The organism is Streptomyces changchenzhani (assembly GCF_039766235.1).
In the GTDB taxonomy this organism is placed as follows: Bacteria; Actinomycetota; Actinomycetes; order Streptomycetales; family Streptomycetaceae; genus Streptomyces.
On record NZ_JBDHNH010000011.1, the window covers coordinates 55,718 to 170,211 of the forward strand.

At 69.2% G+C, this 114,494-nt stretch carries 102 protein-coding genes, 1 tRNA gene and 7 pseudogenes (2 of these 110 running past the window's edge); 55 read left to right on the plus strand and 55 right to left on the minus strand.

What is annotated here, in order from left to right; genetic code table 11:
• Positions 1-771, plus strand: partial view of a GNAT family N-acetyltransferase gene (locus tag ABCR94_RS30400; protein WP_347123711.1) — the 3' portion only. It extends 474 nt beyond the left edge of the window; 771 of the gene's 1,245 nt are visible here — the last part of the coding sequence; the start codon falls outside the window, past its left edge; it ends in the stop codon at positions 769-771.
• Between the two features lie 25 nt (positions 772-796).
• Here ABCR94_RS30400 and ABCR94_RS30405 read toward each other — a convergent pair whose 3' ends face one another.
• The gene (locus ABCR94_RS30405; RefSeq protein WP_347123713.1) at positions 797-985 is read right to left on the minus strand and encodes a hypothetical protein; all 189 of its coding nucleotides are present in this window, start codon (positions 983-985) and stop codon (positions 797-799) included.
• A gap of 187 nt (positions 986-1,172) precedes the next feature.
• On the opposite strand from ABCR94_RS30405, the gene ABCR94_RS30410 reads away from it, so the two are divergent.
• Positions 1,173-2,060 (plus strand): GntR family transcriptional regulator, encoded by an 888-nt coding sequence (locus tag ABCR94_RS30410; RefSeq protein WP_347123714.1) that lies wholly within the window; start codon positions 1,173-1,175, stop codon positions 2,058-2,060.
• A 55-nt stretch (positions 2,061-2,115) separates the two neighbouring features.
• Here ABCR94_RS30410 and ABCR94_RS30415 read toward each other — a convergent pair whose 3' ends face one another.
• Entirely contained in the window at positions 2,116-2,304 is a 189-nt protein-coding gene (locus ABCR94_RS30415; RefSeq protein ID WP_347123715.1) for a hypothetical protein, read from the minus strand.
• A 158-nt stretch (positions 2,305-2,462) separates the two neighbouring features.
• On the opposite strand from ABCR94_RS30415, the gene ABCR94_RS30420 reads away from it, so the two are divergent.
• From ABCR94_RS30420 to ABCR94_RS30450, 7 genes are all read left to right on the plus strand, one after another.
• Positions 2,463-3,353: a winged helix-turn-helix domain-containing protein gene (locus tag ABCR94_RS30420; RefSeq protein ID WP_347123717.1), complete on the plus strand. Its 891-nt coding sequence runs from the start codon at positions 2,463-2,465 to the stop codon at positions 3,351-3,353.
• Between the two features lie 413 nt (positions 3,354-3,766).
• Positions 3,767-4,519 carry an HAD family hydrolase gene (locus tag ABCR94_RS30425; RefSeq protein WP_521978177.1) on the plus strand — a complete coding sequence of 251 codons (753 nt, stop codon included), beginning with the start codon at positions 3,767-3,769 and terminating at the stop codon, positions 4,517-4,519.
• Between the two features lie 100 nt (positions 4,520-4,619).
• Positions 4,620-4,757, plus strand: coding sequence for a hypothetical protein (locus ABCR94_RS30430; protein ID WP_347123718.1), 138 nt, complete (start codon positions 4,620-4,622; stop codon positions 4,755-4,757).
• Positions 4,758-4,783: 26 nt separating this feature from the next.
• On the plus strand, positions 4,784-5,326 hold the full coding sequence (locus tag ABCR94_RS30435) for a hypothetical protein (protein WP_347123720.1): 543 nt from the start codon (positions 4,784-4,786) through the stop codon (positions 5,324-5,326).
• Positions 5,327-5,487: 161 nt separating this feature from the next.
• Positions 5,488-7,608 (plus strand): phosphotransferase family protein, encoded by a 2,121-nt coding sequence (locus ABCR94_RS30440; protein ID WP_347123721.1) that lies wholly within the window; start codon positions 5,488-5,490, stop codon positions 7,606-7,608.
• Positions 7,609-7,855: 247 nt separating this feature from the next.
• Positions 7,856-8,506, plus strand: a complete 651-nt coding sequence (locus ABCR94_RS30445; protein WP_347123723.1) for a TetR family transcriptional regulator — start codon at positions 7,856-7,858, stop codon at positions 8,504-8,506.
• A gap of 66 nt (positions 8,507-8,572) precedes the next feature.
• Complete coding sequence (locus tag ABCR94_RS30450; protein ID WP_347123724.1) at positions 8,573-10,363, plus strand: HelD family protein; 1,791 nt, start codon at positions 8,573-8,575, stop codon at positions 10,361-10,363.
• Between the two features lie 36 nt (positions 10,364-10,399).
• On the opposite strand, the gene ABCR94_RS30455 is transcribed toward ABCR94_RS30450, so the two are convergent.
• Positions 10,400-10,849 carry a nitroreductase family deazaflavin-dependent oxidoreductase gene (locus tag ABCR94_RS30455; protein WP_347123725.1) on the minus strand — a complete coding sequence of 150 codons (450 nt, stop codon included), beginning with the start codon at positions 10,847-10,849 and terminating at the stop codon, positions 10,400-10,402.
• 92 nt (positions 10,850-10,941) lie between these two features.
• Between ABCR94_RS30455 and ABCR94_RS30460 the strand changes: the two genes are divergently transcribed.
• The gene (locus tag ABCR94_RS30460) at positions 10,942-12,531 is read left to right on the plus strand and encodes a carboxylesterase/lipase family protein (protein ID WP_347123727.1); all 1,590 of its coding nucleotides are present in this window, start codon (positions 10,942-10,944) and stop codon (positions 12,529-12,531) included.
• Positions 12,532-12,596: 65 nt separating this feature from the next.
• Here the strand turns inward: ABCR94_RS30460 and ABCR94_RS30465 are convergent, their stop codons facing one another.
• The 8 genes and pseudogenes from ABCR94_RS30465 to ABCR94_RS30505 all read right to left on the minus strand — a co-directional run bounded on the left by ABCR94_RS30465 (position 12,597) and on the right by ABCR94_RS30505 (position 19,864).
• Entirely contained in the window at positions 12,597-14,486 is a 1,890-nt protein-coding gene (locus ABCR94_RS30465) for an ABC transporter ATP-binding protein (protein WP_347123729.1), read from the minus strand.
• 220 nt (positions 14,487-14,706) lie between these two features.
• Positions 14,707-15,062, minus strand: a pseudogene (locus tag ABCR94_RS30470) (MFS transporter); the annotation flags it as partial.
• A 73-nt stretch (positions 15,063-15,135) separates the two neighbouring features.
• Positions 15,136-16,014, minus strand: coding sequence for a GNAT family N-acetyltransferase (locus ABCR94_RS30475; RefSeq protein WP_347123731.1), 879 nt, complete (start codon positions 16,012-16,014; stop codon positions 15,136-15,138).
• A 372-nt stretch (positions 16,015-16,386) separates the two neighbouring features.
• Entirely contained in the window at positions 16,387-17,256 is an 870-nt protein-coding gene (locus ABCR94_RS30480) for an alpha/beta fold hydrolase (RefSeq protein ID WP_347123732.1), read from the minus strand.
• A gap of 155 nt (positions 17,257-17,411) precedes the next feature.
• Positions 17,412-17,720 (minus strand): annotated as a pseudogene (locus ABCR94_RS30485) (histidine phosphatase family protein); the annotation flags it as partial.
• Between the two features lie 53 nt (positions 17,721-17,773).
• A pseudogene (locus ABCR94_RS30495) lies at positions 17,774-18,309 on the minus strand (TnsA-like heteromeric transposase endonuclease subunit); the annotation flags it as partial.
• A 308-nt stretch (positions 18,310-18,617) separates the two neighbouring features.
• A complete protein-coding gene (locus tag ABCR94_RS30500; RefSeq protein ID WP_347119122.1) occupies positions 18,618-19,538 on the minus strand; it encodes an IS3 family transposase in 921 nt (306 codons plus the stop codon).
• Complete coding sequence (locus ABCR94_RS30505) at positions 19,535-19,864, minus strand: transposase (protein ID WP_347116874.1); 330 nt, start codon at positions 19,862-19,864, stop codon at positions 19,535-19,537. The genes ABCR94_RS30500 and ABCR94_RS30505 overlap by 4 nt, the downstream gene beginning before the upstream one ends.
• A gap of 98 nt (positions 19,865-19,962) precedes the next feature.
• Here ABCR94_RS30505 and ABCR94_RS30510 point away from each other — a divergent pair, with 98 nt between their 5' ends.
• The 4 genes from ABCR94_RS30510 (at position 19,963) to ABCR94_RS30525 (ending at position 24,283) form a co-directional block, all read left to right on the plus strand.
• Complete coding sequence (locus ABCR94_RS30510) at positions 19,963-20,667, plus strand: oxidoreductase (protein ID WP_347124049.1); 705 nt, start codon at positions 19,963-19,965, stop codon at positions 20,665-20,667.
• Positions 20,664-21,638, plus strand: a complete 975-nt coding sequence (locus tag ABCR94_RS30515; protein ID WP_347123735.1) for a ribose-phosphate diphosphokinase — start codon at positions 20,664-20,666, stop codon at positions 21,636-21,638. The genes ABCR94_RS30510 and ABCR94_RS30515 overlap by 4 nt, the downstream gene beginning before the upstream one ends.
• 409 nt (positions 21,639-22,047) lie before the next feature.
• Complete coding sequence (gene istA / locus ABCR94_RS30520) at positions 22,048-23,589, plus strand: IS21 family transposase (protein WP_347123737.1); 1,542 nt, start codon at positions 22,048-22,050, stop codon at positions 23,587-23,589.
• Between the two features lie 76 nt (positions 23,590-23,665).
• On the plus strand, positions 23,666-24,283 hold the full coding sequence (locus tag ABCR94_RS30525) for an ATP-binding protein (RefSeq protein WP_347123739.1): 618 nt from the start codon (positions 23,666-23,668) through the stop codon (positions 24,281-24,283).
• Here the strand turns inward: ABCR94_RS30525 and ABCR94_RS30530 are convergent.
• Genes ABCR94_RS30530 through ABCR94_RS30540 form a run of 4 tightly spaced genes read right to left on the minus strand, consistent with a single transcriptional unit; the run spans position 24,273 to position 25,609 of the window.
• Entirely contained in the window at positions 24,273-24,686 is a 414-nt protein-coding gene (locus tag ABCR94_RS30530; protein ID WP_347124051.1) for a CPCC family cysteine-rich protein, read from the minus strand. The genes ABCR94_RS30525 and ABCR94_RS30530 overlap by 11 nt on opposite strands.
• Before the next feature lie 49 nt (positions 24,687-24,735).
• Positions 24,736-24,930 carry a hypothetical protein gene (locus tag ABCR94_RS30535; protein WP_521978266.1) on the minus strand — a complete coding sequence of 65 codons (195 nt, stop codon included), beginning with the start codon at positions 24,928-24,930 and terminating at the stop codon, positions 24,736-24,738.
• Positions 24,837-25,199, minus strand: a complete 363-nt coding sequence (locus tag ABCR94_RS39250) for a hypothetical protein (protein WP_521978184.1) — start codon at positions 25,197-25,199, stop codon at positions 24,837-24,839. Before ABCR94_RS39250 ends, ABCR94_RS30535 begins: the two co-directional genes overlap by 94 nt.
• Positions 25,112-25,609, minus strand: coding sequence for a tyrosine-type recombinase/integrase (locus ABCR94_RS30540; RefSeq protein ID WP_347123742.1), 498 nt, complete (start codon positions 25,607-25,609; stop codon positions 25,112-25,114). The genes ABCR94_RS39250 and ABCR94_RS30540 overlap by 88 nt, the downstream gene beginning before the upstream one ends.
• 219 nt (positions 25,610-25,828) lie before the next feature.
• Between ABCR94_RS30540 and ABCR94_RS30545 the strand changes: the two genes are divergently transcribed.
• Positions 25,829-26,020: a hypothetical protein gene (locus tag ABCR94_RS30545; protein ID WP_347123743.1), complete on the plus strand. Its 192-nt coding sequence runs from the start codon at positions 25,829-25,831 to the stop codon at positions 26,018-26,020.
• A gap of 64 nt (positions 26,021-26,084) precedes the next feature.
• Here the strand turns inward: ABCR94_RS30545 and ABCR94_RS30550 are convergent, their stop codons facing one another.
• The 4 genes from ABCR94_RS30550 to ABCR94_RS30565 form a co-directional block, all read right to left on the minus strand.
• Complete coding sequence (locus tag ABCR94_RS30550) at positions 26,085-27,506, minus strand: glycosyltransferase 87 family protein (protein WP_347123745.1); 1,422 nt, start codon at positions 27,504-27,506, stop codon at positions 26,085-26,087.
• A 19-nt stretch (positions 27,507-27,525) separates the two neighbouring features.
• A complete protein-coding gene (locus tag ABCR94_RS30555; protein ID WP_347124052.1) occupies positions 27,526-28,146 on the minus strand; it encodes a TIGR04282 family arsenosugar biosynthesis glycosyltransferase in 621 nt (206 codons plus the stop codon).
• Between the two features lie 5 nt (positions 28,147-28,151).
• Positions 28,152-28,859 (minus strand): glycosyltransferase family 2 protein, encoded by a 708-nt coding sequence (locus tag ABCR94_RS30560; protein WP_347123747.1) that lies wholly within the window; start codon positions 28,857-28,859, stop codon positions 28,152-28,154.
• Positions 28,860-29,037: 178 nt separating this feature from the next.
• A complete protein-coding gene (locus ABCR94_RS30565) occupies positions 29,038-30,090 on the minus strand; it encodes an NAD-dependent epimerase/dehydratase family protein (protein WP_347123749.1) in 1,053 nt (350 codons plus the stop codon).
• 202 nt (positions 30,091-30,292) lie between these two features.
• On the opposite strand from ABCR94_RS30565, the gene ABCR94_RS30570 reads away from it, so the two are divergent.
• Genes ABCR94_RS30570 through ABCR94_RS30590 form a run of 5 tightly spaced genes read left to right on the plus strand, consistent with a single transcriptional unit; the run spans position 30,293 to position 34,213 of the window.
• Positions 30,293-30,844, plus strand: coding sequence for a DoxX family protein (locus ABCR94_RS30570; protein ID WP_347123751.1), 552 nt, complete (start codon positions 30,293-30,295; stop codon positions 30,842-30,844).
• Between the two features lie 16 nt (positions 30,845-30,860).
• Positions 30,861-31,268, plus strand: coding sequence for an Rv1678 family membrane protein (locus tag ABCR94_RS30575; RefSeq protein WP_347123753.1), 408 nt, complete (start codon positions 30,861-30,863; stop codon positions 31,266-31,268).
• On the plus strand, positions 31,265-32,389 hold the full coding sequence (fadE16, locus tag ABCR94_RS30580) for an Rv1679 family acyl-CoA dehydrogenase (RefSeq protein ID WP_347123755.1): 1,125 nt from the start codon (positions 31,265-31,267) through the stop codon (positions 32,387-32,389). Before ABCR94_RS30575 ends, fadE16 begins: the two co-directional genes overlap by 4 nt.
• A 37-nt stretch (positions 32,390-32,426) precedes the next feature.
• On the plus strand, positions 32,427-33,236 hold the full coding sequence (locus ABCR94_RS30585) for an Rv1680 family SBP-like protein (RefSeq protein WP_347123757.1): 810 nt from the start codon (positions 32,427-32,429) through the stop codon (positions 33,234-33,236).
• Positions 33,230-34,213, plus strand: a complete 984-nt coding sequence (locus ABCR94_RS30590) for an Rv1681 family radical SAM protein (RefSeq protein WP_347123758.1) — start codon at positions 33,230-33,232, stop codon at positions 34,211-34,213. The genes ABCR94_RS30585 and ABCR94_RS30590 overlap by 7 nt, the downstream gene beginning before the upstream one ends.
• A gap of 67 nt (positions 34,214-34,280) precedes the next feature.
• Here ABCR94_RS30590 and ABCR94_RS30595 read toward each other — a convergent pair whose 3' ends face one another.
• Positions 34,281-35,168, minus strand: coding sequence for an alkylmercury lyase family protein (locus tag ABCR94_RS30595; protein WP_347123760.1), 888 nt, complete (start codon positions 35,166-35,168; stop codon positions 34,281-34,283).
• 64 nt (positions 35,169-35,232) lie between these two features.
• On the opposite strand from ABCR94_RS30595, the gene ABCR94_RS30600 reads away from it, so the two are divergent.
• Positions 35,233-35,655: a MerR family transcriptional regulator gene (locus ABCR94_RS30600; protein ID WP_347123762.1), complete on the plus strand. Its 423-nt coding sequence runs from the start codon at positions 35,233-35,235 to the stop codon at positions 35,653-35,655.
• A 182-nt stretch (positions 35,656-35,837) separates the two neighbouring features.
• Here ABCR94_RS30600 and ABCR94_RS30605 read toward each other — a convergent pair whose 3' ends face one another.
• The 7 genes from ABCR94_RS30605 to ABCR94_RS30635 all read right to left on the minus strand — a co-directional run bounded on the left by ABCR94_RS30605 (position 35,838) and on the right by ABCR94_RS30635 (position 41,740).
• Entirely contained in the window at positions 35,838-36,734 is an 897-nt protein-coding gene (locus ABCR94_RS30605) for a cytochrome c biogenesis CcdA family protein (RefSeq protein ID WP_347123764.1), read from the minus strand.
• Positions 36,735-36,740: 6 nt separating this feature from the next.
• On the minus strand, positions 36,741-37,316 hold the full coding sequence (locus tag ABCR94_RS30610) for a redoxin domain-containing protein (protein WP_347123765.1): 576 nt from the start codon (positions 37,314-37,316) through the stop codon (positions 36,741-36,743).
• 72 nt (positions 37,317-37,388) lie between these two features.
• Positions 37,389-38,105 carry a Crp/Fnr family transcriptional regulator gene (locus ABCR94_RS30615; protein WP_347123767.1) on the minus strand — a complete coding sequence of 239 codons (717 nt, stop codon included), beginning with the start codon at positions 38,103-38,105 and terminating at the stop codon, positions 37,389-37,391.
• A 173-nt stretch (positions 38,106-38,278) separates the two neighbouring features.
• Positions 38,279-38,764, minus strand: a complete 486-nt coding sequence (locus ABCR94_RS30620; RefSeq protein ID WP_347123768.1) for a hypothetical protein — start codon at positions 38,762-38,764, stop codon at positions 38,279-38,281.
• A gap of 110 nt (positions 38,765-38,874) precedes the next feature.
• On the minus strand, positions 38,875-39,675 hold the full coding sequence (locus ABCR94_RS30625) for a class I SAM-dependent methyltransferase (protein WP_347123770.1): 801 nt from the start codon (positions 39,673-39,675) through the stop codon (positions 38,875-38,877).
• Positions 39,672-41,270: a radical SAM protein gene (locus tag ABCR94_RS30630; protein WP_347123772.1), complete on the minus strand. Its 1,599-nt coding sequence runs from the start codon at positions 41,268-41,270 to the stop codon at positions 39,672-39,674. Before ABCR94_RS30630 ends, ABCR94_RS30625 begins: the two co-directional genes overlap by 4 nt.
• A gap of 2 nt (positions 41,271-41,272) precedes the next feature.
• Positions 41,273-41,740, minus strand: coding sequence for a MauE/DoxX family redox-associated membrane protein (locus ABCR94_RS30635; protein WP_347123774.1), 468 nt, complete (start codon positions 41,738-41,740; stop codon positions 41,273-41,275).
• Positions 41,741-42,016: 276 nt separating this feature from the next.
• Between ABCR94_RS30635 and ABCR94_RS30640 the strand changes: the two genes are divergently transcribed.
• On the plus strand, positions 42,017-42,313 hold the full coding sequence (locus tag ABCR94_RS30640; RefSeq protein WP_347123776.1) for a hypothetical protein: 297 nt from the start codon (positions 42,017-42,019) through the stop codon (positions 42,311-42,313).
• A 121-nt stretch (positions 42,314-42,434) separates the two neighbouring features.
• Here the strand turns inward: ABCR94_RS30640 and ABCR94_RS30645 are convergent, their stop codons facing one another.
• Together ABCR94_RS30645 and ABCR94_RS30650 are read right to left on the minus strand one after the other, a co-directional pair.
• Complete coding sequence (locus ABCR94_RS30645) at positions 42,435-42,929, minus strand: SRPBCC family protein (RefSeq protein ID WP_347123777.1); 495 nt, start codon at positions 42,927-42,929, stop codon at positions 42,435-42,437.
• Between the two features lie 99 nt (positions 42,930-43,028).
• Positions 43,029-43,289 (minus strand): annotated as a pseudogene (locus ABCR94_RS30650) (ATP-binding protein); the annotation flags it as partial.
• A gap of 20 nt (positions 43,290-43,309) precedes the next feature.
• On the opposite strand from ABCR94_RS30650, the pseudogene ABCR94_RS30655 reads away from it, so the two are divergent.
• From ABCR94_RS30655 to ABCR94_RS30690, 8 genes and pseudogenes are all read left to right on the plus strand, one after another.
• Positions 43,310-43,571 (plus strand): annotated as a pseudogene (locus ABCR94_RS30655) (ATP-binding protein); the annotation flags it as partial.
• Positions 43,572-44,423: 852 nt separating this feature from the next.
• Positions 44,424-44,858 (plus strand): hypothetical protein, encoded by a 435-nt coding sequence (locus tag ABCR94_RS30660; protein WP_347123779.1) that lies wholly within the window; start codon positions 44,424-44,426, stop codon positions 44,856-44,858.
• 179 nt (positions 44,859-45,037) lie between these two features.
• Positions 45,038-45,337 (plus strand): annotated as a pseudogene (locus ABCR94_RS30665) (TadA family conjugal transfer-associated ATPase); the annotation flags it as partial.
• Positions 45,337-46,203: a type II secretion system F family protein gene (locus ABCR94_RS30670; RefSeq protein ID WP_347123781.1), complete on the plus strand. Its 867-nt coding sequence runs from the start codon at positions 45,337-45,339 to the stop codon at positions 46,201-46,203. The pseudogene ABCR94_RS30665 and the gene ABCR94_RS30670, both read left to right, overlap by 1 nt.
• On the plus strand, positions 46,200-46,991 hold the full coding sequence (locus tag ABCR94_RS30675) for a type II secretion system F family protein (RefSeq protein ID WP_347123782.1): 792 nt from the start codon (positions 46,200-46,202) through the stop codon (positions 46,989-46,991). Before ABCR94_RS30670 ends, ABCR94_RS30675 begins: the two co-directional genes overlap by 4 nt.
• 377 nt (positions 46,992-47,368) lie before the next feature.
• The gene (locus ABCR94_RS30680; RefSeq protein WP_347123784.1) at positions 47,369-48,475 is read left to right on the plus strand and encodes a tyrosine-type recombinase/integrase; all 1,107 of its coding nucleotides are present in this window, start codon (positions 47,369-47,371) and stop codon (positions 48,473-48,475) included.
• Positions 48,472-51,003, plus strand: coding sequence for a tyrosine-type recombinase/integrase (locus ABCR94_RS30685; protein WP_347123786.1), 2,532 nt, complete (start codon positions 48,472-48,474; stop codon positions 51,001-51,003). Before ABCR94_RS30680 ends, ABCR94_RS30685 begins: the two co-directional genes overlap by 4 nt.
• Positions 51,000-51,569: a DUF6262 family protein gene (locus tag ABCR94_RS30690; protein ID WP_347123787.1), complete on the plus strand. Its 570-nt coding sequence runs from the start codon at positions 51,000-51,002 to the stop codon at positions 51,567-51,569. Before ABCR94_RS30685 ends, ABCR94_RS30690 begins: the two co-directional genes overlap by 4 nt.
• Positions 51,570-51,617: 48 nt before the next feature.
• Here ABCR94_RS30690 and ABCR94_RS30695 read toward each other — a convergent pair whose 3' ends face one another.
• Positions 51,618-53,015, minus strand: a complete 1,398-nt coding sequence (locus ABCR94_RS30695; RefSeq protein WP_347123789.1) for an NsdA family TPR-like regulatory protein — start codon at positions 53,013-53,015, stop codon at positions 51,618-51,620.
• A gap of 334 nt (positions 53,016-53,349) precedes the next feature.
• On the opposite strand from ABCR94_RS30695, the gene ABCR94_RS30700 reads away from it, so the two are divergent.
• From ABCR94_RS30700 to ABCR94_RS30720, 5 genes and pseudogenes are all read left to right on the plus strand, one after another.
• Complete coding sequence (locus tag ABCR94_RS30700) at positions 53,350-55,116, plus strand: asparagine synthetase B family protein (protein WP_347123791.1); 1,767 nt, start codon at positions 53,350-53,352, stop codon at positions 55,114-55,116.
• 28 nt (positions 55,117-55,144) lie between these two features.
• A complete protein-coding gene (locus ABCR94_RS30705) occupies positions 55,145-55,585 on the plus strand; it encodes an NUDIX domain-containing protein (protein ID WP_347123792.1) in 441 nt (146 codons plus the stop codon).
• Positions 55,586-55,657: 72 nt separating this feature from the next.
• On the plus strand, positions 55,658-56,977 hold the full coding sequence (locus tag ABCR94_RS30710; protein ID WP_347123794.1) for a UDP-glucose dehydrogenase family protein: 1,320 nt from the start codon (positions 55,658-55,660) through the stop codon (positions 56,975-56,977).
• A gap of 498 nt (positions 56,978-57,475) precedes the next feature.
• Positions 57,476-57,871, plus strand: a complete 396-nt coding sequence (locus ABCR94_RS30715; RefSeq protein ID WP_347123796.1) for a TadE family type IV pilus minor pilin — start codon at positions 57,476-57,478, stop codon at positions 57,869-57,871.
• 194 nt (positions 57,872-58,065) lie between these two features.
• A pseudogene (locus ABCR94_RS30720) lies at positions 58,066-58,266 on the plus strand (Rv3654c family TadE-like protein); the annotation flags it as partial.
• An 83-nt stretch (positions 58,267-58,349) separates the two neighbouring features.
• Here the strand turns inward: ABCR94_RS30720 and sftH are convergent.
• The gene (gene sftH / locus ABCR94_RS30725) at positions 58,350-61,166 is read right to left on the minus strand and encodes a DNA 3'-5' helicase SftH (protein ID WP_347123798.1); all 2,817 of its coding nucleotides are present in this window, start codon (positions 61,164-61,166) and stop codon (positions 58,350-58,352) included.
• Positions 61,167-61,247: 81 nt separating this feature from the next.
• Between sftH and bldG the strand changes: the two genes are divergently transcribed.
• From bldG to ABCR94_RS30780, 11 genes are all read left to right on the plus strand, one after another.
• On the plus strand, positions 61,248-61,601 hold the full coding sequence (bldG, locus tag ABCR94_RS30730) for an anti-sigma factor antagonist BldG (RefSeq protein WP_093799810.1): 354 nt from the start codon (positions 61,248-61,250) through the stop codon (positions 61,599-61,601).
• Positions 61,602-61,694: 93 nt separating this feature from the next.
• Positions 61,695-62,153 carry an ATP-binding protein gene (locus ABCR94_RS30735; RefSeq protein ID WP_347123800.1) on the plus strand — a complete coding sequence of 153 codons (459 nt, stop codon included), beginning with the start codon at positions 61,695-61,697 and terminating at the stop codon, positions 62,151-62,153.
• Between the two features lie 306 nt (positions 62,154-62,459).
• Positions 62,460-64,880, plus strand: coding sequence for a sodium-translocating pyrophosphatase (locus ABCR94_RS30740; RefSeq protein WP_347123802.1), 2,421 nt, complete (start codon positions 62,460-62,462; stop codon positions 64,878-64,880).
• Positions 64,881-65,107: 227 nt separating this feature from the next.
• The gene (locus tag ABCR94_RS30745; protein WP_347123803.1) at positions 65,108-65,686 is read left to right on the plus strand and encodes a small secreted protein; all 579 of its coding nucleotides are present in this window, start codon (positions 65,108-65,110) and stop codon (positions 65,684-65,686) included.
• A 210-nt stretch (positions 65,687-65,896) separates the two neighbouring features.
• Positions 65,897-67,456 carry a DUF7059 domain-containing protein gene (locus ABCR94_RS30750; protein WP_347123804.1) on the plus strand — a complete coding sequence of 520 codons (1,560 nt, stop codon included), beginning with the start codon at positions 65,897-65,899 and terminating at the stop codon, positions 67,454-67,456.
• Positions 67,457-67,764: 308 nt separating this feature from the next.
• A complete protein-coding gene (locus tag ABCR94_RS30755; RefSeq protein ID WP_347123806.1) occupies positions 67,765-67,962 on the plus strand; it encodes a hypothetical protein in 198 nt (65 codons plus the stop codon).
• Positions 67,963-68,163: 201 nt separating this feature from the next.
• On the plus strand, positions 68,164-71,049 hold the full coding sequence (gene topA, locus ABCR94_RS30760; protein ID WP_347123807.1) for a type I DNA topoisomerase: 2,886 nt from the start codon (positions 68,164-68,166) through the stop codon (positions 71,047-71,049).
• Between the two features lie 216 nt (positions 71,050-71,265).
• Positions 71,266-74,796, plus strand: a complete 3,531-nt coding sequence (gene tmk, locus ABCR94_RS30765) for a dTMP kinase (protein ID WP_347123808.1) — start codon at positions 71,266-71,268, stop codon at positions 74,794-74,796.
• Between the two features lie 255 nt (positions 74,797-75,051).
• The gene (locus tag ABCR94_RS30770; RefSeq protein WP_347123810.1) at positions 75,052-76,266 is read left to right on the plus strand and encodes a DNA polymerase III subunit delta'; all 1,215 of its coding nucleotides are present in this window, start codon (positions 75,052-75,054) and stop codon (positions 76,264-76,266) included.
• Between the two features lie 150 nt (positions 76,267-76,416).
• Positions 76,417-77,952, plus strand: a complete 1,536-nt coding sequence (locus ABCR94_RS30775; protein WP_347123812.1) for an alpha/beta hydrolase — start codon at positions 76,417-76,419, stop codon at positions 77,950-77,952.
• A gap of 117 nt (positions 77,953-78,069) precedes the next feature.
• Positions 78,070-78,143, plus strand: a tRNA-Thr gene (locus ABCR94_RS30780).
• Between the two features lie 619 nt (positions 78,144-78,762).
• Here ABCR94_RS30780 and ABCR94_RS30785 read toward each other — a convergent pair.
• Together ABCR94_RS30785 and ABCR94_RS30790 are read right to left on the minus strand one after the other, a co-directional pair.
• Entirely contained in the window at positions 78,763-80,376 is a 1,614-nt protein-coding gene (locus ABCR94_RS30785; RefSeq protein ID WP_347123813.1) for a tyrosine-type recombinase/integrase, read from the minus strand.
• Complete coding sequence (locus ABCR94_RS30790; RefSeq protein ID WP_347123815.1) at positions 80,373-81,032, minus strand: helix-turn-helix domain-containing protein; 660 nt, start codon at positions 81,030-81,032, stop codon at positions 80,373-80,375. Before ABCR94_RS30790 ends, ABCR94_RS30785 begins: the two co-directional genes overlap by 4 nt.
• 91 nt (positions 81,033-81,123) lie before the next feature.
• On the opposite strand from ABCR94_RS30790, the gene ABCR94_RS30795 reads away from it, so the two are divergent.
• Positions 81,124-81,411 carry a hypothetical protein gene (locus ABCR94_RS30795; protein ID WP_347123817.1) on the plus strand — a complete coding sequence of 96 codons (288 nt, stop codon included), beginning with the start codon at positions 81,124-81,126 and terminating at the stop codon, positions 81,409-81,411.
• Positions 81,412-81,535: 124 nt separating this feature from the next.
• On the opposite strand, the gene ABCR94_RS30800 is transcribed toward ABCR94_RS30795, so the two are convergent.
• The 7 genes from ABCR94_RS30800 to ABCR94_RS30830 form a co-directional block, all read right to left on the minus strand.
• Positions 81,536-81,841, minus strand: a complete 306-nt coding sequence (locus ABCR94_RS30800) for a MazG-like family protein (protein WP_347123819.1) — start codon at positions 81,839-81,841, stop codon at positions 81,536-81,538.
• Positions 81,842-81,921: 80 nt separating this feature from the next.
• Positions 81,922-82,422 carry a nucleoside/nucleotide kinase family protein gene (locus ABCR94_RS30805; protein WP_347123820.1) on the minus strand — a complete coding sequence of 167 codons (501 nt, stop codon included), beginning with the start codon at positions 82,420-82,422 and terminating at the stop codon, positions 81,922-81,924.
• Positions 82,419-83,372: a nucleoside 2-deoxyribosyltransferase gene (locus ABCR94_RS30810; protein ID WP_347123821.1), complete on the minus strand. Its 954-nt coding sequence runs from the start codon at positions 83,370-83,372 to the stop codon at positions 82,419-82,421. Before ABCR94_RS30810 ends, ABCR94_RS30805 begins: the two co-directional genes overlap by 4 nt.
• A gap of 25 nt (positions 83,373-83,397) precedes the next feature.
• Positions 83,398-84,240: a PfkB family carbohydrate kinase gene (locus ABCR94_RS30815; RefSeq protein ID WP_347123822.1), complete on the minus strand. Its 843-nt coding sequence runs from the start codon at positions 84,238-84,240 to the stop codon at positions 83,398-83,400.
• Entirely contained in the window at positions 84,233-85,057 is an 825-nt protein-coding gene (locus ABCR94_RS30820) for an HhH-GDP family DNA glycosylase (protein WP_347123824.1), read from the minus strand. The genes ABCR94_RS30815 and ABCR94_RS30820 overlap by 8 nt, the downstream gene beginning before the upstream one ends.
• On the minus strand, positions 85,054-85,731 hold the full coding sequence (locus tag ABCR94_RS30825; RefSeq protein WP_347123825.1) for an aspartate racemase/maleate isomerase family protein: 678 nt from the start codon (positions 85,729-85,731) through the stop codon (positions 85,054-85,056). The genes ABCR94_RS30820 and ABCR94_RS30825 overlap by 4 nt, the downstream gene beginning before the upstream one ends.
• 16 nt (positions 85,732-85,747) lie before the next feature.
• Positions 85,748-87,268, minus strand: coding sequence for a radical SAM protein (locus tag ABCR94_RS30830; protein ID WP_347123827.1), 1,521 nt, complete (start codon positions 87,266-87,268; stop codon positions 85,748-85,750).
• Positions 87,269-87,480: 212 nt separating this feature from the next.
• Between ABCR94_RS30830 and ABCR94_RS30835 the strand changes: the two genes are divergently transcribed.
• Positions 87,481-88,422, plus strand: coding sequence for an IS5 family transposase (locus ABCR94_RS30835; protein WP_347119407.1), 942 nt, complete (start codon positions 87,481-87,483; stop codon positions 88,420-88,422).
• Here ABCR94_RS30835 and ABCR94_RS30840 read toward each other — a convergent pair.
• Positions 88,382-88,930, minus strand: a complete 549-nt coding sequence (locus tag ABCR94_RS30840) for a hypothetical protein (RefSeq protein ID WP_347119408.1) — start codon at positions 88,928-88,930, stop codon at positions 88,382-88,384. The genes ABCR94_RS30835 and ABCR94_RS30840 overlap by 41 nt on opposite strands.
• A gap of 238 nt (positions 88,931-89,168) precedes the next feature.
• Here ABCR94_RS30840 and ABCR94_RS30845 point away from each other — a divergent pair, with 238 nt between their 5' ends.
• The gene (locus ABCR94_RS30845; protein ID WP_347123828.1) at positions 89,169-90,554 is read left to right on the plus strand and encodes an NsdA family TPR-like regulatory protein; all 1,386 of its coding nucleotides are present in this window, start codon (positions 89,169-89,171) and stop codon (positions 90,552-90,554) included.
• Between the two features lie 9 nt (positions 90,555-90,563).
• Here the strand turns inward: ABCR94_RS30845 and ABCR94_RS30850 are convergent, their stop codons facing one another.
• Positions 90,564-91,373 (minus strand): SDR family NAD(P)-dependent oxidoreductase, encoded by an 810-nt coding sequence (locus ABCR94_RS30850; protein ID WP_347123830.1) that lies wholly within the window; start codon positions 91,371-91,373, stop codon positions 90,564-90,566.
• A 324-nt stretch (positions 91,374-91,697) separates the two neighbouring features.
• Here ABCR94_RS30850 and ABCR94_RS30855 point away from each other — a divergent pair, with 324 nt between their 5' ends.
• The 4 genes from ABCR94_RS30855 (at position 91,698) to ABCR94_RS30870 (ending at position 93,704) form a co-directional block, all read left to right on the plus strand.
• Complete coding sequence (locus ABCR94_RS30855; protein WP_347123832.1) at positions 91,698-92,237, plus strand: ATP-binding protein; 540 nt, start codon at positions 91,698-91,700, stop codon at positions 92,235-92,237.
• A 3-nt stretch (positions 92,238-92,240) separates the two neighbouring features.
• Complete coding sequence (locus tag ABCR94_RS30860; RefSeq protein ID WP_347123834.1) at positions 92,241-92,474, plus strand: hypothetical protein; 234 nt, start codon at positions 92,241-92,243, stop codon at positions 92,472-92,474.
• Between the two features lie 124 nt (positions 92,475-92,598).
• Positions 92,599-93,219, plus strand: coding sequence for a hypothetical protein (locus tag ABCR94_RS30865; protein WP_347123836.1), 621 nt, complete (start codon positions 92,599-92,601; stop codon positions 93,217-93,219).
• A 101-nt stretch (positions 93,220-93,320) separates the two neighbouring features.
• Positions 93,321-93,704, plus strand: coding sequence for a hypothetical protein (locus ABCR94_RS30870; protein ID WP_347123837.1), 384 nt, complete (start codon positions 93,321-93,323; stop codon positions 93,702-93,704).
• 322 nt (positions 93,705-94,026) lie between these two features.
• Here ABCR94_RS30870 and ABCR94_RS30875 read toward each other — a convergent pair whose 3' ends face one another.
• The 4 genes from ABCR94_RS30875 to ABCR94_RS30890 all read right to left on the minus strand — a co-directional run bounded on the left by ABCR94_RS30875 (position 94,027) and on the right by ABCR94_RS30890 (position 99,855).
• A complete protein-coding gene (locus ABCR94_RS30875) occupies positions 94,027-95,433 on the minus strand; it encodes a nitrosuccinate lyase (protein ID WP_347123838.1) in 1,407 nt (468 codons plus the stop codon).
• Positions 95,430-97,394: an FAD/NAD(P)-binding protein gene (locus ABCR94_RS30880; RefSeq protein WP_347123840.1), complete on the minus strand. Its 1,965-nt coding sequence runs from the start codon at positions 97,392-97,394 to the stop codon at positions 95,430-95,432. The genes ABCR94_RS30875 and ABCR94_RS30880 overlap by 4 nt, the downstream gene beginning before the upstream one ends.
• A 535-nt stretch (positions 97,395-97,929) precedes the next feature.
• Positions 97,930-98,919 carry a helix-turn-helix transcriptional regulator gene (locus tag ABCR94_RS30885; RefSeq protein ID WP_347123842.1) on the minus strand — a complete coding sequence of 330 codons (990 nt, stop codon included), beginning with the start codon at positions 98,917-98,919 and terminating at the stop codon, positions 97,930-97,932.
• Between the two features lie 531 nt (positions 98,920-99,450).
• Positions 99,451-99,855, minus strand: coding sequence for a hypothetical protein (locus tag ABCR94_RS30890; protein WP_347123843.1), 405 nt, complete (start codon positions 99,853-99,855; stop codon positions 99,451-99,453).
• A gap of 403 nt (positions 99,856-100,258) precedes the next feature.
• Here ABCR94_RS30890 and ABCR94_RS30895 point away from each other — a divergent pair, with 403 nt between their 5' ends.
• The gene (locus ABCR94_RS30895; protein ID WP_347123844.1) at positions 100,259-100,768 is read left to right on the plus strand and encodes an RNA polymerase sigma factor; all 510 of its coding nucleotides are present in this window, start codon (positions 100,259-100,261) and stop codon (positions 100,766-100,768) included.
• 57 nt (positions 100,769-100,825) lie between these two features.
• On the opposite strand, the gene ABCR94_RS30900 is transcribed toward ABCR94_RS30895, so the two are convergent.
• From ABCR94_RS30900 to ABCR94_RS30940, 9 genes are all read right to left on the minus strand, one after another.
• Positions 100,826-101,635: an enterobactin synthetase gene (locus tag ABCR94_RS30900; RefSeq protein WP_347123846.1), complete on the minus strand. Its 810-nt coding sequence runs from the start codon at positions 101,633-101,635 to the stop codon at positions 100,826-100,828.
• Between the two features lie 28 nt (positions 101,636-101,663).
• Positions 101,664-102,842: a class-II aminoacyl-tRNA synthetase family protein gene (locus ABCR94_RS30905; RefSeq protein ID WP_347123848.1), complete on the minus strand. Its 1,179-nt coding sequence runs from the start codon at positions 102,840-102,842 to the stop codon at positions 101,664-101,666.
• A 20-nt stretch (positions 102,843-102,862) separates the two neighbouring features.
• Positions 102,863-105,151, minus strand: coding sequence for an anthranilate synthase component I (locus ABCR94_RS30910; protein WP_347123850.1), 2,289 nt, complete (start codon positions 105,149-105,151; stop codon positions 102,863-102,865).
• Between the two features lies 1 nt (position 105,152).
• A complete protein-coding gene (locus ABCR94_RS30915; protein ID WP_347123852.1) occupies positions 105,153-106,745 on the minus strand; it encodes an AMP-binding protein in 1,593 nt (530 codons plus the stop codon).
• 130 nt (positions 106,746-106,875) lie between these two features.
• Positions 106,876-108,081: an SDR family oxidoreductase gene (locus tag ABCR94_RS30920; protein WP_347123853.1), complete on the minus strand. Its 1,206-nt coding sequence runs from the start codon at positions 108,079-108,081 to the stop codon at positions 106,876-106,878.
• Positions 108,078-109,322, minus strand: coding sequence for an alpha/beta fold hydrolase (locus ABCR94_RS30925; protein ID WP_347123854.1), 1,245 nt, complete (start codon positions 109,320-109,322; stop codon positions 108,078-108,080). Before ABCR94_RS30925 ends, ABCR94_RS30920 begins: the two co-directional genes overlap by 4 nt.
• A gap of 16 nt (positions 109,323-109,338) precedes the next feature.
• Complete coding sequence (locus tag ABCR94_RS30930) at positions 109,339-110,874, minus strand: class I adenylate-forming enzyme family protein (RefSeq protein WP_347123856.1); 1,536 nt, start codon at positions 110,872-110,874, stop codon at positions 109,339-109,341.
• Positions 110,874-111,116 (minus strand): acyl carrier protein, encoded by a 243-nt coding sequence (locus ABCR94_RS30935; RefSeq protein ID WP_347123858.1) that lies wholly within the window; start codon positions 111,114-111,116, stop codon positions 110,874-110,876. Before ABCR94_RS30935 ends, ABCR94_RS30930 begins: the two co-directional genes overlap by 1 nt.
• The gene (locus tag ABCR94_RS30940; protein ID WP_347123860.1) at positions 111,113-112,177 is read right to left on the minus strand and encodes a class-II aminoacyl-tRNA synthetase family protein; all 1,065 of its coding nucleotides are present in this window, start codon (positions 112,175-112,177) and stop codon (positions 111,113-111,115) included. Before ABCR94_RS30940 ends, ABCR94_RS30935 begins: the two co-directional genes overlap by 4 nt.
• Positions 112,178-112,440: 263 nt before the next feature.
• Between ABCR94_RS30940 and ABCR94_RS30945 the strand changes: the two genes are divergently transcribed.
• Positions 112,441-114,494: the 5' portion of an MMPL family transporter gene (locus ABCR94_RS30945; protein ID WP_347123861.1), read on the plus strand. The gene runs 163 nt beyond the window's last position; the window shows 2,054 of its 2,217 coding nt (coding positions 1-2,054); the start codon lies at positions 112,441-112,443; the stop codon falls past the right edge of the window.

Genomic DNA, 114,494 nt, shown 5'->3' on the forward strand with positions numbered 1-114,494 from the left:
CGGGTCGACCTGGTCGACGGGGCCGATGTGCGCAAGCTCGGCCCCGAGCTGCACGACCGGCTCCGGGCCGCGCAGCCCGGCGCGATCGGCCGTGACGCGTACTGGTGGCAGACCAACACCGGGCAGGTCGCCATGAGTTACGCGCCGTGGAGCGAGCCGTACTACGCGGTGTACCGCTCGGCGTCCGGTGAGGTCGAAGGGATGATCGTCTACAAGTCGGACGACAACTGGGGCGACGCCAAGCAGCCGCTCAACAAGGCGACCGTGCGCGACATGATCGCGGTGACGCCGGCGGCGGAGCGCGCGCTGTGGCACTTCGTCTGCTCGGTCGACTGGATCACGACGGTCCGGTCCGGCCTCCGTGCGAGCGACGATCTGCTACCCCTCCTGCTCCCGGATCCCCGGGCTGCCAGGATCGTCACTCAGGCCGATTTCCTCTGGGTGCGGTTGCTGGACGTCGTACGTGCCCTGGAGGCTCGTACGTATGCGGTGCCCGCCTCGCTGGTGCTTGAGGTGCATGACGCGGCCGGCTTGGCCGGTGGGCGGTTCCGGCTGGCTGCCTCGCCGGACGGTGCGGTCTGTGAGCCGTCGGCCGAGTCGGCCGATCTGGCTCTGGATGTACGGGAGTTGGGCGCCCTCTATCTGGGCGAGGAATCCGCGGTGCGGCTGCTGGCGCTGGGCCGCGTCGTGGAGGAGTCCGCGGGCGCCGCTGTCGTTGCCGACGCCCTGTTCCGTACCCCCAGGCGCCCTTGGTGCCCGGACATCTTCTGAAAACCGCCGCCCCGGATGCGCTCCTTCAGCCGATTACCGGCTGGAGGAGCAGGACGAGGACGATGGCGCCCACACTCAGGCAGGCGGTGTTCTTCGCCTTGACGCCGATGGACAGCAGGGCGACGGCGGCCAGCCCCATGATGCCGAACTGGCCCTGGATGAGCTCTTCGACGACGAAGAAGAGTGCTGCGAGGAGGATGGCGATGAGTGGCATGACGGGTCCCTCCCTGAGTCGGTCCCATTTGGCAGCTGATTCACCAACCTCTGATGGCTGTGGCGTACTCCCACCATATTGTTCAAGTTGGCTACCAACTCTTATTGAGTTGTCCCCTACTTGGGCCGCGAAATAACCACCCGGCACGCAACTGCCGCTAGATGGCGAGAAGTTGTAGTGTTGGTGTGTGAGCACAGCAGGCTCCCCCATAAACGGACGGAAGCGGTCCCCCGAAGAGGTCGCCGAGGAGCTGCGGGCCCGGATCAGGACCGGGCACCTGCGGCCCGGCGACCGCATGCCGACGCAGGCGAAGCTGGCCGACGAGTTCGGCGTGGAGCGGGGCGCCGTCCGACTGGCGCTGCGGGCCCTCCAGGAGGAAGACCTGCTCACCAACGTGACCAAGGGTTCTCCCGCGATCGTGGCCGAGACCGTCCCCGTCGCGCTCACCCCGCAGGAAGCGCGGCCGCAGTCGACGATGGTCGCCCTGGCGCCGCGCATCTCCGCTGCCTTCGCGGCCCCGCATGTGCGGATCGACGCCCTGTGTCTCACCTCGGTCTCGCTGACCCTGGCGCTCGGGGAGCCGCTCCGGCAGATCCACAGCGGGGGTATCAAACCGGCCAAGGTCGAAGTGCGCGTCCTGCTGCCGAGCCGCAACATCGATCTCGCCTTCCCCACGCTGGTCTCGGACGGCGGGGACACCCGGCCGCAGCGCCGGTGGCTGACGCAGCGCAACGCGCAGGGGCAGGTGCTGAGCCACAATCTCTTCGCGCTGCGCCGCTCGCACGGCATTGACGTGCGGGTTACCTTCCGGGCGCTGCCGTTTACGCCGCCCGTGAAGCTCTACCTCCTGAACGGCTCCGAGGCGTTGCTGGCGTACTACATGATCAGCAGGCAGCAGGAGGAGATCGATCATGAGTCGCTGGAGATGTACGACACCCAGGGCACGCAGTCGATGCTCTTCCTGTTCACGCACAGTGGCGAGGGGAAGCGGGATACGACGTTCGTGGAGCAGTCGCAGCTCTGGTTCAACGCGATCTGGGACACGATCAGTTCGGACCTGACGTTGGCCGGCTGACCGGGTTGCGCCTGACGGCGGGGCCGGTCGCCGCGGTGGTCCGGACGCTGGGCGGTCAGAGCGCCGGGGCGGTCAGTTGCATGGCGATGACGGTGACCCCGACGCCTACGCAGGCCGGGCTCCTGGCCCTGATGCCGATGGCGATCAGGAGTGCTCCGATGGCGCAAAGGGGTCCGTACCGCCACTCTGCCAACTTCTCGAACCCCACCACGACAACGGCGGCGATGAGCAGGAGTGCGGGCATCCTGGTTCCTCCTTCGATGTGGGTGGGTAGATGGAGGGCACCGCGCCAAGTGCGGCCAGTTGGTGCCAACTCTTGCCAAGGTTGTCCCGCTTGGTCACGATCAATAAACAACTTTCAAACAACTCACGCTAGATGGTGAGGAGTTGTAGCGTCGATGTGTGACTCAGGAGAACATCGCAGTGAACGGCAGGAAGCTCTCGTACCGGGAAGTGGCGGCCACTCTGCGCGACCGGATCCGCAAGGGTGACCTCAGAGCCGGGGACCACATGCCCACCCAGTCCCGGCTGGCCGAGGACTTCGGGGTCGAGCGCGGCGCGATACGCCAGGCGCTGCGGGTCCTTCAGGAAGAGGGCCTGCTCACCGATGTCACGCGGGGAGCGCCCGCCCGTATCGCCGACGCACCGACGGGCGCACCGACGGGCGCACCGCCCGTCCCGCAGGCGCAGGCCACCATGGTCAGCCTGGCGCCGCGCATCACCACCGCCTTCGCGGCCCCGCACGTGTGCATCGACGCGCTCAGCCTGACCTCGGAGTCGCTCACGATCGCGCTCGGCGAGCCGCTGCGGCTGATTCACGAGGGCCGGATCAAGCCCGAGACCGTGGACGTACGCATCCTGCTGCCCGGCCGGGACATCTCGCTGGCCTTCCCCATCTCCGTCGAGGAACCGAAGGACGACAGCCCGGTGCACCAGCGCTGGCTGGCCCAGCGCAATTCGCAGGGTCAGGTACTGCGCCACAACCTTGTCGCGCTGCGCCGCTCGCACGGCATCGACGTCAAGGTCACCTTCAGGGCGCTGCCCTTCACACCGCCGGTGAAGCTCTACCTCCTGAACGACTCGGAGGTGCTGTTCGGCTACTACATGATCACCAAGCGGGAGGAGGAGATCAACGACGTGCCCACGGAGATGTACGACACGCTCGGGCTGAGGTCGCTGCTGTTCTCCTTCAGCGCGGGCGAAGGGGCGCGGGACGCCACCTTCGTGAACCAGTCGAAGGAGTGGTTCGACGCGCTGTGGACCACGATCTCGTCGGAGTTGATCCTGTCCTGACGGCGCTCCCGCCCCGCCATGAAGTCCTGTCCACCCCCGAAGGGCCCGCGCGGCCACCCGCAGGTCGTGCCGCACGTCCGGGGTCCGCAGCAGCGACCTGTGCAGCGACCTGTGCAGCATCTGTTCGAGGCGGACGAGGCGTACGAGGCGTACGCCGCTGGGCGCTGACCCAGTTCGGTCCCGTGCACGAGCGACGGGCAACAGTACGAGGAACCGCCCGCGCGGCGGGTACAGGGGGGAAGATGGCACAGCAGGCACGCCGCCTCCCCGGTCGCAGGGCTTCACCGGCCCCGCACGAGGTGCAGCCGTGCCTGGTCCTGCCGCACACCTGCTGGACGTTACTGCCCCCACCGGACCTACTCACGGACGGCTTCGTGACTTCTGACGCGCCTCAAACCGAACAGACGGCACCGGTGATCGGGAACCCCAAGGGCTTGAACCCCAAGGACTTGAATCCCAAGGGCTTGAACCTCATCGGCTTGATCACGGCTGCCGAATACGTCCTCTTCGACTTCGACGGCCCGATCTGCCGGCTCTTCGCGGGCCATCAGGCGCACGAGGTCGCCGACAGCCTGGTCGACTGGCTGGAGGAACGCGGCCGGCATGTGCTGCTGACCAAGGAGGAGCTGGCCTCGGACGACCCGCATGCCGTCCTGCGGGCGGTGGGCCGGATCAGCCCGGGAAGCGAGCTGGTCGAGGCCTTGGAGGAGGAGCTCACCCGCGAGGAACTGCAAGCCACGGTCACCGCCAGGCCCACACCGTGGGCCGATCCGCTGATCCGCACCTGGCGGGCGGTGCTCGGCGGCCGGCTGGCGATCACCACGAACAACTCCCCGCAGGTGGCGCGGCAGTACCTGGCCGGCCGCGGCCTCGCGGAGTGCTTCCTCCCGCACGTCTACGGCCGCACCACCGACCTGAGCCTGCTGAAGCCCGACCCGGACTGCCTCAACCGGGCGCTGGCCGGTCTCGGCGCCCGGCCCGACCAGGCGCTGATGATCGGTGACACGCCGTCGGATCTGTACGCCGCGCAGCGGGCGGACGTACCGTTCCTCGGCTACGCACGTGACGAGTGGCGCCGGGAGCGGCTGCGTGCGGCGGGTGCGGAGGTGGTCGTGGACGACCTGGAGCAGGTGCTCGACCTGGTGCGGAGCACCTCGCGGGCGTGATCGCTCCGGCCCGGCCGTGCGGGGCAGGGCCGGCGTCCGGTGGTGGTCCGTCCGGTGGTGGTCCGGTTTTTCAGGCCTGAACCATCAGCAGTACGAAACCGTGCAGCAGGTGCTGCGCGAGCTGGTGAGCGAGGGCTGGATCGAGACGCGTCAGGGCAGCGGCACGCGGGTCGTCAACACTCAGCAGGTGTACTCGCCCGCCGGGCCGCGGCCGGGCGCATCACGCTGGGCCCGCTGATCGACGCCGCCTTCGAGGCCAAGGACGTGGTCATTGACGTCTTCACCCTGACGGCGCAGTCCCTGGTCGCGCACATCCACCTTCAGGCCGAGCGGGTGCGGGCGGGGCTGATTGCGCCGGAGGGCGTCACCGTGCGCCTGCTCCTCCCGAGCGAAGAGGCACGACTGGCCTACCCGAAATCCGCGTCCGACGATCAGGATCAGCGACCGCTGGAGCGGTTGCACGACATCAGCCGGGCCCATACGGCCTCGCTGCGCTCCTCGCTCCTGGACCTTCGTTCGGAGCGGCTGGTCTCCCGCGTCGACGTACAGGTGAAACGCACACCGATCACCCCGGCCTTCAAGCTCTACCTGCTCAATGGCAACACCGCGCTGCACGGGCTCTACGTAGTCGTCGAGCGGCCCATCGAGCTCGTCGGTGGGGAGGAGGTCGACGCCATCGACGTGCTGGGGCTGGGAGCGACGCTGTTCCACTACGTGAAGGACGAGGACGAGGACTCGCAGGGGTCTCTCTTCGTCACGACGGCCCAGTCGTGGTTCGACTCGCACTGGAACCTGCTCAGCACCTGACGCCACATTCGACGACAGACTCGAACGCCTCAGCACATTCGGGCGTACACATCACCCGCAGGGCTTACAGGTGTCCTAACTCGCCGCGTCCCAATGAACGTTGGCCGCTACTGTGTCCGCATCACCAATGACGTCACCGCGCGAGCGTCCAGGAGTGGCCCGTGGGCAGTCCCCCGACGGCTGCGATCCGCGCCCTGAACCCCACCGCGCCCGGCCCGCCCGCCGCACAGCCGGCTCCCGTGGCCATCAGGACGTGGCGGGACCGGGCCGGGCTCCTCGGTGCACTCGAACGCTTCCTGCCGCAGGTACCGGTAGGCCCCGCCGAGCACGGCAGCCCTGAGTGCGGCAGCTCCGCCGAACATGGCTCGCTGGACGGTGTGCGGCTCTCCAGCGTCTGCCAGGACGGCAAGCCGCTCGATCCCCTGCTGATCCAGGCGCTGGCCGAGTTCCTCACCAAGCTGGTCGTCATACGCCGCGAAGATCTGCCGAAGCTGCCGTCCGACTGGCCCCGCGACGGGCACAGCCGGGACTTCCTGCGCAGGCTCGCACTGCTCACCGACGAGCAGGTACGTCAGCCCAATTGGGCTGAATTCGGGGGCCTGTTCGCGGCGCTCGATATCCGCGACACCGCGCTGACGGGGTTCGCGGAGCGGGTGCCGCCCATGGTCCGGCGGCCGTTCGGCCTGCTTCACACGGATCTGCGCCGCGACACCCTGATCGTCTCCCGCGGCGGAGTCCCGCCGCTCGTCGGAGTGGACTGGGAATCGGCCACCTACGGAGATCCGCTGCACGATCTCGCCACGCACCTGGTGCGGATGCGGTACCCGTCCTCCCAGCAGCAGGAGGTGGAGCAGGCCTGGTACCGGGAGATGTCCCGGATCCGGCCGGAAGGGGCCAACGGTCTGGCCTCCGACCTGCGGCACTACCTGGACTTCGAGCGCGCCCAGTCCGTCTACCCGGACGTGATGCGCGCTGCCCGGTCGCTGGGGGAGGGGGAGGAGCCGGTGGGTCTGGACGCGGCGACGGCGTCGGTGGAGTGCGCACTGCACGCGGCGCGAAGGCCGTTGAGGCTGGCCGGTGTGGCAGGCCGGGAGGAGATCAAGAGGATCCTCTACCGCTGGCACGCGGCGCACGGCGGCCGTTCGGCCGAGGCTCCGCATGCCTGGCCCGTCAGGTTCCGGACGCTGGACGGCGAGCTGTCCGGCGGCGCCCGGCTCCCCGACCGCGCGGTGGCCGAGGCGCTCGCCGCGGAGGGCGCCGCACCTGCCGAGCGCGTGTTCAAGGGGACGGGGCATCTCAACACCGTGGTGCGGGTGGAGAGCGGCCGTTCGACGGTCGTGGTGCGCCGCAAGCTGAGCGGCGCTGGCCGCAGGGAGCCGTGCTTCCTCGACGAGCATGTTGTCCTGCGGGCGCTGGAGAGCCTGGACGGCGCGGTGCGGGCCCCAAGGGTCCTCGCGACGGGGACCAGCGAACTCTCCGACCGGTTCGCGGTGCATTCCTACGAGGGCCCGGCGGGCGGGCTGCGGCCCCCGAACCACCCGGTGCACGGGCTGCTGCCGCAGGAGGCGGACCATCTCGTCGACCAGCTCGGCGCGCTCGTCGACCTGGACGCCACCGCGCTCGATCCGACGGTGAGCGACAGCGGCTTCTACCACTGGCTGAGCGACCGGCTGGTGGACATGGTCGGGGGCCTGCCGAAGGAATCGCTGCAACCGGCCAGGGTCCTCGGACTGCCCGACGCCCCGCGGCTCAAGGAAATCCTGGCCCGGCACACTGTCACCGGCCGCTCCCCGGTCCTGCTGCACGGGGATCTGAACCCGTGGAACCTGGTGCGGGGCGAGAGCGCCGGTGAACTGATCATCATCGACTGGGAGATGGCGATGGTCGGCGATCCGCTGTACGACCTGGTACGCCATCTGCATCTGACCCCGAGCCGGCCCGAGATCCGGCGCCGCATGGTCGAGCGCTGGAAGCGGGAGTTCGGCAGGCGGAGCGCCGAGTACGTCAAGGATTTCGAGCGCGACGCGGACACCTACCGGTGGATCGAGTCGGTCCGCTCCGCCTATGTGGACCTCGACCGCCTGCTCACCGGGGAGAGCCTGGAGGCGCCGAACGTGCGCAGGGCGGTGGCCTCGTACTCGATGACACTGCAGGCGGCGACGGGGTCGCTCGGGCTCCGCGGCGACCGGATGAAGACCCCCCACCTTGCGCGGGCGCTGCCGCTGGGCGACCACGTGGAGCCGTGGCAGGGGCGTGGGGGAGCCCTGCAGGGCGGCGCCTGAGGGGCGAGGAGTCCGCCCGGCCGCCTCCGGGCGCCCGGCCGTCAGCCCACCGTCAGGACCTCCGGACCGCCGAACTCCGTCACCTGAATCGCGCGCACGATGTCCACTCCCCGGTCGGTTGTTGCCCGAACCTGTTGCCTGAGCCTGTTGCCTGAACTTGATGCCTGCACGAGGAGTCTCAGACATCAAGGTTGGTTGAGGTCAAGGGCTCCCCGTGCCCCCCTCGCTCCCCGTACGCTTCTGGCCCATGAGCGGTGAGACGGACAGCAGTGGCGGCGGCGGCGGTATGGGGCTGCGGGAGCGCAAGAAGCAGCGGACGTACCGGGTGATCTCCGAGGCTGCGATCGGCCTCTTCCTGGCGAAGGGCTTCGACAAGGTCTCCGTCGCGGAGGTGGCGGCCGCGGCCGAGATCTCCAAGCCGACCCTCTTTCGCTACTTCCCGGCCAAGGAGGACCTGGCGCTGCACCGCTTCGCCGACCACGAGGACGAGGCTGCCAGGGTGGTGGCCGGCCGCCCGGCAGGGCTCTCGCCGCTGGACGCCCTGCACGGGCACTTCCTGACGGGCCTCGACCGGCGCGACCCGGTGACCGGGCTCAGCGACGAGCCTGCGGTGCGCGCCTTCCATCGGATGCTGTACGGGACGCCGAGCCTGGTGGCCAGGCTGCACGCGTACGTGACCCGCTCCGAGGAGGCGCTGACCGCGGCCCTCGGCGGGCCCGACCCGCTCGGGGCGCGGCTCGCGGCCGGGCAGATCGTCGCGGTGCAGCGGATCCTCGCCGAGGAGAACTGGCGGCGGATCGAGGCGGGGGAGAGCGCGGCTGCCGTCCTGCCGGGGGCGGTGGTGGCGGCGGACCGGGGGTTCGGGCAGCTGCGGACGGGGCTGGCGGCTCACTTCTGAGTCGACCGATCGCCCAGATTTCGATATGAAGTTAAATTCGTTACCCGGTTGCCTTATCTTGGACGGATGACGTCACTCGACCATGAGCTCAGCCGGGAACGGACCTACCACGACACCTGCCGCGCAGCCCTGGCCCGCATGATCGAAGGCGCCGACGAACAGGTCGTCACCGGCGAGGACGTCTCCGCGTCCGGCGCGGACGCCGAGTCGCTCGGCTACCACCTGCGCAGCTACGCCAAGCAGTTGGGGGAGGAGCCCGAGAGCCCGCTCTTCTTCGGCCGTCTCGACCTGGCCGACGGTCGCAGCCACCACATCGGCCGCCGCCGCATCATCGAGCACCCCGCCGAGCCGCCCCTGGTCATCGACTGGCGCGCACCCGTCTCCCGCGCCTTCTACCAGGCGAGCGCCCGCGACCCGCAGGGCGTCGCGGTCCGCCGCCGCTTCGGCTGGGCGCCCTGGAGCAAGGGCGCGTCCGAGGATCTGACCGGCCTGGAGGACGAGCCGCTGGTCTCCGCGGCCCAGGGCCCCGCCGCGGTCAGCCGCATCCTGGCCGGTGAGATCGAGCGCCCCCGGGTCGGCCCGATGCGCGACATCGCCGCCACGATCCAGCCCGAACAGGACACGCTCGTACGCTCGGAGCTGGCCCAGTCCGTCTGTGTGCAGGGCGCCCCCGGCACCGGCAAGACCGCCGTCGGGCTGCACCGCGCCGCGTACCTCCTCTACACCCATCCGCAGCGTTTGGTCCGCAGCGGCCTGCTCATCCTCGGCCCCAACCGCACCTTCCTCTCCTACATCGCCGAGGTGCTGCCCGCACTCGGCGAAGGCGGCATCAGGCAGTCCACGGTCGACGACGAACTGGCCCGCCACCCGGTGCGCGCCCAGGACACCCCGGAGGCGGCGGCCGTCAAGCACAGCGCCCTCATGGCGGCCGTGCTGCACCGCGCGCTCTACGGCCGGGTGTCGGCGCCCGCCGAATCGCTCGCCGTCCCCGACGGCTCGTACACCTGGCGCATCCCGCTCGCGGAGCTCGCGCGGATCGTCGAAGAGGTACGGGCCGAGGCACCCCCGTACGCCGTCGGCCGCGAACGCGTGCGCACCCGCGCCGTCCGCGTCCTCCAGCTCCAGGCCGAACGGCGCGCGGGGGTGCCCGACAGCGAATGGCTGCGCAGGATGGGGCGGGCCAGGCCGGTCTCCGCGTTCGTCGACTCGGTGTGGCCCAAGGTCGGGCCGGAGGAGATCGTGGCCGAGGTGCTCACCGCCGCCGACGACCCGGGGCTGACCGAGGGCGAGCGGGAGGCGATCCGGTGGGCGAAGCCGCCGCGGTCCTTCAAGAGCGCGAAGTGGTCGGCCGCCGACCTGGTGCTGATCGACGAGGTCGCAGGCCTTGTCGAACGCCCGGAGAGCTACGGCCATATCGTCATCGACGAGGCGCAGGACCTGTCCCCGATGCAGTGCCGGGCCATCGCCCGCCGCGTCGACTTCGGCTCGGTGACGGTACTGGGCGACCTCGCGCAGGGCACCACACCGTGGGCGGCCCGCACTTGGCCCGAGCTGCTCGCCCACCTCGGCAAGGACACGGCCGCCGTTGTTCCGCTGACCAAGGGGTTTCGCGTTCCGGAGGCGATCGTGGAGCTGGCCGCGGCGGGCGTCACGGGTAGAGAGGCGTCGCGGGTGTCCGTGCTGCCCGCGACGCTCGCCAAGGGCCTCGAATACGACCATGTCGTCGCCGTCGAACCCGCCGCGATCGTCGGCGCGGAGCCTCGCGGCCTGCACCGGCTCTACGTGGTCCTCACCCGCGCAGTCAGCCGCCTCGACGTCCTGCACTGCCGACCGCTTCCGGCGGAGATGCTGGGCTGACGGATGCCCTCGCCTGCCCCTCGCCTGCCCCTCGTCTCAGCCGTCCGTACGGCGCAGTCGCACGACGGGAATGTCGCGGCTGCTCTTCTTCGCGTAGTCGGCGTACGTCGGGAACAGCTCCACCAGGTGCGGCCACACCCGGGCCTTGCCCTCGGCGGAGAGCGTCTCGGCGCGGGCCGCGAACCGCTCGGTACCGACGCGGAGTTCGACGTCGGGGTTGGCCTCCAGGTTCAGGAACCACAGCGGGTGGTGGTCGGAGCCGCCGTTCGACGCCACGATCAGATGGTCCTCGCCGTCACGCCCGTAGATCAGCACCGTGCGCCGCTTCGCACCGCTGCGTCGGCCGACGTAGTCCAGCAGGAGGCAGGGGACGCCCTGGATCGTGGCGCCCTTGGTACCGCCGGACGTCTCGTAAAGTTCGGCCTGTCGCGCTACCCAGCCCGTGGGGCTGATCGCGACCGCATCGCCGTCATCGTTCCGCGTCACGTATCTCTCCCGCTCGTGCTCGCTCGCTGCTGGCTGGTTGTTTCAAAAGTACCGGACCGCACTGACAGTGCCGGGCGCCGAGAGGAAGAGCGATGAACGTATTCAGCACGACCGGGGGGCCGGTGCGAGGGCGTCGGCCCGCTCCCGAAGTCGTCGCGGTGCTCGGAATTCCTTACGCCGCACCGCCGTTCGGCGCCAACCGGTTCCGGGAGCCACGCCCGGCCAGGACCTGGGCGGGCGTCCGGGACTGTGCCGGGTTCGGTCCGATCGCTCCTCAGTCGGCGCGGTTGCCGGGTGCGCCGTACTGGTCGCCCGGCGACGAGGACATCCTCACGCTCAACGTCTGGACACTGCAGGGCGCCGGTGGGCTGCCGGTGCTGGTGTGGATCCACGGCGGGGCGTACACCTTCGGTTCCTCCGCACAGCCCGACTTCGACGGCGTCGCGCTGGCCCGCGCCGGTCTGGTCGTCGTCACCCTCAACTACCGGCTCGGCTTCGAGGGCTTCGGGCACATCCCGGCCGATGGCTCGACGCGGGGCGCGGCCCACGCGTTCCCGGACAACCGGGGTCTGCTCGACCAGATCGCCGCCCTGCGCTGGGTCGCCGACAACATCGCGGGCTTCGGCGGCGACCCCGCGAACGTCACAGTGGCCGGGCAGTCCTCCGGGGCGGCCTCGGTCGCCTGCCTGATGGGGACGGGCCGGGCGCGCGGGCTGTTCCGCCGGGCCATCGCCCACAGCGCGGTCGGCCCCTGCTACTCGGCCGAGCTCGCCGCCGGGACCACCGGGAGGGTCGCAGCCGCGGCAGGAGTACCGGCCACGGCGGCGGGTCTGCTGTCCGCCTCCCCGTACGACCTGGTCACCGCCTCCGACCAGGTCGCCGACGACTACCGGAGGGACCCCGCTTCCGGGTTCCGCCACTACAACCCCGTGCTCTACGGCCCGGTTGCCGAGGGGGACGTCCTCCCCGCCGACCCTCTGGCGACAGTCGCCACGGGTGTCGCCCGCGAGGTGGACCTCTTGGTCTGTCACACCACGCAGGAGTACTGGCTGATGGATGCGGTCGGCAGCACGGCGAAGGTCTCCACTGACGCCCAACTGGCTTCCTTCGCCGAGGACTTCGGACTCCCCGGCACAGTGCTGGCCGGCTATCGCGCGCTCATGCCGGACGCCCCGGCGCACGACCTTCATCTCGCGATCCTCGGCGACCTGCTGTTCAGCGAATACAGCACGCGGCTGGCCGAACAGCACGCGAGGGCGGGCGGCCGGGCCTTCCTGTCCCGCTTCGTCCGGCAGCGGACCGGCGCCGGCGGCGAAGTCCGCGCCTGGCACTGCGCGGACATCCCCTTCGCCTTCGGCAACCTCGCCGACGAGAACGTGCACTTCCTCCTCGGCGGGCCGCCTACCGAGTCCGACCACGAGCTGTCGCACCGCATGATGTCGGCGTGGGCCGCGTTCGCCGCGACCGGCGACCCGGGCTGGCAACCTCTCGGCCCCGACGGCCCCAAGGGCACCGCAGACACCGCAGACTTCGCGGATCCTGCGGCTCTCACCGACTCCGATGCCCTCGACGACGCCCCAGACCCGACCCCTGTACGGGTCTGGGGTACGGCCGAGACGTTGCCGTCCGTCGACGTCCGGCCGCTGTGGCGTGCGGCCGGCTTTCCGCCGCTGCGCCCCTGAACCGGCCGCGCCACGAGCGGGCCACTGCCGGCCGCCGGCCGTCGCAGTCTCGGCAGCCTCCGCACTCAGTGCACGGCGTGTGACTCCTCCGCCTCAGGCCGTTCGAACTGGGTGCGGTAAAGCTCCTCGTACCGGCCGCCGAGCGCCAGCAGCTCCGTGTGGGTGCCGCGTTCCGCGACCCGGCCGTCCTCGATGACCAGGATCAGGTCAGCGGCCCGTACGGTCGAGAGCCGGTGCGCGATCACCACGGCGGTCCGGCCCTCCAGCGCCTCCGCCAGGGCCTCCTGGACGGCGGCTTCCGAGGTGGAGTCGAGGTGGGCGGTCGCCTCGTCGAGGATGACCACCCGCTGGCGGGCCAGCAGCAGCCGGGCGATGGTCAGCCGCTGCCGTTCGCCGCCGGAGAAGCGGTAACCGCGCTCGCCGACGACGGTGTCCAGGCCGTCCGGCAGCGCGGCCACCAGACCGTCGAGGCGGGAGCGGCGCAGCGCGCCCCAGATGTCGTCCTCGGTGGCGCCGGGCCGGGCGAGGAGCAGGTTGGCGCGGACGGACTCATGGAAGAGGTGCCCGTCCTGGGTGACCATGCCCAGGGTCTCGCGGATCGAGTCGGCGGTCAGGTCGCGCACATCGACGCCGTTCAGCCGCACGGCCCCCGCGTCGGCGTCGTACAGACGCGGCAGGAGCTGCGCGATCGTCGATTTGCCCGCGCCCGATGAGCCGACCAGGGCGACCATTTTGCCGGGCTCGGCGCGGAAGGAGACGCCGTGCAGGACCTCGGTGCCGCCGCGGGCGTCGAGCGTCGCGACGTCCTCCAGGGAGGCGAGGGAGACCTTGTCGGCGGACGGGTAGGCGAAGGAGACCTGGTCGAACTCCACGGACACCGGCCCGTCCGGCACCCGGCGGGCGTCCGGCTTCTCGGCGATCAGCGGCTTCAGGCCGAGGATCTCGAAGACCCGCTCGAAGCTCACCAGGGCGCTCATCACCTCGACCCGCGCGCCGGCCAGCGCGGTCAGCGGGGCGTAGAGACGGGTGAGGAGCAGAGCGAGGGCGACGACCGCGCCCGGTTCGAGGCTGCCGCGCAGGGCGTAGAAGCCGCCGAGGCCGTAGACCAGGGCGAGTGCCAGGGCGGAGACCAGGGTGAGCGCGGTGATGAAGGTGGACTGGGCCATGGCCGTACGGATACCGATGTCGCGCACCCGCCGGGCGCGGGCCGCGAATTCGGTGGACTCGTCTGCGGGCCGCCCGAAGAGCTTGACGAGGGTCGCGCCGGGGGCGGAGAACCGCTCGGTCATCTGCGTGCCCATGGCCGCGTTGAGATCGGCGGCCTCGCGCTGGAGCTTCGCCATCCGGGCGCCCATCCGGCGGGCGGGAATGACGAACACCGGCAGCAGGATCAGCGCGAGCAGGGTGATCTGCCAGGAGATGCTGAGCATCACGCCGAGGGTCAGCAGCAGGGTGACGAGGTTGGAGACGACACCGGAAAGGGTGTTGCTGAAGGCGCGTTGGGCGCCGATGACGTCATTGTTGAGCCGGCTGACGAGCGCGCCGGTGCGGGTACGGGTGAAGAAGGCGACCGGCATCCGCTGGACGTGGTCGAAGACCGCCGTGCGCAGATCGAGGATCAGCCCTTCGCCGAGGGTGGCCGACAGCCTGCGGGTGAGCAGACCGAGCCCCGCCTCGGCGACGGCGATGACGGCGATGAGCAGCGCGATCCGGGTGACCGTGCCGGACCCCTTGGCCTGCACAATCGCGTCCACGACACGTCCGGCGAGCACCGGAGTGGCTACCGCGAGCAGCGCGGTGACCACGCTGAGCAGCAGGAACTGGTACAGCTGCCGCCGGTGCGGGCGGGCGAAGGTGGCAATGCGGCGCAGAGTCGCCCGGGAGAAGGGCCTGCGGTCCTGCTGGGCGTTCATCGCGCTGTGCAGCGATGACCACGCGGTGACTTCCATGTCCATGAGGTGCCTCCGGAAACTGGTGGGGCCGACGCGGTGCCCGTCGGCCGGCATGGCCCGGGGCGCACAACGAACGCTAGAACCCCAACCATCCTTGAGGTCAATTGCTTCCCCGGGTCCCGTCCGAACGAGTGACCGGTGAGTGACCGGCGAGTGACCGGCGCAGGGGCGGAGGCTGCCGCTCAGGACTTCGTACGTACGCGCTCGGCCGGAAAGCTCGTGTTCAGGACGTCGTCGTACGCACGCGCTCGGCCGGAAAGCCGTGTGTGCGGGCGGCGACGACCGCGGCCGGCACCGGCGCGAGCAGCACCAGGACGGCCCAGGGGAAGGAGGCGGCGCCGAGGTGGTCGAGGAGGACTCCGACGAATGCGAGCCCCACAGCGTCACCGCGGCGTAGACCAGGGCGGGACTGTCGGCGAGCACCGCCAGGATCGTCGCCGCGACGGCGAACAGGACCGTGCCGGCGACGGTGAGCGTGCGCAGCCGGCGGTCGATGTGCGCGCCCACGACCCAGATGCTGACCATGGACGCGAGGCCGAAGACCAGCAACACGCGACCGGTCGAGCCGCCCATGCCGAGGCGGAGGCGAGAACCTTGTGCAGTCGCCGATGTCTCTTCCGCTCACGTCAAGGGACGGAGCCCGCCGGATTCCTTAGCTGACTTCCGGTGCGGCACATGAGAAGTCGTACACGGCCCATTCGGTGACCGGGACGTATCCGATGCGTTGGTAGAGGGCGTTGCTGGTGGAGTTGGCCGGGTCCGCGTAGAGCACGACGTCCGTCGCGCCTGCGGCCAGCGCGGCCCGGCTCGCCTCGACTGTCACGGCGCCCGCGTAGCCGCGTCCGCGTAGATGGGCCGGGGTGTAGACGGGGTCCACCCGGACCATGCCGGCGACCATCGAGGTCGCGGCCGCCATGGAGGCGGGAGCGCCGTCCGGGGTCTCCCAGAACGTGAAGTGTCGGTCGGCGAACCGCGAGCCGGCCCAGGAGGCGGCGTCCACGCCGGGGACTTCTCCAACAGCGGTGCAGAACTCGTCGCACCAGCCCACGAGTTGCTGATGGTCCTGCTCGCCCGCGACCCGGCCCCGGCCCTCGGGGAGCGGCTCCGGTGGGGTGAGTGTGCCGAGGCGGTAGAGACGGATCCGCTTGCTGAGCGTCGGCGTTGCGCCTGTGTGCCGGTGCCATGCCTCGGCGAAAGCAGTGGCGGTGTCATGGTCCGCGCTGACGTAGGGAAGGGAGTGCCCGAGGCCGGTCAGCTGGGCGGCGAGGATGTCGGCCTGCTCGGGGGTGAGGGGTGTGACGGTCAGGCCACGGGACGGGAAGCGGTAGAAGGCGGCACGGACCTCGCCCGCTCGCTCCAGTCGGCCGAGGACAGGAGCTTCGGCGCCGTGCGCGGTCGCCCCGTTCGTTCGCAGTTTCTCGATCACCGTCAGCGGCGTGTTGTGCAGGGCGGGCCGTGAGCGCAGGAAGTCCCCGGCTCGGGCGAGGAAGTCGCCTATGTCTTCGGTGAGGTGCCAGTCATCTGATCGCATGCTTCATGATTTCCCATGCTGATCCCGTCATCCAGGCGCACGTCCAGCACCACGACAGCGCGGTCCCGACGGCGTCCTCCCCGGCTGTCCGGTCTCAGATAAGTCCGGGCGAGGCGGGCCCCTGACCTGCGGTGCCCGGACTTGAGTGAGACGGGTTTCGCAAGGTCGTCTCACTCAAGTCCGGGCGAAGGGCCTTCTTGGTCAGATGTGGAGTTCGGGCGGGAAGCCGGTCCAGCGCAGTTCTGCGGGCAGGTGTCGGCGTACGCCCGAACGTCCCCAGGTAAGTACAGCCGCGCGTACCCAGCTCTCATGGTGACCGGGCCTCGCGGCCTCCGCTGCTGCGGTATTCAGAACTCCTCGTCCAGCGGTTCCTTACGAGGCGCCGTCAAGGACCTCCCGCAGTCGACGTGCGAACTCGTCCGGCTTCCCCGGATGTCCGAACTCTCCGTCACAGAAACCGCCGTGATGGCTCGGGAACACCATCACCCGCTGACCGAGCAGCTCGGCGGTCGCCACGGAGGTGCGTCCGGTCTGCACGTCCACGGACTCCTCTCCCACAGCGATCACCATGCGGGTCGGCGCAGCGGCGATCGCGTCGGCATCCGGCTGATAGCTGCTGACCGCCCATGACCGGTCGGACAGCAGCGGATCGTCACGCGAGCCGTCATCCTCCGTGGGCATCCCGAAAGCGGCGGGATCGGCCTCTGGCTGTGCGAAGTACGCGTCGGTGAACTTTCCCTCCCACGAGGTCATGGCCACGAACGCCGCCATCCCGGCCCCCCACCCCCGCTTCTCGTACGCCTCCCGGACACCGGCCCGCGCCCGCACGGCCGCGGGGCCGTCCGGCGTGAGGGTGATGAGCGGCGGCTCGTGCGCGACCAGGGTGGTCACGTCTGCGGGATACTTCGCCACGACCGCGAGCGCCGTGATCGCTCCGCCACTGCTCGCGAACATCTCAACCGGCCCGGCCCCGAGCGCCTCGATGACGGCGTGCACGTCGTCGGCCTGGGTTTGCGGCGTGTGGTCGACCCGCCCGTCCTTACGGGTACTGCGCCCGAGCCCGCGCGGGTCATAGGTGGCAACGGTCCGCTCGGGGAAACGCGCCGCGAGCGCGGCGAAGCCAGTAGCGTCCATGGGCTGCCCGATCATGAACAACGGCGGGCGCCCATCTGCGGTCGGCAGCGGCCCGCGAACGTCATAGACGAGGTCCGCGCCAGCTGTTTTGAGTGTGTGAGTCTCCATACCTGTGCAGACCGCCTCCGCCTCGAAAACTCATCGGCGCCGTGAGCATTGCTCCGCGACAGGGCTGCGCCCCCACCCCGGAGCGCGTCCCCACCTCATGAGTGGGAGAGCCCTCGGAAGCTCCGGTGCCGCGGCGGCCGGCGAACTGGGCACGTTCATCCGTACCCGGCTGGGTAGTTTCGCGCGAACGCCGACAGCAGGTGCCGCATGTCGTTGTGGAACAGCACGGAGGATGGCCTGCCGGGTGCGTATCGGATGGCCGTCAGAGCTGCGTTGCCGTGGTTGAGGCCCATCCATCGCCACTCGGGCGCGTCGACGGCAGCTCGGATCAGCCATCCGATGTTGTGTGTGACGACCAGTTCATGGCGGGGGCGATCGCCGTCGACCGGGCCTGTGAATTCTGCGAGTGCTTCCCGGGCCAGTGCTGGACCGCGGTTGCGCTCCTCTTCGGGAACCTGAGCGAGGAAGCGCCGTCAACGAACACCTCCACCAGACGATCGGCGACGCCAGGGCGGTGCACCCGCGGATGCCGGTAGCCGGCCAGCCATCGCACGTTCGCCATCAGCACGGCCTCCGGCGTGCCGACCCGCGCGAAGTCCCAGCCCACCGACTGGCATGCCGCCGCGGTCACCGCGAACTTCACTGCGTCCTCCGGCCCGATCCGCTCATCCGGGCGCACGTCCACCACCAGGGCCGTGCCATCCGCGCGCCGGACAAGAAGTCCGGCGTGTGCCGCACCCGCTTCCCGTCCGGCCCTGCCCAGGACAGCCGAAACGGCTGTGAGGACATGCCCGTCACCAGCGGGTCGAAGTCGAGCAGCATCAGGTGATCGCGCTCCAGCCACGACTCATATCCCACATGCCTGCCACACGTCGCCGACCAGTACCAGCCGCACCAGTTCCCCTGACCCCGGAAAGCCGGGAACCGCCGCTCGGGCCGTACCGACTCAAACGGGACCGACCACAGGAGCCCCAAAGACCCGCGTTCACGAAGCCCAGCCGCGCTGACGTACTCCAGCTCGACGTCCTCTGCCGACGCCTCGTTCACATTCACCCGGGCCTCCGGTACGACGCCGACCGTAGGCAGCGAAGAGGCGGTGTACCTGGAGAAGACCGATACACCCCACTATGGAGATGACTGAGACGTCAGCTCACTTGCCCGGAGATCTCCGAGACTGTCCGGACATCACAGAGACAGGACACTCAGTGTCCTGTCCCGGATAACTGTGGGCAGGGTGATGCTCTGACCTGCGGTGCCTACGGTTGTGCGGGACAGGCTGGCGGTTGGTGTCCCGCTCAACCGTAGGCAGCGTGGTTGTTCACCCGCGGAGTGAGGTTCCCCCGGTGTGCGGGAGGTGCTGATCAGCTGGTCAGGATGGGTTGACGTGGTTTCAGGTTCGCTTGTTCGGTCGTCGCCTGGTTGGCGTAGTGCTTCTCCTCGAACTCGATGGGACTGAGGTAGCCGAGGCGTTTCTGGATGCGTCGGCTGTTGTAGAAGCCGTCGATGTACTCGAACAGCGCGAGGTTGGCCTCGGCCCGGGTGACGAAGACGCGTCCGCGCACGCACTCGGTCTTGATCAGCATCCACAGATTCTCCGCGAGGGCGTTGTCGTAGCTGTCGCCCACGGACCCCATCGACCCCTCAATACCCGCACGTACCAGCCGTGTTGTGAGCTTGATGGACGTGTATTGACAGCCGTGGTCGGCGTGATGGATCAAGGTGCCGGGCACGGGCTCGCGGCTGGCCAGGGCGTACTCGAGGCAGGACAGGACCAGGTCGGCGTCCGCGCGGGCGGAGGTCTCCCAGGCCACCACCCGGCGGGAGAAGGCGTCGCGGATCGCGGAGAGCCACAGCGGTCCCTCACCCGTGGGGATCATGGTGAGGTCGGTGACCCACAGCCGGTTCGGCACGGGAGCGGTGAAGTCCCGCTGCACCAGGTCCGGGGCGAGCGTGGCCGTCGGGTCGCGGCGGGTGAAGCCCTTGCCCGTGCGGCGTGGGCTGAGGCCCGCCAGATCGGCCTCGCGCATCAATCGCTCGACCCGCTTGCGGCCGATGGCCACGCCCTCGCGCTTGAGCACGGCATGCACGCGGGGCGAGCCGTAGATCCCGCCGGAGTCGGCATGGATCTCCTCGATCTTGGTCGTCAACTCCGCGTCACGGCGGCGGCGTTCACACGGCTCCTTCTCCTGCCGGCGCCAGCGGTAGTAGGTGGACGAGGGGACGTGCAGTTCCCGGAGTACGGGCTCGACACCGAGGTCACTGCGTTCGCTGAGGAACGTCAGTACCTGCGCCGGGTCGTGTCGAGTTCCTGGGCGAAAAAAGCCGAGGCCGTGCGCAGGATCTCGTTCGCCCGGCGCAGTTCCTTCACCTCCCGCCGCAGCTGGCCCAGCTCGTCCTTCTCCTCGGTGGTCAGCCGGTCGTCGCGCTCGCCGCGGTCGGCCTCGGCCTGGCGGATCCAGCCGCGCAGTGCCTCCGGGTGGACCCCCAGCTCAATGGCCAGGCGCTTGATCTGGGGCTTCGGCTCGGCGGTGCGATACATCCGCACCGCACGCTCACGCAACTCCAGCGGATATTTCCTCGGAGCGGCCATGGTCAGAGTTCCTCTCATGAGAACCATCTGACCCGCTGTCATCGCCCTCCGCATCTCGGGGGAACCTCAACCCCTCGCTTTATGCGGGCGCCCATCAGTCGGTTGCTCCCTCTGCCATCGCGGCAGCAGGTCAGTGCTTCACGCCCAGCGGCCTGGTGGACTACCCAGTCCCGCGGGAACTGACGCTGGATGAGATCGCGGAGAGCGTCTCTGACTTTGCGTTGGCAGCCCGAAACGCCATCGAAGCTGGTTTCGACGGCGTGGAGATCCACGCAGGCAACGGCTTCCTGCTGCATCAGTTCCTCGCTGAGAACACCAACCACCGAACGGATGCCTACGGTGGTTCGATCACGAACCGGATCCGCTTCACTCTGGAGGTCGCAGAGGCAGTGGTCACCGCAATCGGCAACGAGCGCACGAGCATGCGTCTTTCGCCGGCCAACCCCTACAACGACATCTCCGAGGGCGACTCCGAAGGTCTCTACGGGGCACTGGTCCCAGCGCTCCCCGAACTCGCGTTCCTCGAGGTGTGCGAGATCGTCACTCGCCCTGTCACGCGCACCATCCGCCAGGCGTGGGGGGGCAACCTCATCCTCAACCCGCACATGACACCGGATTCCTTCCCCGCCTCAGCCGAGGCAGCACGAACTGTGCTGGAAGAAGGCCTGGCAGACGCAGTCTCCCTGGGCGCGCTGTTCCTGGCCAACCCGGACCTGCCCGCCCGGATCGAGGCGGGAGCTCCCCTCAACGCGGCAGACGAGGCAACGTTCTACGGTGGCGATCACCGCGGTTACACCGACTACACGTTCCTCGACCAGTGACAGCCAACACCGTGAACTCTGACGCCAAGCTGCTGCTCTTCTCGGGACGCGCCCATCCCGAATTCGCCGAGCGCATCGCACGCGAACTCGGTACCGAGCTGGTTCCCACGAAGGCCTATGATTTCGCCAATGGCGAAATCTACATCCGCTTCGAGGAATCAGTGCGGGGTGCGGACTGCTTCGTCGTTCAATCGCATACTGCGCCGATCAATAAATGGATCATGGAACAGCTGATCATGATCGATGCTTTGAAACGCGCCTCGGCCCGGAGCATCACCGTCATCGCGCCCTTTTACGGCTACGCGCGCCAGGACAAGAAGCACAAGGGCCGCGAGCCAATTTCGGCGCGCTTGCTCGCCGACTTGCTGACGGCTGCTGGTGCGGACCGAATCGTTACCGTAGACCTCCACACCGACCAGATCGTGGGATTCTTCGGAGGCCCGGTCGATCACCTCTTCGCCCTGCCGATCCTCGCAGACCACATCTCCACACTCACCGACCACGCCAAGCTGACCATAGTTTCCCCGGATGCTGGACGTGTCCGTGTGGCGGACCAGTGGTGTGATCGGCTCGGCGCACCGCTGGCTATCGTCCACAAAAAGCGAGACAAGGACGTCGCCAACCAGGTCAGTGTTCACGAGGTCGTCGGTGATGTTCAGGGCAGGGTATGCGTCCTGGTGGACGACATGGTCGACACGGCGGGAACGATCTGCGCGGCAGCTGAGGCGCTGTATGACAACGGAGCAGAGGACGTCATTGTCGCAGCCACTCACGGCATCCTTTCCGGACCTGCCATCGATCGTCTGAAAAACTCGAAGGTAAGCCGCTTCGTACTCACTGACACCTTGCCGACTGCCGCAGAGGCTGGCGTGGACAAGGTGACAGTCCTTTCCATCGCACCCGTCGTCGCACATGCAATCCGGGAGATTTTCGAGAACGGTTCGGTGACCGCTCTCCTCGACGAACTCTGATAGCGGCCCGCCCGTCCCCGTTGCTCCGGCTGGCACCCGAGCAACGGGGACGGGCGGGTGCACTGTCGTGCCTCTCATCCGACGATTCCGGCTGGGCTACGGGGTGACGCCGTACACACAGGGTTACCTGTGGGAGACGGTGGAGGTCGTAGGCTGGTTCGCCACCTGCCTCTTCACAAGGCCGAGCCGCCCGGCCTCTGGGGGCTGACAGCGGACAGCTCAAGATCCTTGTAGGCGGTCATTTCGGATCCTGCTCTGCGGACAGCTGATCTCCCTGCCGGTACGGCCATTCGCGTCAATGTCGAGTCTGGATCCGAACAGGTGATCCCTCCGGCGGTTTGCTCAGTGATGTGCCGTCAGTGAGCGAAGCCGTTCCGGAGGGATCGTGAAGAAGTCTTGCAGGGAGATCATGGAGATTTTGGAGGCGCTGGATGCCACAGGGTGCGCGTATTCGGCGGCTCAACTGGCAGGAGTCGATCCCAAGACCGTGCGGAGGTATGCACGGATGAGGGACACCGGGCAGCAGGTGGACGCACCCGTGCGGCGTCAGAAGCTGATCGACCCGTTCCTGCCGAAGGTCGAGGAGTGGGTGGAACGCTCGCAGGGCAAGGTGCGGGCCGACAAGATGCATGAACGCCTGGTGCTGCTGGGGTTCGCCGGCGACGAGCGCACGACCCGCCGCGCGGTCTCGGTGGCCAAGGCCGCATGGCAGGCGGGGAACCAGCGGACGTATCGGCCGTGGATCACCGAGCCCGGCTTGTGGTTGCAGTTCGACTGGGGATGGGGCCCGAAAGTGCCTGGTCCGGGCGGTGGCGACGAGCGGCAGACATTGTTGTTCTGCGCGTGGCTGGCCTGGTCGCGGTTCCGGGTGGTCATCCCGACGTGGGACCGAACGCTGCCCACGCTAATCTCCTGCATCGACTCCACGGTGCGGGCGATCGGCGGGGCGCCGACGTATGCGCTGACCGACAACGAGAAGACGGTGACCATCGACCGGGTCGCCGGAGTCGCGGTCCGCCACCCACAAATCGTCGCCTCGGGCCGCCACTACGGCATGCAAGTGCACACATGTGTCCCATTCGACCCGGAGTCGAAGGGAGGCAGCGAGGCGACGGTCCGCATCGCGAAGGCCGATCTGGTGCCCACCGACGCCAACTTGCGGGCGAAGTACGACTCGTTCGCCGAGTTGCGCGGGGCCTGCGCGATCTTCTGCAGCACCGTCAACCACCGCATCCACCGCGAGACCGGCAAGACCCCGGCCTCGATGCTCGACATCGAGCGCACCCGCCTGCATCCGCTGCCCGCCGGCCCGCACACCCTCGCGCTGGGCGAGTCCCGGCAGGTGATGCCGGACCAGACGGTGCGGTTCGGGTCGGTGCGGTATTCCACCCCGGCGGGCCTGGTCGGCCACGAGGCATGGGTGCGGGTCGACGGCGACGAGCTCGTCGTGGTCTGCGACCTGGCCCAGCTCCACCACCGCCCCGAGTGGCTGCAGGGCCCGGCCGGCCTGGCAGAGGTCGCCCGCCACCAGATCGCCCTGCCCGGCCGCCCGGTCATCGATACCGCCCACTACCCCGACCACCCGCAGGACGCGGACGGATCCCCGAGGCCACCCCGCATCAAGCCCACCACCGACGCCGAGAAAGCCTTCCTCGCCCTGGGCCCCGGGGCGAGGTCCTGGCTGAGGGAGGCCGCAGCGGCCGGCACCACCCGGATCCGGGTCAAGATGGCGTCCGCCGTCGAGCTCGCCGCCCTGGTGAGCGTCGCCGAAGTGGACCTGTCGCTCGGCCTCGCGGCCACCGCGGGACGGTTCGCCGAGGGCGACTTGATGTCCATCGTCCAGCACAGAAGAGACGGCGCCCGCCCGGCCGACCTGGTCGTCGCCGACGAGGCCCACTCGGTCCAGCCCGGCACCTCGGCCTGGTCCGACTTCGGCCGCGCGTCTTCCTGATCCCCCGTTCCCGGGCCGCGAAGCGGCCCGGGAACGGCCCGCTCGAACCATCCGATCACAGAGAGGCAGCACTCCCATGACCACGACCGTCGACGCACCGCCCGAGTTCGTTCCCGCACCGTCCCCCGTCCCGCCCGGCCCACTCCCGCCGCCGATCCCGGCGGAGTTGGAGTCGGTGCTCAAGCGGATGCGGTTTCCCTACCTGCGCAAGGCCGCCCCCGAGGTGCTGGCCACCGCCCGGTCGCAACGCTGGGACCCCGCCGAGGTGGTGCGGGTCCTGCTGGAGGCAGAGGCCAGCGGCCGGACCGAGGCGACCCGCCGCAACCACCTCCGCCAAGCGCAGCTGCCCTCGGGCAAGACCTTCGACTCCTGGAAGGAAGCGGACTCTTCGATTCCGGCGCCCACCCAGCACGCGCTGATGACCCTGGAATGGATCGGCCGCGCGGAGAACTTGGCGGTCGCGGGCCCGTCGGGCACGGGCAAGAGCCACCTCGCAGAGGCGTTGGCCCACAAGGCCATCGACGCCGGCATGCAGGTCTCCTGGTTCACCCTGGAGTCCCTGACCGCCCACCTCGGCCGCGCGACCGTGGACAACACCGTCTCCAAGGCCGTCGCCAAGATCACCCGGTGCGATCTCATCATCGTTGACCTATGCCGAGCCCGCGACTATGCCGAGGGCTCGATCAACGTGTGAGATCACCGCTGGTTGAGCCCCCGACCTGCTCGGCGGGGTTCGGCATAGCCACGGGGTTGGGCGAAGCAGCGAAGCGCTCTGGCAGGCCCCGAGAGCGGCGGTAGCTGAGGCAGGCTTCGAGCCAGCGGCCTTGACCGCCGTTTGCCACCGACCTTGAGTCTGTTGCTCTGGCAGTTGCGGCATACTGCGCGTATCGGATCCGTGCATCGGTGAGGCTATCCGACCCGTTGGGACCGCCCCATACTTCGTCGGCGTTCAAGTCATCCTGACCGTCGTCCTCCCAACCGCATTCGTGGCAGATCTCCCATTCGACGCGAGCATCCAGGGTCGGGAGCTTGCAGCAGGGGCAGGCATATGGACCCCCGCCCGCCGGGCATGCCTCGCGCAACTCTCTGGGTGTCATCACGCCTTGAGTGTCGCAGTTTCCGCGACGGCGGCCGTGGTCAGTGGCCTCACAGGCGGTCAAGGAACGCGAGGATCTTGTCGGTGGGACGGTAGCGCCCCGGGCGGGCAGCGACCGGTGCGGTAAGGGCGAGGGCCTTCTCCTTGATGGTCATGTCGGCGTGGACGTAGGCGTCGGTGGAGCGGACGCCGGCGTGGCCGAGCCAGAGCGCGATGACCGTGGTGTCGACGCCGGCCTGCAGCAGCGACATTGCGCAACTATGCCGGAGCTGGTGCGGCGTGACGGCCGAGGCCGGCCCGCTTGGCGGCCTTGCGGACTGCGGCTTCGATGCGGGAGGCGTTGACCGCGCGACCCATGGTCGGTGAATAGCAGATTGGAACGCAGGCCCTCGGGGCGGTGCAGCAGCCAGTCGTCCAGCAGTGTCTTCAGCTGCGGGTGCAGGGGAACGTAGCGGTCGGTGTGCATCTTGCCGACCGCGTCGATGGTGAGTCCGAGCATCTCGCTTCGGCGCATCCCGGTGGGGGCGAGGATCTCGATGGCCAGCCTCGCGAACGGATCAGGATCGCGTCGGGCAGCGGCCAGCAGCTTGGCGGCCGCGGCATCGTCGAGGATCGGGGCAGTGGCTCCTCCGCGATCGGGAAGTCGCTGTCGAACACCAGCTGGCGGGCTGGCCGGTCTTCGGCGTCCCATTCGTGGAAGACCGGTACCAGGCGTTGGTGCCCGCCCTTGCCCTCGCTGACGAAGACCCGACGCTCGCCGGGCGAGCGGTCGCCCAGCCGCAAGCCGAGGACCTCGCAGCGGCGCAGTCCACCCAGCAGCATCGCGAGAACCATGGCCCGGTCCCGCGCGGTGTTCAGGGCACCAAGTACCACCTCGACCTTGCGCGGACCCAGGACGCGCGGGAGGGTGCGGGGCGTGCGCAACAGCGGTGTCCCGCGATTGCCGCTCCGCCGGCGGTTGGCCAGCCCGTCGGCACCGGGTTGCGTTCGACGGCGATGTCATCGCGGATCGCCAGGTAGCCGAACAGCCCAGAGATGCTGGCGAGCCGACGCTTGATGGTCCGTGCCGAGAGCCCGCTTCACCATCCTCGAGGCGGACGACCTTCGGCCCTCGCCGCGGCTTCTTCTGCGCGGTGATGAACGGTGATCGACACAGCAGGCACTATCCAGCGGTGGATTGCCGAGAGCCTGGACTGTATCGGCGTTCCCATTGTGGCCGCCGCGCTCGGCGTGCTGCTCGTCGTCGCCGTGGCCATTCACCGCCACAAAACGCGCCAGGAAGCTTCCGGCACCGCCGAGGACCCCAGCTCTCCAGAACATGAGCGTCACACTTGATGCCGCTCTCCAGGGGGGTGAGAGCGGGCCCGCCCGGTCCTGTGAACGTCATCCGCGCAGCCCGTCACACCTCATGCCCTCCGGAGTCGAGCGGGATGGGGGAGGCGGACTTGCGCTTCCCGCGAGTCGGGGTCCATCGGGTGCGCCGCAGCGCCCACCCGGTGAGTACGGCGGCCGCCGCGATGGCATAGGCGGTGTCCCCCACGGTGTACCAGTCGTCGAACGCCCGTCCTGTGACGTAGGCCGCGGCCCCTGCCGATGCGATGCCCAGCCACTCCCAGCGGCCGTCCAGTGCGACCAGAGCGACGAGCAGCAGCGCGTACCAGGAGTAGTCGGGCGTCAGCAGCAGGAACGCCGTGCCGGTAACCAGCAGGGCGCCGCGCCAGGGGCGTTCCGGATCGCCGCGCCGCAGGACGTGCCAGACGACCAGCGCCATGCCGGCGGTCACGGCGGGCAGCGCCCAGGAGTCGGGCAGGATCAGCCGCAGCAGGGCGTAGCGGTTCTTGCCCGAGGAGGTGTCGTCGTAGCCCTCCTCCTGGACGTAGCCGCCGAGGTACCCGAAGACCGAGCCCTCGGACAGCACCGCGTACGGCAGATAGACGATGACCACCACCGCGGCCGTCGGGAGCAGTACGGCCGCCGCGTCCCGGACCCGCCGCACCCCGGAGAGCGCGCCGGGCAGTACAACTGCGGGCAGGAGTTTGGTCGCGACGGCAGCGCCCAGCAGGGTGCCGCCGGTGATCCGGTGCCGGGTGACGATCCCGAGCGCGACGACGGCCAGGAGCACGCCGAGGACATCGGCGTGTGCGTTGTTGACCGCCTCGACGGGAACAGCGGGGCACCAGGCCCAGTACGCCGCGTGCCGCACCTCTCCGCGTCGGCGCAGCACCATGAGCAGGGCGGCGGTGGCGGCCACGGAGAGCAGCGCCCCGCCGGTCTGCAGAGGCTTGTGGCGGGTGTAGTCGGGTGACAGCTCGTGCACGAGGAAGAAGTAGGCCTCGGCGACGGGCGGGTAGATGGTGTGCACCTGCGGCCGGTTGATGCGGGTGCAGTGCCTCTCACCGGCGGGCCCAGGGATCCGCGCCCGGTCCGGGTGTGCGCATGCGGCGCCGGCGGGGAAGAGCCAGCTGTCGCGCAGCGCGGCCAGTTCCGGGTCGGCCGGTGCATGGTCGTACGGGGAGAGCCCGGACGCCTGCACCCGGCCGTCCCAGGCGTAGCGGTAGGAGTCGGTGCTGGTGCGCGGGGGAGCGGCCAGCCCGGTCGCGGCCACCGCGATGCCGCCCGCCAGCATCAGCGCCACAGCGTGCCGGGGAGGTACCTTCCGCAGCGACCACACCGCGGCGGCGAACAGCAGCCAGCACGCCGCATACCACCAGGACAGCCCGGCAGGATCCAAGTGGTAGCCGTCCTTGCGGACGGTCAGGACGAGCACGGCGGTCAGAGCGGCCACCAGGATGCCGGTACGGAACGTACGTGCGTTGATCACCGGTTCGGAGCCGCCGTCTTTACGGCCCGGCTTGTGGCAGTGAGGTCAGGGTTGCGGCGAAGTGGGTGTGTGGGGCTTCGGCGGCCACCGCTCGTACGTCGGCGGCGGTGTCGACGTCTCGCAGCACCCGCAGATCGCGCACGGTCAGCCCGGCCCCGGCCAGCCGCCCCCGCTGCAATGCGCCGGTGTCGGGTACGTCCATAGGTACCCCGCGCAGCAGCGCCGGATCTGGCTCGGCGAGTCCCAGGGCCCAGAAGCCGCCGTCCGCTGCCGGGCCGAACCACGCGTCGCAGCTGTGCCAGGCGTCCTCGGCCAGTGCGGGTGCGAGGGCGGCGGGGGTCACCTGTGGGGTGTCCATGCCGATGAGCACGGCCGGACCGGTACAGAGTCCGAAGGCGGCGGCCAGCCGTTCGTCCAGCCGGCCGTGCCCCTGCGGCACGACCTCGATGCCGGGCGGCAGCCAGGGGCCCGGCGTGCCGTCGAGAACCAGCAGACGCTTCTGTACGGGGGCCGCGAGCATTGCTTCCAGGGAGTCGGTGAGCATCGCCTGGGCCAGGAGCGCCGCCTCCTGGGGCGTGTATGGCGGGGTGAGGCGTGTCTTTACCCGCCCCGGCACCGGTTCCTTGGCGATGATGAGCATCGTGGTCACCGCGCACCCGCCCCACCAGGAGCCGGGACCGCCGGCGGTTGCGAGAACACCGCGCGCATGTCGTGCACCGCGTGCCACGTACCCCGCCAGGTCCCGGTGACCTTCGACTTCCCGGTTCGCGGCAGATACGGGACGTCGACTTCGCTGACCCGCCAGCCCGCGTCGGCCGCGCGTACGACCATCTGGAGGGGGTAGCCGCTGCGCCGGTCAGTGAGGCCGAGGCCGAGCAGCGGCTCACGCCGGGCGGCGCGCATGGGCCCCAGATCGTGCAGCCGCAGCCCGGTGCGGCGGCGCACCATCCGGGACAGAGCCAGGTTCCCGGCCCGGGCATGAACAGGCCAGGCCCCGCGCGCCAGCGGTCGACGTCGCCCCAGCACCAGATCTGTCTTGCCGTCCGCCACCTCTTGCACGAACGAGGGAAGCAGCCCGGGGTCCAGAGAGGCATCGCAGTCGCAGAAGCAGACGAACTCCGCCTCCGCCTTCAGCAGCCCTGCCTGGCAGGCGGCACCGAACCCACGCTCCGGCTGGTAAACGACCGTTGCGCCGAGTGCACGGGCGACGGTGCCAGAGCCGTCGCTGGAGCCGTTGTCGACGACGATCGCGCGCCAAGTGGGCGGGATGCGTTCCAGTACCCAAGGCAGGGCACCGGCTTCGTCCAGGCAGGGCAGGACCACGTCCACCGCCGTCGTGTTCGGGTCGGTCATGTCCTCACCGTACGCACCCAAAACGGAATACTCAGGACTTCAGATTCGCACGACGCAGTCCAGGGTCGCTGCGACAGCAGTCGGCCTCACTCTCGAACAGGGACTGCCGCGTTCGAGGAGGCGGCGACCACGGCCGAGGGCAGAAGGGAACCCCTCCCCCATCTGTCGCGCTTCGAGATCACGAACCCCGCAGCCCGCCGTGCGCGAACTCAGTCATTCCCTCGGCGAAGCCGACCTCTGCCCGCCAGCCCAGCTCGCCGGTCAGCCGCCGCGAGGACGCGGTGATGTGCCGTACGTCGCCCAGCCGGTACTCACCCGTGACCACCGGTTCCGGGCCGCCGTGCGCCAGGGCCAGTGCCGTCGCCATCTCCCCGACGGTGTGCGGTTCCCCGCTCCCAGTGTTGAATACCGACAGCACGCCCGGCTCCCGGCCGGCGAGGGCCTCCAGCACCATCACGTTGGCCGCGGCCACGTCCCGGACATGGACGAAGTCCCGCCGCTGCCCGCCGTCCTCGAAGACCTTCGGCGCCTCGCCCCGGGCGAGCGCCGACCGGAAGAACGAGGCCACACCCGCGTACGGGGTGTCGTGCGGCATCCCCGGCCCGTACACGTTGTGGTAGCGCAACGACACCGCCCGCCCGCCGCTCGCCCGCGCCCACGCGGCAGACAGATGCTCCTGGGCGAGCTTGGTCGCGGCGTACACATTGCGTGGATCGGCGGGCGCATCCTCATCCACCAGCCCGGGCACCAGCTCGGCGCCGCAGCAAGGGCATACGGGCTCGAAGCGCACCGCATCGAGGTCCGCGGCCGCCCGCGGACCTGGCCTGACCCTCCCGTGCAACGCGCAGTCGTAGCGGCCCTCCCCGTACACGACCATCGAGCCCGCCAGCACCAGCTCACGGACCCCGGCCTCCGCCATGGACGCCAGCAGCACCGCCGTTCCGAGGTCATTGCTGCTCACATACGCGGGCGCGTCGGCGAAGTCCTTGCCCAGGCCCACCATGGCCGCCTGATGGCAGACCGCCTCCACCCCGCGCAGCGCACGGACCACCGCATGACCGTCCCGTACATCCGCATGGATCCAGTCCGCCGCGGCGACGGGTGGTGGGGCGGCCGTATGGGCCGAGGGAAGCAGGGCGTCGAGGACAACGGGTTCATGGCCGCGGGCGGCGAGCGCGGTGACGATGTGCGAGCCGATGAAGCCCGCGCCTCCGGTGACAAGTACACGCATACCGGGGACGCTAGGCGGTGCCACGCCCTGCTGCCCGGGTGCGCGCCGGGAGGTCACAGGACCGCGGGCTGTGCGTGCTGACGCCTGTGCCGTTCGTGTTTCGTAAGGCCCCTTCGGCTTGCCGCGCCCGCGCCGGCGTGAGTGGATTGAAGTACGGCAGAAGATTCCTCAGTCCATGGAGCAAGATCAGAGGTTGCTCAGCATGGCCATCAACAACCGTTCCTCACCCCCCGGGCTGGAGCCGCTGGGCTCGTCCCCGCTCTCCCGTGTGCTGCTGGCCGTGTGCCGGGTCACGGTCGGCCTGCTGTGGATCCAGAACCTTTCATGGAAGCACCCGCCGGACTTCGGGGACGAGAGCGACCCCCCGCGTGACCTGTACAGCTGGACACTCAAAGGGGTGGACAACGAGGTTTTCGCCCCGTGGGCGTGGCTGGTCGAGCATGTGATCATTCCGAGTTTCTCGGCGTTCGCCTGGGGCGCCTTCGCAATCGAGGCATGCCTCGGCGCATTCCTGCTGGTGGGCCTTGCCACCCGCTTCTGGGCGCTGGTCGGTCTGGTTCAGACGACCGCCATCACGTTCTCCGTGCTGAACACCCCGAACGAGTGGTTCTGGTCGTACTTCCTCATGTACGCCGTGCACCTGGCGCTGCTGGCCACCGCGGCGGGACGCGCCTACGGCGTGGACGGCGCCCTGCGGCCCGTGTGGCGGCAGCGGGGTGGCCGGATGTCGCGGGTGCTGCTCGCAGCGTCGTGAACCAAAGGAGGACCACGTGAAGTCTCCACGATCCGCTGTCGGCCGGACAGCCGCCGGCCTGGGCGTGGGCGCGGCGGCGAGCAGCGTCCTGACCATCGCCGACGGCCCGCCGTGGGGGATCGTCACGCTGAGCGGGACAGGCATGCTGGTGCTGCTGATCCTGGCCGCGGTGGCAGTGACGGCGGGGCTCTCGGCGATGCGGATGATGATCGCCCTGGCCGGGGCGGGTTTCCTGGCGGCCGCCGTTCTACAGCTGGTGCAGATCGGCTGGACCAGTGCGAATCTGCTGGGGGGCGACGGTTCAACGGTGGCCCTGCTGCTCGGTTTCGCCGTGGGCCTGCTCGCCCTCGGTCTCAGCTCAGCACCCAGCAGCCCTGATTCCCCCGCTCCCGCTCCCGCCACGGGAAGGCACGATCCCGCATGAACGTTGACAGCCTGTTGCAACCCGTCCTGGCCACCGCTACGGAACACGCGTCGGCCGTTGACGCCGACGGCCGGTTCCCCGCGGAAGCGGTAGCGGCTCTGGGCACGTCCGGCCTGCTGGGTTTGACGCTGCCCGTGCCGGAGGGCGGGCTGGGAGCCGGCCCGGAGGAGTTCGCCCATGTCACGGCCGAGTTGGCGGGCATCTGCGGATCGACGGCCATGGTCTACCTGATGCACGTCAGCGGTGCCATGACGGTGCTGGCAGCACCCCCGCCCGGCCTGCCGGCCCTGCCGGGCGACCTGGCTACGGGCAGGGCGCTGGCCACTTTGGCATTCAGCGAGCCCGGATCCCGCTCGCACTTCTGGGCGCCGATCTCCCAGGCCAAACGCAACGGCGGCCAGGAGGCACGGTTCACCGCGGACAAGAGCTGGGTGACCTCCGCCGGACACGCACAGATGTATGTCACGTCCGTGCTGTCGGCCGACGAGGCGGGCACCGTCGACCTGTACGCCATCGAAGCAGACGCCCCAGGGGTGGCCGTCACCGGCGAATTCCACGGTCTGGGCCTGCGCGGCAACGCCTCCGCGCCGATGCGCTTCGACATGACAGTCCCCGACACCCTGCGTCTCGGTCAGCCCGGCAGCGGGCTCGCCCTGATGACCGAGACGGTCATGCCCTGGTTCAACCTGGGCAACGCCGCCGTCTCCCTCGGGCTGGCACGGGCCGCCCTGGATGCCGCCGTGCGGCACACCAGCGGCGCCACCCTCCAGCACACCGGCCAGACCCTCGCCGACCTGCCCACCATCCGCGCCCGCCTGGCCCGCATGTCCCTGCAGCTGGAAGCCGCAAGCGCCTACCTGCGCGCCGCGGCAGCCAGCATCGCCGCACCGGACGAGCAGACCCCGCTGTACGTCCTCGGGGTCAAGGCGCTGGCCAACGACACCGCGCTGACCGTCACCGACGACGCCATGAGGGTCTGCGGCGGCGCCGCGTTCTCCCACCACCTGGCCATCGAACGATTCTTCCGCGACGCCCGCGCCGGGCACGTCATGGCCCCCACCGCCGACGTCTTGTACGACTTCTACGGCAAGGCCATCACAGGCCAGCCGGTGTTCGGCTGACCCCGGTCCGTCACGAACAGCCCGAGAGGAGACCGCCATGGAGCCGTTGTTGGTAGGAGCGGTGGCCTACACCCCCAATGTGGTGCCCATCTGGGAAGGCATCCGCGACTACTACCGCTCCGCAGCAGTCGAGATGGACTTCGTCCTGTTCTCCAACTACGGCCGCCAGGTCGACGCACTCCTCGCCGGAACCATCGACATCGCCTGGAACACCAACCTGGCCTGGGTACGCACCGTCCTCCAGGCCGGCGACCGAGCCCGGGCGCTGGCCATGCGCGACACCGACCTCACCTTCCGCAGCCACCTCGTCTGCCGCGCGGGGGCCGGCCTGCGCGGCCCCGGCGACCTCAAGGGCCGACGACTCGCCCTGGGCAGCCGCGACTCCGCACAGGCCGCAATCCTGCCCCTGCACTACCTGCGTCGCGAGGGCATCACCAACGGGGACGTCGAACTCCTGCGCATCGACAGCGACCTGGGAAAGCACGGCGACACCGGCCGCAGCGAACTGGACGCCATCCGGGCCGTCCTGGACGGCGACGCCGACGCCGCCGCGATCGGCATCACCACCTGGGAATCCGTCGGCCAAGGCGAGCTGATGCCCGACGCCCTGGAATCGTTCTGGACCAGCCCCGCCTACTGCCACTGCAACTTCACCGCACTCGACACTCTCGAAGCCGACCGCACCGACGCCTGGACCAATCATCTGCTCGCCATGGACTGGAGCAACCCAGAGCACCGCAGAATCTTGGAACTGGAAGGCCTCCAACGCTGGGTACACCCCCAGCTCGACGGATACACCGACCTCTTCCAAGCGGTCAAGGAACAGGAGATCGCATCCCGATGGTGATCCTCGACCTCGTCGAGAAGCTCTCCGCCACGGCGGAAGGCGACACCATCACGCTCCCCATCGCTACACCGGACCAGGCCGCACTCGCCGCCTCCTGGTGCGAACGCACCGGAAACACCCTCATCACCGCAGACGAAACCAGCATCACCGTCCGCAGAGGCCGCCCACCCGACCCGATCGCCACCCTGCCCGCGGCCCGGCGACCCGGAGCACGGCTGTGGCTCTACACCAACTTCGACTGCAACCTCGCCTGCGACTACTGCTGCGCCCGCTCCTCACCACAGACAGCCAGGCGAGCCCTGGGCGTGGACAGGGTGAAAGAGATCGCGAAAGCAGCCCCGGCCGCCGGAGTCACCGAAATCCTGCTCACCGGCGGCGAACCGTTCATCCTGCCCGACCTCGACGAGATCGTCGCCCACTGCACGGCCGCGCTGCCCACCACCCTCCTCACCAACGGAATGCTGTGGCGCGGACACAGGCTCCAGATGCTCCAGGCCATGCCCCGCGACCGGCTCACCCTGCAGATCAGCCTCGACTCCGCCACCCCCGGCCTGCACGACTCCCACCGCGGCAAAGGCACCTGGGCCAAGGCCGTCACCGGCATCCGCACCGCACTCGGCGAAGGCTTCACCGTGCGGGTGGCCGCCACCCTCACCACCGACGACCTGCACGAGGAGACGGAGCTCAGATCCTTCCTCGACGCACTCGGCATCGCCCGCGAACACCAAGTCGTCCGCCCCCTCGCCCACCAGGGCGCCGCCGACGACGGCCTGGAGCTCACCGTCCAAACCCTCATCCCCGAGGTCACCATCACCGCCGACGGCGTCTACTGGCACCCCGTCGGAGCCGACAACGAGGAACAGCTCGTCACCCCCAACATCTTCCCCCTCGATGCCGCCATCGACCTCGTACGAGAAAAGTTCCGCTACCACCGCTCCAAGACGGACTCCGCCGCCCGCACCTTCCCCTGCGCATGAACCCGATGGACCAGCTAGGCGGAGACGAGAGGGCGTCAGGGAATTCCTGAATTCCTGATAGACCCCGTCAGCTCAGGAGCGGTCCGAAGATGTCCCGGCCGAGCACGACCGCGGATCGCTGGTCGAGGACAGTGGCGGTGAGGTGCGGGCGCGTGGTGATCCAGGCGTCGGCGCTGTCCTGTGAGGCGAAGAAGTTGATAGTGGTGCAGCAGGTGTCGACGGATCGGCCCGTCGCGCCGGAGGCGGCGTAGACCACGACAGCGTCGGCCGGGGTGAAGGCAGCCTCGATACCACTCGTGGTGACCCGCACGGGTTCGCCGGTGTGCGGGTCGGTGGAGGTGATGACGGTGTCCTGGCCGAGCATGGCGGACATCCCGAGGGCGTCGATGGCGCACATGGCGTGGACGGAGACGGCCCCGAGCCGGACCACGTGACCGGTGGGGGTCGGCGAGAAGGGGTACGCGGCGACCAGTCGGCCTTCGTCGATGGCGAGGAGATCCAGCGCGGCGAGCCTGGCCAGGGCGTCGGCGGGATCGATGCCGGCGGGCACGGCGAGGTCGGCGTGGGCCGGGGCGGTGCCGGTGGTGGCGAAGTGCCGTAGTACGGACCGGTACACCTCGCGCAGCTCGGCGGGCAGGTCGGCGGCCCGGTGCGGCCGGTCGGCGCGGATCGGGCCGCCCTCGCAGCAGGCTGAACCGTCACGCTCGGCGATGGCGCGTCGCAGCGCCGCCCGGATCGCGTCGGTGGTGGGTACGTCGAGGCGGCAGGACGACGATCCGCCGGCCGGGGTGCCCATCACGTCCACGCCGTCCACCAGCACCGACGGGGACGGGTACGCGCCGACCACTTCGGTGATCGACAGCGGGAGACCGAGCTCGGCGAGGCAGGCGCGCAGGAGGTCACGGGCCGGCGGCAGGTTGGGGCAGTCCGGGACGGAACGCAGTTCGATGATCATGTGACGATGCTGCACCCCGTAGCCCGCTTCAGGGTCAAGCCCGGCGCCTGCCAGACTGGAGTACATGCGTATCGGAGAGGTGGCGGCCGCTTCCGGGGTGACGGTCGAGACGCTGCGGTATTACGAGCGCCGCGGCCTGCTGGCGCTGCCGGAGCGGCTGAGTTCCGGATACCGGCAGTACGACCCCGGGGCGGTGCGGGTGGTCCGCTTCATCAAGGACGCCCAGGACCTCGGCTTCACTCTCAGGGACATCGAGAGCCTCTTGCGCCTGGCCGAAGGCGGCCCGGACAACTGCCACGACGTCCTCGATCTCACGCGAACGAAGATCGAGGAAGTGACCGCGAAAATCGACTCCCTCACGACGATCCGTGCCGCGCTGGAGCAGCTGGCCAACACGTGCGACATGCCCAGGGCAGACCGGATGTGCCCACTGCTGGCCGCCTTCGACCTCGAATCCGTCCGACCCGACGCCGCGACACCGCACTGAACCGACAGACTCGACCCACGGGCCCGGCCTGGTCAGTGCCGGACGTTGCTCAGCTCTTCCTGGCGGGCCTTCCGGGTTTCACGCGCTCCCGCTCGACTCCGGAGGGCATGAGGTGTGACGGGCTGCGCGGATGACGTTCACAGGACCGGGCGGGCCCGCTCTCACCCCCCTGGAGAGCGGCATCAAGTGTGACGCTCATGTTCTGGAGAGCTGGGGTCCTCGGCGGTGCCGGAAGCTTCCTGGCGCGTTTTGTGGCGGTGAATGGCCACGGCGACGACGAGCAGCACGCCGAGCGCGGCGGCCACAATGGGAACGCCGATACAGTCCAGGCTCTCGGCAATCCACCGCTGGATAGTGCCTGCTGTGTCGATCACGGGGTCGCTCACGGTCCCACCGCGCAGGGTCCGGATCTCGTACCAGCCGTAGTACGCCACGTAGGCGCCGACCAGGAGCAGCAGGCCGCCGCCGAGGCGTGAGGCGACCGAGCCGAGGCGGCGGAGTCGGCCGACGCGGGCGGTGCGGGTCAGCGCGACGGACAGTGCGGCGGCGCCGACGATCGCGCCCATCCCGGCAGCGTACGCCGCGAACAGCACGACGCCCTCAAGGGTTGATCCGCTGCGGAACGCGGAGACCACGATGGCGAGGAACGGGGCGATGGTGCAGCCGAGCGAGGCGATCGCGTAGGCGGCGCCGAACAGTGCCATCGACCCCGCGGACCGGGTCACGGTAGGCGCGCGACGGAGCTTGGGAAGCAGCGTGGGCAGGTCGCGGCCTGCCAGCAGCCAGCAGCCGACGAGGGCCAGCAGCAGGCCGAAGACGATGGTGAACCAGGGCAGATGTTCCTGCACCTGGCCGGCGACGGGTGCGACGGCGAGTCCGAAGAGGGCGAACACGGCAGCGAATCCGGCGGTCATGGCCGCGGTTGCGGCCAGGGCGCGGGCGACGGCGGCGGGGCGGGTGGGGCTGTCGTCGCCCAGGACGAGCAGAGAGAGGTAGGCGGGGAGGAGGGCGAAGCCGCACGGATTGACGGCGGCGAGCATGCCTGCGGTGAGGGCGAGGGCGAGGGGCAGGTCGGACACGGCGGGTCAGCCGACGAGCTTGCTGACCTTGTCGGCCAGGCCCTTGCCTGCGGGCAGGTTGCCGGTGAAGACGGTCTTGCCGTCCTTGTCGAGGATGACGTAGACGCTTTGCTGCGTGATCTCGAACTTCTTCCAGATGTCGCCGGCTTCGTCGGACAGGTTGGGGAAGCCTCCGACCTTCGCCGAGGCGACGAAGTCCTTCATGGCTGCCTGCTTGTCGAGGCCGGCCACGCCCACGACGTTGGCCTCGCCCTTGAACTGGTCCGCCACCTTGGCGGTCTCCGGCCCCTGGGCCTTGCACTTGGGGCACCAAGGGGCCCAGAACCACAGCACGGTGGGCTTGCCCGCCAGCGTGGCGCCGTCGAACGGCTTGCCGTCAACGGTCGTTCCGGTGAAGCGCAGTGCCTCCGGGACCGTCGTCGAGGAACTCGCTGGGCTTTGCGGAGCGGCGGGGGCGCTGCTTTTCGAGGCGCTGTCGATCGCTGGCGGGTTACCTGAGCCGGCGCCGCTGTCCGAGCCGCAGCCGACCAGAGTGAGCGTCGTGGCGGCCAAGAGGGCCGGCAGATACGAGCGGGCACGCATGACGGGCTCCTGGAGGTTGGGGTCGGGTCTGAATGTAGATCGCCCGGCATGGTGGGCGGGGAGCCTGGGTGCTTACGGTTTGGTGACGTCAGCCCGCGTGATCGGTGAGCCGCGCGAGGTCGAGGACGGTGATGCGCCCGCGTGCGAGGCGGATGAGCCCTTGTCCGGCGTAGTCACGCAGGACTTGGTGGTGGTCTCGCGGGAGGTGCCGGCGAGGGCAGCGATCTGGTGGTGGGTGAGGGCGATTTGGGGGCTTCGGACCCCGAGAAACCGGGGCCGGGTTTCGGCGGCGAGAGTCAGCAGCGTGGTGGCGATGCGCTGGGGCACGGACTTGAAGACGCTGTCGGACAGGCGTTGTTCGAGGTCGGTGAGACGCTGGCCGAGGATCTCGGTGATCCGCGCTGAGATCCGTGCATCGGAGAGCAGGAAGCGGTGGACATCGGTGCGGCTCATGACGCAGACGGTGACGTCGTCCAGGGCTTCGGCGAAGTTGTCGTGCATACGCTGGCCGAGCAGCACCATCTCCCCGAAGATCGTGCCTGGGCTGATGATCGCGCAGGTCAGGGCGCGGCCTTCGGCGGAGACCCGGAAGATGCGGACCCGGCCCGCTTTGAGAATGAAGAGAACCTCGGACGGCTGGGACGGGGAGTAGAGCAGTTCGCCCGCGCCGTAGGTCTTCATCGGAGCCGCAGCGGCGATCGCGTCCATCTCCGGCTCGGTGAGATCGCGGAAGATGTCGACCTCGGAGATGCACCACGTCTTGTCGGCATCGTCACCGGTGTGGGTCATGTGATGCGGCTCCTCACGTCGTCCCGGTGCCCAGGGCGGGGGCGCAGTGCCCCATGACGGGCTGGCCAGCGCACCTGCGCTGTCGGCGAGACAGTAGCGGTCAGGGGCACGATCCTGTGCGCCGGTCGGGAGCGGTGCGCCGGGGCCGGAAGCTCCCCCGAGGGGTTGCGGTGTCATCCTGCGGCCCGGCCGGTGCGCTTGCCGCCCACCTTCGCAATGGCGACGAAGGTCAGACCTGCGAGCAGCCCGAACACGAGGTGGGCACCGAGGCTGGAACGGGTGACGTCGTTCCATGCGAAGACAGGCATGCCCATGTTGGCGGGCATGATCCACAGGGCGCCTACCACCCACCACACCGCGCCGTAGAGCAAGCCGAGGACGGCGGCGGGCACGAGGCGCCGGGCGAACTGTCCGAGCAGGGCTCCGAAGGTGATGCTGGCGAGGAGTGCGATGGACAGGTGGATCAGCCAGCCCGCGACGGCGTTGGTGGAGCCGAGGAGCCCGGCAACCATCGTGATCATCGCGGTGTCCATCATCGGTCGCGAAACCGACATCCAGATCCCCATCCCGGCGCCCCCGGCCAGACCGGCCGCAGCACCCCAGGCGACATGGACCGGGACGAGGGCTGTCCTGGGCGATACCTGCACTGTGGCGGTCATGGTGAGTGTCCTCTCGGTGTGCGGGCTTCTCTTCTACGGCCGACGCTAGAACTGGTGGCGGATCAGGTATGTGAGCACGCTTACCTACCGGGCGGTTGTCCAGCCGGTTTTCAGTTGTCCTTCACCGCGATGAGCAGGGCGTAGCCGAGAGCTCCGTCTGCGACGGCTGTGCGCGCCGCGCCGAGCACGCCCGGGGCGGCTTCAAGGTTGACGCCTGCGGCGGTGAGCTTGTCCGGGGCTGTCATCCGAAGCACGCTCAGACGAGCCTCGATCTGGTCGATCATGCGCAACATTGCCGAGTCGTGGCGTTCGGTGGTGATCGTGCGCAGTCCCGCTTGGGCGAGGATGCGGGAGTACTCGGCCAGGGGCCGGGCGTCGGCGATGCAGGCGATCCGGGCGCCGAGACCGGCCAGCTCTGGCGGCAGGCGGGCGGGTTCGGCGGTGACATCGGTGATTCCGAGACGCCCACTGGGACGCAGAACGCGGGCGAACTCCGCTGCCGCTGCCGCCTTGTCGGGAAAGGTGCACAGCGCGCACTCGCACACCACTGCTTCGAAGACGCCGTCAGTGTACGGAAGCTTCTCGGCGTCGCCGGTGGTGAAGCGGGCCCTCTCGGCCAGCCCCGCCGCCTGGGCCGCTCCTTGGGCGAGGGCGGTGTTGGCGGCGGAGTAGTCCACGCCGTCCACCTCGACGCCGTGAGTGTCGGCGACAAGCAGCGCCGTCGTCCCGCGGCCGGAGGCGACGTCGAGGACCCGTCGGCCCGGGGTGAGGGTGAGGGCGTCGGCGAGGCGCCGGGTGAGTGTGGTGCCGCCGGGGTGGTAGGAATCGCCCAGTAGGAGGGCGACGGCGTCGGAGGAGTACGCGGCGGCGCAGCACGCCTTGATGTCGTCGCCCGTGGGCTGCCGACTCATGGGGTGGGCTCCTGTCCGGTCGTGGCCCGGGCGGTCTTGGACCCGTACGGCGTCATGGTGAGCCGGTCGGCGAGCGGCAGGGCGTTGGGCACGACCTGGGCGACGGGGACGCCGGACATCTGCGCGCGGACCTCTTCGCGATAACCGACGGAGTTGTAGGCGCAGAAGGGGATGAGGCGCCCGTCGGGGGTGATCTCCGCGACGCAGCACTTCATCAGCTGTTTGACGTTGAGGGTGTACGGGTCCTGGAAGTCCTGGACCACGATCATGAACGCCTTGTCGTTCAGGTTCTTGACCGCCTCGGGCAGGTCGATGCCGCAGGCGTCCGCGCAGTCCAGTGCCTCGGCGGTGGCCTGTAGCTTCTCCTCTGTCGTCGCGGTGCCCATGAACGCGGAGGCCGACCACAGCTTCTCCAGGGCCTCGCGGATGCCGGCGTCGGGCATGACGCGGTTGGTGATGTAGTCGAGGTAGTCCTCGACGTGGAGCAGACGCGGAATGGGTACGACAATCCGCTGTCCCGGCTTCCCGTCGACGAGCAGGTAGGTGATGGAGCGGCAGGTGGGGAAACAGCAGGGGACGGGGAAGAAGTCGCCCTTCTGGAACCACTGCGGGCGCTGGGTGTTGATCAGCTTGATGACGTCAGGGTTGGTGAGCCGTTCCAGCGGATCGAATTCCACATGCCGCCCTGAGTGTGTGACCGGCTGGAAGGCCACCGACCGGACAGCGGGGTGGTCGATGCCGAACTCGACGATGTCGCCGAGCTCGTGCTCGTTCAGGCCGCGCTCGACAGCGGCGACAAGCGTGACGGTCAGCCCGGCCTCGGCGCAGTTGTCCAGGGCCCGCTGCTTGAACGTACGCAGGTCCCTGCCCCGGATCTCCCGGTGGGTGCGCTCTTCGAAGCCGTCGAACTGGAGGTAGATGTTCACCGACCGGCCCGGCACCTGGTTGCGCTTGCCCAACTCGGCGACGAAGCGTTTGTCCGTGGCGAGGCGGATGCCGTTCGTGTTGAGGTTGACGTTCTTGATGGGGCGGGCCTGGGCAAGATCAATGAAGTCGAGGATGTGCTTGTGAATGGTGGGCTCTCCCCCGGAGAACATCACCACCTCTGCCTCGCCCTCGGACTCCACGAAGACGTCGAGCATCCGCTCGCACTGCTCGTGCGTGATCGAATAACCGTCGCTCTGATGACCGGAGTCGGCGAAGCAGATCGGGCAGTCCAGGTTGCAGCCGGTATTGACCTCGATGATGCCCAGGCAGGCATGCTGCTTGTGCTCCGGGCAGAGTCCGCAGTCGCTCGGGCAGCCGTCTTTCACCTCGGTCTGGAAGGTGAGCGGGATGGTGCCCGGCTTGTTGAACCGGACCGAGGACATGTACTCCTCCGCGTCCCCGTACACCAGCGCCTCGAACCCGCCGTGCTCCTTGCAGCGTTTACGCAAGAAGACCTTGTTCTCCCGGACGTTGACCTGAGCATCGACCGGAATCTTGCAGACCGGGCAGATCGACTTGGTGAACTCCACGAACACTTCGTCCCGGTCGCGTTTCTGTGCCTTGCTTTCGCCCCGCTCTGCGCCGTCTGCTTGACCTGTTTTCTCCACTGCTATCGCCTTTCCGCTTCAGTGACCTCGTATGAGCCGCCTTTGCCCGGTGCCCTGGCCCCGCGCGGGGCTCCGCTGCGTGCAGTGCGCAGCAGCAGTGCCGCGTACAGGAGGGTCAGCCCGTCCTGCACCAGAACGAACCATCCGAGCCGCTGCGACAGGTACACGCCGAAGCAACCGCAGTTCTCGACCGTCAGCCCTCGGGCGAACGCCTGCACCGCCAGCGTGCTCCACACCAGGGAAACCGCCGTGTACACCCACACCGGGGTGATCGCTTTCGAGCGCGGGCGGGCCAGGAACCACACCCCACACACCAGCTCACCGATGATCAACACCACGGCCAGTGCAGACGCGACCACGTGATTCACGGGCCCGTACGCGGCGAGGATGCCCGGCATCTGCCCGAACGAGGCGAGCTGGCCGAGGGCCATCGCCGAGTACACCGTGCCCAGAACCAATCGCAGCACCATGGCCAGGACGCTACGCCGCGAAACAAGCGGAGAACTGTAAGGCCGCTCACCGAACCGGACTCAATATCCGAGCGTCAGGAGGCCATCGCTCGGCGAAACCGATCCGTGTCCCTGATGAGACCCGCCACGAGTGTGTGGCGGTGACGTCGGCGGCGAGTCGACCCGCGGGTGATCCGCGGCAGGGGTCCAACCCCGGCCGGCGCTTCGCTCCCGCCTTGCCCTCTGCCCCTACGCCCGATGCAGGCGTAACGTTGAAGACCACTTTCGGGAGGCGTTATGCGCCATACCATCCGAATCGGACCGCGCACCATCGGCTTCGGCCGACGGCCGGCGCCATCGGCAGACACCGTGGTCAGCCGCGAGCGTTTCGCGATCGACATCGCAGAGGGCCAGATGGGTGTCGGCGTCCCGTTCAGACGCGGCTGCAGCGCCCTCGGATTCCGGGTGCTGGTCATCGACACGGAAACCGGGCGACGCCAGTACGTCTCCGAGAACTACACCCACGACCTCGCGTACGCCGATGGCGAGAAATTCGTCACCAAACTGATCACCGGTGCGAAGCGAGTGAAGTAGATCCCCTCCCTTGGCGCTGCCATGCGCACCGCTCCGCTCCCGAAGCGTGGTGGCTGCCAGAGCCGGCGGCGCAATCTGGTTCCGGGCCACCGCCGAGGCGGGGGCCACGGCGTCCGTCACCTCATGATCCGGCAGCGGGCGTCGTGTGCCGCGAGCGCCGTTGGGCTTCGTCCTTGAGGGACGTCAGCGACGCAGCGACCGTCTCCTCCCAGCGCGCAGCAACCAGACGGCCCCAGCGACTCCCCAGGGCCCATCCGTCGGTCCCCATCTCACCCCGGTACTCCAGCCGAGTCCCCGATGCGTGCTCGGTAAGCCGGAACGACTCGGTGACGGAGGGCACCGGCCCGCGCACCAGGCGGAAATCGATGCGCTCTGGATGGGTGAACCGCACTGTCTCGACCGTGGTCGCTGTCAGCCGCCCGCCCGCGACCGGAGTGAAGTGCGCGGCGAGCACCATGTCACTGCCGCGCTCCAGCACACGCACCTTCTCCCGCATCGCTCCGGTGGCCCGACCCAGATACGGCTGGGCGATCACATCGAACACAACCTCCCTCGGTGCTGCGATGTCGACCGTTTGCGACCCCAGCGGACGCGTGCGCCGGCCAGCCCCTGTCAACGGTCATTGAGATGCCCAGGTAGGTGGCCGTTGGGGGCCCAGGCTGGTGGCCATCAGAAACCCAGGCGTGTGGCCAGTGGTGTTCCTGGGGGTGGGGGGTCAGTTCAAGGGGACCACTCCCTTCCCGGCGAGGGCCTCGGCAAGGCGGTGCGAGTCGCCGGTGGTGGTCACGAGGTGAGCGTGGTGCATGAGGCGGTCAGTGCTCGCGCCCGCGAGAGTTTTCGGCATGATCGTGTCGAAGCCCGAGGGGTGAATGTTGCTGGTCACCGCGATGGAACGTCGCTCGTAGGCGGCATCGATGATCCGGTAGAACGCCTCGGCGGCGTCCTCGCCGACGGGCAGCAGGCCAATGTCATCGAGCTATGCGGATATCCGCATAGATCGACGACATTGGCATGCTGCCCGTCGGGCCAGGCCGCCGCCGAGGCGTTCTACCGGATCATCGACGCCGCCTACGAGCGCCGGTCGGTCATCGTCACGTCGAACCTGCACCCCTCAGGATTCGACACGATCATGCCCAAGACGCTCGCCACTGCGGCCGTCGACCGGCTCCTGCACCACGCGCACATCGTCCTCACCGAAGGATCGTCCCTGCGACTCACCCAGGCCACCACCGGCCAGGGCGTCACCCCGCTGAGCTGACCCAACCGAGGGACAAATAGTCATACCGGACAGGGAGATCAGCTGTCCGCCTACAGGGATCAGAAATGTCCGCTCACCCGGATGCCCCGCTGACCGCGCACAGGGGCTATGGATGGTGTCGATCGCGGACTATTCCCCGTAATCGCGGAAAAGCCCCGCCTGGCCGGCCTTAAAAGCGAACACGATGAAGCCAACGCCGCTTCATCTGGACACTCCGCCTCGTCCACGTCGGCGGCGACGTCCATCTTGGCTGCTGTGTCCCGACCGATCTTGGCCATGCAGTCACTCCTGCGCGGCTTCGCAGGTCGTCGGTCCGGTCGGCGTCTGCTGCTCTTCGCTTTCGCGACGACCGCTTGTGACTGAGCCAGCGGTTACTGAGCGCTCCTGTCGGCCACTGCGTGCGGGACTACGGTGAGTGACACGCTGCGTGACGTGTGCAGAGGCTGAACTCATCTGGGACGCCCTCGAACGGGCCCTTCCGCCAGCTGCCTGTCACAACGTGCCTCATGTGCCTCAACAGGCTCTATTCCTCTGAACTGCCAAGATGCTTGACAACCCTAGATAACAAACGCCAACTTCGCCGAGACGTCCGACCGCTACCTGGATGTAGGTTCCGCAGCTCGGTGTCCAATTCCTCGCCGCCGTGTCCAACGGCTGGCCGATTGGACGCGGTTCTGCGTAATCGCAGGTCCACCCACTTGCCTCCGCCGGGCTCGATCGTCGCTGCGCCGTCAGAGCCGAGGATTGGACACGTTCTGCGGAACGCGTTCGGTGGACACGAACGTGGAACGCCGATGCCCTGCTGGTTGCAGCGGTGCCGTTGGACACCGAAGCGCGGAACCTACACTGGACATGCTCTCCACGACGCTGACTCCCCTCGATCGCGTTCAGCGCTTCCCCGACCAGCGCGAAGCGTGGATCGAGGACGCACACAAACGGTGGAAGAAGGCGCTCAGGTACCGGCAGAACGAGGTTCAGCGAGTCCGTGTCCTCCTCTACCTGGACGCCACCCGCCCGGTGACAGAAGCCGCGCTGGAGATGGCCAAGAGGTTCGTCCTCCTCAGCAGAGCAACCGGTCGCGCCATCGCAGCCCTCAAGGACCTGGACACCGGCCCCCTGACCCCGCCGTCGCCTGGATACACCGAACTCCTGGCGGCGGACGGGCTGGGCCCAGAGGCGCCTGACCTCGGCTTCCTTCAGTCGCAGGCTCGGGAGCCGTACAACACGTTCCTGCGCACCGCCGCTGACGCCCTCGGGGAGAACGGTCTCTTTCCGCCAGAGTACTGACCTGCGTAAAGAGTCCTATTCTGCTCGCCACGTTGAGTGACGTAGGTGGCGGACGCATCCTTGACAGCTTTCGGGCACTGAAATCTTTCGTGCGCCTGATGTGACTCAAGTCACCGCACGAGAGATTTCAGCGCCCAGGTCAGAGACGTGGCCACTGAAATCTTTCGCGCACCCCGACAGGATGCGGGACGGTGCACGCCAACGCGGCTGCAGACGTTCCGGCGCGGCTGGAGGCGCTCGGTGCCACGGCGGGGCTCGACCGGGCGGCGCTGCACAGTCAGTTGGGGGCCGCGCTGGCGGTGGTGGTCCATCTTGTGCGGGACCGCGAGGGGCTGCGGCGGGTCGCCGAGGTGCATGTGCTGGAGCGGGACGCGGCGGGCCTCGTGGTGACGGTGCCGGCGCTGCGGTGGCGCGCGGACGCCTTCGCCCGTGAGCGCGGCTGGGGACGGCTGCGCGCGCTGATCGGGGGTGCGCTGTGATGGGGGTTGGATCGGGTCCGGTGTACGCGGCTGCGGTGTGCGCGGCATTGGCCTGGCTGACGTTGGGGCGTGAGGGGGACCAGCGGCGCGCCCGGCTGCTGTTGGCGGGCGGCGCGGTGGATTCCGGGGACGGCGAAGGGGGCGTCTCGGCGTGGTGGGAGAGGTTGTCGGCCCTGGTGCGGCGCCGGGGGCGGCGGGAGTGGCTGTGCGTGCCGGTGGCGGTGCTGGTCGCCGTGCTGGCCGAGTCGTTGCTGCCCTTGATCGCTGGTGCGGTGGCGGTGCCCTTGGTGGGGCGTCGGCTGCGGGCCGGGGCGCGGCGGCGGGAGTGCGAGCGGCGGGCCGGCGAAGTCATCGCCCTGTGCGGGGCGGTGGCGGGCGAGCTGCGGGCGGGGCGGCAGCCGGGACAGGCCTTGTTCGCCGCCACGGGCACGGGCGGCCTGGGCGCGGCGGAGGCCGAGGTGATGGCGGCGGCGCGATTCGGCGGTGACGTGCCGGAGGCGCTGCGGAGGGCTTCGCGGGAGCCCGGGGCTGACGGGCTCGTGGGTGTCGCCGCCTGCTGGCGGGTGGCGGTGGACGGCGGGGCGGGCCTCGCAGCCGGGCTTGACCGGCTGGAGGGCGCGTTGCGGGCCGAGCGGCATCAGCGGGCTGATCTGCGCGCCCAGTTGGCCGGGGCGTGGGCGACCGTGGCGCTTCTGGCGCTGCTTCCGGTGGCGGGGCTGCTGATCGGCAGCGCCTTGGGGGCGCAGCCGCTGAGGGTGCTGCTGCACACCCCGGCGGGGTTCGGGTGCCTGCTGGCAGGCGGGCTGTTGGAGGGCGCGGGGCTGTGGTGGGCCGGGCGGATCGTGCGACGGGGGGAGGAGTCGTGAGCGCGGAAGTTGTCCACAGGCTGGGGGTGGCGGTGTTGGTGGTGGCCGCCGGGGCGTGGCTGGCGTTCGGGTGGGCGGGGCGCCGGCGGGGGCGGCGGTCGCGCAGGCGGCTCGGGTTGCTGCTGGCGGTGCGGGTGAACGGGGCTGGGCGCGGGCGGCGGTCGTGGTGGGCGCGGCCGGAGTTCGGCGCGTGGGTGAAGCGCTGGACGCCGCCGCTGGGGGCCGTGGTCACCGGCATTGTGCTGGTCGGTGGCATGGTCGGCGCCGCGATCGGGGTGGCGGCGGCGTACGGCGTGGTGCGCTGGCAGCGCGGACGCAGGTCCTCCGACGGCGACGAGACGGCTGTCGACGTGCGCCAACTTCCCCTTGCCGCCGATCTCCTGGCGGCCTGTATCTCGGCCGGCGCCGGTCCGCGCGAGGCGGCGGAGGCGGTCGGGGAGTCGCTCGGCGGCCCGGTCGGTGACCGGCTGGCGCGGACCGCCGCGGAGCTGAGGCTCGGCGGGGAACCGGCCGCCGCGTGGGGGCGGCTGGGTGCGATACCGGGCGCCGCGGGGCTGGCCCGCTGCCTGGAACGGGCGGGCGCCACCGGGGCTCCGGCGGCGGAGCCGGTGTCCCGACTGGCCGACGGTCTGCGTGCCGAACGGGCGCGGGAGGCGGCGGCTCGGGCGGGCCGGGCGGGGGTGCTGATGGTCGGGCCCGTGGGGCTCTGCTTCCTGCCTGCGTTCCTGGTGACAGGGGTGGTGCCGGTGGTGATCGGACTGGCGGGCGGCCTGATGAACGGCAATTGACGGCAATTGACGGCAATCGAAGTGAGAGCTCCAAGCGACGAGAAGGCGACCGAAATGAATCGCGATAGTGGAAATGACCTGGGGGTTGAAATGACGGTAATGGCGCGAATCTGGGTGCGGGCTTTGGCACAGGTGCGAGTGCGCACGGCGGCGATCAGGGCCGGGGGCACAGACGCGGGGATGACGACCTCCGAGTACGCGATGGGGACGATCGTTATATGGGGACCAGTAGAGCTTGCTGGCACGTGAGCCACGTATGGTGAGGCTATACGTGCCTCACACCTATCACCTGGGTTCAAGTGACATACGAAGCAACAGTCCAGGCCCCTCGCTCGCATCGCGCGGAGAAGGCCATCTCCCCCGCTGATGGCTCCCCCATGTGGGTCGTCGTCAGTGCTGACTACGAACTGCACAAGGAGGCGTCCGGCTACCTGGCTGCCCTGCGTGACCAGGAGGACGCCTCGGTGAATACCGAGCGCACGTACGCGGGTCGGATAGCCCTGTATCTGTCGTACTGCGTTGACGCCGGGGTTGACTGGGCCGCCCCGACCATGCGCCAGCTCGCCGCGTTCCTACGCTGGCTGGTGGACGAGCCGCTGCCGCCAAAGGGCCGCCGTGCGTCGGCGGTTGAGCCACGCTTCCGACGCAAGAGCACCGCGAACGCGATCGTGACCACGGTCTGCCAGTTCCTGCGCTACGGCGCCCTGACCGGTCGCGTGGCAGCCGATGTAGTGGCACTGCTCTCCGAGCCCAAGACGCTACATTTCCTTCCCGCCGGCCTCCCTCGGGGCGAGGGCCGTCAACCGGTCACGATGAACGTGAAGACCATCAAGTTCAAGGTCGCCATTCCGGGCTTCGAATACCTGACAGACGATGAGATTCGACAGGTCCTTGACCACACTCGGCACGCCCGGGACCGTTTCCTGATCACCCTTCTGTCCGTCACGGGAATCCGTATCGGAGAGGCCCTTGGCTTGCGTCGTGAGGACATGCACCTGCTGCCCAACTCCACGTTGCTGGGCTGCCGGGTTCCGGGTCCTCACATCCACATCCAGCGCAGGCAGAACGCTAACGGGGCACTGGCCAAATCCCGTCACCCACGCTGGATCCCAGTGGGCGAGGATGTCGGCGGTCTTTACGCAGACTTCCAGTGGGAACGCGACAGCGTCCCTGAGGCTGCGGACTGCGACATGGTGTTCGTGAACCTCTTCGCCGCGCCGCTCGGCCAACCGATGAAGTACGCCAGCACCTATGAACTGTTCAAGCGCCTGGCGAACAAGGCTGGGCTCACCGCTCATCCCCACATGCTCCGCCACTCCGCCCTGACCAGGTGGGTGCGCGAGGGAACTCGCCGCGATGTAATCCAGAAGCTCGCCGGACACCAGTCTCCGCATTCTCAAATCCGCTACCACCACGCCAGTGACCAAGAGATGCGCGCTGCGGTGACCCTCGTTGCCGAAATCCATGGCAGGGCCGACCAGTGAGCCTCGCCACACTGCCCGTCAGCCCCCTTCTTCCCGCCGGCTCACAGGCTGCGGACCAGTTGCTCGCACAGTGGGAAGCGTGGCTGCACGACATCGTTGACCCGCGCTGGCGCCCCGGAGAATGGAACGCCGACCATCTGTTGTTCACCGGCGACGTCAACAATCCCCGTACTATCGTGCGGCTGTGCGAGATCAATGAGTGCGACGTGGCAACGGACTTGTCGCGATTTTGCACCGGGTGCAGTCGCGAACTCCGTCTCAGCGGTCTAACCAGCGCGGATTTCGAGAAGTCGTTCGTTCCCCAGCGGAATCGGCGGTTCGACACAATCGAAATCTGCATCGTGCCGAAGTGTGCGCGCTACAACAGCACGCGGGGGCTATGCCAGGCTCACTATCAGGGGTGGCACAAGGCTAGTGTTATACGCGGGCTTCATTCCGATCTTCCTACTTGGGTCGGGTCGCAACGTGCGTATGAAGCGCTGCCCGAATGCGTAGTACGAGGTTGCGGCCGTGCGGGAACGAACCGGCATCCCGGACTGTGCATGATTCACGTAAACCAGTGGGGAGAGTCCCGAAAAGTATCCGGAGTCGCAGCAGACGACAAGGCCGCGCTCGCCAAGTGGCTTGAGCACGCGCCGCCTTACATGTCCGTCAAGATGTTTTCTCTCGCCCCCCTCGCCCCGTTGGCCCGGCTTGAAATGCTCTACGCTCTCCAACAACGCGACGCACGTGGACAGAATCTGCCACCTCGCGCCGTGAAGACCACCGTCAGGCTCCTTGCTGACCTGCCCAGCATCGCATTCGGCGGCGACGCAGTACCTGATCCCCGCAGCCTTAAGGGAGCCCGAGAATCCTCGTTCCTTACGGAGCTCCAATGGACTCTGGCTTCGGCAATCGACGACTTCCGGGGCGTCGACCCTACGCGAAAGCTCACCTGGGACATGCGGGTCGTGAGCCAGTTGATTCCCTCGCTCGGTGTCGCTGACGGCAGTCCACTCTTCAATCACGGCGGAGTCGATTTCAGCCTGGTCCACCAAGCATGGCTACGGGAAGTCGTAATGCACTGGGCACGAACCACGGGGTCCCAGCGCAGAGACTTGCGTGAGAACCTTAAAGCGGCGGTCATGGCCTCCAAGGCACTGAACCTGCGGCCCGGCGGAGGGATCGATCCATCTGCACTCCAATATGCAGACGTTGACGCCGTCGTCGAGGGTTTTAAGACCGCGCGCCGGCCCAACGGCGAGCTATACCGGCCCAAGACCCAAAACCGCTACATGGGCCGCTTCTTCGAACTCTTGGAATTCGGCCGCCGCGAGGGTGTTCCTGAATCGCTCTCACCGCGATTCGTTCGCCACAGCCACCACAAGATCAAGGAAGTGGAGGAGAACGAAGACGAGATCGGGAAGAGTCTTCCCGACGTGGTGATCCGCCAGCTCGACCAGAATATGCACACGGCAGGGGAGATATTCTCCTATGGTCGACAGTATCCGCGGGAAGCCATCAAGGCGCTATTCCGCACCGCATACGTGATCATGCGCGACACCGGCAGGCGGACCGGTGAAATTGCGGGCCTGTCGCTGAACTGTCTCGAATTTGATCAGGGGAAGTATCAACTGATCTGGGACAACACGAAGGCGGGCCGACTCCGTCGGCGTCTCCCCGTCTACTCCGAGACCGTCGACGTCATCAAGGCATGGAAGGAGGTCCGCGCCGGGCTGGACCTGCCGATGCGGAGCTCGAATGCACTCTTCCCTGCTATCGGTGAAGTGCACGATCATATTCTTCCCGGCTATCTCTCGGACGGGCTCCGTGAATGGGTGGACTTGATCCCGGCGCTGGACTCGGACGAGCTGGGGCCGGACGGCATGCCTCTGCCGTTCGACAGGAAACGGATCTTCCCCTATGCCTTCCGGCACACGTTCTGCCAAAGGCATGCGGATGCTGGTATCCCTCAGCACGTCCTTCAAGAACTCATGGATCACGATGACCCCAAAACTACGGGTGCGTATTACAGGGTCAGCCACAAAATGAAACGTGAGGCCATGGACGTGGTGCGCAAGCACAGCATGGACCGTTTCGGGAACGCCGCCCCCATGTCCTCTGCGATCGAGTACGACATGGGATCGGTGGCGGTGCAGTATGGCAACTGCAAGGAACCTTCCAACGTCAAAGCCGGTGGCCATGCCTGCCCGATCCGCTACCAGTGCTCCGGCTGTCCCTCGTTCCACCCCGACCCCTCTCACCTGCCCTCCATCGAGGACCACGTGAGAGCCTTGAAGACCAATTTGGAGTTGGCCCAAGCCATGGGCGTCGCCGACTACACGATCACCGGTTTGGAAGGCGAGATCGGCGACTACCGGGGCGTGATCGAGAAGATGAAAGCGAAGCTGGAACGCATGACAGACCAGGAACGCGCCGAGATCGAGGAGGCCAGCCGGGTCCTGCGCAGACTCCGCGCCGGATCGGACTCCAGCCGTCATGTCACGCTGGGTATGCCCGGGTTCGGTCCTCCGGAACAAGACTCGTGAGCAAGACACGTACACCTGCCGAGGTCCTTCTGGAGGCCCGCCAGAAGGACAGCCGCGAGAAGCGGGCGAAGGTCCTGGCCGTGGTCGACGAGATGAAGACCAAGGGCGACCGGATCACCTTTCTCGGGGTGGCGAAGGCCGCGGGGGTGTCGAACTGGCTCGTCTACAGCGAAGGTGTCCGGGAGCATATCGAGGCCGCCCGAAAGGGCCAGGACGGCACGAAGTCCCGTCAGCAGAGCGAAGGAGCGAGGGCGAGTGCGGCGAGTCTGGCCACCGACCTTGAGCTGACCCGCGCGGAGCTGCGGAAGGTCCGCGCGGACCGGGACAAGCTCAAGGGAGCCGTGCAACGCGGGCTCGGCCAGCAGGTCGATCAGACGGGCACCGCCGACCTGATCGCCCGCATCGACGAGCTGACCGCCCAGCTCCAGCAGCGAGATGACGGCCTTATGTCGGTGACAGCCGAGCGGGATCAGCTGCGGACCGCCCTGGCTGAGGCTCAGGACGACCTGATCGCGGCCCGCACTGCGCTACGGAACATGATGCGCGACCAGAATCGCGCTGAGTGACGTCTGAGTGGTGCCTGCGGCGGCCGGTCAGTCGGCCGCAGGCACCACTCACGCGGCTACGTTGAGTTCCTGCTTGGTCCGGTGGATGAACTCGCGGACTGCCGGCTCGCGCCGCCAGGGGGCGAGGGCGCTGTTGAACTCACGGACATAATCCAGAGCCCGGGATGACTGGACGCGGGCGAGGATGTCGACGGAGCGGTTGCCCAGTTCGAGGCCGTGGTCGAGGTCGCGGGCTTGGAGGTGGGCGGTCCCTACGATGGCCAGGCGCATGCCGACGGAGCGGGTGAAGGTGCCGGACGGCATGGCGGCGGCCCGCTGGTTCCAGGCCAGGGCGGCCTTGGGGTTCTTCAGGTCGCGGAAGACCTCGGCGGCGTCCGCGGACAGGCGGGCGTGGTGATAGAAGTCGATCCACGCGGGCTCGTCGCCGCTGTCGTCCTTCGCCTGCTCCAGCAGGGCCTCGGAGGCGGCCAGGGCCCGCGAAGCGGCCTTGGGGTCGTTCTCGCGGGCGTGAGCGCGGGCCTCGATCAGCTTGGTGAACGCCAGCACCCTCGGCACGGCATGGCCTTTCGCCCGCTCGAAGGCGCCCTGAGCCATATCGACGGCCTCGCCGGCGAACCCGCGCAGGAGTGACTGCATGGCCATCGTGGTCAGGACATAGCAACCCAGCTGCACGTCGCCGCCCGCACGGGCGAGGCGGAGAGCCTGGATGAAGTGCCGTTGGGCGACGTCGTGTTCACCGACGTCGAAGGCCGTCCACCCGGCCAGCCTTGAGAGCTCTCCGGTTACGGAGAAGAGCTCGCGGCCGACGTCGTCGGCGAAGGAGCCCCGCAGCAAGGGGGCGGCCCGTTCCTGGAGGCAGGTGGTGACGGAGTTGGCCTTCCAGTTCCCGCCGCCGTATTTGGAGTCCCAGCGGCGGGCGTCGTCGGCGGCCTCGCGCAGTTCGTCGAGATCCGCGCGGCCGACCTGATGGCCGCCCTCGTGGTCGGCGGTCTCGTCGGCGGGGGTGACGAGCCAGCGGGTGACGGGGGTGGTGAACGCGGAAACGGCGAAGCCGGATGCGCCATAGGTGAGGAAATCGCGGCGGTTCACGGAGCTCCAGAACGAAGTGGCGACGCGGACGGCGTCAGCGGGATCTCGTGGGAAATCCAACCCCATATTCGCGTCCGGTGTCTGCGCATCGCCCATACCGATTTCGGCAAGAGTGACGGGCCGCCCGAGCCGTTCTCCGATCGCCTGGGCGAGGAGCCTGGGCACCGGCCACTTCGGTGTCATCCCGCGCCGGCACCAGTTTGCCACCGAGGTATGCGAGTAGTCGGTCGCGGTCCCGACCTGCTGGGCGAGCTGGTTGATCCGGTGGGCCAGGGACTTATGGCTCGCACCGCAGCCTTCGATGAGCCGGGCCAGGTCCGCGTTGGGCGGACGGCTCCGGCGGACGGTCGATGTCACGACGTCCCCCTGACCAGTTGCTTAAGCGTCGCGCACACGGAAAGTCGCACTGGCCGGAACCCGGAAGTCGTACGCCGCTGAGTACGTTCAGTGGTACGCGACGGCAGTGGAGCATCTTCGTCCGTACGTGATTCCCGTGTGCTGGGTCACCGAGGGTATTGCCTTCACGGCTCGCAGTGAACCGCGCATGCGAGTTGTGAGCCCCCCTGCGAGCCCTCCCCGCGATCACCGCCGACCGGTGTGATGAGGGTCCAGGCCACCGCCGGAACCGGAACAACCTCCTTCCGGCGGTGGCCGCCGCCAGGCATCCCAACCACCCTCGGGGGTGAACCAGATGTGCGGAATCGCAGGACTGGCCGGAGGCGACGCCTCCCGGCACGAGAGCACGGTCGGCGCGATGGGTCTCTCGCAGGCCCATCGCGGACCGGACGGCACGATGCACGCCGCCTCGATCGACGGGCGGGCGGTGCTGGCGATGAACACGCTGCTGATCGTCGACCCGCAGGCCATGCCCGGCCCCTACCTCGACCGCCCCACCGGGGTGCTGCTGGCATTCAACGGCGAGATCTACAACTTCCGCCAGCAGGCGAAAGCCTGGGGCATCCCGCTTGCCGCCCGCGAGTCGGACGCGCACTTCCTGCTGCGGGCCTGGGCGAAGATCGGCCCGTCCTGCCTGGACGGCCTGGACGGCATGTTCGCCCTGGCCGTCTACGACCCGCGCATCCGCAAGCTGTTCCTCGCCCGGGACCGGCTCGGCGAGAAGCCGCTCTACTGGCGCCTCGACGGCGGCCGGCTCGCGTTCGCCTCCGAGGTCACCACCCTGACCGGCTACGGCAGTGCCCCGCCGGTCCTGCGGCCCGAGATGGTCGCCATCGAGACCCCGACCGGCGCCGACACACCCTTCCAGGGCATCCAGCTGCTGGCCCCCGCCACCCTGATGGCCTTCGACACCGCCACCGGCTCCCTCGACCAGCACACCTGGTGGTCGCTGGAGAACCGGCAGCCGTTCGAGGGCACCTACAAGGAGGCCCTGGCCCGGTTCTCGGTCGTGCTGGCCGAGCAGGTCCCGCTGCGGGCCCCGTCAGGCGACTTCGCCCTGCTGTTATCGGGCGGCCTGGACTCCTCGGCGCTGGCCTACCTGATGCGGCCGCCGGTCTGCATCACCGTCCGCTACCCCGGCCAGGACCGCCTCGACGAATCCAAGATCGCTGCCACGGTCGCCCGTGACATCGGCGCCGAGCTGATCGTGGTCGAGCCGGACACGGCGGACTTCACGACGGTGCTGCCGCACATGGTCTCCGCCCTGGACTATCCGATGGGCAACGCGTCGACGTTCTCCGAGTACATGGCCTACCGAAAGGCGTCCGACCTCGGTCTCAAGGTCGTCGTCGGCGGGCTGGGGCCGGACGAGTTCCTGATGGGCTACGTCCGTCACGCGCTCGTCCTCTTCGGCGCCGACGCCGTCCTGGCCGCGGGGCTGGAGGCATACCGGCCGCTGGCCGCGAAGCTGATGCACTCCGCCGGACAGCGGCTGGACCCGGCGGAGGCAGTCACCCGGCTCGTTCTGCGCGGCCCCGACCCTGAGGGGCGGATCCGCGACCTGGTCGGCAGTGCGATGAGCCGGGCCGGCGGGGATCTGGCCCGCGCGCTGACGCTGGCCGACCTGGCCACGGCCTGGCGGCCGCTGGTGATGACCAGCGACAAACTCGCCTCCGCCTACGGCCTCGAACGCCGGTCGCCCTACCTCGCCCGCGAGTTGGTGGAGCTGTCCTACCGGCTGCCGGTTGAGCACAAGATCGCTGATCCGGCCGCGGGGAAGCGGATCCTGCGGGACGCGGCGAAGGCCCTGGGGCTCCCGCGGGAGGTCTGGGGCAGCCGGGACAAGCTCGGCTTCGCGAGCCCCGTCCCCGCATGGCTCAACGGGCCCCTCGGCGCCTGGGCCGATGACCAGATCCGCACCGCGCTCATCGACGCACCGGTGGCCTGGCGGCCGTTGCTGGAGGGCGGGCTGAAGCCCGGCGGCCGGTTCGACCGCACCCGGATGCAGGCCCTGATGGCAGCCGCCTGGTTTTCGGATCAGACGGTGAGGGCTGCCGCATGATCTCCAACTCCGTTACTACGGTGGTCGGATGCAATCCGACACCACCACCTCCCCACAGTCGTCCACCGCCCGCGGAGCGGTCGCGGTCATCGCCAACCGGCGCGGCGAACTCCTTCTCCACCTGCGTGACGACCTGCCGGGCGTCATCGCCTGGCCCGACCACTGGAGCCTGCTGGGAGGCGGCGCGGACGGCGACGAATCCCCGGCCGACGCGATCGTCCGCGAGCTCGACGAAGAAGCCGGCCTGACCGTCGCCGACCTGGCCGAACTCTTCGAGATCCGCGACATCCACGGATCCGGTCAGGTCATCACGTTCTTCTGTGGCAGCTGGGACGGCGACGAGACCCAACTGCCGCTCGCCGAGGGCGTCAAGCTCCAGTTCTTCGCCCCCGAACACCTGCACATTCTCACGATCCCGCCGTTCATCCGTGACGGGATCCACCGCTATCTGGCCGCCCGGCCCGCCTGATCTCCCCGCCCTTTTCCGGGCGGGGAGGGGTGGGGCCGCCGCAGGCGGCCCCACCTGGAAGGACACCCGCTCATGAAGCTCACCGTCATCGGCTGCGGCTACCTCGGCGCCACCCACGCGGCCTGCATGGCCGAACTCGGACACGACGTGCTCGGCATGGACGCCGACATGGACAAGGTCCACACCCTCAACTCCGGCAAAGCCCCTTTCTTCGAACGCGACCTCGACGACCTGCTGGCCAAGCACACCACTTCGGGCCGCCTGAAGTTCACCGCCTCCTACGCGGAAGCCGCCGCCCACGGCGACCTGCACTTCATCGGCGTCGGCACCCCGCAGCAGGCCGGCGAGAACGCCTACGACCTCACCCACCTCTTCAGCGCCGTCCGCCAGCTCGCCCCCCGCCTGCACGGCCCGGCCGTGGTCGCGGTCAAGTCGACCGTCCCGGTCGGCACCGCACCCCGCGTCGCTGAAATCCTGCGCGAGTACGCACCAGCGGGCGAGAAGATCGAGGTCGCCTGGAACCCGGAGTTCCTGCGCGAGTCGTTCGCCATCGAGGACACCCTCCGCCCAGACCGGATCGTCCTCGGCTTCAGTACCGAGCACTCCTGGGCGGAAGCCGTCCTGCGGCAGTGCTTCGGGAAGATCACCGAAGCGGGGACGCCGACCATCGTCACCGATTGGGCCACCGCCGAACTCGCGAAAGCCTCCGCGAACTCCTTCCTGGCCACGAAGATCTCATTCATCAACGCGATGGCCGAAGTCTGCGAGACCGCAGGCGCCGATGTCGACCAGCTCGCCGACATCCTCGGCCACGACGCCCGCATCGGCCGCCGCGGCATGCGCCCTGGTCTCGGGTTCGGCGGTGGCTGCCTGCCCAAGGACATCCGGGGCTTCATGGCGCGGGCGGGCGAGCTCGGCGCCGACCAGGCACTGACGTTCCTCCGCGAGGTCGACGCGATCAACAACCGGCGCCGCGAACGGATGGTCGACCTCGCCCGCGAACAGCTCGACGGCAACCTCGCAGGCAAGCGGATCACCGTCTGGGGCGCCGCCTTCAAGCCGAACACCGACGACATCCGCGACTCGCCCGCCCTCGCCGTCGCCCACAAGCTCCACGAACTCGGCTCCACCGTCACGGTCACCGACCCCAAGGCCCTCGACAACGCCCGCAAGACACACCCCGAGCTCGACTACGTCGACGACCCGATCGCCGCAGTCCAGGACGCCGACCTACTACTTCACCTGACCGAATGGGCACAGTTCAGCCACATCGACCCCCACCGACTCGCCAACCGCGCCGCGAGCCCGAAGGTCATCGACGGCCGCGGCACCCTCGACGCCGATCGCTGGCGCGAAGCAGGCTGGACCGTCCGTGCCCTGGGCCGCCCCTGAACAATCGTCGGCAAGCAGCCCCGGCAGCCTCGACCAGGGCAGCCGGGGCTGCCTCCGTTTCACACAGCCGGGAGCCGATCGCCCAGCAACGTGCCTAACGTCCCTGAGCACTAAGCACGGCTCTGAACAGCCTAAAGACTTGACAACCATAGATAAGCGGTGCGGCATGCGCCTTCGCGGCGGTGCTTTACAAAGTTGTAGGTTCCGCAGCTCGGTGTCCAATTCCTCGCCGCCGTGTCCAACGGCTGGCCGATTGGACGCGGTTCTGCGTAATCGCAGGTCCACCCACTTGCCTCCGCCGGGCTCGATCGTCGCTGCGCCGTCAGAGCCGAGGATTGGACACGTTCTGCGGAACGCGTTCGGTGGACACGAACGTGGAACGCCGATGCCCTGCTGGTTGCAGCGGTGCCGTTGGACACCGAAGCGCGGAACCTACAAAAGTGGTCACGAGCGATGTGGTGAAGGCCGCCCTGGAGTCGGTTGTCGGGAGGGCGCTCAATGTGCCGTTCTGAGGCTGAAGCGGGGGCCGGTCGGTGCGGGCACGCACGGGCGGACGGTGGCTATGTGACGGCGGAGGCGGCCGTGGTGGTGCCGACGCTGGTGCTGTTCACCATGGCGCTGGTCTGGGCGCTGATGGCGACGTCCGCGCAGATCCAGTGCGTGGACGCGGCGAGGGCCGGGGCGCGGGCGGTCGCCAGGCAGGAGCCGCAGGGCGCGTCGGTGGCGGCGGCCAGGGACGCGGCGCCGCGCGGCGCGGTCGTCACGATCGGCAAGGAGGGCGATCGGGTGCGGGTGGCGGTGGAAGCCCCCGCGCCGGGACTGGGCGGGCTGTCGCTGAGGCTGCGGGCCGAGGCGGTCGCGCTGGCCGAGGAGACCGTGGGGGTGGCGGCGTGAGGAGCCCAGGGAGGAGCACCGGAGGGGACGGGGGGAGCGTTGGGAGGTGCGGGGCGTCGGGCGGGGATGCGGTCGGGGGCAGGGGGCGGAGGTCCGATGGCCAAGTGGGTGCCGGGATCGGCAGCCGGCTGCGGGACGGGGGTGATCAGGGGTCGGCCGCGGTGTGGGCGGTTGTGGCCGTCGCCGTACTGGGGGTGGTCTTCGCGGGGGTGCTGGCCATGGGACAGGCGACGCTGGCCCGCCACCGGGCGGGTGGCGCCGCGGACCTGGCCGCACTGGCGGCGGCCGACCAGTGGATACACGGGCAGACCGCGGCCTGCGGCGAGGCGGCGGGTGTGGCAGCCGCGCAAAGAACCCGCCTGGTGAGCTGCGTGGTGAGCGGGGAGATCTCCGACGTCACGGCGGAGGCGGGCGTGGGGCCGTACAGCGTGGCGGTCAGGGCCCGCGCGGGTCCCGCGGGCCCCATAAGCCGCCGGGCTCACTCCGAGGGCGCCTCAGGGGCCTGCAGCGGCTCCGAAGGGCCCACGCCGTCCCGCCCCCGCGGGTCCTCCGCCGCCTCCGGCCGCTTCGGCCCCGCTGCCGACGCCGGCCCCTCCGCCGAGCCCTGCGCGTCCGGCACCCCCGCAGGGTCCCGCACCTCCGGCGCCTCCGAGGCATCCGGCCCCCCCGCAGGGCCCGGCACCCCTGCAGCGTCCTGCGCCTCCGGAGCATCCCGTACCTCCGAGGCATCCGGTACCTCCGCCGAGCCCGGCCTCCCGGGCCCACCCGCCGCACCCGATACCTCCGGCGCACGCACCCCTGGCCCATCCGCCCCCTCCGCCGTACCCGGCGCACGCACCTCCGGCGCACCCGCGATGAGGGTGGTGAGGAGGCGGACGGCGGCGCGCTTGTTCAGGGGTTCGTTGCCGTTGCCGCACTTTGGGGACTGGATGCAGGAGGGGCAGCCCGCTTCGCACTCGCAGGAGGCGATGGCTTCGCGGGTGGCGGTCAGCCATTCGCGGGCGGTGTGGAAGGCCCGCTCGGCGAAGCCCGCGCCGCCGGGGTGGCCGTCGTACACGAAGACCGTTGGCAGCAGGGTGTCCGGGTGGAGCGGGACGGAGACGCCGCCGATGTCCCAGCGGTCGCAGGTGGCGAAGAGCGGGAGCATCCCGATGGAGGCGTGCTCGGCGGCGTGCAGTGCTCCGCCCAGGTGCTCAGGATTGACGCGGGCGGCGTCGAGCTGGTCCTGGGTGACGGTCCACCACACCGCACGGGTGCGCAGGGTGCGGGGAGGGAGGTCGAGTTTGGTCTCGCCGAGCACTTCGCCGGTGATGAGCTTGCGGCGCAGGTAGGAGACGACCTGGTTGGTGACTTCGACGGAGCCGTAGCAGAGCCGTCCCGCTCCCCAGGGGATCTCGGTGTCGGTCTCCAGGACGGAGATGGCGGTGGTGTCGCGGGCGGTCGTGGAGTACGGCGGGTTGGCCTCCTCGACCAGCGCGACGGCGCCGTGGGGGTCCTCCAGGTCCAGGTGCTTCACCAGGTAGGTGCGGCCCTGGTGGAGATGGACGGCGCCGTCGTGGACGGAGGCGTGGGCGGCGGACGCGTCGACCGTGCCGAGCAGCCGGCCGGTGACCGCCTCGACGATCTGGACGGGACGGCCGCTCTCGCCCCGGATGTCGGTGAGGTCGACGGCCCGTTCGCGGCGGGTCCAGTACCAGGACTTGCCGCGGCGGCGCAGCAGTGCGGCGGCCTCCAACTGCGGCATGAGCTCGGCGGTGGCCGGGCCGAAGAGGTCCAGGTCGGCCTCGGTGAGCGGGAGCTCGGAGGCGGCGGCGCACAGGTGGGGGGCGAGGACGTAGGGGTTGTTCGGGTCAAGGACGGTGGATTCCACCGGCTGCCGGAACAGCGCCTCGGGGTGGTGGACGAGGTAGGTGTCCAGGGGGTCGTCGCGGGCGACGAGGATCGCCAGGGCGCCCTCGCCCGACCGCCCGGCCCGCCCCGCCTGCTGCCAGAGCGAGGCGCGGGTCCCGGGGTATCCGGCGATGATCACGGCGTCCAGGCCCGAGACGTCGATGCCGAGCTCGAGGGCGGTGGTCGCGGCGAGGCCCAGGAGCTCGCCGGAGTGCAGGGCGCGTTCCAGGGCGCGGCGTTCCTCGGGGAGGTAGCCGCCGCGGTAGGCGGCGACGCGCCGCGGGAGCGAGCGGTCCACCGCGGCCAGGCGTTCCTGGGCGATGAGGGCGACGAGCTCGGCGCCGCGCCGGGAGCGTACGAACGCCACGGATCTCACGCCCTGCACCGTCAGGTCGGTGAGCAGGTCCGCGGTCTCCGCCGTGGCGGTCCGTCGTACGGGCGCGCCCTTCTCGCCATGCAGCTCGGTGAGGGGCGGTTCCCACAGGGCGAAGACCAGCTCGCCCCGCGGGGAGGCGTCGTCGGCGACCTCCTTGACGGGGAGGCCGGTGAGCCGGCCCGCGGCGACGGCGGGTTCCGCGGAGGTGGCCGAGGCGAGGAGGAAGACGGGATTCGCGCCGTAGCGGGCGCACAGGCGGCGTAGTCGGCGCAGGACCTGGGCGACGTGCGAGCCGAAGACGCCGCGGTAGGTGTGGCACTCGTCGATGACGACGAAGCGCAGGGCGCGCAGGAAGGAGGCCCAGCGGGGGTGGGAGGGGAGTATCCCGCGGTGCAGCATGTCCGGGTTGGTCAAGACGTAGTTGGCGTACTGACGTACCCATTCGCGCTCTTCGACCGGGGTGTCGCCGTCGTAGACCGCGGGGCGCACGGCATTGCCCAGGGGCGCCGCGAGGGCCTTCACGCCGCGGCGCTGGTCCGCGGCGAGGGCCTTGGTCGGGGCGAGGTACAGGGCGGTCGTACCGCGCCCGTTGGGGGCCTCGGAGCCGTCGAGGAGGGCGGACAGGACGGGGGCGAGGTAGGCCAGGGACTTGCCCGACGCGGTGCCGGTCGCGATGACGACGGACTCGCCGTCCAGGGCGTGCTCGGCGGCGTCCGCCTGGTGCGTCCAGGGGTGTTCGATCCCGGCGGACTGGATGGCCGCGATCACTTCCGCGCGGATGCGGTCGGGCCAGACTGCATGACGACCCGCTCTGGGGGGCAAGTGCTCCGTATGAGTGATGCGCGTAGCCCGGCTCCCGCCTGCGGCGAGCCGGTCGAGGACCGTACGGGGAGAGGGGCGCGAGCCCATGCTCTCCGGAGGTCGACTGGGGTGGTGTTTCTTGGCCATCGGCACCGAGTGTGTCACCGGCATGAAGGACAATGGTCCCAAGGCGTCGTACATGCCCGCTGGTAAGTGATTGAATGCCATCGCGGCTGGCTTTCCGTCCTCTGGCTCCGCCGGGGAGACCTCAGGGGGGCGGCCGCTCGATAGCAAGGTGCTGGAGGATCCGTGGACCTGTCCCTGTCGACTCGCAATGTTTCCGGACCTGGTGGCGACCGTACGGTCGTCGAGGTCGGTGGCGAGATTGATGTGTATACCGCGCCCAAGCTGCGCGAGCAGTTGGTCGAGTTGGTGAACGACGGCAGCTATCACCTGGTTGTCGACATGGAGGGCGTCGACTTCCTCGACTCCACCGGGCTCGGCGTGCTCGTGGGTGGCTTGAAGCGAGTGCGTGCCCATGAGGGCTCGCTGCGCCTGGTCTGCAACCAGGAGCGCATTTTGAAGATCTTCCGAATCACCGGTCTGACCAAGGTGTTCCCCATCCACACCTCGGTCGACGAAGCCGTCGCAGCTACAGACTGACGGCTTCCGGCAGGACCCGGAAGGCAAGGCAGGGGTACCGGGCTGATGGCCCGGGCCCTTGCGAAGCACGCTCGTACGTCCGAGGGGGATCGCATGGCCACCGTTGAACTCCGCTTCAGCGCCCAGCCCGAGCACGTCAGGACGGCACGCCTCGTGGCGGCTGCCGTGGCGCGCAGGGCCGGGGTGGATGAGGCGGTGCTGGACGAAGTCCGCCTCGCGGTCGGCGAAGCGTGCTCCCGTGCGGTGGGACTCCATCGCAGCAATGGCATCTCGGCTCCGGTCCGGGTCGTGCTGACCGAGGAGGAGAAGGCGTTCTCCATCGAGGTCGGGGACGAGGTGCCCGCTTCGGGCGGCGTTGGGGCTTCCGGGGCGGTTCCCGGGGCACGTGGCGCCGCCGATCCGGACGGTTCCGACATCGAATCCGACGGTGAGGACGAGATGGGGTTGGCGGTCATCAGTGGACTTGTCGACGATGTGGAGGTCACCTCGGACGAGTCCGGTGGTGTCATCCGCATGACGTGGCCGAAGACACCGGCGGTCGTACTTCCCTGAGCCTTCCCTCTCCGCCGCGCTTGACCAATTCGGTTCTTCTTTTCCAAGAGGCCCTGCTGAGCAGGGCCTTCTTGTTTTTCTGGATCTTCTTCCGGACTCTCGCCCGTCTTTCTTGATCTTCGCGGGTAGATCATTCGGGGATCGTGAATGCGTTTGCCCCATTACCGCCTTCGGGGAGTTTTCGGGAAGATGATCATTTGCTGATGAGCAACTGAAGGTCAATTCTGATTGCGGCACCCTGTTTTGATCAGGTTCCGCTACCTACAATCCGTCCACATCTTGAGCGCTGAGCGTCAAGGAGGACGAATGGCGGGGCTCTTCACCTCACACCAGCTAGATCACCCATCAACTCTCGCGGCCGCGGTACTGACCGACGGGAACCGGTTCATCGTGATCGTCATCGCCGTGGTGGCGCTGGCGGCACTGGTCATGGCCCAGGTGCTGACACGCCAGGTGCTGGCGGCCGACGAAGGCACCGAAAAGATGAAGGAAATCGCGGCGGCCGTGCAGGAGGGCGCGAATGCCTATCTGGCCCGGCAGTTGCGCACCCTCAGCATTTTCGCCGTCGCGGTGTTCTTTCTGCTCTTGCTGCTCCCGGCCGACAACTGGTCGCAGCGTGCCGGACGTTCGGTGTTTTTCCTGGTCGGTGCCGGTTTCTCGGCGGCGACCGGTTACCTCGGCATGCGTCTCGCCGTACGAAGCAATGTGCGTGTGGCAGCTGCCGCGCGTGAAGCAACTCCGGCGGAGGGCGAGCCGGAAAAGGATCTGACGGCGGTTTCGCACAAAGCGATGAAGATCGCTTTTCGTACGGGCGGCGTGGTCGGCATGTTCACGGTGGGCCTCGGCCTGCTCGGTGCCTCCTGCGTGGTCCTCGTCTACGCGGCCGACGCACCCAAGGTGCTGGAGGGCTTTGGACTCGGCGCCGCGCTCATCGCGATGTTCATGAGGGTCGGCGGCGGCATCTTCACCAAGGCCGCCGACGTCGGCGCCGACCTGGTCGGCAAGGTCGAACAGGGCATTCCGGAGGATGATCCGCGCAATGCCGCGACCATCGCCGACAATGTGGGCGACAACGTCGGCGACTGCGCCGGCATGGCGGCCGACCTGTTCGAGTCGTACGCCGTGACGCTCGTCGCCGCGCTCATCCTGGGCAAGGTCGCCTTCGGCGACGCGGGCCTCGCGTTCCCGCTGATCGTTCCGGCGATCGGCGTGATCACGGCGATGATCGGCATCTTCGCGGTCGCCCCGCGCCGCAGCGACCGCAGCGGCATGACCGCCATCAACCGCGGATTCTTCATCTCCGCGGCGATCTCCCTCGTACTGGTGGCGGTGGCCGTCTTCGTCTACCTGCCGTCCTCGTACGCCGAACTGGACGGCGTCACCAACGCCGTCGTCCAGAGCCACAGCGGCGATCCGCGGGTGTTCGCACTCGTCGCCGTTGCCATCGGCATCGTGCTGGCCGCTCTCATCCAGCAGCTCACGGGGTACTTCACCGAGACAACCCGGCGCCCCGTCCGGGACATCGGCAAATCGTCGCTCACCGGCCCGGCCACCGTCGTACTCGCCGGTATCGCCATCGGCCTGGAATCCGCCGTCTACACCGCGCTGTTGATCGGCCTGGGCGTGTACGGGGCGTTCCTGCTCGGCGGTACGTCGGTCATGCTCGCCCTCTTCGCGGTGGCCCTGGCCGGCACCGGGCTGCTCACCACCGTCGGTGTCATCGTCGCCATGGACACCTTCGGGCCGGTGTCCGACAACGCCCAGGGCATCGCGGAGATGTCCGGGGACGTCACGGGCGCGGGCGCGCAGGTGCTCACCGACCTGGACGCCGTCGGCAACACCACCAAGGCCATCACCAAGGGCATCGCCATCGCCACCGCCGTGCTGGCGGCGGCGGCGCTCTTCGGCTCGTACAAGGACGCCATCGCGACGGCGCGCGAAGAGGTCGGCGCCAGGGCGAGCGAGCTGGGCCTGCAGATGGACATCTCACAGCCCAACAACCTCGTCGGGCTGATGCTGGGCGCCGCGGTCGTCTTCCTCTTCTCGGGGCTGGCGATCAGCGCGGTGTCCCGGTCGGCGGGCGCGGTGGTCTACGAGGTGCGGCGGCAGTTCCGCGAGCACCCCGGGATCATGGACTACACGGAGAAACCGGAGTACGGCCGCGTCGTCGACATCTGCACCAAGGACGCGCTGCGCGAGCTGACCACACCGGGTCTGCTCGCCGTGCTGACGCCGATCGCGGTCGGTTTCTCGCTCGGGGTCGGCGCGCTCGGTTCGTTCCTCGCGGGCGCCATCGGCACCGGCACGCTGATGGCCGTCTTCCTCGCCAACTCCGGTGGCGCGTGGGACAACGCCAAGAAGCTCGTCGAGGACGGTCATCACGGCGGCAAGGGCAGCGACGCCCATGCCGCGACCGTCATCGGCGACACGGTCGGCGACCCGTTCAAGGACACCGCGGGTCCGGCGATCAACCCGCTGCTGAAGGTGATGAACCTGGTGGCGCTCCTCATCGCCCCCGCGGTCGTTCAGTTCAGTTACGGCGACGACGCCAGCGCCGGTCTGCGGGCGCTGATGGCGACCGTCGCCATCGTCGTCATCGTCGGTGCGGTGTACATCTCCAAGCGGCGCGGGATCGCCGTGGGTGACGACGACAACTCCGGCAGTGAGTCGGGGCGGGTGCCCAAGCCCGCGGACCCCCCGGTGGCTTCCGCCAGGGTGGTCTCGTAGCACCGACAGCACACCGGTAACACCTGCTCAAAAAGTGGGCGGGCGAAGCGCTTTGGCGCGGCGCCCGCCCATTCCCGCGCCGGGAGTCAGGCCGGAGATTTGCCGTGAGTTGTCTCTCCCTTGGTGCAAATGGCTTCAATATATGATGGAACGGACGTACGGCATGCGGTTGTCGCCCGTTCGGCGTGTATGTTCCGGGGCCGAGAGCCTTGGAAGGGACCCATCCGGTGAACAAGAAGCTTGCGGCCGCGCTGTCCGGCGGTGCGGTACTGACAATGGCACTGTCCGGCTGCAGCAGCGACGACAGTGACGACAAGGTGAACGACTGGGCGAAGTCGGTCTGCGACCAGGTGCAGCCCCAGTTGAAGAAGATCTCGGACGCCAACACCTCGATCCAGAAGCAGACCGCGGACAACAGCAAGCCCGCGGACGTCCAGAAGACGGACTCCGCCGCGTTCCAGCAAATCTCGGAGGCCTACAGGGCGATGGGCGGCGCCGTGGACAAGGCGGGCGCCCCGCCCGTCGACGGGGGCGACAAGACGCAGCAGGAGGCGGCCAAGGAGCTCAACGCCTCCTCGGCGGCGTACGCCGGTCTGAAGAAGAAGGTCGACGCGCTCGACACCAAGGACCAGGCGAAGTTCGCGGACGGCCTCAAGGGCATCGCGGACGAGCTGAACAAGATCAGCAAGAGTGGCGACGACGCCCTGCAGAAGCTCCAGTCCGGCGAGGTCGGCACGGCGATGGGGAAGCAGCCGGGCTGTCAGAAGGCGAAGTCCGGCGAGCCCTCGGCGCCTGCCAAGGCGTAGGCGCGGAGGCGTACGGCGCGCACGACGGCGCGCACGACGGCGCGCGCCGTGCGTTGTGACGGCGTGCACGACGACATGCGCCGTACGTCGTGACGGCGTCTACTACGGCGCGCTTCACGGCGTGTGCACAAAGTGGCCGCGTGGCCCGGTATCCCCGAGAGGGTGCCGGGCCACGCGGCTTTTGTCGGTGCGAGCGGTGACAATGGGCGGGTGAGTACGCCCAGCCTTCCCACGCCCGAAAGCTCCGCCCGCCTCCGAGAGGCGCTCATCGCCGCCTCCTTCACCGCCGACGGGCTCCTCGACCTGCTCGGCGCGCCCGCGTACGCCGCCCTGGCGCGCAGCGAGACCGTGCCCGCGCTGCGGGCCACCCGGGGTGACACCCCACTCGAAACGCTGGTCAGGCTCTTCCTGCTCCAGCAGCCGGTGCCGGCAGCCCTGGCCGGCGTCGCGCTGCCCCTGGAGCAGTGCCTGGCCGACGGCTGGCTGGTGCGTGAGGCCGGCGGCGCGCAGGACTGTGTACAGGACGGGGTGCAGGCCACCGTGGACGTGCGGCCGTACGGCGGGGACGAGGGCCAGGACTGGTTCATCGTCTCCGACCTGGGCCGGGCGGTCGGCGGCGCCGGCGGCGCGGGCACCCGCGACGAGGCTGTGGTCCTCGGGGTCGGCGGCGCCTCCACCACGCTCGCCGGAATCACCGTGCGTACGCCCGTCTCCAGCGCCCTTGACCTCGGCACGGGATCCGGTATCCAGGCGCTGCACGCCGCGCAGCACGCCACCCGGGTCACCGCCACCGACCTCAACCCGCGCGCCCTGCACTTCACACGGCTCACGCTCGCGCTCTCCGGGGCGCCAGGGGCCGATCTTCGCGAGGGCTCGCTGTACGACCCGGTGGGGGACGACACGTACGACCTGATCGTGTCCAACCCGCCCTTCGTGATCTCGCCGGGCGCCCGCCTGACATACCGCGACGGGGGAATGGGCGGGGATGATCTGTGCCGCACGCTCGTGTCGCAGGCGGGAGAGCGGTTGAACGAGGGGGGATACGCGCAGTTCCTCGCCAACTGGCAGCACGTGGAGGGCGAGGACTGGCAGGAGCGGCTGCGCTCCTGGGTGCCGCGCGGGTGCGACGCGTGGATCGTGCAGCGCGATGTGCAGGACATCACGCAGTACGCCGAGTTGTGGCTGCGCGACGGCGGCGACCATCGCACCGACCCGGCCCAGTACGCGGCGCGTTACGAGGCCTGGCTCGACGAGTTCGAGGCCCGCAAGACCAAGAGTGTCGGCTTCGGCTGGATCGCGCTGCGCAAGTCCGGCGCCGAGTTCCCGTCGGTCACCATCGAGGAGTGGCCGCACCCCGTCGAGCAGCCGCTCGGCCCGGTCGTACGGGCCCACTTCGAGCGCCAGGACTATCTGCGCACGCACGACGACGCGGCGCTGCTCGCCGACCACTTCAAGCTCGCCGACGAGGTCGTCCAGGAGCAGATCGGGCTGCCGGGCGCAGAGGACCCCGAGTACGTGGTGCTGCGTCAGAACCGCGGCATGCGACGCGCGACGAAGGTGGACACGGTCGGCGCGGGGTTCGCGGGAGTCTCGGACGGCTCGCTGAGCGCCGGCCGCATCCTCGACGCCATCGGTCAACTCCTGGGCGAGGACCCGGTGCTGCTGCGCGACCGTACGCCCGACGCGATCCGGCTGCTGGTCGAGCAGGGCTTCCTCGAACCGCTGGGAAGCACCTTGGGGCCGCTGGGGCAGGTCGGGCACAGGCGATAGGAGGTACGGCGGGGGCTGTGCGCGGGTCCCTGTGCGGCCCGGCGCTGACCTTGCCCTGCGCGCTCGCGCCCCCGCCGCCCGCTCTGACCCTCATGCCCATTCTCGCCCCGTTATGTCCGATCCTTTGTGGCCCTCTGTCCACTCCCGTTCACCGCGTCCACTCCCGTTCCCGTGTCCACCCCCGCGCTTCCTTGTGCCGCCCTTGCGCCGTTCACCGACAGTTCGCTCCCACGACGCCGGGCGGTGTTCCCGGAGTGCCAGCCTCACCGTTCGGGAAGCAGAGAAGCTGAGCGGTGAGGGGTGCGGGGATGGAGAACGGGCCAGCGATTTTCACGGGTACGGCGTTTGCCCTGTTCGGGGCCGGTCTGCTGTGGTGGACGGGGGCGCGTGTGCTGCATCGCGCGCCGGTCGCGTACGGCGTGAGCCCTGTGGCCTCTTTCGCGCTCGCGACCCTGTTCGGCGTGGTTTTCGTCGGTCTCGGTGTGTGGTGTTTCGGCCGGATCTGATCGGAAGAGGTCCACACAGGCTCTCCGAGGGGGCGTCGCAGAACCGGTCGGCCGGTCCGGGCGGCAGGAATGCCGGGAGTCGGGTTACCGTTCGAGTGGCCGTTGCGGGCTTTTACCGTTTGACACGGGGGCGGGTTGTACCGTCACACTCCGCAGCGTCACGTACGGACCACCGAGTGTCGACCGGAGAGAAGAGCCAAGTTGTCCCCGACCAGCGAGACCGCACACGGCGGCCGCCGACTCGTCATCGTCGAGTCGCCCGCCAAGGCGAAGACGATCAAGGGCTACCTCGGCCCCGGTTATATCGTCGAGGCGAGCGTCGGGCACATCCGCGACCTCCCGAACGGTGCCGCGGAGGTGCCCGACAAGTACACCGGCGAGGTACGCCGTCTGGGCGTGGATGTCGACAATGACTTCCAGCCCATCTATGTCGTCAATGCCGACAAGAAGGCCCAGGTCAGGAAGCTCAAGGAACTCCTCGCGGAGTCCGACGAACTCTTCCTCGCCACCGATGAGGACCGCGAGGGCGAAGCCATCGCGTGGCACCTCCAAGAGGTCCTGAAGCCCAAGGTCCCGGTCCACCGGATGGTCTTCCACGAGATCACCAAGGACGCGATCAAGGCCGCCGTCGACAACCCGCGCGAGCTCAACAAGCGCATGGTCGACGCCCAGGAAACCCGCAGGATTCTCGACCGCCTCTACGGCTACGAGGTCTCGCCGGTCCTGTGGAAAAAGGTCATGCCGAAGCTTTCGGCCGGCCGCGTCCAGTCGGTCGCGACCCGTCTCGTCGTCGAGCGGGAACGCGAGCGCATGGCGTTTCGTTCTGCTGAGTACTGGGACCTGACCGGCACGTTCTCCACGGGACGCATCGGTGACGCCTCCGATCCGTCCACTCTGGTCGCCCGCCTGACGACGGTCGACGGCAGGCGTGTCGCCCAGGGCCGCGACTTCAGCTCCGTGGGCAAACTCAAGAGCGACGTCCTGCACATCGACGAGGCCAACGCGCGAGCGCTGGCCTCCGCCCTCGCCGACACGTCGTTCGCCGTGCGCTCCGTCGAGTCGAAGCCGTACCGCCGCTCGCCGTACGCCCCGTTCCGTACGACGACGCTCCAGCAGGAGGCCTCCCGCAAGCTGGGCTTCGGGGCCAAGGCCACCATGCAGGTCGCGCAGAAGCTGTACGAGAACGGCTTCATCACCTACATGCGTACGGACTCCACGACCCTCTCCGACACCGCGATCTCGGCGGCCCGTGCCCAGGTCACGCAGCTGTACGGCGCCGACTACCTGCCGGAGAAGCCGCGCACGTACGCCAAGAAGGTCAAGAACGCGCAGGAGGCGCACGAGGCGATCCGTCCTTCGGGTGATCGTTTCCGCACGCCTGCCGAGGCCGGCCTCAGCGGCGACCAGTTCCGGCTCTACGAGCTGATCTGGAAGCGCACCGTCGCCTCCCAGATGAAGGACGCCGTCGGGAACAGCGTGACGGTGAAGATCGGCGGCCAGGCCTCCGACGGCCGCAACGCCGAGTTCTCCGCCTCCGGCAAGACGATCACCTTCCACGGCTTCATGAAGGCCTACGTGGAAGGCGCCGACGACCCGAACGCGGAGCTGGACGACCGCGAGCGCCGGCTGCCGCAGGTCGAGCAGGGCGACGCGCTCTCCTCCGAGGAGATCTCGGTCGACGGGCACGCCACCAAGCCGCCGGCCCGCTACACCGAGGCCTCGCTGGTCAAGGAGCTCGAAGAGCGCGAGATCGGCCGCCCTTCGACGTACGCCTCGATCCTCGGCACGATCCTCGACCGCGGATATGTCTTCAAGAAGGGCACGGCCCTCGTGCCGTCCTTCCTGTCGTTCGCCGTGGTCAACCTGCTGGAGACGCACTTCGGCCGGCTCGTCGACTACGACTTCACGGCCCGGATGGAGGACGACCTCGACCGCATCGCACGCGGTGAGGCCCAGCCCATTCCGTGGCTGAGGCGCTTCTACTTCGGTGAGGGCGACGGTAAGAACGCGGGCGCCGGCGTCGGTGTCGGCGTGGGCGCCGGAGGCGGCGACGCGGCCACCACGACCACCGCGGTCAACGGTCAGGGCGACCACCTCGCCGGTCTCAAGGCGCTCGTCACCGACCTCGGTGCGATCGACGCCCGCGAGATCTCCTCGTTCCCGGTGGGCGACGGCATCGTGCTGCGCGTCGGCCGCTACGGCCCGTACGTGGAGCGCGGCGAGAAGGGCGCGGAGGACCACCAGCGCGCCGATGTGCAGGAAGACCTGGCGCCCGACGAGCTGACCGTCGAGTACGCGGAGGAGCTGCTGGCCAAGCCCAGCGGCGACTTTGAGCTGGGCGCCGACCCGGAGACGGGCCGCCAGATCGTGGCGAAGGACGGCCGCTACGGCCCGTACGTCACGGAGATCCTGCCCGAGGGCACCCCCAAGACCGGCAAGAACGCGATCAAGCCGCGTACGGCCTCGCTGTTCAAGTCGATGTCCCTGGACACGGTGACGCTGGCGGACGCGCTCAAGCTGATGTCGCTGCCGCGTGTGGTCGGCGTCGATGCCGAGGGCTTCGAGATCACCGCGCAGAACGGCAGGTACGGCCCGTATCTGAAGAAGGGCACCGACTCGCGCTCCCTGGAGACCGAGGACCAGCTCTTCTCGATCACGCTGGACGAGTCGTTGGCGATCTACGCCCAGCCCAAGCAGCGGGGCCGGGCAGCAGCCAAGCCGCCGCTGCGCGAGCTGGGCACCGACCCGGTCAGCGAGCGCCCGGTGGTCGTCAAGGACGGCCGTTTCGGTGCGTACGTCACGGACGGCGAGACCAATGCGACGCTGCGGACCGACGACAGCGTGGAGGAGATCACCCCCGAGCGGGGCTATGAGCTCCTCGCCGAGAAGCGCGCCAAGGGCCCGTCGAAGAAGAAGGCCGTGAAGAAGGCTCCGGCCAAGAAGGCCGCCGTGAAGAAGGCGACCACGGCGACCGCGGCGAAGAAGACGGCGGCCAAGAAGACGGCGGCGAAGACCACCACCGCCAAGAAGGCCCCGGCGAAGAAGGCGACGGCAGCGAAGGCGACGGCGGCTTCGTCCGACGACTGAGCCAGGAGATATCGGGAGTTACGCGGACGGGCTCTCCGCGGACAGTAGTTCCGCGGACAGGATCTCCGTGATCTCGTTCGGGTCGGTCCCCGGCACCCTCGTGGTGTCGGGGACCGACCTGTATGTCCTCCCGCACCTGGCCCGTACGACCGCGCGTGCAGACGTATGTTCGGGCGCGGCCTCCGGGGATCGGCGGGCTCCGGATAGGCTGGGCGGATGACGCGAGCCGAGCAGCCAACGGTCGTGAGCCCCACCTCCGACGCACTAGCCGCAGACTCACGCGAGCGAGCCGTACGAGCCCTGTTGCGCATCCCACCGCTCCGGCGGTTGTGGAGCGCGCAGCTCGTCGGCAATATCGGCGATGCCCTCGCCCTCCTCGTGCTTCTGCTGCTGTCGCTTCAGGTGGCGATCTCGGAAGGGTCGTTCGGCGGTGGTTACCGCGGTGCGGCGTTTGCGGTCGCCGCGGTGTTCGGGGCTCGGATCCTTGCCACATTCCTTTTCGGAGCAGTACTCCTGGGCCCGGTCTCCTCACTGACCTCGCCCTCGGGACCGCTCGACCGCCGCTGGACCATGATCGGTGCGGACGGGCTGCGGCTCGCCCTGTTCGTCGTCGCACCGTTGTGGATCGACTGGACCCCGGACAGGGCCCAGGCCCTCCTGTTGATCACCGTCTTCGTCGCCGGCGTCGCCGAGCGTTTCTGGACGGTCTGCAAGGAGGGCGCGGCCCCCGCCCTGATGCCCACACCGCCCGCAGAGGGCGCGACCGTACGCCCGTTGCCCGACCACCTCGACGCGCTGCGTCGACTTTCTCTCCGTACCACTTTCGTCGCCCTGCCCGCCGCCGGCGCCGTGCTTCTGCTGGCGACGCTGGTCGGCAATCTGCTGGGGACCGGCATCGACTGGTTCTCACTGCATCAGGCAGCCCTCGGCTCGTACGTCGCCGCGGGCCTCTTCGCGGCGTCCGTATCGACGCTGTACTTCCTTGAACTGCCCGGCGTGCAGACGCCCCGCGCGCGCTCCCCCCTGGAGGGTCTGCGCCGTCCCAAGACCGGCACCGGCATCGATCGGGGACGCACGGGCGCGATCCCGCTCACCGTCCTGGCCTGCGCCGCTGTCGCCGGGGCTGTCGCCGCGGCCGCTGCCGTCGCCGTACTGCACGCCATCGACCTGGGCGGTGGCCCTGTTGCCTTCGCCCTGCTCTTCGTCGCCCTGACGGGTGGCACGGTCATCGGCATCCGCAAGGCTGAGAAGGTGCTGCCCACGCTGTCACGGCGCAGGCTGCTGTCTCTGGCGATCGCCGTCACCGGCGTCGCGCTGCTCGCCATGGGCCTGGTGCCGGACACGGCGACCGTGCTCTTCATCAGCCTGCTCGCGGGTTTCTCGGCCGGCGTCGCCGCGAACACCGGGCACACGCTGATAGACCAGGAGACCGAGGACTTCCGGCGGGCGCGTACGACCGAACACCTGCAGGCCGTCGTGGGTGTCTCCATGGCCCTCGGCGCGGTCGCGGCCCCGCTGCTGGCCGCCGCCATCGGGCCGCAGCGTCTGGCGAGCGGCGAATTCGTCTTCGCGCACGGCGGCGCGGCCTTCACCCTGATGCTCGTCGGCGCGCTGCTGCTGCCCGTCGCTGCCATCGTCCTCGCCAAGACGGACGACCGGCAGGGTGTGACACTGCGCCGCGACCTGCGCGAGGCACTGCGCGGCGGCGACCCGGACCAGGCGCCCGCAGCCACCGGTTTCTTCATCGCCATGGAGGGCGGTGACGGGGCCGGCAAATCCACCCAGGTCGAGGTGGTCGCCGAGTGGATCCGTAACAAGGGCCACGAGGTGGTTGTCACGCGCGAGCCGGGCGCGACGCCCATCGGCAAGCGGCTGCGTTCGATTCTGCTGGACGTGTCGAGCGCCGGTCTGTCGAACCGCGCCGAGGCACTGCTGTACGCCGCCGACCGGGCGGAGCACGTCGATTCCGTCGTACGGCCCGCGCTGGAACGCGGCGCCATAGTGATCACCGACCGGTACGTCGACTCGTCCGTGGCCTACCAGGGCGCGGGCCGTGACCTGTCGCCGACCGAGATCGCCCGTATCTCGCGCTGGGCGACCGACGGACTCGTACCGCACCTGACGGTGCTGCTCGACGTGTCCCCCGAGACCGCGCGGGAGCGCTTCACGGAGGCGCCGGACCGACTGGAGTCGGAGCCGCCGGAGTTCCACGCGCGCGTGCGGCACGGTTTCCTGACCCTGGCGGCGGCCGACCCGGCGCGCTACCTGGTGGTGGACGCCGGCCAGGAGCCGGAGGCGGTGAGCACGGTCGTACGTCACCGTCTCGACCAGCTGCTGCCGCTCTCCGAGGCCGAGGTGAAGGCTCAGGAGAAGGCGCGCAAGGCCGCCGAGGAAGAGGTGCGGCGCAAGGCCGAGGAAGAGGCCGCGCGCAAGGCGGAGGAGGAGCGGCTGGAGCGTGAGCGCCAGGAGCAGCTCGCCAAGCTCCGTGCCGAGGAGGAGGCGCGCAAGCGCCGCGAGATCGAAGAGGCGCGCCAGCGCGAGGCCGAACGGCAGGCGGAGGAGGACAGGCTGCGCGCCGAGGAGGCCCGCCGGCTCGCGGAGGAGGAGCGCCTGCGCCGCGAGGCCGAGGCGAAGGCGCGGGCCGCCGAGCAGGACAGGCTGCGCAAGCAGGCCGAGGAAGAGGCCAGGCTGCGGGCCGAGGCGGAGGAGCGCCGCCGCGAGAAGCAGCGCAGGGCGGAAGAGGCGCTGCTGCGGGCGGAAGAGGCGCGTCGCCTCGCGGAGGCGGCTGCGGCGGCGTCCGCGGCGGCGGCGATGGCTTCGGCGGCCGCCGAAGCGGCGAAGGCACCTACGCCGCCGCCCGCTCCGGCTCCGATCCGGACTCCGGCTTCGACCCCGACCCCGACCCCGACCCCGGCTCCGGCTCCGGCTCCGGCTTCGACCCCGGCTCCGGCTCTCAGCGACAGCGAGACGACGCTGAACACGCCGGTCGTCCCGATGCCGGCCGTCCGGGCCGACGAGGTGACACAGACGGTGCCGAAGCTCGACATGAGCAAGCGGGACGCGGCGCCGGCGGACAGGACACCGGCGGATAGGACACCGGCGGCCAAGGCGTCGGAGGGGCAGGCTTCTGAGGGCCGGGCTTCTGAGGGGTCGGCATCGGCGGCGAAGGCACCGGCGGAGAAGACCCCGGCCGACCGGACGCGCTCGGGCAGGGCGCCGTCCGGCAAGGCTCCTGTCGGCAGGACGCGCTCCGACAAGGCGCCGTCCGCTGCCGCGCCGTCCGGGACGGACGAGACGACGGTGCTGCCGCGGGTCCCGAACGTTTCGGGTGCGGCTGGTGCGCCGGGCGCGATGGACGAGACGACGGTGCTGCCGCCGGTACGGAACACGGCTCCCCGGCCCTCCGGCCCCGCCGACGAGACGGCGGTGCTGCCGCCCGTACGGGACGCACGGCCTGCCGACGAGCCGTCGGACCGAGTGCCGCCGGGCTTCTTCCGGGACGAGCAGGACGCGCCGGGCGCCGCCCAGCAGGGCAACGACCGTACGCGCGAACTGCCGCAGTTCGACCCGGAGAGCGGGCGTCCGGCGTCCGGCCCGACGCCTCGCCCGCGACGGCGCTCGGACTGGGCGGAGGAGACTCCGCTCGACGATCTGCCGACCCTGGCGGACGAGTTGCTCGGCGAACGCGACAGCGACAGCGACGACGAGAGCGAAGGCAGGCGCGGTAAGGGCAAGGGCCGCCGGTAGGGGTTCCAGGAACGCGGTTCGAAGCGTCGGGCGGGCTTGATTTCTCAGGCTCGCCCGACGTTTTTGTGCGTCCTCCGTGAGCCGTTCATACGTCGTCGTACGTCGTCGTACGTCGAGTTCGTACGTTGAGGCGACCGCCGTGGGTGACGACTGTCAGTCCCGTCGCCCACAATGGGAGCCGACCATGAGAACGGTCGGCATCACAGGACACTGATCGGCGAGCGCACACCAGCGCGGGGCGAAGGCGGCAGCATCATGACGGTATGGGACGACCTGGTCGGACAGGAGCGTGTCCAGACGCAGCTTGCCGCCGCCGCCCGCGACGCCGACGCGCTTGTGACCGCCGTGCAGGACCGGACGGGGGTCCTGCAGGCCCCGCTCGTGTCGAAGATGACGCACGCCTGGCTGTTCACCGGGCCACCGGGCTCCGGGCGCTCCACCGCGGCCCGCGCCTTCGCCGCCGCCCTCCAGTGCGTGAGCCCGGACCGCGCACTGGGCGCCGCGCCGGGCTGTGGGTTCTGCGAGGGCTGCCATACGACGCTCATCGGCACCCACTCCGATGCCGAGATCGTCCGCACCGACCTGCTCTCCATCGGTGTGAAGGAGACGCGTGACCTGGTCCGGCGCGCTCAGCTCTCCCCGGCGGTCGGCCGCTGGCAGATCATCGTCCTGGAGGACGCGGACCGCCTCACGGAGGGCGCGGGCAATGTGCTGCTGAAGGCGATCGAGGAGCCCGCTCCCCGTACGGTCTGGCTGCTGTGCGCGCCGTCCCTGGAGGACGTGCTCCCCACGATCCGTTCGCGCTGCCGCCATCTCACGCTCAGCACGCCGTCCGTCGCGGCCGTCACCGATGTGCTGATCCGGCGCGACGGCATCGACCCCGAGGCCGCGGCGACCGCTGCCCGCGCGACTCAGGGCCACATCGGCCGCGCCCGCCGCCTGGCCACCGACGAGCGTGCGCGGGCCCGCCGCGCCGTCGTCCTCAAGCTGCCGATGCGGGTCGCCGACATCGGCGGCTGCCTCAAGGCGGCGCAGGAGCTGGTCGATGCGGCCGGGGAGGACGCCAAGCAGGTCGCCGAGGACGTGGACGTCAAGGAGACCGAGGGCCTGAAGGCGGCGCTGGGCGCTTCGGAGGGCGGCCGGATGCCGCGTGGCACGGCGGGAGCGATGAAGGAGCTGGCCGATCGCCAGAAGCGCCGCTCGACCCGTACGCAGCGCGACACGCTCGATCTCGCCCTCACGGACCTGACCGGTTTCTACCGCGACGTGCTCGCGATCCAGCTCCGCTCGCGGGTCGCCCTCGCCAATGAGGACGTACGGGACTCCCTGGACCGCATCGCGCAGAGCTCGACCCCCGAGCGCACATTGCGCCGAATCGAGGCGATCATCGCCTGCCGCCAGGCGCTGGACCGCAACGTGGCGCCGCTGCTCGCGGTGGAGTCGATGACGGTGGCGTTGCGGGCGGGCTGACGGCGGGCCGGCGGGGGCGGGAGGGCCGACAGCCCGCCTCGGAGAGCAGCGTCGGCCATGACCGAGGGGCGGCGTTGACCACGGGTTGACCGCCTCACTCGTACGAGCACCCCTCGCCACATTCCGTCATCGCCGGACTACGCTCCGAGGATGGACACCAGGCGCCTGCTCCGCTACTCCGCCACCGCGCTCGCCACCGCGGGCCTGCTCATCTCCGGCTGTTCGTCGGGGACTTCGTCGCCGAACGCCTCGGCGTCGGTGCCGCAGACGGCGGTCCCGGCCGCGCTCAAGGCGTACTACGCGCAGAAGCTGAGCTGGCGCGACTGCGGGGTGGCCGGTTTCCAGTGCGCCACGGTGAAGGCCCCGCTCGACTACGCGAAGCCCGCCGAGGGGGACATCAAGCTGGCGGTGTCCCGCAAGAAGGCCACGGGTCCCGGCAAGCGGATCGGCTCGCTCCTGGTCAACCCGGGCGGCCCCGGCGGCTCCGCGATCGGCTACCTCCAGGCGTACGCGGCCATCGGCTACCCGGAGCCGGTCCGCGCGCGGTACGACATGGTGGCCGTCGACCCGCGCGGCGTGGCGCGCAGCGAGCCCGTCAAGTGCCTGACGGGCAAGGAGATGGACGCGTACACCCAGGTCGACCAGACCCCCGACGACCAGTCGGAGACGGGCGAACTGGTCACCGCGTACAAGGACTTCGCCGCGGGCTGCGACAAGCGCTCGGCCAAGATCCTCCCGCATGTCTCCACGGTCGAATCGGCGCGCGACATGGACATCTTGCGCGGGGTCCTGGACGACAAGAAGCTGAACTTCGTCGGAGCCTCGTACGGGACCTTCCTCGGCGCCACGTACGCCGAGCTCTTCCCGTCCCGCGCCGGCCGCCTCGTGCTGGACGGCGCGATGGACCCGTCGCTGCCCGCGCGCGACATGAACCGCGACCAGACCGGCGGCTTCGAGCTCGCTTTCCAGTCCTTTGCCGCGGACTGCGTCAAGCGCAAGGACTGCCCGCTGGGCACGGGGACGGCCGACGAGGCGGGCAAGCGGCTCAAGGCGTTCTTCGATGAGCTCGACGCCAAGCCCGCCCCCACCGGCCAGAACCGCCCCCTCGGCGAGGCACTCGCCACCACCGGCGTGATCGCCGCGATGTACGACGAGTCCGCCTGGCCCCAGCTACGCGACGGCCTGGCCACCGCGATGGGCGGCGACGGAGCGGGCCTGCTGGCGCTGGCCGACACGTACTACGAGCGCTCCGAAGACGGCAGCTACGCGAACCTGATGTACGCCAACGCCGCCGTGAACTGCCTGGACCTCCCCCCGGCCTTCACCGGCCCCGACGAGGTACGCGCCGGCCTCCCCTCCTTCGAGAAGACGTCCCCGGTCTTCGGCGAGGGCCTCGCCTGGGCCTCCCTGAACTGCGGCTACTGGCCGGTGAAGCCCACCGGCACACCGCACCGCATCGAGGCGAAGGGCGCGGCCCCGATCGTCGTGGTCGGCACCACCCGCGACCCGGCGACCCCGTACAAGTGGGCCCAGTCCCTCGCGGACCAGCTGGACTCCGGCACGCTCCTCACCTACGACGGCGACGGCCACACGGCGTACGGCCGCGGCAGCGACTGCATCGACACGGCGATCAACATCTACCTCCTGGAGGGCACACCCCCGAAGGACGCCAAGCAGTGCTCCTGACGGGCCAACGCCCCCTCTGACCTGCGGTAAGCGGGCGGCCGATGGGGCGTGCGGAGCACCCTTCGAAACTGTGTAGACTTGGTCGGGCTGCTGATCGCATCATGGTTCATGCAGCGCGCCGCCTTAGCTCAGCTGGCCAGAGCAACGCACTCGTAATGCGTAGGTCTCGGGTTCGAATCCCGAAGGCGGCTCCGAAGAACCCCAGGACTCACTCGCCGTGACCTGGGGTTTTTCCTATTCCGTGACCTAGCTCCTGTCGGTGCGTCAGCCCAGAGGCTCCGCCAGGCGGCCCCTGGTGGCCGACCGGTGGCCAAACGTGCAAATGGCGTGCAGCGGCGGTGGCCGGGGACATCGACGGGGGCGGGCGGACGGCGGCTTGGTTGTTGTTCCATCCCTACAAGCCTTCGTCCAGCATTGCCGCCTGGGAAGGCTTCGGGTTGGGTCCAGGTGTCCTGCAGTCGTGCGTCAAGGAGGCAGGCAGCGCGGCTCCGCGTCGCTGCCAGGGGTCCTTCTTCGTGTTCAGCCGCATGGTCACCGAGCCCCACCTTCGGCTGTGTCGGCAGCGGCTGGAGCGCGAGCGGAGCCCCAGCGAGCCAGGGCCCGCAGGAGGTGGATGCGCCGGTGGCTCGCCCAAGGCGGTCGCCGATTGAGCCGCGCCCGAAGCGGAGGCGCGCTTGGACTGGCTGTCCATGGGGAGGGGATAGTCACGCTATGCGATCCATCGCGGTCTGCTGCGACCGATGAGTGTCGTTCATCACATGCCGGAGCCCCGGTCAGATACCCGCTGACCGGGGCTCCTTCACGCCTGAATCAGGCGGAACGTTCTTCCTTGGCCTCGTCGCTCTTGCGCGGAGGCGTCATCCTGGGCCGGCGGGGAGAGGCCGTCGGCTCCCCGTCCTTCACCGCCGCCAAGGGCCTCCGGGCGTGCGGCACGAGCTGCCCGACCTTCTCGGCGGCGTCACGAGCGAGATCGTCCAGGACCGACTGGTAGATGTCCCGGGTGATCCGCGTGTCCGAGTGGCCGAGCGTTTCGGAGACCACCTTGATGTCGACCCCGGCAGCGAGCATCAGCGTCGCTGCGACGTGGCGAAGATCGTGGAGCCGGATCGGAGGAAGACCAGCGGCTTCCACCAGGCGCTCGAAAAGGTCGCTGACCTTGCCGGGGTGAAGAAGGGAGCCGTCCTCCTGGGTGAAGATCCGACCGGTGTCCTGCCAGCCCTCGCCCCACGCCTCCCGCTCCCGTTGCTGGCGGGCCTTGTGAGAAAGGAGGTCTTGGTTCGTCTCCGCGTCGAGGGCGATCAGGCGAATGCCGCTGTCGGTCTTGGGGGCGGCCTCGTGGACCTCCCAGCCGTCCTGCACGAGCTGCGTGGCGATGGCGAGGGAGCGAGCCTTGGCCGAGTGATCTTCCCAGCGGACGCCGCACCCTTCGCCGCGTCGTGTCCCCCGGAAGGCGATGAGCCGCCAGAGCACGTACAGCCGGTCCTGCTCGACGAAGTCGAGGAACGTCGCCGTCTGCTCGGGGGGCCAGACCATGACCGGCGAAGGCTTCTCGCCGGTCTCCTTCCAGCGCGCGATGCGCTCGTCGCTCCAGACGAGGGCTTTCGGCTTCGTGCCCGGTAGCAACTCGACGTGTGCCGCCGGGTTGAACGCGGGCATCACCTGCTGGGCGATGGCGATGTTCAGCGCGGCGCGCAGGGTGTCCCGGATATGCGGCTGCGTGTTGAGGCCGGTGATCCGTCGGAAGGGAGGCATCGCGTCGAGCTGGGCCCGCAGCCAATGGCGTCGGGCGCGGTTCTCTGCACCCTTGTTCGGCGTGGCCTTGAGGTCGTCGCGCACGACGCGCCGCTGGGCGTTCTGTTCCTGGATCTCGATGTTGCGCTCATTGATCGCGTCGAACATCGAATCGATGTGGTGCACGCGGAGCTTGTCGAGGCGCAGGTGGCCGAGATGCGGCTTCAGGTGGACGCGGATATCGCACTCGTAGCGGGTCGCTCCACCGCGCCGCAGACGCTTGCGCCCCGCCAGCCAGGTGTCGAGCCACTCCGCCACGGTGACCTTGGAGTTCAGGGACTGCCCTGTCTTGAAGCGGCGGCGGGTCTCGTCGTAGTCCGGGACGGGGTCCTTGTCCTTGACGCAGTTCTCCAGGAGGTCGCTGATCTGGGTCTTGCCCCAGGCGTCGTCCTCCTCGGGAATGGCCATGAGTGCACGGACCTTGTCCAGCTCCTCCTGGGCCTTGGTGGAGGTCTCGAAGCCGCCACGACGAAACCGCCTGCGGTCGCCGTTCTGGTTGGGTTCGAGTTCCTGGACGGCGGTCCAGGTGCCGTGTCGGCGCGAAGACTTGAGCTTGGGGCAGGAAGCGCCGTACTCCTTGTTGGTCTTCGGGTCCGTGCAGCGGCACCGTCGTATGAGGTTGCCGTTCTTCACTCGCTGTCCTCCGAGGGGGGCGGCGTTTCGGGCTGATCGACGAAGGCCAGCTCGTCAGGCAGGGACGGAGGTGCCAGGTCGCGGTCGCGCATCCGGCCTCTGAACGTGCGCAGTTCCTGGCAGTCCTCGAACGCGTGCTCCTCGTAGCCCTCGGCGCGCTGCAGGAGCGTGGCTCTGCGGGCCCGGTCCAGGGTGGTGCTGGCAGCCCGCCGCCTTTCCCTGGCCAAGGCGTGGGAAGACATCGCGGCAGCCACCAGGTCACCGTGCTGACGGAAGAGGTCGAGGATGTCCCGAGCGGAGCCTTCGGGGGCGGGCCCGGCCAAGGGCGTCTCGCCGGTGAACCACGCGACCGCATCCCAGGTGGAGACTTCGCGACCGGGGAGGGCTTCGACCGTGGCTGAGGACCCGAGTGGGAAGAGGAGAGTCACCGGCGGGACGCCAAGGACGTCAGCCAGCACGACGACCTCCGCGACGGTGATGCTCGTCTTACGCCCGGACTCCAGATTCTTCATCGAGTGCTCGGTGAACTCTGGCAAGCCGCGGTCGGCACAGCCCTGGGCGACCTCGGCCATGGTTAGGCCGGCGGCCTTGCGCGAGTCCCGCAGGCGCCTGGCGATCCGACCGGTGAACGCTGTCGGCCATTGATCAGGTGTCATGGTGGCACTTTGGGCAGCCAGAAGGCGCTGCTGCAACTTCGTGATACATCTTTGGCGTCACAGCGACACGAGATTTTCCCAGGAGGGCACCATGGCGGCATCTGATTCGTCCCGTGAGGCACGAGGGCTGACGGGCGACGAGCTGCTTGCCCTTCCTGCCGTGATCGACCTCGACACCTCAAACCGAGCGCTGATGATCGGCCGATCAACGGGATACGGACTCGCTAAGCAGGGGGAGTACCCGGTCAAGGTGCTGCGTCTCGGCAACGCCTACCGGGTGGTGACGGCCGACCTGCTGAAGTTGCTGGGCCTGGAGCGCCCGCAGGCAGGTGGAGATCAGGGCGACGACAGAAGCGAGCGTCACGGCCTCGCCGCCTAGAGGCGTCAACCAAGCGACGTGCTGACCCTGACCTGTACGACGGCGGGCCCCCGACCACTGGAACCCAAGCAGTGTCGGGGGCCCGCCGTCGTCGCTCACGCGAGCTGTCGATCAGTGGCAAGACCTACACGTCGCTCGTCCGGATCTGAGCCCCATGCTCGTTCCGCGCGTACGTACGCCGCGTGTTCTTTTCGATCTTCCGGGCGACCTCGGAGTCCAGGTCCACGCCGTTCATCTCGGCCAGGGCGGTCAGGTAGAGGAAGACGTCGGCCAGCTCTTCCCCAAGATCGGGCAGCCCCTTGCGCCAGGCGGTGAAGGCTTCGCCGACCTCGGCGGTGAGGAGACCGAACTCCAGGGCCACGTCTGTGGTGTTGAACCCCTTGAGGCTCTTGTTTTCCCAGGCGAGCTTCTGGGCGGACCCGATCTCCAAGACTCCTCCAGCGGCGGTACAGCAGGTGCCTTCGAAGCCTAGCGGGAGCAGCGTGGCGGTGTGCTGGCTTCGGCAGGCCGTCACCCTGTCGAAGGGAGTTCGAGGGCCGTGGTGTCGATGGTGAGCACGCGGGTGTAGTCAGCGAGGGTGGAGAAGACCCTGCTGTACCCCGTCACCAGCGCGGACACCTCCTCCAGGCTGACCGCCTCGCCATCGCGCAGGAGGAGTCGCTGGCGGATGACGGCCGGCGGTGCGGTCAGGTGGACGAGCACGCCGGAGCGCTCGATGACGCTCTCGGCCAGGTCGATCGCCTGGCTCCAGTTGATCCGGGACCGGCCCCGGTGAAGGGGCCCGTAGACGAGTTCGCTGATGAAGCACCGGTCGAAGAGGATCCGTCCGGGCCCGGCGAGGATGTTCCTGTAGCGGGTGGCCAGGTCGAGATGGTCGGGCGTCTTCGGGGAGTGCACCACGACGAAGCCGTGGTCCGTCGATAAGCGTTCTCCGAGCGTGCTCTTACCGACTCCGTCGCAGCCTTCCAGGACCAAGGTCTGGTACTCGTCGGCGATCTCGTCGAGGTTCATGCGGCCAACCAGGACAGGACGGCGTCGCCATTGTCGAGGTGAGCCTCCGCGGCGTACTGGACCATGAGGTTCCGCCAGTTTGGCTCCCGGCCATGGGCGTGCGTGAACGTCGGGCGCGGTTGGAAGGCCGCGATCCGCACGCCGCTGGCCGCAGCCGCGCCTATGAGCAGGGCGGTTCCGGGCGGCGTTTCGGCGCCGGAGACGTCGGCCAGAAGCCGAGCAGCCGAACACACCGCGGTCAGGTCGGCCAGGGCCCCGGCTAGGGGGTCCGACGCCGTGAAGCGCTGGGGCACCATCACCGTGTGGCCGGCGTCGACACATGCTTTGGCCAGATGATCTCGACCCCATGCCGTATACGGCGATGCTTCGACGTAGACGGGTGCGCCGATCACGGGAGGTGCACCCACGAGACGGGGAGCACGATTCGGGAGGTCGAGCAGCGCGTCGACGGCCGCGTCGAGTGCCGTGTTCGTCTGAGCCACGTTGCGCGTCTGGAAGCCGGGGAAGCGGGACTGGGGCGGAGTCGACGGCAGGGTTGGCGGTCCGAGCTTGGTGACGCGCACGATGCGTGTGGCCACGGCCTGGAGGAGGGGGTCGGGGAATTCGAGGCGAGGGCCGGTCTCGGTCAGCGAGTAGGTCTGGAAGTCGGTCGTGAGCACGATGACCGGGACGCCCGAAGCAGCGGCGTATCCGATCTCCATACAGACCCCGTCGTCAAGGCTCGGGCCGTGCAGGATGGCGACCATGGCGTCGAGGCGGCCAAGGCGTTCGCGGTCCAGCTCGAACAGGCGGCGCCCCTTGACCTCGGCGACCAGGTCCTCCTCGTCGGTGTCGCAGAACGGCAGGAAGACGCGATCCGGACCGACTTTCGCGGCGAGTCGATCGGCGAGGTCGGCGGCGAGAGCGCGGTCGTGCGCGGCAAAGAGCCGGTGGGCTACGTAGACGGACACCGGGAAAGGCCCCCAAGTCGTTAGGTCAGCCGCGTCGGGGCGCGGGGATCGGAAGGGACGGGGCCGCGACGTACCGGGCCGCAGCTCCGGTCGCCTCCGCCAGTGCCTGGGCGGCTGTCGCCCCCTGCGAACGATGGGCCAGAAAGGTCCCGGCCAAGGTGTCTCCGGCGCCGGAGACCTCGCGCGGAGGGTGCGGCGGCGGAACGGCGGAGGCGACCTGACGCCCGAAGTGGTGAACCACTGCGGCCCGGGGGCCATCGGTGATGACCACCTCCGGGAGCGCACCGGAGTCGATCACTTGCTTCAGGAGCTGGTACTCGGCGGCGTTGACGAACAGCGTGGTCGCCTTCGGCAGCCAGAGGGCGGCAGCGCGGATCATCTCCTCCGCACTCGGCAGGAAGAAGTCCACGCTGAAGTCGCTCCCGTTCGCGGCGAGTCGGCCGACCACTGCCGCCACGTCCAGCGGCCGGCGGCAGCAGACGTGGTAGGTGCCGCCCGGGTGCAGGTCCACGTGCCTGAGTGCATGCTCGGTCAGGCCCTCGGCCACGCCGTAGTCCGTGGCTACTTCCACCAGCTCGCCTTGCAGGTCGTACTGCAAGTCGAAGGTGGTGGACAGGCCGTCGACCTGGATCTGGGCCGTCCAGTCGAGCGCGTCCAGCCCCGGCGCCTCCGGAAGGTGCGCGAGATCGCCTCCGAGAACGCAGACCGGGGCCGCCCGGCGGCCGGCCCTTGCCGCCGCCAGGGACAGCAACAGAGCCGCGCCGCCGAGCCGGGATCCACCACGGTGATCGGGATAGCGGGTCCGGTCCCGGCTGATGTTGCCGATCACGTCAAGCCGTTCCACTGTGTCCTCCAGAAGGTCAAGCACGGCGGGCACGATGTGCGCAGTCGACGACCTTCGAGCAGACCGGTCGCCGACTGCAGAGCTGCGGGGCGGGACCGTTCAGGTACAGGCGCTTGAAGTAGATCAGGACGAGGTGTGCGAACCAGGTCGGCTCTGCCCCCTCGGGGATGGTCACCTTGTACTCGTTTTCGGTGGCCAGCGAGCGGAACTCGGCTGAGCGGGCGTGCACGGTCGCTTCAAGGACATGCCGCATACGTTCGTGTGCCACGGCTCCCGTCGGAAGGGAGAGGCCCAATGCTGGTGCGAGCTTGGTGACCATGCCGGAGTCCACTGGGATGATGCCGCAGTGATACCCGCGGGCAGTGAGCAGTGCGCACTGGGCGACCTTGTAGGACGCACCTCGCACCCGCGTGGCGAAGTCCAGGATCAAGGCATCGCAGTCGGCTGAATCCTCAGTCGGGTCGGTCCCCTCCTTCTCCCAGCCACGGAGAAGCTCCGAGAGGGAGCGGAGGTAGTCGATCCGGGTCTGCGGCAGGCCGATGGGACGTACAAGTGGTGCAAGCTCGGCGTCGGAGGCGGCAACGAGGTTCTCGAAGCCACGAGCGTTCGCCGAGGCAATCACTCGGGCGTACGTCCCCACCATTCGATAGGAGACCCGGGTGGACCAACCAGCGGCGAGCATCCGTACCCGTGGATCGCTGATCGACGTCGGCCACCAGCGATTCTCGTCGTGATTGGCCTCCACCTCGGCCTGCACATCCGGGAGGCCGGCAGCGCGGGCCACCAGCCGATGGACGCGCCGGATCTCAAGCGGCTTTGCCTTCTCTCTCTCGATCGTCATGAGCAGACTCCAGCACGGGCTCGGGTGGCCAGAAGTGCCATGGCGAGGTTGGACGAGAGAACCGGCTTGCCGAACCGGTGCTCCAGTTCAGGGATCACCGGCAGGGTGTGCCATCCGGTGCACGAGAAGACCACCGCTTCGGCAGCCCCGACCGCTTCCTGCGGTAGCTGCCCCACCAGGGACAGGATCTGATCCGGGGTGATCGCGGGATAGCCGTCGGACAGGCCCAGGCTCGCATGAGCCAAGACCTCCACGCCGGCCTCGGCAAACGCCGCCGATTCCGCTTCGGTCACCAGGGCGGGGTAGGGCGTAACCAGTACCACGCGTGCCACGGCTGCCTCGGTGAGAGCCCGCAGAAGGGCGTCGAAGGCGGTGAACACGCCGCCCGGTAGCGGCGGACCGTCGGCGAAGCCCGCTGACGTGCACGCCAGCATCACTGCGTCGAGAGGAATGTGGGACAGCGAGTCCAGCGCCTGCGCTGACGCTTCACGCAGTCCGAGCCAGAATGAGGCGTCGATCGCCGTCGTCCTGGATGCAGGTACGAGCCGCGCGTGGTGGAAGACCGTGTGTTGCAGGCCGAGGCGGGTCAATTCGGTCTCCACGGCGACGTTGGCCCAGGGCAGCAGCAGCCCCGCACGGATGGTGCGATCCGCCGCTGCATCCAGAGCTGCCAACGTCGCGAGCGTCCCGTTACGAAGCGGATGCAACACGTTCTCCGTAGATCATGCGAGGTGCATGGCCGGTCACCACCAGGTCGCCGGTAGTGCCGAGCGGCACCGTCGCATCGCGCTCGACGATCTGGATCGAGTACGAGCCCAGCCGTCGCCACCAAGTGCCGCCCTGGCCGATGAAGTAGCTGTGAAGTCCGGGCACGCGCAGACCAGTCGGGTAGACCCGCTCCTTCATCGGCTGATCCCAGGTGTAGTCGATGTCCGCCTTCCAGGACGGGAAGTGCTCCGCCGAGGGCAGCGGCTCCAGCGCGCCGAGCGCGGCCAGCGGTGTACCGGGGAAGGCCCGAGCCAGGCGGACGTTCGTCCGATGGCACAGAAGGCCGGCATCGAGAATCTCCGTCAGGCTCCGGAGATTTGCGACGTGGGTACCGTGGGTCTCGCCGGGCAGACCGTAGATCAGGTTCAGGCCCGGGAGCAGCATCGGCAGACCACCGGGACCACGGGCGGCCCCCGCCTCGTTCACGTGCTCGACGGCCCGCATCAGGATCTCGGGCGTGCAGGTGAGGGTGTTCCTCGCGATGACTACCGGGTCGAAGCTTTCGATGCCCATCGGCGCGCAGTTGCCCTCGGTGCAGTAGTCCGCCACCAGCTTGGCGATGCGCAGGCCGACCGGCGCGGCCACAGCGAGGGGGTCCGCGTTGTCGATGTGGAGCACTTCCAGCTCGGGGCAGCGCTCGCGGATACCGCCGAGCAGAGCGCGGATCGCGTCCTCGTCCCGGTTGCGATAGGAGAAGAAGCAGGTCTGCTGCCCGAGTCGGAAGTTCCGGACGCCAGCGGCGTAGAGCTGGGCAGCCTCGGCGACGACATCGTCGACCTCACGGAAGGCGACGAGAGGGGACTTCGCTGGCTCGTTGCAGAAGTCGCAGAATTTGCGCCGGGTGCAGCCGCGGTACAGCTCCAGCTCGGCGATCGGCCGCCAGGGCATCTGCTCGACGAGGCCGGTGAAGGAGTCGCGCTCGCGCTGCATCTGCCCGTAAGAGGCGGGGCGGTGGCTACCGAGCAGAAGGTCGCCGGACGTCACCGTGTGCGTGTGGACGGCGTCGAACAGCCCGGCGTACTCCGCAGGCGCGGCCAGGGCGTAGGTGGACAACGGACCGAGCAGGTACCGACGGCCTCGTGCACAGGCGAGCGCGCGGGCGATCTCCGCGAACGAACCGTTCACAGCGTGCAGATGGACGGAGGGAACGGCGTCTCCGGCGATGACGACCACGATCTCGGCGTCCCGCAGAAGCTGGATGGCGGAGTCCCGGTTGACGGTGGTCGAGTACGTGAACGGATCGCTCTGGGGCGGTTCGACGGTGGGCCTTCCGCCAGCGAGACACCAGCGGACGTCGTCGATGGTCACATACCGGACGTCCGCCTCCGGCCTTGCCCGACGCAGTGCCGACCAGGCGTTCCGGACGTAGGTCGACAGGTACGGCGGTACGCCCAGACCGCTCGGCTCAACGGTGAAGCAGTCCAAGACGACTACTGGCTGCATGGTGTTCTCCCTCCGGTGCTGAGGGCATCGGCGACGTTCCAGCAGCGTCCTCGCTGGGAGGGGCGGTCGGCCCGCAGCCCTCCCAGTCTCACTGGCTGTTGCTCATTCGGCCGTGATGCTTGACGGTCGAACGGGAGTGCCAGCCGGATCCACCTTCGCGTGATCATTTAGCGGTCCGCGCATGAAAGCAGGGCCTCCTGCACAGCTCGGGGATGTCGAAGTCCAACGAGCAGGAGGAGACCCTGGTGCTCCAGTCTGTCGCGCCCGCCGCCGCGACGTCCAACTCCGGCGTGTCGCGGTGCGATTGCCTGGCTCACCGATTCGGGAACGCCGGCGACCACCCTGACCGGGCAGCGCGCTATCCATCCGATACGACCGACACCGAATGGGCGATCGTGCGCGCGGCCATGCCGGTCCCGGCCTGGCTGGAGAGCCGGCGCGGACGCCCGGAGTCCTACTGCCACCGCCAGATGCTCGACGCCGTCTTCTACCTCCTGGACGGCGGCATCAAGTGGCGTGCGATGCCTCTCGACTTCCCGCCCTGGGACCGCGTCTACGCCTTCTTCCGCCGCTGGCGGGACCGCGGATGGACCATCGAACTGCACGACCGGCTGCGCGCGCAGGTACGCGAGGACGCCGGCCGCGACCCCGAGCCGACCGCCGCCATCATCGATTCGCAGACCATCCGCTCCACCCCCACCATCCCGGTGGCCACCTCCGGCTACGACGGCAACAAGAAGACGGTCGGCCGCAAACGCCACCTGCTGACCGACACCATCGGCATGCTGCTGGCCGTCACCGTCACCCGCGCCGATGTCGGGGACCGCGACGCCGGCCAGCACCTGATCGAACGTGCCGGCGCACGCCACCACCGCATCCGGCTCATCTGGGCCGACGGCGGATACACCGGCTTCCTCGTGTCGTGGTGCGTGGCCGTACTCGGCCTGACACTTCAGATCGTCAAGCGCAGTGACGACGCGGAAGGCTTCCAGATCCTGCCGCGCCGCTGGGTAGTGGAACGCACCAACGCGTGGCTGTGCCGCACCCGCCGCCTGGGCCGCGACTACGAGCGGCGCCCCGACTCGTCCGAGGCGATGATCTACTGGTCGATGGTCATGCTGATGCGGCGCCGGCTGGCCCGTCGGCCAGGGTGAACTTCCCCGCCGAGGTCTGGGTCAGCCAGCCGCGCTCAGCCAGGCGGCGGGCCCGGGAGCGCACCACTCCCTCGATCTTCGACGGCGTCAGCTCGACGCCCATCGCCGTGGCGATCTGCCTACAGGCCATCGGCTCCTCGCTGCGGCGCCGGGCGTCGGCCAGAACGGCAAGGATGCGCTGGTAGTCCACCGCGAGCGCTCCAGGATCGGCACCAGGACTCCACGGCGGCAGGATCGATCCGGGGCGCGCGGCAACGACGGCTGCAGAGCCCGACTCGCGGCCCGCCACCGGAGCTTCCAGCTCTCCCGCCGCCTGCCCGCCAGCGTCGTCCTGATGCTGCCCGGCCAGGACCCGGCCGACCCGCTGCTGGGCGATGACCAGCTCCTGCCAGTCGGTCTCGGACTCGTGCAACTCAGCCAGCAGCCGGTCCGTCTGCTCACGCAGCACCTCCACCCGCTGCCGGGCGGCGCGTTCTTCGGCTTCCAACAGTCCCATCACCGACGGCATCGGCAGCATCCTCCCTCTCGGCAGCAACATGCTGGAAAAGTTCTGCCGCACCACCCGGGCGCCTATGCCTGACCTGCGGAAACCAGCCGGTCACACTCGAAAGAACAACAGCCAGTCAGTGCTGCCACCGATTCCGAGGAGGGGGCAACGGGGTTGTTCGGTTGTACGGGGGTTGTTCTTTCATGCCCCTGTGTCCGAAGGCTGGGACAGAGCGTGATCGACAAGGCATCATCTACGCATGGGAAGCGCAAGGGGGACCGGCGAGACCAACGCCGCGCTGGCGGCTGTGATCTTGGAAAGCGGTCGTTCGCATGCCGCCCTTGCCCGCAAGGTCAACGAACTGGCCGCCCTGCAGGGCGTGGTCACGCGTTACGACAAGGCGTCCGTGACCCGGTGGCTGCAAGGAATGACGCCTCGTGATCGTGCCCCGGAATTCATCGCCGCTGCCCTGGCCGATTTCTTAGGACGCCCCATCGCGCCTGTCGACCTCGGGTTCCCAGAGCAGAGCCAGCGGCCCGTTGTTGCACGGGCCTTGACGTACCGTGAAGACGTGGGTGAAACACTGCACACGCTCGCGGAGCTCGGCTCCACAGACATCTCGCGGCGCAGCCTGCTCGGGGCCGTGCCGTTCGTCGCGACGGCCCTCATGGACCCCCAGCGGCAGTGGCTCCTCTGGCTCCTTGAGGACGATCAGGCTCCACGCCTAGCCGCTGTCGCCGACGGAGGCCCCGTCGAGCAGGTCCAGTCGATGATCGAAATGTTCGACGAGATGGACAACCGCTTCGGCGGCGGTGGAGTCCGAGCGAGCATCGTGCACTACCTGAGCACCCAGCTCGCCCCCATGCTGCAGCAGCGCAACATGCCCAGCCACCAGCGCCGACTCCTGTACACCTCGGCCGCGAAGCTGGCGGCGACCGCTGGCTGGTGCTCGTACGACACCGCCGACTACGGACTCGCCGAGCGTTACATGATCCAGGCGCTCAGGCTGTGCGCCGAAGGCGGCGACCGGGTGCTCGGCGGACAGATCCTGGCGGGCATGTCTCACCTCGCCACCAGCCTCGGCAACCCCGCTGAAGGAGTCTCGCTCGCCCGAGCAGGCATCGCGACCGCCAAGTCGTCGGGCAGCCTGCTGGGCCTCATGCGGCTGCATGCCATGGCCGCCCGCGGTTACGCCGCTCTCGGCGACACCCGACAGGCCACGGCTTCCCTCCACGCGGCTGGCAGAGGACTGGACACCAGCCGGGGGCCGGCCGAGGAATCACCGTGGGTCCGCTTTCTGGACCACCACTATCTGGAAGCCGAGGCCGCCCTGGTCCACCGTGACCTCGGCGAGGCAGCCCAGGCCGAGCGCCTCGCCAGCGCGTCGGTGGAGGCAAACAGCGACCGGCGCCGCCGCCAGGCGATCAGCCGCTCGGTACTCGCCACGGCGTTCCTCCAGCAGGACAGACTGGACGAGGCAGTCGGCACCGCCAGCAACGCCCTGGATCTACTCAGCGGCGTTCACAGCGAGCGGTCAGTCCAGGCACTGCGCGACTTCCGCACGCGACTTGCTCCTCACCGAGGCGAGCCGATCGTGCGCGAATTCGAACTCCGGGCTAGGCCCATACTCGGCACTGCGGCCTGACCCGCTCGGTCAGTACCCCTCCGGCGTCGGCGCGTTCTGCCCCTTGTCGACAGGGAGATTGACTCCTGTCACCCCCCGGGATTCGTCGGAAAGCAAGAACGCGATCACGTCCGCCACTTCCTCCGGACGCACCAGGTCGCCCCCGGGGAACTCGACGCGGAAGCGGTCGAAGGCCGATGGGTCCTCTTGGCGCATCCGATCCCACCGCTTGCCCGGGATGAGCATCGACCCGGGCGAGACCGCGTTCACGCGGATGCCGTCCGTGGCCAGCTCTCTCGCCAACGACGACACCATGTGGATCTGGGCCGCCTTCGCCGCACCGTACTGAGCCTGTGGCCCCGGCTTCCAACCGGAGACCGAAGCCACCACGACGATCGGGCCGCCACCAGCAGTGCGCAGGTGCGGGGCACCTGTCGCTACCAGCCGCGCGACATGGCCGACGTTCATCTCCCACGTTGCCGACCAGTCTTGAGCCGTTGCCTCGGCGATGCCCCGACCACGCGCGCCACCCGCGCAAGCCACGACACCGTCCAGGCCGCCCAGCGCTGACGCGGCATCGTCCACAAACCGTTCCAGCAGTTCTGGCGCAGAGACGTCCAGAGGCCGTGTGAACAACACGTCGGGCGAGACGAGCGAACGACGAAGCGCCTCCAGCGGCTCGGGCTTCCGCGCACACGTCGCCACTCGCGCTCCTTCCGACAGCAGCAGGCGCACGACGTACTCGCCCAGCCCTCGGGAACCGCCCGTCACCACAATCCGCCGACCCTCGAAACGTCCCGTCGCCGCTTGCTTCCCCTGGTCACGTTCTGTGCTCGTCATCCGTGCAACCCCTCACCAACCATGCCGACCCGTGTGGCCGGAGACATCCTCCGTGCACCCTTCTTACCGGGGCCCTGGAGCGGTTCTCTTATGGACGTACCCGGCCCGGGGACAACCGTGCAGTCGGCGATCGGTCGGCATCGGTCCCGCGGATCCGGAGACGGCGCGAGCCCGGGATGCCGTCTGCCGCTACTCAAACGCCGAGCCCGGGTTCGGCGGCCCCATCACGAAACGAGCGAGAGCCAGCGAACGCACCCTGCGCTCCTCTCCCAACTCGGGAGGCACACCATGTCCCAGGCACCACACCCGCGTACTAGCCTCACGTTGGCCGACATCCCCAACGCCGTCGGCTTGGCGCGGTTGCACACCGCAGATGTTCTGTCCCGTTGGGGCGTGCACGCCGGCATCGTCGAGACCGTGCAGCTTCTGGTGTCGGAGCTGGCCACGAACGCCGTTCGGCATCCCAAGGAGGGCGAGGAGGAGACCTCCCCGTTCTCGGTACGGAACACGGTGCAGACGTTCGAGCTGACGCTGGAGATCATCGGCGACGCCGTGAAGGTATCGGTGTGGGATCGCGACACGAGGCCGCCGGTGTTGAAACAGGTCGGCGTGGAGGCGACGGGGGGCCGGGGCATCTTCATCGTTGCAGTGATGAGCAGGCGCTGGGGCGACTATCCGGCGCACGGTGTGCCCGGCAAGGTGGTGTGGGCCGAGGTAGGTCTCCCCGCCAACCGAGTTGGTGAAGACGAGAGGTCGACGCGCTCTCCGGACCGGCCTCCAATAGCCGGGCCCGGGAAGCTGAGGTCGCCACGAGTCGATCCGAACATGATTGGCCGCGTGCTCGTAGGGGTCGGGCGTATCTGAGCCGTGCACGAGAGAGAAGAAGTCAGTCCGGCGCCCAAGCTCGGCAGGGAGCTCTCCTCCTGGGAACAACGTCTCTTCGCCGGAGTGCGGATGGTGAGCGCCGACGAGCAGGCGGAGATAGCCGCGACGCCCCGCCACCACTCGGACGGTTCTATTCGAGCAGCGTCCCCTCATGAGTCCCAGTGGTACGGCCAGCGGCTGAGTGGAGCGGCCGGCGCTCGGCGCGACGAGGAGTAGTCGTCCGCCAAGACCTCACAGATCGCCGACAGCTCTTCCTGGTGAGCCCTCCCCCGTTGGCCGCGGTACTGGAGATGGCAGTTGCCGAGCACCTGATCCGATCACGAGATATGGAGGTACCCCCATGTCGCCGCACAACCAAATCCCCGCCGCGACAGCCGCACTGGCACACGCGGCTCACCGCGAGGCGGAGCTGGAGATGCCGGCGTCCAGCGACTGGATGGACGCCGACAACGCGGCGTTCCGGAGGTGGCACCACGGCGCTCCGTTGGTGCGCCCCTCACGCAGCGGACAGCTCTGTCGGCTCCGTCAGCAGTTTCGGCGGGAGGCGAACGAGCGGCACGCTCGTCGAGCCGGTGACCGCCAACTCCGGGTGCTGGCCTACAGCTTGGTGCTGGGTACGGGGGGCAGCCCCGACGAGGACTGGAACACCCTCCAGGCCGAGGCCGAGCAGCACGATTACGCGATAGGAGCCAGGCTGCACGACGTGGCCGTCCCCGTAGCCACGCCCTACTTCGGCGCGCGCGCCAGCCGTGGGGTCTACATGCCTCCCTGGAAGAGACCTGGGTGGGGAGAAGTCGAGCGACTGATTCGGGGCGGATTCGCGAACGGTGTGATCGTCCTCGATCGGCACAACATCAGCTCTGACGATGACGAATACCACGCCGTGATCAAGCACCTGGGTGAGCAATACCAGGCGTTCGTACACCTCGTGATCCCCGAGGAACCGGCCGTACCGACTTGAAGGCGTCCGCTGCGCTGGATGGACCCTCTCTGTCAGTCTTGGGTGAGACATCCCGCTTTGTCGGGTTAGCCTGAGAGGGCACGACAGGAGTACCACCCCTCATGACCAGCAAGAACATCCCCGGCATAGACCCTGAGCCGAGGCCGAAGCGTCGTTCCTTCTCTCCCGAGTACAAGCTGCGGATCGTGGCCGAGTACGACGCCGCCCCGAAGAATGAGAAGGGCGCGGTCCTGCGCCGCGAGCGTCTGTACCACTCGCACGTCACCGAGTGGCGGGCCGCGCGTGATGCCGGGGCCCTGGAGAAGCTGGTCGACCGCCGCACGAGCCCGGCGCGCCCGAAGAAGTCCGGCCTGGAGGCGGAGAACGAGAAGCTGCGGCGCCAGGTGGAGCGACTGGAGAAGGAACTGGCCCGGAACAAGGCCGCGTTGGAGGTCCTGGGAAAAGCGTCGGCGCTCTTGGAAATGATCTCCGAGAGCGCGGACTGACGCACGCCGCCGAGCCGGTCGTGGACGCCGCGTTCACCGGGGTCGAGGGCGAGCTGGGCGTGACGGCCGCGTGCCGGCTGACCGGTACGGTGCGCCGCCTGGGCGGCACACCACGGTCACGGCTTCCGTGAGATGACCCTCCGCATGGCCGGGGTGGAGCACGAAGCGATCGTGCGCCTTCCGCTTCAAGGACCCCAGCGCGCTCATCACCCTCGCCATGCTCAGCCTCGGTGGCCACCGACCTCAGCTACCAGGCTGTCAACTCCCGAACCGATAACCCACGGATCCGACAGGAGCGCCCAAAATGATCGTCGCTCAACACTCAGAGCGCTGACCGCACAGCCCGGTCCACCAAGGCACCCGCGGCGCCGGTATAGCGGGCAGGGTCGCACAAGTCGGCCAGATTCTCGGCCGTGAAGAGGCCCTGTAGCTCCGGAGCCTCGGCGAGGATCTCGCTCAGCGGCCGCCCGGACTCCTGGGCCGTATGCGACGCCTGGGTGAGCACCTGCTTGGCCTGGGCCTTTCCGATCCGCGGAGCCAAGTTGGCGGCGATGCGCTCCGAGACGACTTGGCTTTCGGTCAGCTCCAAGTTCGCCGCCATGCGCTCCGGCTGGACCACGAGTCCTTCGACGAGTTCCACTGCGGTGTGTGTGGCGCCACCGGTCAGCCGCAGACACTCACGCAGCAGTTGCCACTCCGCGTGCCAGACTCCGGCCGAGCGCTCGTCCTCCGACACCAGACACTGCGTCACACCAGCGGCGAGTGCGGGCACCTGTAGAGCCGCGCTGCGGATCAGTGTCGATAGCACAGGGTTGAGCTTGTGCGGCATCGCCGAGGAACTGCCCCGTCCGGCAACTGTGGGCTCCGCAATTTCGGCGACCTCCGAGCGCGTCATCGACTGCACATCGACGGCGAGCTTGCCGAGCGCGCCGGTGGTGAACGCCAAGACTGATGCGAGATCGGCGATCGGGGTACGCAGCGCGTGCCAGGGTAGGGCGGAGTGGGCCAGACCCGTCTCGCCAGCGAAAGTCTCGGTCAGACGGTCTAGATAGTCGTCCGGTTCGAACGGGCCCTCGCTGTCCAGCCGGGCATACTCCAGATATCCGGCGAGGGTTCCGGCTGCTCCGCCGAGGGATGCTGGCAGCCCATCGTCGAGTACGCGCTCCAGCCGCAGGTCGGCGTCCAGGAGCAGCTTCCGCCAGCCGGCAACCTTGAGGCCGAACGTGATGGGCACCGCGTGCAGTGCCAGGGTGCGGCCTGCCATGGGGGTGTCGCGGTGGTGTATCGCGAGCTCTGTCAGCGCGTGGATCACTCGGTGGAGGTCCACGCGCATCAGCCGCAAGGCCCGGTCAGCGACCAGCATGGCAGCGGTATCGAAGATGTCTTGGCTGGTGGAGCCCCGGTGGACGTACTCGGCGGCGCCCGGGTCGACGGACGCGACCTGCCGGGTGAGTGCCTGCACCAGCTCTACCACGGGGTTGGCTGTCTCGCGTGAGGCCAGGGCCAGTGCCCTGAGATCGAAGTGCTCCGCCCGCGCTTGGGCGGTGATGACCTCAGCGGCCTCCTGCGGCACGGTACCGAGCCGGGACTGCGTCCTGGCCAAGGCGGCTTCGACATCAAGCATGGCCTGCAGCCACGCGTGATCGCAGACTGCCTCTTCGACGGGCGTACCGGCGCGGACCGGTGAGAGCAAGCCGGAGTCGGTCAGTGGTCCGCAACGGTCGTTCATATGAGTGCTCCTTGGGAACCGGCAAGGGCTGCCGATGAGTAGGTGCAGGGCGCGAGCGATAGGACTGCCCGGGCGATCGCGTCAGAGTCGGCCAGTGTCACTGAGTCCACGCCTGGGCGGATGCCCGCGGCGGTTACCCAATGCACGGCCTCGGTGGGGACGCCATAACCGAACCGGCGCGGATGTGCCTGGCCTTGAGCATCGAGCAACCGGTACGGGCGTTCCGTCACGGACAGGCCGCCGGTCTCGTAGTCCGCAGCGTGGGTGGAGGGGACTCGGTGGTGCACGGCCTGCCCGGTGCTGAGCAGGTGCTGCAGCAGTGGATCGGCGGTGCGGCGCAGGTCAGGCTCGGGAAGCCGGGCCTCGATCAGTACCTGTGCGCGCACCGGCTGTCCGGGTACGGCACAGGAACCCGTCACGAAGGCTGGGGAGGACGTGGTGTCGATGCGGATCTCGGTCGCGGGCCCCGTCAGTTCCAGGACACCGGCCTCGATCAGCGCGATCATCTCCTCGATGCGCGAGGCCGGCGGCCCGATGGACAGGAACGCGTTCAGCGGGGTGTACCAGCCATCGAGTTCATCCCGGTGGGACTCGCCCTCAAGACCGGCGTGGTCGACGGCCAGCCGGATCTCGTTGCGCAGATCGCGCAGTACGTCGAGGGCCGTCTTCAACGGGCCGCTGAGGTTGCCCGCCTGGGCCTCCCGGACATCGTTGCGCAGGTAGCCCAATAGCCAGCTCTGGAAGGCGTCACGGTTGGCGAACTCGCGGTCGCCATACGGGTGGGAGAGCTGGTTCCAGTTCCACCGGTCGGTGTCGGGGACGCCGTAAGTATCGAGCAGTGCCTGGTGTCCAACGGATCCCGAGCACTTCAGGTACTGGTCCACGAAGTCCTCGCGTTCGGCCTCCCGGCCCCGGGCGACCAGCCAGGTGCCGTAGTAGACGCTCTCCACCTCGCAGGCGATCAGCGGCCACAATTCGGCCCGCAGGCCGATACGTCCACCTCGCTGGGCCCGTGCGCGCAGAGCGGCAATGAACTGCTCGGTGAGGAGCCGGGGGAAGTAGCGCTCCGAGGCACCCTTCTCGTTCTCACCACGGGAGTGGTGTGGGATTCCGCGGCGCGAACTCGCGTACAGGAGCGGTTCCAGCCCCGACGCCTGGTACGCCAGTCGGCCGTTGACCTGTTCGAAGGTCCCACCGCGCCCCTGCGTCAATAGCGTCATGTGGTCAAAGAAATTCAGCCCGAGCCCGCGCAGTAGTACAGCTTCTCCAGGGCGGACCACACTCAGGTCGAGGTCCGCCGGGTTAGCGGGTTCGAAGTATGTGAGGCCGTGGGCACGGGCCAAGCTCGCGGTCCGCTGCTCCCGTGCGGTGAGCCGTACGGGCACGTGGCCCTGTGCCATCACCACGGCGTCAAGGTCGCACAGCCAGGTGTCGTCCTCCAAACAAACCGCCTGCTTGCCGTCCGGGATACCATGCTGGTCCGTCAGCGCAACAGCCCGTGTCCGGTGCACCTTGACGGTGACATGGTTGGGCGTGTGCCGCACCACTTGCTGAAACATGTCAGACAGATAGCTTCCGTAGAAGGCCCGGGTGGGGTAGGAATTCGGCCCCAGATCCCGTGCCTCGGCGAGGGTTTGGTCGTCATAGCCACCAGCCCCGCCTCCCGTGGAGAGGCTGCGAGCCCACTCCTCCAGGCTTGGGCCGGGCTCGATGGGCCCGGCGATTCGTGAGCTGGCGTCCGTGTGCACGGTGATCTGCGACGCCACGGTGTTCATTAGTAGATGACGGGACTGGTCGGTGCGCCATACTGCGCCGGCGCCGGGCTCGAACGGGTCCACGACATGCACGGTCAAGGCGGGGTGTGCGGGCTCTGCCCGCTCGTTGGCGCACAGGCGCTCCAGTACGGAGAGTCCGCGAGGCCCGGCACCAACGATGCAGAGCGCCTTATGGCGGGTCGTCATGACGAATGCCCTCGTTGTCGCATACTTGGTATCCGGCGAACTCTCGTTGGCTTTCCGACTGCCGAGACAGCTGCTGGACGCTGTGGATGATGCGGTGCCCGACCCCGTTGTCAGCGGTCGCCTTCAGACGGTCGTTAAGACCGTCTTTGAGAAAGCGCAGTCCTGCGAGGCACCGTGTGCAACTTGTACTCAACTCATGGACGCAAGACGCCAGTAGGCCCATCTGTTTTCGTTCCCTGGGGTCATGCGAGCCGGAGACGCGACGTGCTCCATGCACTGGCGGAAGTAGTCCAGGTCTTCACGAGCGCGGGGATCGTCCGACTTCAGAGGCTGCACCTCACCGGCCGGTTCGATGCGGCATGGGTAGAGACCTGCCGACTGCACTCCTGTGGCATCGAGGTCGCACCGGGCCACCACGGTGCGACGTGCATCCGGGAGACGGGGACCGCGTGGGTCTGCCACCTGGGGCCCTCGGGCATGCGGCGCACGGTCGTGCGATGTGGTGTAGACACCCTCGCAGTTACCGAGAACGACATCACCGGTGGCCGGCAAATCCTTGAGCGGGGTCAGTCCGTGCATGGGGATATCCCGGTCGATGAAGATGTCCCCCATCGCGAGTAGCCGCACACTCCGCACTCCGGTGTTCGCTGAGTTCATCCGGGGTAGGTCCTCCGTTGGGGTTCATCAGCGTAGAGGCGAGCAAGCCGTGCTGCGCGGCGCGGGCGCCCGCCGCGAAGCGGCTGGTGACGCCGAGTCGTTGCATCAGGTCGGCGATCATCCGGCTAGCGGTTCGCGGCGAGACCCCGAGGGTGCGCGCGATGGCCTCGTCCTTCATGCCGTCGACCAGCAACTGCACCAGCGTGTGCTGTTCGTTCGAGATGTCGGACGAGGAGCGCACGCCCTCCGGGGCGAGCGGTGACGCTTCGCGCCAGGTGTGCTCGAACACAGCGGAGAACGCGCTCACCAGCGGCGCCCCGCGGATCGTGAGCTGGGAGCTGCATGACTTTCCGTCGGACGCGGGCAGCACCGCGTAGTCGGAGTCAATGATCACCATATTGAGCGGGATGACCGAGGCTAGCCGCAGATCGACGCCCGCCGCTGCGAGGCGGCTGAAGGGGGCGTAGGTGTCGGGTGACACCGAGTCGCGGCGGAGCCGGATGGAGCGGACCTGGACACCCCGGTCGAGCATCTGCTGCCGGAGCGGGCCGAGCCTGCGGCGCAGCCGGGCCGGAAGGCTGCTCTCCGCGTAGGCGATGCGCAGGGTGGATCGCGCCGAGTCGGTGACGTCGTACAGCGCCTGCACCATCTCGTCGACGGTGCTGGCGGCGGTGACCTCGATGTGCGAGTGGGAGGAGCCGGCCGTAGGGAGGTAGACCTCCAGCAGTGACTCCACCGCCTCGTGCATCCGCAGGGACTCCTCCAGGCTGCGCTGCGCCATGTCCTGCTGCTGTCGGAGCATGCGCATCAGCGCGAATTCCGGATCCACCGGTACGACGCGATCGCCTTCCTCGGCCGGCCAGCTCACCAATCCAAGGTGCCGCAGATAGACCCACGTCGCGCGTGCTTCGGAACGTGACAATCCGAAACTGTCCGTCAGCTCTTCTGGGCTGGAAGCTCCGCGCTCCTGTAGCTCCATATAGACAGCGAGCCGTGAGGCTTCGGACAATGCAGACATGCCGGTTTCGCGCTTTCTCACTGAATGTCCCCCGACTGAAAGAGCTTTGAACTGTACAACGGTTACCAACGAGTAGGCAGTCACTCTAAAACGGGCTCGCAGGTGAGAGCGGTATGTGTGCGTTAGATCACGCCTCATGCGGGGGATTTGGAACGGTCAGTGTGGAATCCCGGTTCTGGCCTCAATCCTTCAGCCGTGACTCGGCTTTCGTGAGGCGATTGGTTCGCCCCGGTTTGTTCCACGTGGTCGTGGGTGGGGTCGTCGCATGTCGCTGCGGGGTGCGCCGGGTTCCGTCTCCAAGCTCTTCGAGCAGGGGATACATCAGGCCCGGGGTGGTGCGGTTTCCCTCCGTCCTGGTCCTTGTCGGACTGGGGCCGGTCGTCAGGTGACGCCCTGGACGGCGAGGATCCTGGTCCATGCGGTGGTGAACGCGGTTGCCCAGGGCCAGGTGTGTTCGATGCGGAGCCGGCGGCGTGCGTGGCGGCTGAGCAGTACGGGCGGGTAGTAGAGCTGGAAGCGCATCGTGTCGGGTTCGGCTTCGGTGAGTTCGGCCTGGTCGTGCAGGCCCAGCAGACGGGTCCAGGCGTCGAGGTCGGCGGCGCTGTTCGCCGCGAGGACCCAAGCTCGGTCGACCGTCCAGGATTTGCTGGGCAGGTCAGTCGCGTCGTGGAGTCCGACGCCGGTGCCTGAAACACCGGGGCCTGGTGTCCCATGAGGTCCTCGGCCTCCGGCAGATTCGTCGGCCCCAGCCACCGCACCGGCAGACATGGAAGGCTGACGATTCACCGAAGTTCCCTTGGTGCAGAGTGACTTACCAGGGTCACCCACCCCAACGTTGCTTCAGCCTTCCCGGACGCGGGCCCCTCGCCCGCGGATACACCCGCCACGCCGACTTCGCGTCAGCCCTGGGCTCCTCACGCTGTCACGCCGCCCGTCTCGCGTCACGAACGCGCAGAGGCCCTGCTCCCTGCTTCAGGGATGAATGTTCACGTTGAGATGGTGGATGGCGAAGTTTCGCCATGGCGGAAGCCAGCCAGCACCAACTACTTGTTCCGTGAATATCCATCACTATCTTTCAAACGTACGGGGGGGGGGTGGACGCTGTGGAGTCGGTAATTCCGGCTGCCTTCAGGAGGTTTGCTCCCTCGTGAAGGCACTGGTAATTGCGACATGCAGGCAAGGCGGAGGAATGAACGAGACAGCCACGGCCCAGCCATTTGCCAAACTGATCCTGAGCGCGCAGGCGGGGAGCCAACGCGCGGTGAACGATCTGCTGCTCCACATCACGCCGTTCGTACGGCGGCTCTGCTCCTCGGTGGACGCCGGACACAGGCCCGAGGCGGTCCAGGACTCGCTGTTCGCTGTGTACCGGGGGCTGCGGACCCTCAGAGAGCCCGCGGCGTTCTACGGCTGGGTGCGCGCCGTGACGGTGCGGGAGGCCGCGCGTACCGCACGGCGCGCGGGACAGGCCGCGATGGCCGAACTGGTCGACCAGCCGTCCCCCGCCGACCCGTTGCTCCGTGTCGCCATCGCCGATGCGCTGGAGCGGCTGCCCTCGCACCAGCGGGACATTCTCACGGTGCGCGCGGTCTACGGCCTGGACGAGCGGGAGGCGGCGCGCGTGCTCTCCCTGCCGGTCGGCACGGTGCGCTCCCGGGTACACCGCGCCCGGCGGAACTTCCAGGACGCCTGGCGCTGACCCGGCCGCATACGTAGACGGCCCCGGCCGGGTACGTATGCGGCTGGCCCGGGCACGTCAACCGGACACGCCCGGAGGGCAGTCGGCAGCGGCAACTTCGACGGCGGTCCAGGTCAGGACCGCGCCGTCCGCCCAGCAGGCGTGGACGTGCAGCACCCGCTCCGGCGCCCTGCGTGCCCGGGCGGCAAAGCCCCCGGGCACGGGGCGGATGGCGATACCGAGCAGCGTCGTGGGCCGCTGTGGCGGTGGGAGCAGCCCGTACAGCGCCTTGTACGCGGACTCCTTCGCGGAGAAGAGCTCCCGCAGGCGGCGTTCGCAGGCCGCGTCCGCTCCGAGGACGCCCAACTCGCCGGGCCCACCGAAATCACCGAACTCTCCGGTGAGGAAAAGCTGTTCCTTACCGGAGAGCACCACCCGGCCCGCGGCTTGCGGCAGCGGGTGGCGCTCCAGGTCCACGCCGAGTCCGGCACAGCGCGCGGCCGGAGCGGCCAGTGCCACGGCCACCCCCCCGGAGTGGCTGAGGGAGCCGACGCTGCCGCGCGGCAGGCGGGGCCGGAAGCCGTCCGCCTCGTACGGGATCTCCGCGGTGGCGCCGCCGGGCTGTCCGGCTCGAGCCAGGGCCCGCCGCAGAGCGGCCCGCCCCGAGAGGAACGTCCGGGCCCTGGCGGGAAGGTGGCCCGCGCACAGCTGCTCCTCGGTCGGGCCCGCCGGGCGCAGTGCCGGCTCCGTCGCTGTGGCGAGGCCCAGCGTGAGCCGACCCCCGCCGGAGGCCAGGGGCGTGGCCTCCACAAGGGGGCGCAGCGCGAGCAGTGCCCGCACCACGCCCGTTCCGTCGTCGAGCCGCGGCTTGGGGGGTACCGCGCTCACCTCGGCGCCCCGTTTTCGGTGTCCGTGGTCAGCACTGCGCACGCAGTTGGGCCGGCCACCCCGCCGGGTCGTCGCCGAGGTAGCCGCTGAGCCACTCCGCCCAGCGCTCGAGCCCGAAGGCCCAGCAGACGGAGAAGCCCGGCTGCCCGGCGAAGGCGATGTCGAAGCCCTTGCCGAAGTGCTGGTTGTGGTAGTTGAGCGAGGAGACCGCGACGCCCGAACCGTCGTGCGCCATCCGCCCCACCAGCTCGTACTTGACGTCCATCGCCGCCTGATACTGGGCCATTTGCGGGCGGGCGCTGGTGAAGAACGGGTCCGATGCGGGCTGCACCTTGCACGGCAGACCGAGGCTCTCGGCGAGCGAGAGGAGCTCCTCTAGGACCTGGGCGTGGAAGGCACGGGCACCGGGCCGGTCGCCGACGTACACGATCTCGCGCATGCTGAACGACCAGCGGCGGGTCGGCGAGGTGTCGGCGGTGGCCTTGCCCTCGTAGCGGCCGCACTGACCGGTGGCCGTGATCGTCAGCGGCTCGTCGAGGCGCACGCCCTGGAAGCGCTCGAAGAGCCCCATGCACACGGCGGGCGCGAGTGCGACCGGGGTGAACTCCAACTCGGCGGCGCGGCCCGTCAGATCGACGGCGGTGCCGAAGCGGTCGAGCGCTTCCAGGTCGGGACGGACGACGCCGGCGGCGGTGATGTGCTGCGGGAAGTTGCCGGTGTAGCCGGCCTTCTCCAGCGTGGTCCAGGGCAGCAGCGCGGGCACCGTGTACTCGGCGGCGCCGAGCCGTGCGGCGGTCTGCCCCAGCAGCCGCTCCAGAGCGCGGATCAGCAACGCGTTCCGGGGGCCGCTGACGAACAGACCTGGGCCGATGCGGCCGTCGGCGGAGGCGTCGCCGAGTGGACCGGAGGAGGCGGGCGCCGAGGGTTCGGCGACAAGGTCCCAGCGGTCGAGGCGGGTACGGTCGGCCCGCTGCGGAGCGCCCGCGAACCGCTTGAACGCCTCGCCGAGGAGCCGCTCGACACGGTCGGCGTTCGCGTCGTCAGCGGCGCCGAACTCGATCTGGGGCACGGACTCCAGCTGGATCCGTCCCTCGTCGGTGCCGTCCAGGCAGTAGCGCAGCATCGCGCCGAACTCGCGGCGGTCGTCGGGGTGCAGTTCGCTTGGGGCCAGCCAGGTCCGCCGGACCGGGGCAACGGTGTCAGTCATGCTCGTGAAACCTCTCTCCATCACACAAGGGGCACGCTGCCGGCGGGCTGCGGCCGCCGTGCGAGTCGCGCAAGGACATTGCCGATCAGCAGCTGTCCGTGGTTGTCGAACTGCGTCATCAGGGACTCGGGGTGGAACTGCACGCCCGCCAGCGGCCGGGTCTCGTGCTCGACGGCCATGGCCACCCCGTCCGGGCAGCGTGCGGTGACCCGCAGACCGGGCGGCAGGGCCTTGGTATCGGCGTACAGGGAGTGGTAGCGGCCGGCGGTGAACCGCGGCGGCAGACCGTGCAGCAGCTGCCCACCGCCGTCCACCACCGAGACCGACGACGGCTTACCGTGGAAGGGGTGGTCGAGCACGGCGAGATGCCCGCCCAGGTACTCCACGATGGCCTGCATGCCGAGGCAGACGCCGAACACCGGGATGCCGTGATCCTCGGCGATGCGCAGGGTGCCTGCCGTGTCGTGGTCCTGGGGGCGGCCAGGTCCTGGCGAGAGGACCAGCAGGTCGGGATCGACCTCCGCCAAAAGGGACTTGTCGAAACCGCTGCGGTACGTCGAGACGCGGGCGCCCGCCTGCCGGAGGTAGCCGGCCAGCGTGTGCACGAAGGAGTCCTGGTGGTCCACGAGCAGCACCCGTGGGCGGTACGCGGAGCCGTCCGCGTCCGCCGTGCGGGGCTCCCTGTCCGTCATGGAGACGCGGGACGCCCCGGAGCCGGACAGGGTGGCGAGCACGTCGAGGAGCGCCTTCGCCTTCAGCTCGGTCTCCTGCTCCTCGGCCTCGGGCACCGAGTCGTAGAGCAGTGTCGCCCCGGTACGTACCCGGGCGCGGCCGTCGCGCAGTTGCACCGTGCGCAGGGTGAGGCCGGTGTCCAGGGTGCCGTCGAAGCCGATGCGGCCGACGGCGCCGCCGTACCAGCGGCGTGGGGAGCGCTCGTGCTCCTCCAGGAAGGCGACGGCCGCGTGCTTGGGTGCGCCGGTGACCGTCACCGCCCACATGTGGCTGAGGAAGGCGTCCAGCGCGTCACGCTCCGGCCGCAGCAGACCCTCGACGTGGTCGACGGTGTGGATCAGCGTCGAGTACATCTCCAGCTGGCGGCGCCCGATGATGCGGACGGTGCCGGGCTCGCACACCCGGAACTTGTCGTTGCGGTCCACGTCGGTGCACATGGTCAGCTCCGCTTCCTCCTTCTCGGAGGTAAGCAGGGCCTTGACCTGTTCGGCGTCCTCCAGGGCATCGCGACCGCGGGCCGCCGTGCCGCTGACGGGCGCCGACTCCACGCGCCAGCCGGTGCCGTCGGCCGTGTGCTGTGCGTGCACCCGGACGAACATCTCTGGCGAGGTGCCCACCAGGTGCTCGCCCTCGCCGAGGTTCATCAGCATCTGATACGGCGAGGGGTTGCGGGTGCGCAGTTCCCGGAACAGCTCCGAGGGCGGGCAGGGCGTGGGCCGGTCGAAGGTACGGCTGGCCACCACCTCGAACAGGTCGCCCGCGCGGAACCGTTCACGTACGGCGCTCACCAGCGCGGCGTACTCGCCCGGGGCGTGGTCGTCGATGGAGCCGTCCGTGGGGCTCCCGGTACGGAACGGCTGCGCGGGCGTGGTCCTTGGCAGCCCGTGCGTGCTCCGGCCCTTGGCCGTGAACTCGTACGTGTGCCGCCAGGCGGTGCCCGCCACCGGGTCGGTGACGATCACCTCGTCCGGCAGGTGCAGCACCAGATCGCGGTCGTGATCCGAGCGCCCGGGCTGCCGCAGCGGCACAGGGTCGAAGGCAAGCACGAGATCGTAGCCGAAGGCGCCGTAAAGACCGAGGAAGTCCCCTGCGGGGCCGGACAGCGCGTCGCGTACCGCGCGGACGAAGTCGAAGGCGCCCGGCCGTCGCGACCGGTCCTCCTCGCTCAACATGTCCTGGCCGAGCGTGGTGCGCACCAGCCCGGTGAATACCCGGCCCCCGGTGGGCCCGTCGGGGGGAATGAGTTCGCGGACTTCACGCAGGGCCCGCTGTGCCGCCTGATGCAGCACCGGCAGCAGCACCTCGCCGCGCGCGTTGAGCGCACGGACCTCTACCGTGCGCAGCCCGCGCAACACGATCTCGACGGGCGGGTCTATGTAGCCGACGGCGTGCCGCCGGTAGCGGCCGGGGGATTCGTAGTCGGAGCGGAGGACGGCACCCCTGCGGGTGTCCAGTGCGCTCTCCAGCTCCCGCATGGCGGACTCGCCGTCGACGGCGGTACGGGCGCGCTCCACGCGCACCCCGGCGCCAGTGGTCCACTCCCGGGGGAGCGGAACGGGCAGGGGATGGGTGGTCATGTCAGCTCAGCACTCCGTCCAGAGCCGGAATCGAACCGTCCGTCAGGCCGGCGGCGAGTACGTTCCGCTTCACCTTCCAGGTGGCGGTGTGCGGCATGTGCTCCCAGGCCAGGTGCACAGGCTCCGGCAGCGCGGGCAGGTGCGCGACGGCGGCCTTCCAGGAGGCACGGTCCAGCGGCAGGTCCCGGCGGGTGCTCACCACGGGCCGTATGGTGTCGCCGACCTGGATGAAGACGGCCTCGGTCAGCTCCGGGAGCGCCTCGATGAGGGAGTCCTCGGCGGCCAGCAGACTCTCCAGGCCGTCCGTCTGGTCGAACTCTCGGTCCAGCAGGTGCACACAGCCCCAGCGGGTCTTGTAACCGATGTCCTGGAGGTTCCACCAGTCGTCCTCGCACCGCTCGTCGTACAGCTCTTGCTGGCCGACGTAGGTGAGGGCGACACCGGAGGACTTGGCCTGGATATAGCCGTTGCGGGTCCCCTCGTCCTGCGGGCGGGGCCGGATCCGGGCCTTGGTCATGCCGGGGAAGACGAAGCCGACACAACGGCCGTCCGCCTTGCGGATGTTGCGGCGGGTGTAGATCCGCATGGTGACCGGGCCGGTCTCGGTCTGCCCGTAGGACTGGATGAACAGCGGGGATCGCCGCTTGCTCGCCCCGAGCAGGGTGCGGATGCTGCGCGGGTGGATGGCGTCGAAGGTGCTCATGAAGATGCGCACCCGCTCGAAGGGGCCGTCCGGGATGCCGGCCAACTCCTCCCAGTGCAGGTACATGTTGGGGTGGGCCTCCACACAGCCCGGGCGGCACTCGGAGAGCACCTTGCGCACGCTGTCCACGTCCGCGTCGGCGAGCGGCGCGATGTCGATGCCGAGCTGGAGGGCGGTGGCCAGCGCCGCGTAGGTGCGTGCGTGCACGAACGAGATGCACATGGCGAACGTCTCGCGGTACCGCAGCAGCTTGGCCATCTGCGCCTGGGTGTTGATGGGCAGCTGCGTGCCGCGTCGCGCCGCGGCGACCAGCTTGGGCACCCCGGTGGTGCCGGAGGTGTGCGTGATCAGAGCGGGTGAGTCGTGCGGGATGTCCGGGTACGGCGGGACCTCGCCCGGCACGGTGGCGGCCAGCGAGGTCACCCCGGCCAGCTCGCCGTGCGTGAGCAGGACGGACGGGGCGTGCTCGCGCAGCGCCTCGAAGTGCTCCCCGGCGCGCGCCTGGGTGGCCGGGTCGGTGAGGAAGTGGTCCGGCTTGAGCCGGCTCATCATCGTCACCACGGTCGGCCACTCCAGGAAGGGCGCGAGCATCGCGGGAACCGCACCGACCCGGCCGATGGCGCAGGCGAGGAAGAGAATGTCGGCGTTGTGGCTCTTGAAGACGGCCACGGTGTCGCCGGGGCGCACACCCTCGGCGTACAGCCGGGCGGCTGTTTCCTCGACGAGCTCGGCGACCTGTGCGTAGGTCGGCCGCAGGCCAAGACCGGGTGCGAGGTCGAAGGGCCGGTCCAGGTAGAACAGTGAGTCGGGGTGCTTCTTCGCGGCCTGCTGGGTGATCAGACCCAGCGTGAACAGCTTCCCGGGCTTCGGCAGATCGTCGGGCAGGTACATGTGCGGTCTCCTCTCCTGGAGGGGGCTGGAGACGGTGCGGCGTCTCGGATGCGGGTGGTCGGCGTACGGCGGAGTGCGGGCACCGGGCGCCGACGGCGGTCGGGGACACGCCGTCGGCGCGGGGAGCTGATCAGCCGCCGGTAGTAGTGGCCAGCTGGGGCGCGCGCGAGAACGCGAAGGCGGCGCGGGCCGGAGCCGAGCTGCGGCCGTCGGACTCGATGCGGTCCAGGTACCACTGCACGAAGCGGCGGACCTCCGCACGGTCCACATCGAAGCGCTGGGCGCCCTCGCCGCAGGCAGACTCGGTGTTCGTCTGGTCGAAGCGCTTCCCGTTGATCATGTACGAGGCATAGAACTGGATGCCCTCGTCGAGCTTCAGGTCGATCGCGGTGAGCAGCCCCCGGTTGGAGACGAAGCGGGGCTTGCGCAGTCCGGTGAGTGCGAAGACCTCCTCGATGACCTCGCCGACCGTCGGCGAACCGTCGTTGTTGAGGTGGTAGACGGTGCTCAGCGCGCCCTCACGGCCGATGGTGACGGCGTTCCTGGCCACCAGGTCGACGGGGACGAGGTCGCACTCGATGTCCGGGTCGGCGATGATCGGGACCTGGCGGTGCTGGAGCAGGTTGCCGAACTCCTTCTCCACGGCCCTGCGGAAGCGCAGCGCGGACGAGACGAAGCCGTACATGCCGGTGAAGCTGGTGGCAGCGCCGGTGCCGGAGTGCCCGATGACGATCGACGGGCGCAGCACTCGCCACGGCAGACCGGAGCCCGCGACCTCCTGCTCGCCGATGGTCTTGGTGGCCTCGTAGACGTTGTTGGCCGAGTCGGTGTTGCCGGGGAATTCCTCGTGCATCAAGCCGGTGCGCTTGCCCGCCACGTAGGCGGTGCTGACGTGGTTGAACACCGGCTTGCCGAGGGCCTTGGCGAGCGCCAGCACATTGCGCGTGCCGGTCACGTTCATCAGGTTGATCTCGTCGGCGTGCCGGTCCTCGTACTTGAGGGAGGCGGCGACGTGCCAGAACGTGCCGGGCACTTCGCCTTCCGCGGCGGTCAGGAACCGGTCGGCGGACTCGGGCAGCGCCTCGTCCGTCATGTCACCGGCGACGGCCGTGGTGCGCTCCAGGATCGAGGGCAGCAGACCCGGGACGCCGTACATCTCGGCCGCATGGCCGAGGGCGTCGTGCAGGCGGCGGGTCGCGGCCTCGTCGTTGTCGCCGCGGACCAGGCACACCAGACGGTCGGCGGTCTGCTGGAGCAGTTCCAGCGCGAAGGCGCCGCCGACGAAACCGGTAGCCCCGGTGATGACGTGTACGGCGGGAGTGGTGGTCGCGGTCACTGTGCGGACTCCTGGGAGGTGTTGGGCGGGGTGGGGTTGTGGTGGGCGCGCAGGTGGGCCGCGATGGAGCCGACGCTTTCGAAGACCTCTGGTGGGACGTCCATGTCCCACTCGACGGACAGCTCCTCCTCGATCCGGCCGAGGAGCAGGGTGAAAGCCCAGGACTCCAGGCCGATGCTGTTCAGCGGGGTCTCGGCGAGACCCGTCGCGGGCAGGTCGGCCCGGTCGGCGACGACCTCGCGCAGCAGCGTGCAGAGCGCGGCAAGCAGCGCGTCGTCGCCCGCCAAGTCGGCGGCCGGTGCGGCGACGCTTCCGGCCGTGTCCTCGGCGGCGGGACCGTCGGCCGAGGCCGAGGCCTGGTCGTCACCGGTCTGCGGGGCCACGGCCGCCTCGCGGGCCAGGAGCGAGTCTAGGAAGCGCTGGACCCGGGCCTGGAAGCCGTCGCCGTCCTCCATGTACGGGAGGTGGCCGACGTCGTGCATCCACTCGACCTCGGAGTTCTCGATGAGCCGCCCGGCCTCCGCGCCGAGCCTCTCGTTCCACATGTCGTCCTTGTCGCCGAGCAGCAGCAGCGTCGGCTGCTTGATGGCGGCAAGGAGCTCGGGCCCGTCGGTGACCTGGGTGGCGCACTTGAGGTTGGTGAGCATCGGGTCCGGCGGGTGGATGGCGGTGAACGCCGACCGCAGCCCGAGATAGCCGGTGGTCCCCATCTCGCGCATCGCCGCCTCGCTGAAGACGACCGAGTACAGGTGGTCCCAGAGGCCCTCGGTGCCGCCCAGCGCGAGGGAGTTGATACAGGCGCGCTCGGTGGCCCGCCGCCGGATGCCGTCCGAGGGTGTGCAGGACGGGCCCGTGAGGATCAGTCCGTCCACGCGCTCCGGGTAACGGGCGGCGAAGTCCCGGCAGATGAAGCCGGAGACGGAGGTGCCGAGCAGGTGGGTGCGTTCGATACCGAGGCCGTCGAGCAGCACCCGCAGGTCCTCGACGTGGTCGTCCCAGGTCATCTCCGGGGAGACCGAGGAGGCGCCCTGGTTTCGCAGGTCGTAGGTGAGGACCCGGTTCCGCTTGGCCAGTTCGGCGGTGAAGTTGCGCCACATCGGGGCGATGATGAAGAAGTTGTTCACCAGGGTGAGGTGCGGGCCCTCGTCCCCCTGGATCTCGTAGTAGAGCTCGGTGTCATCCGAGACGCGAAGCGTGCGCTCCGCGGTATAGCGCAGGTCGAGCGTCCGTGCGCTGGTCATGGCGTTTCCTTCCAGCTCAGGCGCGCAGCATTTTTTTGAGGATCTTTCCAGCGGGGCTACGGGGCACTTGGTCGATGAACTCCAGATGCCGGGGGCGTTTGTACGGCGCGAGACGCTCGGCGAGGTGGGCCATCAGTTCAGCCCGGGTGGCGGTCGGTGCGCCGTCGGCCGTGGTGTCGTCCGCCTCGGCGGGGCCGGCGACGACGTATGCCTTCGGCACCTCGCCGTAGTCCGCGTCCGGGACACCGACCACGGCCGCGTCGCGCACCAGCGGGTGCGTGAGCAGCGCGCGTTCGATCTCGGCGGGGTACACGTTCTGCCCGGCGCGCAGGATCATGTCCTTGCGCCGGTCGACGAGGTGAATGAGTCCCGTCTCGTCGAGGCGGCCGAGGTCACCAGTGCGGATCCAACCGTCGACGGTGATCTCCTCGGTGGCGGCCGGGTTGTTCCAGTAACCGCGCATCAGCCCGGGGCCGCGCACGGTGATCTCGCCGACGGCGCCACGCGGCAGTTCCTCGCCCGCCTCGTCGAGAACCCGTACCGACATGCCAGGGATGACCCGCCCCGCGGGCAGCGGCGCGTCGGGGCCGACGACGAGGTGGTCGCCCGGACCGAGGGTGGCGAACGGGCCGCCCACCTCGGTCATGCCGTACACCTGCCGGAAGCCGCAGTCGAGCCGCTCGGTGGCCTCGGCGTGAAGCTCGGTGGGCATCGGCGCCGCCCCGTACAGCACCTCGCGCAGGGAGCCGAGGTCGGTGCTGGCCATGCCCTTGCTCTGCAGCAGGAAGCCGAGCATCTGCGGGACGAGCCAGACGTGCGTGGCACGGTGCTGCTCCATCGCCGCGAGCGCCCGCTGCGGTGTGAAGCCCGGCAGCACCACGACGGTGGCGCCCGCCGCCAGGTAGGCGAGGGTGACCGTGATGCTGCCGTGGTAGAGCGGGCAGCAGTTGACCAGCACCATGTCGTCGGCCGGCGCCGCCGCGGCGAGCCAGCCGAGTGAGATGCCGCGGAACGAGTCGTAGTCGACGGTGACGCCCTTGGCCTGCCCGGTGGTGGCTGAGGTGTGCAGGATCGCGGCGAGGTCGCTGTCGGCCACGTCCGGGAGCCGGAAGGCGTCTGCGTCCTCCACGGCGCCGGTGTCATTGGTCTGGGGGGCGGTCAGCTTCGCATACTCCGGGCCGTCCACCGCGAGGCGCAGCCGCACCGGCAGCCCAGGGTGGCGCTCCAGCAGCGCGGCCTCACCGAGGATCACGCTGACCCCGGTGCGCCGTACCATGCCAGTCACCTCGGTCGACGTCAGGCTGTGGTTCAGCGGCACGAACAGCGCGCCGAGCTTGGCCAGCGCGAAGTACGACTCGATGACCTCGATGCGGTCCAGGGAAAGGACGGCGACCCGGTCACCTTTGGAGACGCCGAGTGACGCGAGACCGAGGGCGAGCCTGGTCGTACTCTCCTCCAACTCGGCCCAGTTCACTGAGCGTTCGGCGTCAATCAGCGCCGTGCGGTCCCCGAAGCACTGCTGGTTGCGATGCAGGACCTGGCTGAGCCACATCAGGCGGCTCCCTCTGCCGCACGGCGCGCGGCGATCATGCGCTCGTAGTCGGAGATGGAGGACAGGTCGTCCATGTCTTCCGCGGTGACCTCCACGCCGGTGCGTTCCTCGATGAGCAGGATCAGGCGGACCAGGTCACCCGAGTCGACGCCGCTCGCACTGAGGTTGGCGTCGTCTGTGATCTCGCCGCCGAACTCCGTCATGCCGGTGAGTTCGACGAGCATCTCTCGTACAGTGCTCATGCGTTGCCTTTCGCTGTGGTGCCACTGAAGGTGTTGTCCCAGGCCCCGTCGCCGACGGGACAGTCGTGCACGGCCAGCGCGCCGCCGGCCGGTACGGACCAGGGCAGAAACCGGCTCGGGACGGAGCCGGCGCAGAAATCCGAGAACTCCTCGTGGGGCGGCCGATGCCGCTCGGAGAGGACCGCGAAGACCGGGTCGACGGGCTTGAACACGCCGTCCTCATCGAGGACTTCGCACCAGGCGTGCTCGGCGTCGAGCACCCCCAGGTAGCGGCCGCGGCGGGTCCGGGTGGTGAGCCCGTCCGCCTCCGCCCTGCGCTGGAGTTCCAGGGAGCAGACCGTGCAGTCCATGACCCCGAGCCGTTTGGTCTCGACCGGGTCGGTGCGCAGCTGCGGATGCATCCACTGGAAGCGGTAGGGGCCGTCGCGCAACTCGCCCACCAGCGCGTCGAAATGGTGCCGGGCGGTGGCCGAGAGCAGCGGGGCGCGCCACCCGGAGGTGGTGACCCGGCCAGTCAGACGCAGCGACGCGGCGTTCTGCACGACGAGTTCGCCGTCCTCGCGCACCGCGGGCCGCTCGCACTCCAGCGCGTCGATGCTGCCGCCGAATACCTCAGGCGTGGGCAGCGCGATCCGCCAGGTGCCGCCGGGGCACTGGGGGTTGCGGCAGCGCAGTCGCCAGTCCAGCGTCCAGTGGCGCGGCGGGGTCCAGGTGCCGGGGGTGCCCGAGGCGAACCGGAGCATCATCCGCTGCCCGGCCAGCGGGACGCTGGTGGTGGCGCCGGAGTAGAGGGCCGTGTTCGCCAAGTCGTGGTAGTCGAAGCAGAGGCCGGCGCCGGATCCCTGGTGGGCGAGGCCGCCCGCCGCGAGCCGGTCGAGGAGTTCGTCCTTGCAGCCGAGCAGTGCACGCGCCTCATCCCGGCCCACCCGCAACTCCCGGAACCGGTCCGGCATCGGCACCAACTCGCGCAGCGCCGAAAGCCAGGGTCGCAACGCGGGGTCCACACCGTTGTCCCCCTCGGGCGGCGGCGTGGCAGTGCGTGCGCGGACGTCAGAAGACATGGTGGCGCGGTCCTTCCTGGCGGGAGGGGCAGACGATGGCCGCGAGCGCTCAGCGGGGCTCGGCACGGGGACTGCGCGCCGAAGCGGCACGCACAACAGACAGAGTTCGGTACACCGCCCCGGCAATCCCTCGCCCGTCAGAAATGACGGTGTGGCGTACCCCATAGCCCTGCCGTGGATTGCGCGGTCGGTCCGGCGACCTCCTTCACCCACGGGGATGTCACGCCCTCAGCCCTGCCCCCCCGTGAAAGGGAGTTTGCGAAGTGTTGAAAAGACTGTTGAACCTGCTGGAGAGGGGACCGCGGCGTCTGCTCTGGACGGTCGGACTCCTCACGCTCGTCTGTCTGGCGGGCGGCGGATCCCAGATGGCGTCCATGACCATGGGCGTGGACGACTACGACGACTCGGAGTCGGCCGCCGTCCAGGTCCTCGAAGACGTGGAGAAGGCCACCGGCGCCAACCTCGAACAGGGCTATGTCGTCCTCGTTGAGCTGGACAAGCCCCTCGACCCCCAGTCCGCCGAGCGGCCGGAGCAGTTGCGGGACGCGGTCGACCTGATCAAGGGGCGGCCGGAGGTCACGGGCGTCGCGGACTTCGTCTCGGCCAAGAACCCCGCGATGGTACGGAAGGACGGCCGGAGCACCTACTTCGTCGCCTCCGTCAAGGGGTTCACGCCGGGCGGCGCTGTCACCAAGGCAGTCACCGAGACCCAGGACACCCTCGAAGCGGACAAGCAGCTGCGTGACAGCGTCACCCTCGGCGGCCCGACCGTCTCGAACGTCGAGGCCAGCTCGATCTCCAGCGAGGACCTCGGCAGGGCCGAGACGTTGGCCTTCCCGATCCTGCTGATCCTGCTGCTCTTCATCTTCCGTGGCGTGATCGCGGCGCTGATCCCGCTGGGCGGCGCCCTCGTCTCCATCGCCGTGGCGCTGGGCGTGCTCGGCGCGGTGATGACCGTGCTCGACCTCTCGATCTTCTCCCTCAACCTGGTGATGGCGCTCGGCATCGGCCTGTCCATCGACTTCAGCCTGCTGATCATCTCCCGCTTCCGTGAGGAGCTGCGGGCCGGTCACGACTCCCTCGGGGCCGTCGGCCGGACCATGCGCACGGCCGGCCGCACCGTCCTGTTCAGCGGCCTGACCGTCGCCGTGGCGCTGGCCTCGCTGCTCGTCTTCCCGCAGCGGTTCCTCTACACGATGGGCATCGCCGGTATCGCCACCGCCCTCGGTGCGCTGATCTTCGCGCTGATCGGGCTGCCGGCGCTGCTCGCCGTGCTGGGCGGGCGCATCAACAAGTGGGCGCCCAAGCGCTGGCAGCACACCCAGGAGCGCAGCGCGGGCAACGAGTCCGGCGGCCGCTGGTACCGCTTCTCGCACGGCGTGATGCGCCGCCCGGTGAGCGCCGCGGTGGCCGCGAGCGCGGTGCTCGTGGTCCTCGCACTGCCCGCCTTCGGCATCAAGTTCACCGGCATCGACTCCGCCTCGATGCCCGCGGACTCTGACGCGGGCCGGGTGTACGCGACGCTGGAGAAGGACTACCCCGGCTCGCTCCAGTCGCCGGTCCACCTCATCTCCAAGGCACCGAAGGACGCGGGTGCCGGTCTCACCGCCTACCGTGAGCAGCTCGCAGGGCTCGACGGCGTCGCCGCCGTGACGTCGCCGCGCCCGATCGGCGACGGCATGTGGGAGACCCAACTGGCCCTCAAGGACGCCCCGTTGTCGCTTCAGGCCCAGGACACCCTGGATGCGGTCCAGGGCGTGGACGCCCCGTACCCGACGGTGACCACCGGCAACACCGCGCTCTATGAGGCGATGATGAGCAGCCTCGGCGACCATCTGCCGCTGAGTATCGCCCTGATGTCGCTCACCACGCTGCTCATCCTCTTCGCGATGACCGGCTCAGTGGTGCTCCCGCTGAAGGCGGTCATCACCAACCTGCTCACCCTCGCCAGCACCCTCGGCCTGCTCATTTTCGTCTTCCAGGACGGCAACCTGGCGGGTCTCTTCGACTTCACCACCCAGGGCGCGCTCCAGCCGACGATGCTCATCATCCTGCTGGCGGTGGCTCTGGCGATGTCCACCGACTACACGGTCTTCCTGTTCTCCCGCATCAAGGAGGGCGTGGACCACGGGCTGCCGGACCGCGAGGCCATCGCCAGCGGCCTGGAGAAGGTCGGCCGCACGGTCACGTTGGCCGCGGTGCTCTTCTGTATCCCGATGGGCGCGCTGGTGCTGTCCCGGCTGGTCTTCATCAAGCAGCTCGGCTTCGGCACGGCCGTCTCGGTCATCATCGACGCCACCCTCGTACGCGCACTCCT

Coding starts and splice junctions, on each gene's coding strand:
- ABCR94_RS30475 (WP_347123731.1), bottom strand. CDS start 16,014: ATGCGATCAGATGACTGGCACCTCACCGAAGACATAGGCGACTTCCTC.
- ABCR94_RS30660 (WP_347123779.1), top strand. CDS start 44,424: ATGCTCTCCACGACGCTGACTCCCCTCGATCGCGTTCAGCGCTTCCCC.
- ABCR94_RS30640 (WP_347123776.1), top strand. CDS start 42,017: ATGCGCCATACCATCCGAATCGGACCGCGCACCATCGGCTTCGGCCGA.
- fadE16 (WP_347123755.1), top strand. CDS start 31,265: ATGAACGTTGACAGCCTGTTGCAACCCGTCCTGGCCACCGCTACGGAA.
- ABCR94_RS30450 (WP_347123724.1), top strand. CDS start 8,573: ATGACGTCACTCGACCATGAGCTCAGCCGGGAACGGACCTACCACGAC.
- ABCR94_RS30935 (WP_347123858.1), bottom strand. CDS start 111,116: ATGAGCACTGTACGAGAGATGCTCGTCGAACTCACCGGCATGACGGAG.
- ABCR94_RS30755 (WP_347123806.1), top strand. CDS start 67,765: ATGGAGAACGGGCCAGCGATTTTCACGGGTACGGCGTTTGCCCTGTTC.
- ABCR94_RS30445 (WP_347123723.1), top strand. CDS start 7,856: ATGAGCGGTGAGACGGACAGCAGTGGCGGCGGCGGCGGTATGGGGCTG.
- ABCR94_RS39250 (WP_521978184.1), bottom strand. CDS start 25,199: ATGCGCCGAAGCGAGATGCTCGGACTCACCATCGACGCGGTCGGCAAG.
- ABCR94_RS30680 (WP_347123784.1), top strand. CDS start 47,369: ATGTGGGTCGTCGTCAGTGCTGACTACGAACTGCACAAGGAGGCGTCC.
- ABCR94_RS30595 (WP_347123760.1), bottom strand. CDS start 35,168: ATGATCATCGAACTGCGTTCCGTCCCGGACTGCCCCAACCTGCCGCCG.
- ABCR94_RS30525 (WP_347123739.1), top strand. CDS start 23,666: ATGACCACGACCGTCGACGCACCGCCCGAGTTCGTTCCCGCACCGTCC.
- ABCR94_RS30710 (WP_347123794.1), top strand. CDS start 55,658: ATGAAGCTCACCGTCATCGGCTGCGGCTACCTCGGCGCCACCCACGCG.
- ABCR94_RS30715 (WP_347123796.1), top strand. CDS start 57,476: ATGTGCCGTTCTGAGGCTGAAGCGGGGGCCGGTCGGTGCGGGCACGCA.
- ABCR94_RS30820 (WP_347123824.1), bottom strand. CDS start 85,057: ATGACGATCGAGAGAGAGAAGGCAAAGCCGCTTGAGATCCGGCGCGTC.
- ABCR94_RS30620 (WP_347123768.1), bottom strand. CDS start 38,764: ATGACCGCCACAGTGCAGGTATCGCCCAGGACAGCCCTCGTCCCGGTC.
- ABCR94_RS30805 (WP_347123820.1), bottom strand. CDS start 82,422: ATGAACCTCGACGAGATCGCCGACGAGTACCAGACCTTGGTCCTGGAA.
- ABCR94_RS30735 (WP_347123800.1), top strand. CDS start 61,695: ATGGCCACCGTTGAACTCCGCTTCAGCGCCCAGCCCGAGCACGTCAGG.
- ABCR94_RS30830 (WP_347123827.1), bottom strand. CDS start 87,268: ATGCAGCCAGTAGTCGTCTTGGACTGCTTCACCGTTGAGCCGAGCGGT.
- ABCR94_RS30740 (WP_347123802.1), top strand. CDS start 62,460: ATGGCGGGGCTCTTCACCTCACACCAGCTAGATCACCCATCAACTCTC.
- ABCR94_RS30895 (WP_347123844.1), top strand. CDS start 100,259: ATGAACGAGACAGCCACGGCCCAGCCATTTGCCAAACTGATCCTGAGC.
- tmk (WP_347123808.1), top strand. CDS start 71,266: ATGACGCGAGCCGAGCAGCCAACGGTCGTGAGCCCCACCTCCGACGCA.
- ABCR94_RS30415 (WP_347123715.1), bottom strand. CDS start 2,304: ATGCCCGCACTCCTGCTCATCGCCGCCGTTGTCGTGGTGGGGTTCGAG.
- ABCR94_RS30590 (WP_347123758.1), top strand. CDS start 33,230: ATGGTGATCCTCGACCTCGTCGAGAAGCTCTCCGCCACGGCGGAAGGC.
- ABCR94_RS30795 (WP_347123817.1), top strand. CDS start 81,124: ATGGCGGCATCTGATTCGTCCCGTGAGGCACGAGGGCTGACGGGCGAC.
- ABCR94_RS30635 (WP_347123774.1), bottom strand. CDS start 41,740: ATGGTGCTGCGATTGGTTCTGGGCACGGTGTACTCGGCGATGGCCCTC.
- ABCR94_RS30615 (WP_347123767.1), bottom strand. CDS start 38,105: ATGACCCACACCGGTGACGATGCCGACAAGACGTGGTGCATCTCCGAG.
- ABCR94_RS30405 (WP_347123713.1), bottom strand. CDS start 985: ATGCCACTCATCGCCATCCTCCTCGCAGCACTCTTCTTCGTCGTCGAA.
- ABCR94_RS30840 (WP_347119408.1), bottom strand. CDS start 88,930: ATGCCGTCGGTGATGGGACTGTTGGAAGCCGAAGAACGCGCCGCCCGG.
- ABCR94_RS30670 (WP_347123781.1), top strand. CDS start 45,337: ATGGGGGTTGGATCGGGTCCGGTGTACGCGGCTGCGGTGTGCGCGGCA.
- ABCR94_RS30705 (WP_347123792.1), top strand. CDS start 55,145: ATGCAATCCGACACCACCACCTCCCCACAGTCGTCCACCGCCCGCGGA.
- ABCR94_RS30835 (WP_347119407.1), top strand. CDS start 87,481: ATGTCGAAGTCCAACGAGCAGGAGGAGACCCTGGTGCTCCAGTCTGTC.
- ABCR94_RS30925 (WP_347123854.1), bottom strand. CDS start 109,322: ATGACCAGCGCACGGACGCTCGACCTGCGCTATACCGCGGAGCGCACG.
- ABCR94_RS30930 (WP_347123856.1), bottom strand. CDS start 110,874: ATGTGGCTCAGCCAGGTCCTGCATCGCAACCAGCAGTGCTTCGGGGAC.
- ABCR94_RS30905 (WP_347123848.1), bottom strand. CDS start 102,842: ATGACTGACACCGTTGCCCCGGTCCGGCGGACCTGGCTGGCCCCAAGC.
- sftH (WP_347123798.1), bottom strand. CDS start 61,166: ATGGCATTCAATCACTTACCAGCGGGCATGTACGACGCCTTGGGACCA.
- ABCR94_RS30875 (WP_347123838.1), bottom strand. CDS start 95,433: ATGAACGACCGTTGCGGACCACTGACCGACTCCGGCTTGCTCTCACCG.
- ABCR94_RS30570 (WP_347123751.1), top strand. CDS start 30,293: ATGGCCATCAACAACCGTTCCTCACCCCCCGGGCTGGAGCCGCTGGGC.
- ABCR94_RS30555 (WP_347124052.1), bottom strand. CDS start 28,146: ATGCTCATCATCGCCAAGGAACCGGTGCCGGGGCGGGTAAAGACACGC.
- ABCR94_RS30850 (WP_347123830.1), bottom strand. CDS start 91,373: ATGACGAGCACAGAACGTGACCAGGGGAAGCAAGCGGCGACGGGACGT.
- ABCR94_RS30915 (WP_347123852.1), bottom strand. CDS start 106,745: ATGTACCTGCCCGACGATCTGCCGAAGCCCGGGAAGCTGTTCACGCTG.
- ABCR94_RS30880 (WP_347123840.1), bottom strand. CDS start 97,394: ATGACGACCCGCCATAAGGCGCTCTGCATCGTTGGTGCCGGGCCTCGC.
- ABCR94_RS30530 (WP_347124051.1), bottom strand. CDS start 24,686: ATGACACCCAGAGAGTTGCGCGAGGCATGCCCGGCGGGCGGGGGTCCA.
- ABCR94_RS30480 (WP_347123732.1), bottom strand. CDS start 17,256: ATGGAGACTCACACACTCAAAACAGCTGGCGCGGACCTCGTCTATGAC.
- ABCR94_RS30910 (WP_347123850.1), bottom strand. CDS start 105,151: ATGACCACCCATCCCCTGCCCGTTCCGCTCCCCCGGGAGTGGACCACT.
- ABCR94_RS30625 (WP_347123770.1), bottom strand. CDS start 39,675: ATGAGTCGGCAGCCCACGGGCGACGACATCAAGGCGTGCTGCGCCGCC.
- ABCR94_RS30585 (WP_347123757.1), top strand. CDS start 32,427: ATGGAGCCGTTGTTGGTAGGAGCGGTGGCCTACACCCCCAATGTGGTG.
- ABCR94_RS30505 (WP_347116874.1), bottom strand. CDS start 19,864: ATGAGAGGAACTCTGACCATGGCCGCTCCGAGGAAATATCCGCTGGAG.
- ABCR94_RS30770 (WP_347123810.1), top strand. CDS start 75,052: ATGACGGTATGGGACGACCTGGTCGGACAGGAGCGTGTCCAGACGCAG.
- ABCR94_RS30460 (WP_347123727.1), top strand. CDS start 10,942: ATGAACGTATTCAGCACGACCGGGGGGCCGGTGCGAGGGCGTCGGCCC.
- ABCR94_RS30865 (WP_347123836.1), top strand. CDS start 92,599: ATGTCGCCGCACAACCAAATCCCCGCCGCGACAGCCGCACTGGCACAC.
- ABCR94_RS30700 (WP_347123791.1), top strand. CDS start 53,350: ATGTGCGGAATCGCAGGACTGGCCGGAGGCGACGCCTCCCGGCACGAG.
- ABCR94_RS30560 (WP_347123747.1), bottom strand. CDS start 28,859: ATGACCGACCCGAACACGACGGCGGTGGACGTGGTCCTGCCCTGCCTG.
- istA (WP_347123737.1), top strand. CDS start 22,048: ATGGAGATTTTGGAGGCGCTGGATGCCACAGGGTGCGCGTATTCGGCG.
- ABCR94_RS30600 (WP_347123762.1), top strand. CDS start 35,233: ATGCGTATCGGAGAGGTGGCGGCCGCTTCCGGGGTGACGGTCGAGACG.
- ABCR94_RS30610 (WP_347123765.1), bottom strand. CDS start 37,316: ATGCGTGCCCGCTCGTATCTGCCGGCCCTCTTGGCCGCCACGACGCTC.
- ABCR94_RS30565 (WP_347123749.1), bottom strand. CDS start 30,090: ATGCGTGTACTTGTCACCGGAGGCGCGGGCTTCATCGGCTCGCACATC.
- ABCR94_RS30790 (WP_347123815.1), bottom strand. CDS start 81,032: ATGACACCTGATCAATGGCCGACAGCGTTCACCGGTCGGATCGCCAGG.
- ABCR94_RS30465 (WP_347123729.1), bottom strand. CDS start 14,486: ATGGACATGGAAGTCACCGCGTGGTCATCGCTGCACAGCGCGATGAAC.
- ABCR94_RS30870 (WP_347123837.1), top strand. CDS start 93,321: ATGACCAGCAAGAACATCCCCGGCATAGACCCTGAGCCGAGGCCGAAG.
- ABCR94_RS30940 (WP_347123860.1), bottom strand. CDS start 112,177: ATGTCTTCTGACGTCCGCGCACGCACTGCCACGCCGCCGCCCGAGGGG.
- ABCR94_RS30775 (WP_347123812.1), top strand. CDS start 76,417: ATGGACACCAGGCGCCTGCTCCGCTACTCCGCCACCGCGCTCGCCACC.
- ABCR94_RS30845 (WP_347123828.1), top strand. CDS start 89,169: ATGGGAAGCGCAAGGGGGACCGGCGAGACCAACGCCGCGCTGGCGGCT.